Annotated in this window: 119 protein-coding genes, 2 tRNA genes, 1 pseudogene and 1 riboswitch (1 of these 123 running past the window's edge); of the genes and pseudogenes, 61 read left to right on the top strand and 61 right to left on the bottom strand. The window is 66.1% G+C overall.

The window, feature by feature from the left end:
- Nucleotides 1-6 precede the first annotated feature (6 nt).
- The 29 genes from DD559_RS17940 (at nt 7) to DD559_RS17810 (ending at nt 20,466) form a co-directional block, all read left to right on the top strand.
- Nucleotides 7-810: a GPO family capsid scaffolding protein gene (locus DD559_RS17940; protein ID WP_116470374.1), complete on the top strand. Its 804-nt coding sequence runs from the start codon at nt 7-9 to the stop codon at nt 808-810.
- A 45-nt stretch (nt 811-855) separates the two neighbouring features.
- The gene (locus DD559_RS17935; RefSeq protein WP_116470373.1) at nt 856-1,911 is read left to right on the top strand and encodes a phage major capsid protein, P2 family; all 1,056 of its coding nucleotides are present in this window, start codon (nt 856-858) and stop codon (nt 1,909-1,911) included.
- A 53-nt stretch (nt 1,912-1,964) separates the two neighbouring features.
- Entirely contained in the window at nt 1,965-2,834 is an 870-nt protein-coding gene (gene gpM, locus DD559_RS17930; protein WP_116470372.1) for a phage terminase small subunit, read from the top strand.
- A 120-nt stretch (nt 2,835-2,954) separates the two neighbouring features.
- Complete coding sequence (locus DD559_RS17925; RefSeq protein ID WP_165831143.1) at nt 2,955-3,428, top strand: head completion/stabilization protein; 474 nt, start codon at nt 2,955-2,957, stop codon at nt 3,426-3,428.
- Nucleotides 3,428-3,643: a tail protein X gene (locus DD559_RS17920; RefSeq protein WP_116470370.1), complete on the top strand. Its 216-nt coding sequence runs from the start codon at nt 3,428-3,430 to the stop codon at nt 3,641-3,643. Before DD559_RS17925 ends, DD559_RS17920 begins: the two co-directional genes overlap by 1 nt.
- Nucleotides 3,644-3,645: 2 nt before the next feature.
- Nucleotides 3,646-3,990, top strand: a complete 345-nt coding sequence (locus tag DD559_RS17915; RefSeq protein WP_116470369.1) for a hypothetical protein — start codon at nt 3,646-3,648, stop codon at nt 3,988-3,990.
- Nucleotides 3,987-4,469: a glycoside hydrolase family protein gene (locus DD559_RS17910; RefSeq protein WP_116470368.1), complete on the top strand. Its 483-nt coding sequence runs from the start codon at nt 3,987-3,989 to the stop codon at nt 4,467-4,469. Before DD559_RS17915 ends, DD559_RS17910 begins: the two co-directional genes overlap by 4 nt.
- Entirely contained in the window at nt 4,466-4,984 is a 519-nt protein-coding gene (locus DD559_RS17905; protein WP_116470367.1) for a hypothetical protein, read from the top strand. The genes DD559_RS17910 and DD559_RS17905 overlap by 4 nt, the downstream gene beginning before the upstream one ends.
- A complete protein-coding gene (locus tag DD559_RS17900) occupies nt 4,917-5,225 on the top strand; it encodes a hypothetical protein (RefSeq protein WP_133243857.1) in 309 nt (102 codons plus the stop codon). Before DD559_RS17905 ends, DD559_RS17900 begins: the two co-directional genes overlap by 68 nt.
- Complete coding sequence (locus DD559_RS17895; RefSeq protein WP_116470365.1) at nt 5,222-5,500, top strand: spike base protein, RCAP_Rcc01079 family; 279 nt, start codon at nt 5,222-5,224, stop codon at nt 5,498-5,500. Before DD559_RS17900 ends, DD559_RS17895 begins: the two co-directional genes overlap by 4 nt.
- Nucleotides 5,497-5,634, top strand: a complete 138-nt coding sequence (locus tag DD559_RS19915) for a hypothetical protein (protein WP_165831142.1) — start codon at nt 5,497-5,499, stop codon at nt 5,632-5,634. The genes DD559_RS17895 and DD559_RS19915 overlap by 4 nt, the downstream gene beginning before the upstream one ends.
- Nucleotides 5,635-5,637: 3 nt before the next feature.
- Nucleotides 5,638-6,837, top strand: coding sequence for a hypothetical protein (locus tag DD559_RS20320; protein ID WP_116470364.1), 1,200 nt, complete (start codon nt 5,638-5,640; stop codon nt 6,835-6,837).
- Between the two features lie 11 nt (nt 6,838-6,848).
- On the top strand, nt 6,849-7,010 hold the full coding sequence (locus DD559_RS19910; RefSeq protein WP_165831141.1) for a hypothetical protein: 162 nt from the start codon (nt 6,849-6,851) through the stop codon (nt 7,008-7,010).
- Entirely contained in the window at nt 6,997-7,491 is a 495-nt protein-coding gene (locus DD559_RS17885; RefSeq protein WP_116470363.1) for a phage tail protein, read from the top strand. Before DD559_RS19910 ends, DD559_RS17885 begins: the two co-directional genes overlap by 14 nt.
- Nucleotides 7,488-8,159 carry a phage virion morphogenesis protein gene (locus tag DD559_RS17880; protein WP_116470362.1) on the top strand — a complete coding sequence of 224 codons (672 nt, stop codon included), beginning with the start codon at nt 7,488-7,490 and terminating at the stop codon, nt 8,157-8,159. Before DD559_RS17885 ends, DD559_RS17880 begins: the two co-directional genes overlap by 4 nt.
- Nucleotides 8,146-8,967 carry a hypothetical protein gene (locus tag DD559_RS19675; RefSeq protein WP_133243856.1) on the top strand — a complete coding sequence of 274 codons (822 nt, stop codon included), beginning with the start codon at nt 8,146-8,148 and terminating at the stop codon, nt 8,965-8,967. The genes DD559_RS17880 and DD559_RS19675 overlap by 14 nt, the downstream gene beginning before the upstream one ends.
- Before the next feature lie 99 nt (nt 8,968-9,066).
- Nucleotides 9,067-9,969 carry a baseplate assembly protein gene (locus tag DD559_RS17875; protein WP_116471015.1) on the top strand — a complete coding sequence of 301 codons (903 nt, stop codon included), beginning with the start codon at nt 9,067-9,069 and terminating at the stop codon, nt 9,967-9,969.
- Entirely contained in the window at nt 9,966-10,508 is a 543-nt protein-coding gene (locus DD559_RS17870) for a phage tail protein I (protein ID WP_116470361.1), read from the top strand. Before DD559_RS17875 ends, DD559_RS17870 begins: the two co-directional genes overlap by 4 nt.
- Before the next feature lie 12 nt (nt 10,509-10,520).
- Complete coding sequence (locus tag DD559_RS17865) at nt 10,521-12,935, top strand: hypothetical protein (protein WP_116470360.1); 2,415 nt, start codon at nt 10,521-10,523, stop codon at nt 12,933-12,935.
- 34 nt (nt 12,936-12,969) lie between these two features.
- Nucleotides 12,970-13,203: a hypothetical protein gene (locus DD559_RS17860; protein WP_116470359.1), complete on the top strand. Its 234-nt coding sequence runs from the start codon at nt 12,970-12,972 to the stop codon at nt 13,201-13,203.
- A 76-nt stretch (nt 13,204-13,279) separates the two neighbouring features.
- Nucleotides 13,280-13,831 carry a phage baseplate assembly protein V gene (locus tag DD559_RS17855; protein ID WP_240610326.1) on the top strand — a complete coding sequence of 184 codons (552 nt, stop codon included), beginning with the start codon at nt 13,280-13,282 and terminating at the stop codon, nt 13,829-13,831.
- Nucleotides 13,828-14,199 carry a GPW/gp25 family protein gene (locus tag DD559_RS17850; RefSeq protein ID WP_116470358.1) on the top strand — a complete coding sequence of 124 codons (372 nt, stop codon included), beginning with the start codon at nt 13,828-13,830 and terminating at the stop codon, nt 14,197-14,199. Before DD559_RS17855 ends, DD559_RS17850 begins: the two co-directional genes overlap by 4 nt.
- A gap of 11 nt (nt 14,200-14,210) precedes the next feature.
- Entirely contained in the window at nt 14,211-15,377 is a 1,167-nt protein-coding gene (locus tag DD559_RS17845) for a phage tail sheath subtilisin-like domain-containing protein (protein ID WP_116470357.1), read from the top strand.
- A 38-nt stretch (nt 15,378-15,415) separates the two neighbouring features.
- Nucleotides 15,416-15,922 (top strand): phage major tail tube protein, encoded by a 507-nt coding sequence (locus DD559_RS17840; protein WP_116470356.1) that lies wholly within the window; start codon nt 15,416-15,418, stop codon nt 15,920-15,922.
- 42 nt (nt 15,923-15,964) lie between these two features.
- Complete coding sequence (locus DD559_RS17835) at nt 15,965-16,273, top strand: phage tail assembly protein (protein WP_116470355.1); 309 nt, start codon at nt 15,965-15,967, stop codon at nt 16,271-16,273.
- Nucleotides 16,274-16,281: 8 nt separating this feature from the next.
- A complete protein-coding gene (locus tag DD559_RS17830) occupies nt 16,282-16,410 on the top strand; it encodes a GpE family phage tail protein (protein WP_116470354.1) in 129 nt (42 codons plus the stop codon).
- Nucleotides 16,411-16,412: 2 nt separating this feature from the next.
- Nucleotides 16,413-19,055, top strand: coding sequence for a phage tail tape measure protein (locus DD559_RS17825; protein ID WP_240610325.1), 2,643 nt, complete (start codon nt 16,413-16,415; stop codon nt 19,053-19,055).
- Nucleotides 19,052-19,441, top strand: a complete 390-nt coding sequence (locus tag DD559_RS17815; protein ID WP_116470353.1) for a phage tail protein — start codon at nt 19,052-19,054, stop codon at nt 19,439-19,441. The genes DD559_RS17825 and DD559_RS17815 overlap by 4 nt, the downstream gene beginning before the upstream one ends.
- A complete protein-coding gene (locus DD559_RS17810) occupies nt 19,438-20,466 on the top strand; it encodes a contractile injection system protein, VgrG/Pvc8 family (protein WP_116470352.1) in 1,029 nt (342 codons plus the stop codon). Before DD559_RS17815 ends, DD559_RS17810 begins: the two co-directional genes overlap by 4 nt.
- Here the strand turns inward: DD559_RS17810 and DD559_RS17805 are convergent.
- From DD559_RS17805 to DD559_RS20205, 6 genes and pseudogenes are all read right to left on the bottom strand, one after another.
- Entirely contained in the window at nt 20,463-20,981 is a 519-nt protein-coding gene (locus DD559_RS17805; RefSeq protein ID WP_116470351.1) for a helix-turn-helix domain-containing protein, read from the bottom strand. The two genes, DD559_RS17810 and DD559_RS17805, sit on opposite strands and share 4 nt — an antisense overlap.
- A gap of 18 nt (nt 20,982-20,999) precedes the next feature.
- A complete protein-coding gene (locus DD559_RS17800; protein ID WP_116470350.1) occupies nt 21,000-21,425 on the bottom strand; it encodes a hypothetical protein in 426 nt (141 codons plus the stop codon).
- A 53-nt stretch (nt 21,426-21,478) separates the two neighbouring features.
- Nucleotides 21,479-21,841: a hypothetical protein gene (locus DD559_RS17795; protein ID WP_116470349.1), complete on the bottom strand. Its 363-nt coding sequence runs from the start codon at nt 21,839-21,841 to the stop codon at nt 21,479-21,481.
- A gap of 66 nt (nt 21,842-21,907) precedes the next feature.
- Entirely contained in the window at nt 21,908-22,210 is a 303-nt protein-coding gene (locus tag DD559_RS20210) for a hypothetical protein (protein WP_240610324.1), read from the bottom strand.
- A gap of 18 nt (nt 22,211-22,228) precedes the next feature.
- Nucleotides 22,229-22,282, bottom strand: a pseudogene (locus DD559_RS20420) (hypothetical protein); the annotation flags it as partial.
- Nucleotides 22,272-22,769: a hypothetical protein gene (locus tag DD559_RS20205; RefSeq protein WP_240610323.1), complete on the bottom strand. Its 498-nt coding sequence runs from the start codon at nt 22,767-22,769 to the stop codon at nt 22,272-22,274. The pseudogene DD559_RS20420 and the gene DD559_RS20205, both read right to left, overlap by 11 nt.
- A 13-nt stretch (nt 22,770-22,782) precedes the next feature.
- Here DD559_RS20205 and DD559_RS17785 point away from each other — a divergent pair, with 13 nt between their 5' ends.
- The gene (locus DD559_RS17785; protein WP_133243855.1) at nt 22,783-23,268 is read left to right on the top strand and encodes a hypothetical protein; all 486 of its coding nucleotides are present in this window, start codon (nt 22,783-22,785) and stop codon (nt 23,266-23,268) included.
- Between the two features lie 210 nt (nt 23,269-23,478).
- Here DD559_RS17785 and DD559_RS17780 read toward each other — a convergent pair whose 3' ends face one another.
- Entirely contained in the window at nt 23,479-24,153 is a 675-nt protein-coding gene (locus DD559_RS17780) for a hypothetical protein (protein ID WP_116470346.1), read from the bottom strand.
- The gene (locus DD559_RS17775; RefSeq protein ID WP_116470345.1) at nt 24,104-25,027 is read right to left on the bottom strand and encodes a DNA-processing protein DprA; all 924 of its coding nucleotides are present in this window, start codon (nt 25,025-25,027) and stop codon (nt 24,104-24,106) included. Before DD559_RS17775 ends, DD559_RS17780 begins: the two co-directional genes overlap by 50 nt.
- Before the next feature lie 411 nt (nt 25,028-25,438).
- On the opposite strand from DD559_RS17775, the gene DD559_RS17770 reads away from it, so the two are divergent.
- A complete protein-coding gene (locus DD559_RS17770; protein WP_116470344.1) occupies nt 25,439-25,813 on the top strand; it encodes a thermonuclease family protein in 375 nt (124 codons plus the stop codon).
- Between the two features lie 334 nt (nt 25,814-26,147).
- On the opposite strand, the gene DD559_RS17765 is transcribed toward DD559_RS17770, so the two are convergent.
- Nucleotides 26,148-26,555 carry a helix-turn-helix domain-containing protein gene (locus DD559_RS17765; protein WP_116470343.1) on the bottom strand — a complete coding sequence of 136 codons (408 nt, stop codon included), beginning with the start codon at nt 26,553-26,555 and terminating at the stop codon, nt 26,148-26,150.
- Nucleotides 26,556-26,638: 83 nt separating this feature from the next.
- On the opposite strand from DD559_RS17765, the gene DD559_RS20490 reads away from it, so the two are divergent.
- The 8 genes from DD559_RS20490 (at nt 26,639) to DD559_RS17730 (ending at nt 29,234) form a co-directional block, all read left to right on the top strand.
- Nucleotides 26,639-27,034, top strand: a complete 396-nt coding sequence (locus DD559_RS20490) for a transcriptional regulator (protein WP_116470342.1) — start codon at nt 26,639-26,641, stop codon at nt 27,032-27,034.
- On the top strand, nt 27,031-27,522 hold the full coding sequence (locus DD559_RS17755) for a hypothetical protein (RefSeq protein ID WP_116470341.1): 492 nt from the start codon (nt 27,031-27,033) through the stop codon (nt 27,520-27,522). The genes DD559_RS20490 and DD559_RS17755 overlap by 4 nt, the downstream gene beginning before the upstream one ends.
- Nucleotides 27,519-27,815 (top strand): ogr/Delta-like zinc finger family protein, encoded by a 297-nt coding sequence (locus DD559_RS17750; protein WP_116470340.1) that lies wholly within the window; start codon nt 27,519-27,521, stop codon nt 27,813-27,815. The genes DD559_RS17755 and DD559_RS17750 overlap by 4 nt, the downstream gene beginning before the upstream one ends.
- Nucleotides 27,816-27,919: 104 nt before the next feature.
- Nucleotides 27,920-28,231: a helix-turn-helix domain-containing protein gene (locus DD559_RS17745; RefSeq protein WP_116470339.1), complete on the top strand. Its 312-nt coding sequence runs from the start codon at nt 27,920-27,922 to the stop codon at nt 28,229-28,231.
- Nucleotides 28,228-28,509 carry a hypothetical protein gene (locus DD559_RS17740; protein ID WP_116470338.1) on the top strand — a complete coding sequence of 94 codons (282 nt, stop codon included), beginning with the start codon at nt 28,228-28,230 and terminating at the stop codon, nt 28,507-28,509. The genes DD559_RS17745 and DD559_RS17740 overlap by 4 nt, the downstream gene beginning before the upstream one ends.
- Nucleotides 28,506-28,742 (top strand): DUF2312 domain-containing protein, encoded by a 237-nt coding sequence (locus tag DD559_RS17735; protein ID WP_116470337.1) that lies wholly within the window; start codon nt 28,506-28,508, stop codon nt 28,740-28,742. Before DD559_RS17740 ends, DD559_RS17735 begins: the two co-directional genes overlap by 4 nt.
- 2 nt (nt 28,743-28,744) lie before the next feature.
- On the top strand, nt 28,745-28,894 hold the full coding sequence (locus tag DD559_RS19905; RefSeq protein ID WP_165831139.1) for a hypothetical protein: 150 nt from the start codon (nt 28,745-28,747) through the stop codon (nt 28,892-28,894).
- Nucleotides 28,895-29,003: 109 nt separating this feature from the next.
- Nucleotides 29,004-29,234: a helix-turn-helix transcriptional regulator gene (locus DD559_RS17730; protein WP_165831138.1), complete on the top strand. Its 231-nt coding sequence runs from the start codon at nt 29,004-29,006 to the stop codon at nt 29,232-29,234.
- 887 nt (nt 29,235-30,121) lie between these two features.
- Here the strand turns inward: DD559_RS17730 and DD559_RS17720 are convergent.
- Together DD559_RS17720 and DD559_RS19900 are read right to left on the bottom strand one after the other, a co-directional pair.
- Nucleotides 30,122-34,261 carry a trifunctional serine/threonine-protein kinase/ATP-binding protein/sensor histidine kinase gene (locus DD559_RS17720; RefSeq protein ID WP_116470334.1) on the bottom strand — a complete coding sequence of 1,380 codons (4,140 nt, stop codon included), beginning with the start codon at nt 34,259-34,261 and terminating at the stop codon, nt 30,122-30,124.
- Between the two features lie 148 nt (nt 34,262-34,409).
- On the bottom strand, nt 34,410-34,550 hold the full coding sequence (locus DD559_RS19900; RefSeq protein ID WP_165831137.1) for a hypothetical protein: 141 nt from the start codon (nt 34,548-34,550) through the stop codon (nt 34,410-34,412).
- Between the two features lie 45 nt (nt 34,551-34,595).
- Here DD559_RS19900 and DD559_RS17710 point away from each other — a divergent pair, with 45 nt between their 5' ends.
- The 3 genes from DD559_RS17710 to DD559_RS17700 all read left to right on the top strand — a co-directional run bounded on the left by DD559_RS17710 (nt 34,596) and on the right by DD559_RS17700 (nt 36,844).
- Nucleotides 34,596-35,612, top strand: coding sequence for an adenosine deaminase (locus DD559_RS17710; protein WP_116470332.1), 1,017 nt, complete (start codon nt 34,596-34,598; stop codon nt 35,610-35,612).
- Nucleotides 35,612-36,127 carry a phosphoribosyltransferase gene (locus DD559_RS17705; RefSeq protein ID WP_116470331.1) on the top strand — a complete coding sequence of 172 codons (516 nt, stop codon included), beginning with the start codon at nt 35,612-35,614 and terminating at the stop codon, nt 36,125-36,127. Before DD559_RS17710 ends, DD559_RS17705 begins: the two co-directional genes overlap by 1 nt.
- Nucleotides 36,128-36,256: 129 nt before the next feature.
- The gene (locus tag DD559_RS17700) at nt 36,257-36,844 is read left to right on the top strand and encodes a CC0125/CC1285 family lipoprotein (protein ID WP_116470330.1); all 588 of its coding nucleotides are present in this window, start codon (nt 36,257-36,259) and stop codon (nt 36,842-36,844) included.
- Nucleotides 36,845-36,935: 91 nt separating this feature from the next.
- On the opposite strand, the gene secA is transcribed toward DD559_RS17700, so the two are convergent.
- The 3 genes from secA to DD559_RS17685 all read right to left on the bottom strand — a co-directional run bounded on the left by secA (nt 36,936) and on the right by DD559_RS17685 (nt 41,184).
- The gene (gene secA, locus DD559_RS17695) at nt 36,936-39,680 is read right to left on the bottom strand and encodes a preprotein translocase subunit SecA (RefSeq protein WP_116470329.1); all 2,745 of its coding nucleotides are present in this window, start codon (nt 39,678-39,680) and stop codon (nt 36,936-36,938) included.
- A gap of 125 nt (nt 39,681-39,805) precedes the next feature.
- The gene (locus DD559_RS17690; protein ID WP_116470328.1) at nt 39,806-40,066 is read right to left on the bottom strand and encodes a hypothetical protein; all 261 of its coding nucleotides are present in this window, start codon (nt 40,064-40,066) and stop codon (nt 39,806-39,808) included.
- A 473-nt stretch (nt 40,067-40,539) separates the two neighbouring features.
- Nucleotides 40,540-41,184 (bottom strand): energy transducer TonB, encoded by a 645-nt coding sequence (locus tag DD559_RS17685; RefSeq protein ID WP_240610322.1) that lies wholly within the window; start codon nt 41,182-41,184, stop codon nt 40,540-40,542.
- Nucleotides 41,185-41,241: 57 nt separating this feature from the next.
- Between DD559_RS17685 and argJ the strand changes: the two genes are divergently transcribed.
- Together argJ and DD559_RS17675 are read left to right on the top strand one after the other, a co-directional pair.
- On the top strand, nt 41,242-42,468 hold the full coding sequence (argJ, locus tag DD559_RS17680; RefSeq protein ID WP_116470326.1) for a bifunctional glutamate N-acetyltransferase/amino-acid acetyltransferase ArgJ: 1,227 nt from the start codon (nt 41,242-41,244) through the stop codon (nt 42,466-42,468).
- A 6-nt stretch (nt 42,469-42,474) separates the two neighbouring features.
- Nucleotides 42,475-43,269: an inositol monophosphatase family protein gene (locus tag DD559_RS17675; protein WP_116470325.1), complete on the top strand. Its 795-nt coding sequence runs from the start codon at nt 42,475-42,477 to the stop codon at nt 43,267-43,269.
- A gap of 52 nt (nt 43,270-43,321) precedes the next feature.
- On the opposite strand, the gene trxA is transcribed toward DD559_RS17675, so the two are convergent.
- The 9 genes from trxA to ahcY form a co-directional block, all read right to left on the bottom strand.
- Entirely contained in the window at nt 43,322-43,642 is a 321-nt protein-coding gene (trxA, locus tag DD559_RS17670) for a thioredoxin (protein WP_116470324.1), read from the bottom strand.
- 94 nt (nt 43,643-43,736) lie between these two features.
- A complete protein-coding gene (addA, locus tag DD559_RS17665) occupies nt 43,737-47,132 on the bottom strand; it encodes a double-strand break repair helicase AddA (RefSeq protein WP_116470323.1) in 3,396 nt (1,131 codons plus the stop codon).
- Between the two features lie 6 nt (nt 47,133-47,138).
- Complete coding sequence (addB, locus tag DD559_RS17660; RefSeq protein WP_116470322.1) at nt 47,139-50,078, bottom strand: double-strand break repair protein AddB; 2,940 nt, start codon at nt 50,076-50,078, stop codon at nt 47,139-47,141.
- 73 nt (nt 50,079-50,151) lie between these two features.
- Nucleotides 50,152-50,904, bottom strand: coding sequence for a nucleotidyltransferase family protein (locus tag DD559_RS17655; protein WP_116470321.1), 753 nt, complete (start codon nt 50,902-50,904; stop codon nt 50,152-50,154).
- Nucleotides 50,901-51,872, bottom strand: coding sequence for an aminoglycoside phosphotransferase family protein (locus DD559_RS17650; protein ID WP_206364586.1), 972 nt, complete (start codon nt 51,870-51,872; stop codon nt 50,901-50,903). The genes DD559_RS17655 and DD559_RS17650 overlap by 4 nt, the downstream gene beginning before the upstream one ends.
- Nucleotides 51,869-52,327 carry a tRNA (adenosine(37)-N6)-threonylcarbamoyltransferase complex ATPase subunit type 1 TsaE gene (gene tsaE, locus DD559_RS17645; protein ID WP_116470320.1) on the bottom strand — a complete coding sequence of 153 codons (459 nt, stop codon included), beginning with the start codon at nt 52,325-52,327 and terminating at the stop codon, nt 51,869-51,871. Before tsaE ends, DD559_RS17650 begins: the two co-directional genes overlap by 4 nt.
- On the bottom strand, nt 52,324-54,663 hold the full coding sequence (locus DD559_RS17640; protein ID WP_116471011.1) for a PAS domain-containing sensor histidine kinase: 2,340 nt from the start codon (nt 54,661-54,663) through the stop codon (nt 52,324-52,326). The genes tsaE and DD559_RS17640 overlap by 4 nt, the downstream gene beginning before the upstream one ends.
- A 111-nt stretch (nt 54,664-54,774) precedes the next feature.
- Complete coding sequence (locus DD559_RS17635; RefSeq protein WP_116470319.1) at nt 54,775-57,858, bottom strand: TonB-dependent receptor domain-containing protein; 3,084 nt, start codon at nt 57,856-57,858, stop codon at nt 54,775-54,777.
- Nucleotides 57,859-58,084: 226 nt separating this feature from the next.
- A complete protein-coding gene (gene ahcY / locus DD559_RS17630) occupies nt 58,085-59,503 on the bottom strand; it encodes an adenosylhomocysteinase (RefSeq protein ID WP_116470318.1) in 1,419 nt (472 codons plus the stop codon).
- 150 nt (nt 59,504-59,653) lie between these two features.
- On the opposite strand from ahcY, the gene DD559_RS17625 reads away from it, so the two are divergent.
- The gene (locus DD559_RS17625) at nt 59,654-60,226 is read left to right on the top strand and encodes a WG repeat-containing protein (RefSeq protein ID WP_116470317.1); all 573 of its coding nucleotides are present in this window, start codon (nt 59,654-59,656) and stop codon (nt 60,224-60,226) included.
- Nucleotides 60,227-60,241: 15 nt separating this feature from the next.
- On the opposite strand, the gene DD559_RS17620 is transcribed toward DD559_RS17625, so the two are convergent.
- The gene (locus DD559_RS17620) at nt 60,242-60,802 is read right to left on the bottom strand and encodes a YqgE/AlgH family protein (RefSeq protein WP_116470316.1); all 561 of its coding nucleotides are present in this window, start codon (nt 60,800-60,802) and stop codon (nt 60,242-60,244) included.
- A 116-nt stretch (nt 60,803-60,918) separates the two neighbouring features.
- Between DD559_RS17620 and DD559_RS17615 the strand changes: the two genes are divergently transcribed.
- Together DD559_RS17615 and DD559_RS17610 are read left to right on the top strand one after the other, a co-directional pair.
- Nucleotides 60,919-61,401, top strand: a complete 483-nt coding sequence (locus DD559_RS17615) for a peroxiredoxin (protein ID WP_116470315.1) — start codon at nt 60,919-60,921, stop codon at nt 61,399-61,401.
- 233 nt (nt 61,402-61,634) lie between these two features.
- A complete protein-coding gene (locus DD559_RS17610) occupies nt 61,635-63,071 on the top strand; it encodes an AMP nucleosidase (RefSeq protein ID WP_116470314.1) in 1,437 nt (478 codons plus the stop codon).
- Between the two features lie 42 nt (nt 63,072-63,113).
- Here the strand turns inward: DD559_RS17610 and DD559_RS17605 are convergent, their stop codons facing one another.
- The 6 genes from DD559_RS17605 to DD559_RS17580 all read right to left on the bottom strand — a co-directional run bounded on the left by DD559_RS17605 (nt 63,114) and on the right by DD559_RS17580 (nt 72,290).
- Nucleotides 63,114-63,860 carry an SIMPL domain-containing protein gene (locus DD559_RS17605; protein WP_116470313.1) on the bottom strand — a complete coding sequence of 249 codons (747 nt, stop codon included), beginning with the start codon at nt 63,858-63,860 and terminating at the stop codon, nt 63,114-63,116.
- Nucleotides 63,861-63,922: 62 nt separating this feature from the next.
- Nucleotides 63,923-65,749 (bottom strand): M2 family metallopeptidase, encoded by a 1,827-nt coding sequence (locus tag DD559_RS17600; RefSeq protein ID WP_116470312.1) that lies wholly within the window; start codon nt 65,747-65,749, stop codon nt 63,923-63,925.
- A 59-nt stretch (nt 65,750-65,808) separates the two neighbouring features.
- Entirely contained in the window at nt 65,809-66,570 is a 762-nt protein-coding gene (locus DD559_RS17595; RefSeq protein WP_116471010.1) for an alpha/beta fold hydrolase, read from the bottom strand.
- Between the two features lie 76 nt (nt 66,571-66,646).
- A complete protein-coding gene (locus DD559_RS17590; RefSeq protein WP_116470311.1) occupies nt 66,647-67,672 on the bottom strand; it encodes an aspartate-semialdehyde dehydrogenase in 1,026 nt (341 codons plus the stop codon).
- Between the two features lie 331 nt (nt 67,673-68,003).
- On the bottom strand, nt 68,004-69,866 hold the full coding sequence (locus tag DD559_RS17585; protein WP_116470310.1) for a methyl-accepting chemotaxis protein: 1,863 nt from the start codon (nt 69,864-69,866) through the stop codon (nt 68,004-68,006).
- Between the two features lie 192 nt (nt 69,867-70,058).
- Nucleotides 70,059-72,290, bottom strand: a complete 2,232-nt coding sequence (locus DD559_RS17580; protein ID WP_116470309.1) for a S9 family peptidase — start codon at nt 72,288-72,290, stop codon at nt 70,059-70,061.
- 397 nt (nt 72,291-72,687) lie between these two features.
- On the opposite strand from DD559_RS17580, the gene DD559_RS17575 reads away from it, so the two are divergent.
- Nucleotides 72,688-72,981, top strand: a complete 294-nt coding sequence (locus DD559_RS17575; protein ID WP_116470308.1) for a hypothetical protein — start codon at nt 72,688-72,690, stop codon at nt 72,979-72,981.
- A gap of 134 nt (nt 72,982-73,115) precedes the next feature.
- On the opposite strand, the gene DD559_RS17570 is transcribed toward DD559_RS17575, so the two are convergent.
- Nucleotides 73,116-73,493 (bottom strand): GAF domain-containing protein, encoded by a 378-nt coding sequence (locus DD559_RS17570; protein WP_240610321.1) that lies wholly within the window; start codon nt 73,491-73,493, stop codon nt 73,116-73,118.
- 466 nt (nt 73,494-73,959) lie between these two features.
- Here DD559_RS17570 and DD559_RS17565 point away from each other — a divergent pair, with 466 nt between their 5' ends.
- Nucleotides 73,960-74,265 (top strand): hypothetical protein, encoded by a 306-nt coding sequence (locus DD559_RS17565; RefSeq protein ID WP_116470306.1) that lies wholly within the window; start codon nt 73,960-73,962, stop codon nt 74,263-74,265.
- A 180-nt stretch (nt 74,266-74,445) separates the two neighbouring features.
- On the opposite strand, the gene rplS is transcribed toward DD559_RS17565, so the two are convergent.
- The 5 genes from rplS to DD559_RS17540 are packed head-to-tail and all read right to left on the bottom strand — an operon-like array spanning nt 74,446 to nt 76,635.
- Nucleotides 74,446-74,832 carry a 50S ribosomal protein L19 gene (rplS, locus tag DD559_RS17560; RefSeq protein ID WP_116470305.1) on the bottom strand — a complete coding sequence of 129 codons (387 nt, stop codon included), beginning with the start codon at nt 74,830-74,832 and terminating at the stop codon, nt 74,446-74,448.
- Between the two features lies 1 nt (nt 74,833).
- Nucleotides 74,834-75,568: a tRNA (guanosine(37)-N1)-methyltransferase TrmD gene (gene trmD, locus DD559_RS17555; RefSeq protein WP_116470304.1), complete on the bottom strand. Its 735-nt coding sequence runs from the start codon at nt 75,566-75,568 to the stop codon at nt 74,834-74,836.
- On the bottom strand, nt 75,565-75,948 hold the full coding sequence (locus tag DD559_RS17550; protein ID WP_116470303.1) for a type II toxin-antitoxin system VapC family toxin: 384 nt from the start codon (nt 75,946-75,948) through the stop codon (nt 75,565-75,567). Before DD559_RS17550 ends, trmD begins: the two co-directional genes overlap by 4 nt.
- A complete protein-coding gene (locus DD559_RS17545; protein WP_116470302.1) occupies nt 75,941-76,213 on the bottom strand; it encodes an AbrB/MazE/SpoVT family DNA-binding domain-containing protein in 273 nt (90 codons plus the stop codon). The genes DD559_RS17550 and DD559_RS17545 overlap by 8 nt, the downstream gene beginning before the upstream one ends.
- 56 nt (nt 76,214-76,269) lie before the next feature.
- Nucleotides 76,270-76,635, bottom strand: a complete 366-nt coding sequence (locus DD559_RS17540; RefSeq protein ID WP_116470301.1) for a PIN domain-containing protein — start codon at nt 76,633-76,635, stop codon at nt 76,270-76,272.
- 59 nt (nt 76,636-76,694) lie between these two features.
- Here DD559_RS17540 and DD559_RS17535 point away from each other — a divergent pair, with 59 nt between their 5' ends.
- Complete coding sequence (locus DD559_RS17535) at nt 76,695-77,597, top strand: NAD(P)/FAD-dependent oxidoreductase (protein WP_116470300.1); 903 nt, start codon at nt 76,695-76,697, stop codon at nt 77,595-77,597.
- A 70-nt stretch (nt 77,598-77,667) separates the two neighbouring features.
- A complete protein-coding gene (locus DD559_RS17530; RefSeq protein WP_133243854.1) occupies nt 77,668-78,267 on the top strand; it encodes a hypothetical protein in 600 nt (199 codons plus the stop codon).
- A 27-nt stretch (nt 78,268-78,294) separates the two neighbouring features.
- On the opposite strand, the gene rimM is transcribed toward DD559_RS17530, so the two are convergent.
- The 3 genes from rimM to ffh form a co-directional block, all read right to left on the bottom strand.
- Entirely contained in the window at nt 78,295-78,798 is a 504-nt protein-coding gene (rimM, locus tag DD559_RS17525; protein ID WP_116470298.1) for a ribosome maturation factor RimM, read from the bottom strand.
- Between the two features lie 61 nt (nt 78,799-78,859).
- Entirely contained in the window at nt 78,860-79,246 is a 387-nt protein-coding gene (gene rpsP / locus DD559_RS17520; RefSeq protein ID WP_026008873.1) for a 30S ribosomal protein S16, read from the bottom strand.
- Nucleotides 79,247-79,294: 48 nt separating this feature from the next.
- Nucleotides 79,295-80,776: a signal recognition particle protein gene (ffh, locus tag DD559_RS17515; protein ID WP_116470297.1), complete on the bottom strand. Its 1,482-nt coding sequence runs from the start codon at nt 80,774-80,776 to the stop codon at nt 79,295-79,297.
- Between the two features lie 268 nt (nt 80,777-81,044).
- Here ffh and DD559_RS17510 point away from each other — a divergent pair, with 268 nt between their 5' ends.
- Nucleotides 81,045-82,619, top strand: a complete 1,575-nt coding sequence (locus DD559_RS17510; RefSeq protein ID WP_116471009.1) for a putative bifunctional diguanylate cyclase/phosphodiesterase — start codon at nt 81,045-81,047, stop codon at nt 82,617-82,619.
- Here DD559_RS17510 and DD559_RS17505 read toward each other — a convergent pair.
- Nucleotides 82,594-83,172 (bottom strand): DUF924 family protein, encoded by a 579-nt coding sequence (locus DD559_RS17505; protein ID WP_116470296.1) that lies wholly within the window; start codon nt 83,170-83,172, stop codon nt 82,594-82,596. The genes DD559_RS17510 and DD559_RS17505 overlap by 26 nt on opposite strands.
- Between DD559_RS17505 and mtaB the strand changes: the two genes are divergently transcribed.
- Genes mtaB through DD559_RS17485 form a run of 4 tightly spaced genes read left to right on the top strand, consistent with a single transcriptional unit; the run spans nt 83,172 to nt 87,710 of the window.
- Nucleotides 83,172-84,398 (top strand): tRNA (N(6)-L-threonylcarbamoyladenosine(37)-C(2))-methylthiotransferase MtaB, encoded by a 1,227-nt coding sequence (gene mtaB / locus DD559_RS17500; RefSeq protein WP_116470295.1) that lies wholly within the window; start codon nt 83,172-83,174, stop codon nt 84,396-84,398. The two genes, DD559_RS17505 and mtaB, sit on opposite strands and share 1 nt — an antisense overlap.
- On the top strand, nt 84,395-85,330 hold the full coding sequence (gene ftsY, locus DD559_RS17495; protein WP_116470294.1) for a signal recognition particle-docking protein FtsY: 936 nt from the start codon (nt 84,395-84,397) through the stop codon (nt 85,328-85,330). The genes mtaB and ftsY overlap by 4 nt, the downstream gene beginning before the upstream one ends.
- Before the next feature lie 37 nt (nt 85,331-85,367).
- Nucleotides 85,368-85,946 carry an inner membrane-spanning protein YciB gene (locus DD559_RS17490; RefSeq protein WP_116470293.1) on the top strand — a complete coding sequence of 193 codons (579 nt, stop codon included), beginning with the start codon at nt 85,368-85,370 and terminating at the stop codon, nt 85,944-85,946.
- A 6-nt stretch (nt 85,947-85,952) separates the two neighbouring features.
- Entirely contained in the window at nt 85,953-87,710 is a 1,758-nt protein-coding gene (locus tag DD559_RS17485) for a chloride channel protein (RefSeq protein WP_116470292.1), read from the top strand.
- Between the two features lie 40 nt (nt 87,711-87,750).
- Here the strand turns inward: DD559_RS17485 and DD559_RS17480 are convergent, their stop codons facing one another.
- The 5 genes from DD559_RS17480 to DD559_RS17460 form a co-directional block, all read right to left on the bottom strand.
- A complete protein-coding gene (locus DD559_RS17480; RefSeq protein ID WP_116470291.1) occupies nt 87,751-88,374 on the bottom strand; it encodes a superoxide dismutase in 624 nt (207 codons plus the stop codon).
- A 121-nt stretch (nt 88,375-88,495) separates the two neighbouring features.
- A complete protein-coding gene (asnB, locus tag DD559_RS17475; protein ID WP_116470290.1) occupies nt 88,496-90,382 on the bottom strand; it encodes an asparagine synthase (glutamine-hydrolyzing) in 1,887 nt (628 codons plus the stop codon).
- Between the two features lie 173 nt (nt 90,383-90,555).
- Complete coding sequence (locus tag DD559_RS17470; RefSeq protein WP_116470289.1) at nt 90,556-91,461, bottom strand: ExeA family protein; 906 nt, start codon at nt 91,459-91,461, stop codon at nt 90,556-90,558.
- Between the two features lie 8 nt (nt 91,462-91,469).
- The gene (locus DD559_RS17465) at nt 91,470-92,690 is read right to left on the bottom strand and encodes a pyridoxal-dependent decarboxylase, exosortase A system-associated (protein ID WP_116470288.1); all 1,221 of its coding nucleotides are present in this window, start codon (nt 92,688-92,690) and stop codon (nt 91,470-91,472) included.
- Nucleotides 92,687-94,174, bottom strand: a complete 1,488-nt coding sequence (locus tag DD559_RS17460; protein WP_206364538.1) for an acyl-CoA ligase (AMP-forming), exosortase A system-associated — start codon at nt 94,172-94,174, stop codon at nt 92,687-92,689. Before DD559_RS17460 ends, DD559_RS17465 begins: the two co-directional genes overlap by 4 nt.
- Before the next feature lie 88 nt (nt 94,175-94,262).
- Here DD559_RS17460 and DD559_RS17455 point away from each other — a divergent pair, with 88 nt between their 5' ends.
- Genes DD559_RS17455 through DD559_RS17445 form a run of 3 tightly spaced genes read left to right on the top strand, consistent with a single transcriptional unit; the run spans nt 94,263 to nt 95,880 of the window.
- A complete protein-coding gene (locus DD559_RS17455; protein WP_165831136.1) occupies nt 94,263-94,520 on the top strand; it encodes an acyl carrier protein in 258 nt (85 codons plus the stop codon).
- Nucleotides 94,517-95,155, top strand: a complete 639-nt coding sequence (locus DD559_RS17450) for a hypothetical protein (RefSeq protein WP_116470286.1) — start codon at nt 94,517-94,519, stop codon at nt 95,153-95,155. The genes DD559_RS17455 and DD559_RS17450 overlap by 4 nt, the downstream gene beginning before the upstream one ends.
- On the top strand, nt 95,143-95,880 hold the full coding sequence (locus DD559_RS17445) for an alpha/beta fold hydrolase (RefSeq protein ID WP_116470285.1): 738 nt from the start codon (nt 95,143-95,145) through the stop codon (nt 95,878-95,880). The genes DD559_RS17450 and DD559_RS17445 overlap by 13 nt, the downstream gene beginning before the upstream one ends.
- Nucleotides 95,881-95,883: 3 nt before the next feature.
- Here DD559_RS17445 and trxB read toward each other — a convergent pair whose 3' ends face one another.
- The 6 genes from trxB to DD559_RS17420 form a co-directional block, all read right to left on the bottom strand.
- Complete coding sequence (gene trxB / locus DD559_RS17440) at nt 95,884-96,855, bottom strand: thioredoxin-disulfide reductase (RefSeq protein WP_116470284.1); 972 nt, start codon at nt 96,853-96,855, stop codon at nt 95,884-95,886.
- Nucleotides 96,856-96,991: 136 nt separating this feature from the next.
- The gene (locus DD559_RS19895; RefSeq protein ID WP_165831135.1) at nt 96,992-97,129 is read right to left on the bottom strand and encodes a hypothetical protein; all 138 of its coding nucleotides are present in this window, start codon (nt 97,127-97,129) and stop codon (nt 96,992-96,994) included.
- A gap of 146 nt (nt 97,130-97,275) precedes the next feature.
- Nucleotides 97,276-97,352, bottom strand: a tRNA-Met gene (locus DD559_RS17435).
- Nucleotides 97,353-97,409: 57 nt separating this feature from the next.
- Nucleotides 97,410-97,922 (bottom strand): 2'-5' RNA ligase family protein, encoded by a 513-nt coding sequence (locus DD559_RS17430; RefSeq protein ID WP_116470283.1) that lies wholly within the window; start codon nt 97,920-97,922, stop codon nt 97,410-97,412.
- On the bottom strand, nt 97,919-99,850 hold the full coding sequence (locus DD559_RS17425; protein ID WP_116470282.1) for a potassium transporter Kup: 1,932 nt from the start codon (nt 99,848-99,850) through the stop codon (nt 97,919-97,921). The genes DD559_RS17430 and DD559_RS17425 overlap by 4 nt, the downstream gene beginning before the upstream one ends.
- A gap of 168 nt (nt 99,851-100,018) precedes the next feature.
- Nucleotides 100,019-100,486: an Lrp/AsnC family transcriptional regulator gene (locus DD559_RS17420; RefSeq protein WP_116470281.1), complete on the bottom strand. Its 468-nt coding sequence runs from the start codon at nt 100,484-100,486 to the stop codon at nt 100,019-100,021.
- Between the two features lie 138 nt (nt 100,487-100,624).
- Between DD559_RS17420 and ald the strand changes: the two genes are divergently transcribed.
- Nucleotides 100,625-101,731 carry an alanine dehydrogenase gene (ald, locus tag DD559_RS17415; RefSeq protein WP_116470280.1) on the top strand — a complete coding sequence of 369 codons (1,107 nt, stop codon included), beginning with the start codon at nt 100,625-100,627 and terminating at the stop codon, nt 101,729-101,731.
- 5 nt (nt 101,732-101,736) lie between these two features.
- Here ald and DD559_RS17410 read toward each other — a convergent pair whose 3' ends face one another.
- The 7 genes from DD559_RS17410 to ccmC are packed head-to-tail and all read right to left on the bottom strand — an operon-like array spanning nt 101,737 to nt 106,512.
- A complete protein-coding gene (locus DD559_RS17410) occupies nt 101,737-102,387 on the bottom strand; it encodes a tetratricopeptide repeat protein (RefSeq protein ID WP_116470279.1) in 651 nt (216 codons plus the stop codon).
- Nucleotides 102,387-102,791: a cytochrome c-type biogenesis protein gene (locus tag DD559_RS17405; protein WP_116470278.1), complete on the bottom strand. Its 405-nt coding sequence runs from the start codon at nt 102,789-102,791 to the stop codon at nt 102,387-102,389. Before DD559_RS17405 ends, DD559_RS17410 begins: the two co-directional genes overlap by 1 nt.
- Nucleotides 102,788-103,315 (bottom strand): redoxin family protein, encoded by a 528-nt coding sequence (locus DD559_RS17400; protein ID WP_116471007.1) that lies wholly within the window; start codon nt 103,313-103,315, stop codon nt 102,788-102,790. Before DD559_RS17400 ends, DD559_RS17405 begins: the two co-directional genes overlap by 4 nt.
- On the bottom strand, nt 103,312-105,237 hold the full coding sequence (locus DD559_RS17395) for a heme lyase CcmF/NrfE family subunit (RefSeq protein ID WP_116470277.1): 1,926 nt from the start codon (nt 105,235-105,237) through the stop codon (nt 103,312-103,314). Before DD559_RS17395 ends, DD559_RS17400 begins: the two co-directional genes overlap by 4 nt.
- Nucleotides 105,234-105,668: a cytochrome c maturation protein CcmE gene (gene ccmE / locus DD559_RS17390; RefSeq protein WP_116470276.1), complete on the bottom strand. Its 435-nt coding sequence runs from the start codon at nt 105,666-105,668 to the stop codon at nt 105,234-105,236. The genes DD559_RS17395 and ccmE overlap by 4 nt, the downstream gene beginning before the upstream one ends.
- Entirely contained in the window at nt 105,665-105,796 is a 132-nt protein-coding gene (locus tag DD559_RS20315) for a hypothetical protein (RefSeq protein WP_276308191.1), read from the bottom strand. Before DD559_RS20315 ends, ccmE begins: the two co-directional genes overlap by 4 nt.
- Nucleotides 105,793-106,512 (bottom strand): heme ABC transporter permease CcmC, encoded by a 720-nt coding sequence (gene ccmC, locus DD559_RS17385; RefSeq protein WP_206364537.1) that lies wholly within the window; start codon nt 106,510-106,512, stop codon nt 105,793-105,795. Before ccmC ends, DD559_RS20315 begins: the two co-directional genes overlap by 4 nt.
- A gap of 107 nt (nt 106,513-106,619) precedes the next feature.
- Nucleotides 106,620-106,812, top strand: a riboswitch (yybP-ykoY riboswitch).
- Between ccmC and DD559_RS17380 the strand changes: the two genes are divergently transcribed.
- A complete protein-coding gene (locus DD559_RS17380; RefSeq protein ID WP_064311585.1) occupies nt 106,813-107,385 on the top strand; it encodes a TMEM165/GDT1 family protein in 573 nt (190 codons plus the stop codon).
- Nucleotides 107,386-107,424: 39 nt separating this feature from the next.
- Here the strand turns inward: DD559_RS17380 and DD559_RS17375 are convergent, their stop codons facing one another.
- The 3 genes from DD559_RS17375 to DD559_RS17365 all read right to left on the bottom strand — a co-directional run.
- Entirely contained in the window at nt 107,425-108,474 is a 1,050-nt protein-coding gene (locus DD559_RS17375) for a Glu/Leu/Phe/Val family dehydrogenase (RefSeq protein WP_116470274.1), read from the bottom strand.
- Between the two features lie 32 nt (nt 108,475-108,506).
- A tRNA-His gene (locus DD559_RS17370) sits at nt 108,507-108,583 on the bottom strand.
- 57 nt (nt 108,584-108,640) lie between these two features.
- On the bottom strand, nt 108,641-109,265 hold the 3' portion of the coding sequence (locus DD559_RS17365) for a GspE/PulE family protein (protein ID WP_240610320.1). It continues 566 nt past the right edge of the window; 625 of the gene's 1,191 nt are visible here — the last part of the coding sequence; the start codon falls outside the window, past its right edge; its stop codon occupies nt 108,641-108,643.

The raw sequence follows: 109,265 nt of genomic DNA, 5'->3' as shown, positions 1-109,265 counted from the left end.
ACCGCCATGGCCAAACTCTCCCGGTTCTTCCGCGCATTCGTCGCCGGTCAGACGATCAGCGACGGCCGAACGGTCACGCCCGAAATGATCGACGACGTCGTCGCCACCTTCAACCGCGAGACCTATTCGCCGCGGATCAACATCGAGCATATCGCCGGGTTCAGCCCCGAACCGCCGTTCAACGGCTATGGCGACGTGGTCGCCGTGAAGGCGCAGGACGACGAATTCAGCATCGCCGGCAAGTCGGAAACCCGCCGTGCGCTCTACGTGCAGGTCGAAGCCAATGAGCAGCTGGTCAAGCTATCGACCGAGGGCCAGAAGCCCTATCCGTCGGTGGAACTGACTCCGGACTATGCCGGCACCGGCAAGATCGGCCTGATCGGCCTGGCCTTCACCGACACCCCCGCAAGCATCGGCACCCAGAAACTGCAGTTCGCACGCACCGCGCCCGGCACGATGTTCACCGCGTCGAGCGAGCCGGTGACGATCGAATTCGATGCGGGCACCACCGGCATCGCCGACGCGATCGTCGCCGGCTTCGCCAAGGTCGCCGCGATGTTCAACCGCACAGGCGACGACGAGGAAAAGCCCAAGCCCCAGCCCAAGGCGGCGAACGACAATTTGGACTTTGGCGCCTTCACCCAGGCGATTAGCGATGCCGTCGCGGCGGCCGTCAAGCCTGCGCATGACGCCATCGCGGCGACGCAGGCCGAACTGGCGACGCTCAAAGGCCAGCTCGAAGCCACGCCCGCCGGCTTCAGCCGCCCGCCCGCCACCGGCGCCAGCGGCCAGCACCTCACCGATTGCTGATCCCCTCCCCGCCCGCGCCCCTTTCCCGCACCCCGGAGCATTTCCATGCAGAATTATACCCGCGAGCTGTTCAACGGCTATCTCGGCCAGATCGCGAAGCTGAACGGTCTCAGCGGCAGCTTCTTCGCCGCCGGCTCGGCCGAGATCAAGAAATTCGCCGTCGCGCCCGCCATCGAACAGAAGTTGCAGGCCAAGCTGCAGCTCAGCAGCGACTTCCTTTCGCGGATCAACGTCGTCCCGGTCATTTCCCAGATCGGCGATCGTGTTGGCGTGGGCGTCACCCGTTCGCTCGCCGGCCGTACCAACACTGCCGCCGGCCAGCGCCGCACGCCGACCAGCCCGTTCGGCAGCGAAGCGATCGACCAGTACATCGCGAAGCAGACCAACTACGACTATGCCTGGCCCTATGCCCTGCTCGATAGCTGGGCGCATCGTCCCGAATTCCAGCAGCTCTGCCGCGATGCGGTGATCGTCCAGAAGGCACAGGACATCATCACCATCGGCTTCAACGGCGTAAAGGCCGAAGTCCAGACGGACCGCGCCGCTTATCCGCTGCTTCAGGACGTCAATTACGGCTGGCTCTACAAGATGCGGACCTACGCGCCGGACCGCGTCATGTCCCATGGCGGCAAGGATCAGCTCAAGGTCTATGTGTCGGAAGCGGGCACCGCGGACTATGTGAACCTCGACGCGCTGGTCTTCGACGTCATCCACAATCTGCTGCACGAGCAGTTCCGGGGTGCCACCGATCTTGTGGTGATCGTCGGCAGCGATCTCGTCCACGAGAAATACTTCAAGATCGTGAACGAGGCCGGCAACACCGCCACCGAAATGGTCGCGCGCGATGTGCTGATGTCGAGCCGCCAGCTCGGCGGCAAGCCGACCATGCAGGTGCCGAACTTCCCGCCCGATGCCCTGATGGTCACCAGCCTCAAGAACCTGTCCTATTACTGGCAGGTTGGCTCGAACCGCCGGAACATCGTCGAGGAATCCGCCCTCGACCAGATCGCCAACTACGAGTCGGTGAACGACGCCTTCATGGTCGAGGAATACGGCAAGGCGGCGCTGGTCGAGAACATCCAGCTTGGCCCGAAGGTCTGAGGACCTGCGCCAAGTCCTGCCCGCCCTCCCCCTATCCAGCACCGGAACGCATCATGAGCCCAGCTCGCCAGCATCGTGAACGCTTCGCCAATGCGGCCAAGCCCGATCACGCCCACCCGATCGTTGCCGCGCCCCAGGGCGAGGGCGGGCAGGAACCCCTGCCCGTCACCGCGATCGTCGCAGCCAGCCCCGCGCGCCTGCACGCCCTGCGGCACGCGGCGCTTGCCGCGATCGAAGATCCCGCCGCCCTCGATCCCGGTGCTGGGGATGGCCCCGACGCCCAGATCATGCTGCGCCTGGTGCACGACATGCGCCGGCTGAAGGCGATCCAGTCGATCGAGAAGAAGATCGAGGCGAAGCGCGAAATGCTGCCCGCCTATCGCGATTGGGTGATGGCGCGCCTGCGCGTCTCGGCCGAGACCGGCAAGGCGGTGGCGGACGAAGTGATCCCCACCATCATGGTCTGGCTGATCGACGTGGGCGAATATCGCGGTGCGCTGGAGCTGGCCGAACATATGCTGCTCCACGATCTGCCCATGCCTGCCCGCTACCAGCGCACCACCGCTGCCCTGGTCGCCGAAGAGATCGCCACCGCTGCGATCAAAGCGCAGGCCGCCGGCCAGTGCTTCGACCTGGGCATTCTCTACGCCACCGAGAGCCTTACGGCGGACGCGGACATGCACGATCAGATCCGCGCCAAGCTCTACAAGGCGATCGGGCAGGAGACTGCGCTCGGTGCCGAGGCGCTGCTCTCGGCGGAAGACCAGCCGCGCGCCCTTGCCAAGGCGCTCGACGCGCTCCGCCGCGCCCATCAGCTCGACGACCGCGTCGGTGTGACGGGCCGCATTCGCAAGCTGGAGAAGCAGCTCGAAGCCGCCACGCCGCCGCCGCCCGCCGACCCCGCGTCCACCCAGGACGCCTGACCAGCTCGCCCCCCGGCGCTCGGGGGCGGATCGCGCGCGACGGGAGAGCCTTCCGGCTGAGGGCCGTCGCGGACCCGATCCCCACCCCCGTTTGCCGGGGGCGCCACCCGAGGAATGGATATGAGCGGGTTCGCCTGCACCCCCGAACTGAAGCCGCCGCCCGCCGCCGCTGGTGCTGCGCCGATCGTCAATGACGGCTGGTTTCCGGACATCGATCCCGCCGATCTGCGCAAGGCGCGCCGCATTCCCACGGACATGCCGGCGGAACGTCTGCGCGACGCGGTGCGCGAAGCGATCCTCTGGACGAACGACCAGCTCGAAAGCTGGCGCGCCGACCAGACCGCCGCCCGCTTCGCCGATGTGCCGTCTCCGCCGCTCGACGGTTCGACGCGCAACCTGGTGCTGTACCAGCTTGCCGTGGGTGCCTGGACGAAGGCCCTGCTCGTCGAACGGCAACGCGATGTCGACCTGACCGGCGCCGGCCAGCGCAAGGTGGACGAACTGGACGCCTCGATCGGCGAGCTGCGCCGCGACGCGCTCCATGCCGTGCGCCGCATCCTCGGCCAGCCCCGCACCAATGTGGAGCTGCTGTGATGGCCGACGTGCTGACCGCGCGCCAGGGCGACACGCTGGACGAGCTGTTGTGGCGCGAACGCGGGCTCGGCCCGGAAACCCTTGATGCCGTCCTCGCGGCCAATCCCGGCCTTGCCGATCGCGGCGCCACCCTTCCGATCGGCACGCCGGTCACCGTCCCCCCGATCGCCGCCCAAGCTCCGCCGGTGCGCGAGACGGTCCAGCTCTGGAGTTGACCATGGAACAGAAGATCGCGGCCCTGCTCGACGCGTGTTTCGCCATCCTGTCCGGCATCGCACCCGGCGCGATCGGCGCAGCGGTGGGGCTCGCCTGGCGCAAGGGCCTTACCTGGCGCGAACGCTTCGTGCAGCTTGCCGTGGGCATCGTCGTCTCGTGGTTCGCGGGCCGCGCGATCGGCGCGATCTGGTCGCTCGATCCTTTCGTGCTGCAGGGCATCGCCTTCACCATCGGCATGATCGCTTTCGAAGCCACGCCCCGGTTCATCGCGGCGGCGGCCGACGTCGCCGGCACCATCCCCGCCAGCTTGCGCGACCACTTCCTGGGCAAGGGAGGCGATCAGTGACTTATGATCGCGATGCGCTGGCCGCCGAGCTGATCCGCGACGAAGGCGAGCGGTTCAAGGTCTATCGCTGCCCCGCCGGCAAGCGCACGATCGGCATCGGGCGCAATCTGGACGATGTGAGGATATCGCCTGCCGAAACGGCCGCGCTCGGTATCACGCTGGCAAGCGTTCTCAAGAACGGCATCACCCGCGAACAGTCCCGCGCGCTGTTCGCGAACGATATCGCTGCCTGCGAACGCCAGCTCGACGCCAAGCTGCCTTGGTGGCGGGGCCTGAGCGACGTGCGCCAGCGTGCCCTGCTCAACATGTGCTTCAACCTCGGCATCGGACGCCTGCTCGGCTTCAAGAACACGCTCGCCAGGATGGAACGCGGCGATTTCGTAGGCGCCGCCGCCCGAATGCGCACGTCGCTCTGGGCGCGCCAGGTCGGCGCCCGTGCCGAACGCCTCGCCACGATGATGGAGAAGGGAACCGCATGATCCGGCTGATCATCGGCGCCACCAGGGCGCTGCACAAATGGGCGGGCAATAGCTGGCTGGTGCTGATTGCGCTCGGCATCGCCACCGCTGCCCTGTACGTCGACGCGCGTCGGGTCCGCGCCGACCGGGATGCCTGGGCAAGCTGGGCGCGCGAAACCTGCGCCCACGCCGGCACCGGCATCGAAGCCACGACGATCGAGCGCACCGACGCGGCCGGCAAGCGCCACAAGGTGGTGATGCCGCGCGGCGCGGTCTGCCGCGAAGCCGTGAAGGATCTGGCGACATTCCGCAGCGACACGCTCGCTGCCACCGCCCGCGTCCTCACCTCGGCCGCTGCCGAACGCGACACCAAGTCGACGCACGATCGCACCGCCGCCGCCACCGAGTCCGGAAACCGGGCCGCAGCTCTCAAGACCATGGAGAAAGCCGATGCGCAGATCCGCGCCGATGACCGCGTTGATGGCGATTGGTTCGCTGCTCTCAATCGCCTTGGCGGGATGCAGCCCGCGCCTTGAGCATCGGCCGGCGGAAATCGTGGCGGTGCCGGTGAAAGACACGCCACCTGCTAACCTGCTCGCCTGCCCGGAACCGCCCCCGGCCTTCCCCACCGATCAGGTGGCGATCCTGCCGGCGCCGCTGCGCACCGCCCTCAAAACCCTGGTGCTGCACGATCGCGATCAGCGTGTCCGCTTCCGCCGCCTGGTCGCGTGGATCGCTCCCGGCACCTGCCCCACCGAACCGGAGAACCATCCATGAGCAAAGTCGCCACCGCCGAACTGCAGTCCCAGCAGCTTGACGCCATCGCCGCCCAGGGCGCGGCGACCGACGTGATGGCCGCCGTCGCGGGAACGCCCCTGCCGCGCCCCTCGCGCGCGATCCGTTGCCTCGGCAACAGCGGCACGATCCGGATGGTAATGGCATCCGGCCAGACTCGCGACAGCCGTATCGAGGCGGGCCAGATCCTGCCCTGGTCGATCCTCAAGCTGGAAGTTTCGGGAACCACCGCAACCCAGATCGAGGCCTGGCTGTGAAGATCGGCCTCGGCCTGGGCGTCGCGCCGGTGCTGCTGGCGGTACGGACGCGCATCACCGCGCTGCTTTCTCGCACGGTCGACCGCACCACCAAAACCACCGATTCCACTCTCTACACCACCGACAGGAGCTGAGCGATGGCCCGACAGATCATCGGCGTTGGCCAGAGCCCCAACGACGGCAAGGGCGAACCGGATCGCGATGCCTGGATCAAGGCGAACAGCAATTTCGAGGAGCTGTACGCGCGGCGCCAGGAAATCGAGAACCGCGTCGCCAGCGGCGCAATCCCGGCGACCAGCGCGGGCAAAATGATCGTCGCCAATGCAAGCGCCGCGCCGCTGGTCCTAACGCTGCCTGGCACGGGCCTCACCCCCGGTGACGTGCTGGTGATCCGGAAGGACGATAGCTCGGCCAATCGAGTCACCATCCGCGCCACAAATTCCGATCTCGCCTGGCTCTCCTCCCCATCGGATTGGGTTCTGCTGCTCTGGGCGGGCACCGCCTGGGTTGTGCAGCGCTGGGGCCTCGCGCCCTTGCGGCTGATATATGCAAGCAGCGCCACGGGCGCCGCCGGCAGCGTAAAGCCGCCCCTGGCGACGGCGCTGGAGGTGATGGCGATCGGCGGCGGCGGCGGCGGCGGCTCGGGACGATCGGGGGGCAGCGCCACCACCCGCACCGGCGGCGGCGGCGGTGCGGGCGGGGCCGTACAGTATCTGCGTATGCCGGCGGCAGCGCATGGCGCGACCGAAAGCGTGACGATCGGTGCCGGTGGCAGCGGCGGGCCCGCGCGAACGGACAGCGGCGGCGTCACCGGCGGCAATGGCGGCACAACCTTGCTCGGCAGCATGGTCAGCGCTGCCGGCGGCAGCGGCGGCGTTGGCGGCTGGACCGCCAACGCGATCGGCGGCGCGAGCCCCGGCGGCGGCACCTTTGGATCCAGCGGCGCGGGCGGTTCCGGCACGTTCAGCGCCTCGGCTGGTGCCGGTGGTGCCGGTGCCACCGGCGGCGGCGGCGGTGGCGGTGGTATCGACGCCACCAATGTCGTCCGCGCGGCCGGCGCAGGTGGTGCCGGCTCCACCCATAGCCCGACAGCAGCCGCAGGTGGCAGCAACGCCGGCACTGCCGGCGGCAGCGTCAGCAACGATTTCATCCAGAGCGGCGGCGGCGGTGGTGGTGGCGGCCCCTCCGGCCAGACCACGGGCGCGGGCATCGCCGGTGGCGATGGCGGTTCGCCTGGCGGCGGCGGCGGCGGGGGCGGCGCCAGTGATAGTCCCAGCCTGTCTGGTGCCGGCGGCACCGGCGGGCGCGGCGAGCTGCGCATCACCTGGTATTTCTGAAGGAGGGCCGCATGGCAGCATATCTCGTCCTCAATGCCTCGGGCGAGGCGATCGATCGGATCGAATGGGATGGTGTGACGGACTATGATCCGGCGCTGGTATTCGGTGCCGGCACGCGCCTGATACCGATCCAGCCGGCGGATGACGGGGCCCAGATTGATGCAGAAGCCTGATGGCCTCCGCCGGGTACTGCTGGCCCATGTGCCGCAGCTGCGCGACGATCCCGCCAAGCTCAGCATGTTTGTCGATCGCGGGCGCGTCGCGGCCGGGCCGGGCACGCTCGCCTTCGAATATCGCTACACGCTCAATCTTGTCTTGCAGGAATATGCCGGCGCAATCGATGGCCTGATGGTGCCGATCCTGGCCTGGATCGCCGATGCCCAGCCCGATCTGCTGCAGGCGGGCCAGCAGGAACCGTTTCGCTTCGAATCGGAACTCCTGGCCAGCGACGCTGCCGACGTGTCGATCTGGATCGAGCTGACCGAGATTGTCACCGTCCAGCCCCAGGCGTCCGGCGGCTTCACCACCGCACACCCGGAAGCACCCCGGCTTACCGACGCGTTCGACGGCCTCTGTTGCGTTCCGCTCTGGCACCTGTTCCTGCGCGACGCACCGGCGGACGAAACCCGCCTGGTGGCGGAGCATGGCGAATGAACCGCGACCTCGCCGAGCTGGAGCGGATCGCGGGGGCACTTCTCCGCGCAACCGCGCCCCCCGAGCGCCGCCGGATGCTTCGCGCGATGGCGAAGGATCTGCAACGCGCGCAATCCGCCCGCATCGGCCGCCAGCAGAACCCGGACGGCAGCGCCTATGTGCCGCGCAAGACAAAGCCCGCGCCCCGCCCCGGCAACTACGCGGTGAAGTTCCTCTATCCCAAGGGCGCGGCCGAACCCCGGCTCGTGCTGATGAAGAGCTGGGCACACGAAGGGAAACTGCTCACCGGCTATGACGTCGAAGCCGGCGGCATCCGCAGCTTCTTCTGGGACAAGGTGGATCGCTGGCTGCCGCTCGAACCGGAAGAACAGAACAAGAGTGGCGGCAAATATCGCCGGCAGGGCGGCATCCGCCGCGCCGCGATGTTCCGCAAGCTGCGCAACGGCCGCAATCTACGGGCGGGCGCCAGCGACCGCGAGGCGTGGGTCGGTTTCGCCGGCCGCGTGTCCGAAATCGCCAGTGTCTCGCAGGAGGGGTTGATGGACCGGCCTTCCGCCAAGGCAAAGCCCGTGCGCTATCCGCGCCGCGAACTGCTCGGCCTCACGGATAGGGAGGCCGGCGCCATGCTCGATCTGCTGCTACGCCACATTGGTGGTGTCGCTTCGTGAAGAGTCGGTCACCAATCATAAGGAATTGATCGACAGAGAATTGGTGGTGCCCGCACGGGCAGCGAACCAACATCAAGGGACGATCATGCACGCCAGCTTCAGACTTCTTGGAACAATGGGCTTATTGCTCGCAACGCCGGGCATCGCACAGGTTCGGCCGGAAGTGATCGCAAGCGACGGCGATTCAAATCTGGCGCAAACCCCCTTCATCAAGGGACGCCCCTCCACATTCGACATCGGTGGGGTCAAACTCGGAATGACCCCGGCGGAAGTTCTCCGGGTCGCTTCGGCCAAGGGAATGCGCGTCAAATGGCACGCGACGGGCGCTCGATCTTTCGAGGAGGAAGTGTCTCTCCAAATGAGCCGTCTTCAGGGAAAGAGCTCGGACTTCAAACTCCCAGCACACACCAGCGGCATGGGTCTCTCGGACGACACAGGCAGCATTTGGGACATCGACTTTTACACTACGCCGACGGGCCAACGTGTATCGAAAATCCTATACACCAGTCCAATGTCCGGTCGGACGATCGAGGGAATTCGCGCAAATATCACACAAAAATATGGCTTGAGCACATTATCTTCAAGTGTAACTGCAGCCGATCACATCTCGCTTATATGGTGCGAATACAATAAGGGAGATCGCTGCAATAACTGGGGCAGCGAAACGACCCTTACAGCGTTCGCGACCAATCGCGAACTACGTCTCGATTTGGGGCTGGATTCACCGACCCGGAACGCCGCCGCGCAGCTTGTGAAATCCACAGCCAAGTCTCGCCTCGCAGCGGTTCCTACGCGCGACACCTTTTAGGAACTGCCTTCCCTTCGCCCCGCTGCGGTCCTTGTGAAACCAACATTTCACAAGGACCGCCGCTAGCCTGCACGCCCATGCCGCCGCGACATGGGCGGCATGGCCGACACCTCCGCCACCTTTACCGCCGTGGATCTCTCGCGCTTGCCGGCACCGACCGTAATCGAGCCGCTCAGCTTCGAAGATATCTATGCTGAAATGCTCTCCAGCCTGCAGGCGCTGGTTCCCGGATTCGACGCGACCGTCGAGTCCGACCCAGCGGTGATGCTGCTACAGGTCTGCGCCTATCGCGAGTTGATGCTGCGCGGGCGGGTGAACGATGCCGCGAAGGCGGTGATGCCGGCGTTCGCCACCGGCACCGATCTTGATCACCTCGCCGCGTTGATGTCGGTCGCCCGGCTCCAGCTCAGTCCCGGCGCCCCCGCCAACGACATCCCGCCCACCTATGAGGAAGATACCGCACTGCGCGCCCGCCTGGTGCTGGCGCCCGAAGGCTTCTCGGTCGCCGGGCCGGAGGGCGCCTATATCTTCCACGCCCGTTCCGCCGATGGCGATGTGCTGGATGCGAGCGCCACTAGCCCCGCACCCGGTAGGGTACTGGTGACGGTGCTGTCTCGGGCGGGCGATGGCACCGCCTCGCCCGCCTTGCTCGCCAAGGTTGCCGCCCATGTTTCGGACGAAACGGTTCGCCCGCTCACCGATGCGGTAACGGTGCAGTCCGCGACGATCGTACCTTATCAGATCGTCGCCACGCTCACGACCTTCAGCGGTCCGGATGATGGCATCGTGCTGGCCGAGGCACAGCGCCGCGTCGAGGCCTATCGTGATCGCCAGCACCGGCTTGGCATGGACATCACCCGCTCCGGCATCATCGCGGCACTTCATGCCGAAGGCGTCCAGAATGTCGCGCTGAGCTTCCCCGCAGCCGATATCGCCATCGATCGCACCCAGGCCGGCTGGTGCACTGGCATCACCATCACCTATGCGGGCACCGGCGAATGAGCGGCAGCCTGCTGCCGCCGAACGCCTCCGCGCTGGAACGCGCGCTGGAAGCGGCGACCGCCCGGCTAGGCGATCTGCCGGTGCCGCTCCGGTCACTGATCGATCCCGATCGCTGTCCGCTGCCGCTGCTTCCCTATCTTGCCTGGGCGGTATCGATCGATGCCTGGTCGAGCGACTGGCCTGAGCCGGTGAAGCGCGCCCGTGTTCGCCGCGCGATCGAGATCCAGCGCCGGAAGGGAACCGCCGCATCGGTGCGCGCCGTGGTGGAATCCTTCGGCGGTGCGGTGGCGTTGCGCGAATGGTGGCAGCTCTCGCCGCCCGGTCCACCGCACAGCTTCTCGCTGGCTGTCGAGCTGAGCGGCAATGACGGCGCCCCCGCCACCGCGGCGTTCGCAGAGGCTGTGATCAGCGAAGTGCGCCGAACCAAGCCGGTGCGCTCTTCCTTCACCTTCACCCAAGGGCTGCGCTTCACCGGCACCGCCGGCCTTATCGCGGTCGCCCGCCCCGTCCTCTTCACCCGTCTACAGCTCACCGCCTGATCGGAGCCCGCGATGCCGCTCACCCTCACTGTCACCAACGCCGGCCGCGCCGCGATCGTCAACGCTAGCCGCGACGGCACCAGCGCCGTCCGGATCGCTGCGATTGGCGTATCCGCCACCGCGATCACGGCCAGCGCCGCCACCACGACCCTGCCGGATGAAACCAAGCGGATCAGCACCATCGCCGGGGACGCTGTCGCCGCCGATACGATCCATGTCACCGTGCGAGATGAAAGCAGCAGCGTCTATTCCGTGCGCTCGATCGCGCTGTACCTGGCCGATGGCACCCTGTTCGCGGCGTATGGCCAGAGCAGCATCCTGGTCGAGAAATCGGCGCAGGCAATGCTCCTACTCGCGCTCGATATTCGCTTCACCGATATCGCGGCATCTGCCCTAACCTTCGGCGCCACCAACTTCCTAAATCCCGCAGCCACCACCGAAACAGCGGGCGTCGTCGAACTGGCGACAGATGCGGAAACCGCCACCGGCACCGAAGATCGCCGCGCCGTCACCCCAAAAGGCCTCAGCTTCAGCATCGCCGCCCGGCTGGCGAGCTGGGGCGCCGATATCTGGCGAGCGAGCAACGATGGCGCCGGCTCCGGCCTCGACGCCGATCTGCTCGATGGCCAGCAGGGCAGCTATTATGCGAACATCCCGGCACGCTTGGGCTACACGCCCGCCAACCGTGCCGGTGACAACTTCACCGGAGCGATCACCGTCACCACAGGGGGTGAGGCGGTCAATCGCATGATCGCCGGGGCCGGCAGCTACTATGGCGGTTTCAGCATTGAGCGGCCGAGCGGGCGCCGCTGGCTGTTCGGCATGTCCGGTGCCCAGGCAGAAAGCGGCGGCAACAGCGCCAGCGATTTCTTCATCAACCGCTACGCCGACGACGGTGCCTTTATCGACACGCCGTTCCAGATCACCCGCAACACCGGTGAGGTGCGGGCCCAGGCCAATCGCGTTTGGCACGCAGGCAATGACGGCGCCGGCTCCGGGCTCGACGCGGACCTCCTCGATGGTCGTGATAGCAGCTATTATGGCGACGTCGTCGGTCGCCTCGGCTACACCCCTGCCAATCGCACCGGCGAGGACTTCACTGGCCCCGTCGCGGCGGCAACCCCCAACACCGGCACTTCCGGCGGGTTTCGCCTCAAGGCCAACGCCACCAGCGGCTTCGCCTATTTTCAGGTAACGAACCCCGATGCGACCAGCGAATGGGGCAATCTCCAGTTCACTGCCGCCGGCCAGATGCGCTGGTCGGGATCGCTTCTGGTGGCGGGAAATGCCAGCCGTAACGGCGCACTGCTTTGGGATGCCGCCAATGACGGCGCCGGCTCAGGCCTCGATGCCGATCTGCTCGATGGCCAGCAGGGCAGCTATTACACGAACATCGCCGCGCGCCTGGGCTATACCCCCGCCAACCGCGCAGGCGACAGCTTCACGGGGTCGCTCATAGTCTCCACCGGCGGCGAAGCGGTCAATCGCATGATCGCCGGGGCCGGCAGCTATTATGGCGGTTTCAGCATTGAGCGGCCGAGCGGGCGCCGCTGGCTGCTCGGAATGTCCGGTGCCCAAGACGAAAGCGGCGGCAACAACGCCAGCGATTTCTTCATCAATCGCTATGCCGATGATGGCGCCTTTATCGACACACCGTTCCAGATCGCGCGCAATACGGGTGAGGCGCGGCTGCAGGGCGGACGCGCCTGGCACGCGGGCAATGATGGTGCCGGCTCCGGGCTCGACGCGGACCTCCTCGATGGCCGCGATAGCAGCTATTATGCCGACATTGTCGCCCGGCTCGGCTACACGCCCGCCAGGCGCACCGGCGAAGATTTTACCGGCCCGGTCACGGCGGCAACGCCCAATGCCGGCAGCTCCGGTGGGTTTCGGCTCAAGGGCAATGCCACCAGCGGCTTCGCCTATTTTCAGGTGACGAACCCCGATCTGTCCAACGAATGGGGTCATTTCCAGTTCAGCCCCGCCGGGCAGATGCGCTGGTCGGGATCGCTCCTGGTCGCGGGGGAGGCCAGTCGCAACGGCGCCCGGATATGGGATGCTGCCAATGACGGCGCCGGTTCCGGCCTCGATGCTGATCTGCTCGATGGCTATGACGGCGCGGCCTATGATCGCGTCGTCGATCAGAACCTCTCCGAAAATGGCGGGTGGCTGCTCTACGCGTCGGGCCGAAAGGAAACCTGGGGCTGGGTGCAGGTGCCGCAGGACAGCTTCGCCAGCTATCCCCTGCCCATCGCCCATAGCGAATGGGTGCACCCATCGCTGGGAGTCAGTGCGCTGAGCGGCAACCGTGACAATTATCAGAATACCGGCATCGCCGACATTATCGGCAGCCCGCCCACATCGATTCAGATCTGGAATGCGGACGATCGCACCGCGCGCGTCTGGGTACGCACCATCGGCAAATGAGCGTCCACCCCGCTCGCATCAGGAGGAAAAAGCGATGAAAACCACGATCAACAGCGTGAACGGCGGCACAGCATCGGTGACGTTCGAACATGCCGGTGTCACCCACACCCGCGACGTGAACATCTGCACCACCGCCAAGGGCAAATATGATACCGCCGCAACCGAGGCCCGCATCGCCGAAATCGCGCTTGGGGTGGAAGTGAAGATTGCAACCGGCGCGATCACCAACCCGCCGCCTGTCCCGGAACCCACACCCGCCGCCGAATAGCCCGCCCTTGTGAAACCGGGCTTTCACAAGCCCAACCCCGCGCGCGTTCGCGGTGCCGGGGGCAAAGTCCGGCACCGTGAGCGACCTCAACGATCCCCGCCGCCTGATCGGCAACCTGATGCGCCTGGGCACGATCGAACGCGTCGATCTTGCCCAGGGCACGGTTCGCGTGCGCGTCGGCGACCTCCTCACCGACGATCTGCCCTTCGCCGCCCCCCGCGCCGGTGCGCTGCGCATTTGGGCACCGCCCAGCGTCGGCGAACAGGTGGTGCTGTTCTGCCCGGAAGGTGACGTTGCCGCCGGTGTCATTCTCGGCGCACTGTTCAGCGACACGCATCCCGCCCCCGCTGGCAATGCCACGTGCCTGATCGATTTTCCCGACGGCACGCGGATCAGCTACGATCCACAGGGCCACAAGCTCAGCGTCGCAATCGGTGCCGGCGGCACGGCGGAGATATCTGCCCCCGGCGGCCTCACCCTCAACGCCGATGTCACCCTCAAAGGCAAGCTGGATGCCAGCGGCAAGATCACCAGCGCCGACGATGTCGTCGCCGCCGGCAAGAGCCTCACCGGCCACAGGCATCCGCAGGTGCAGCCCGGCAGCGGCATTTCGGGGACAGCCCAATGAAGGGCATGGACGCTGCCACCGGCAAACCGATCGAGGGAGAGGCGCATCTCGCCCAATCCGTGGCGTGCATCCTCACCACGCCGATCGGCACCCGTGTCGGCCGGCGCGAATTCGGTTCGCTGCTTCCCGATCTGGTGGATCAGCCGGCGAACCCGGCCAGCCGCATCCGGATCTTCGCGGCCACCGCGCTCGCGCTTCGCCGCTGGGAACCGCGGATCAAGGTCACCCGCGTCGGCCTGGAACAGCCCCGGCCCGGCGAGGGGATCATCCTCGTCGAAGGCACCCGCACCGACCGGCCCCGCGCCAACCTGCGCACCCGCATCACCGTGCCGCTCGCCTCGCGCAGCGGCCTCACCGTTTACGCATAGGAGCCCAGCCCATGGCCTTTCAGCACGGCATCACCATCAAGGAAGAAAGTAGCGGCCCGCGCAGCCTGATCAGCGCGGCAACGGCGGTGATCGGCATGGTCGTAACCGCGCCCGCCGCCCAGGCCGCCGCCTTCCCCCTCAACAAGGCGGTGCTGGTCACCGATCCGGATGCGGCGCTCGCCAATCTGGGCACCACGGGCACCGGCCCTGTCGCGGTGCGCGCTATCGCCGATCAGGTGCGCTGTCCGACGGTGATCGTGCGCGTCGCCGAAGGCGCCAACGCAGGCGAGCTGGCGGCCAATGTGATCGGCACCACCACCGCCCAGGGCATCAAGACCGGAATGCAGGCGCTGCTCGCTGCCGAAGCGCAGCTCGGCGTGAAGCCGCGTATCCTTGGCTGTCCCGGCCTCGATACCCAGGCGGTCACCACGGCGCTTATCGCGGTCGCGAAGAAGCTGCGGGCGATGGCCTATGCGGCGGCGACCGGCGGCGACACCAGCGCCGCCATCGCGTACCGCAAGAGCTTCTCCGCGCGCGAGCTGATGCTCGTCTATCCCGATTTCTATGCGGTCAATCCTGCGGGCGGCGATCCGGTGGTGAGCTACGGCGTCGCACGCGCGCTCGGCCTGCGCGCCCGCATCGACAAGGAACAGGGCTGGCACAAGACGATCAGCAACGTCCCGGTGGACGGCGTGATCGGCCTCACCAAGGATATCCAGTTCGATATTCAGGATTCCGGCTGCGAGGCCAATCTGCTCAACGCCGCCCAGGTCTCGGCGCTGGTGCGGGCGGGCGGCGGCTTCCGGATCTGGGGATCGCGCACCTGTTCGGAAGATTCGCTGTTCGCCTTCGAAAGCGCGACGCGCACCGCCCAGGTGATGCTCGATACCATCGGCAACGGCATGATGTGGGCGATCGACAAGCCGCTACGCCCCAGCCTGGCCAAGGACATTGTCGAGACGATCAACGGCGAACTGCGCGCGATGAAGCTGGCCGGCCAGATCCTCGGCGGCAAGGCCTGGTTCGATGCCGACCGTAACCCGATCGACCAGCTGAGCGCCGGCAAGCTGCAGATCGACTATGACTATACCCCGGTCCCGCCGCTCGAAAATCTCGGCCTCACCCAGCGCATCACCGACCGCTACTTCGCCGATTTCTCGGCCGCCGTCGCCGCCTGATCAAGGCCCTTCCCACACCAGAATTGAAAGGTTGAACCATGGCCATCCCCCGCAAGCTCAAGGACATGAACCTCTTCTCGGAAGGAAATACCTTCAAGGGTATTGCCACCAGCGTCACCTTGCCGAAGCTCACCCGCAAGCTGGAAGACTATCGTGGTGCCGGCATGGATCGCGCCGTCAAGCTCGACATGGGCGCCGAAGCCCTGGAAATGGAATTCACGCTCGGCGGCCCGGAACGCTCGATCCTGTTGCAGGAAGCCCTGCCAGGCCTGGCCGGTTCCTATCTGCGATTTTCCGGTGCCTGGCAGAATGAAGCGTCTGGGGACGTCGACGTTATCGAGGTGACGGTGCGCGGGCGTTACGAAGAGATGGATTTTGGCGAGGCCAAGATCGGTGACGGCGGCGAATTCAAATGCAAGTTCGCACCCGTCTACTACCGGCTCGACTGGAACAATCAGGAACTCATCGAGATCGACGTACTGAACGGCGTCCACCGGGTCGGCGGTGTCGACCGCCTCGCGGCGATCACCGCTGCCATTTCCTGATTGGCACCCCCGCACCAACACCTCTGATCGAAAGGCTTCCCCATGTCCGCTATCACCCGCACTTTCACCCTCGACGACCCGATCAAGATCGATGGCAAGGAGGTGATCGCCGCCGGCACCATCATCGCTGTCCGCAAGCCCGGTTCGGGCGAGATGCGCGGCCTGGCGCTCAACAGTCTGTTGCAGCTCGACGTTGCCTCCCTGGAGACGCTGGCGCCGCGCATCACCATGCCGATCCTTCACAAGCCGCTGGCCGCCGCGATGGCGCCCAACGACATGCTGCAGTTCGGCACCGAGGTTGTCGATTTTTTGCTGCCGAAGGCTGCGAAGCCGGCCTCCCCAACCACGTAGAAGACGTGATGGCGGATGTGGCGGCGGTCTTTCATTGGCCGCCGCCCGTCATGAGCGACATGGCGCTCCCTGAACTGATGGGCTGGCACGCCCGCGCGATCGACCGGCTAAAGGCCATGAACGGCGTCGAGGATTGAAGATGGAACGCAACCTCCGCATCCGCATGTTGCTGGAGGCAGGCGACAAGGTGTCGCGGCCCCTGCGTGATATCGCCAGCGGTTCGGGCCGCGCCGCCCGCGCGCTGCAGGATACCCGCGACCAGCTTGCGAAGCTCAACCGCGCCCAGGCCGACCTGGCAGCCTTCCGCACGCTGAAGGGCGATCTGCGCGGCACCGAGCATCAACTGGCCAGCACCCGTGCCCGCGTTGGCGAGCTGGCGCGCCAGATGCAGGCGGCGGACACGCCGACGCGCAAACTCGCGCGCGAGTTTGATGCCGCCAAGCGCTCGGCCGCCGAACTGAAAGCCCGCCACGAAAGCGAAAGTGCCGAACTGCAACGCCTGCGCACGCGGATGCAGGAAGCCGGCCTCAGTGCCGGTGGCCTGGTGCAGCACGAGCGCAATCTGCGCCAGGCCATCGCCCGCACCAACGGCGAACTGGAAGAACAGACCCGGCGGCTGCAACACGCCAGCGACCGCGCCCGCCGGCTTGGCGCCGCGCGGGAGCGCTTCGGCGCCATGCAGGGCACCGCTGCCGGCATGGCCGCCAGCGGCTTCTCGGCGATCGAGACCGGCCGCGCGATGGGCGCGCCGCTGCTCGGCGCGGTCGCGTCGGCACAGCAGTTCGAAGCGGGCATGACGGACATCGCCCAAAAGGCGGACCTGACCCGCGCCCAGGCCGCGAAGATGGGCGACGGCCTGCTGGTCGCGGCCCGTGCCGCCAACCAGTTGCCCGAAAGTCTGCAGCAGGGCGTCGACGTGCTGAGCGGCTTCGGCCTCGATCCCCGCAAGGCTACCCAGATGATCGCGCCGATCGGCCGCGCCGCCACCGCGTACAAGGCGGAGATCGCCGATCTCGCGGCGGCGAGCTTCGCCAATCTCGACAATCTCAAGGTGCCGATCGAGCAGACCGGCCGCGCGATCGACATTATGGCGCAGGCCGGCAAGGCCGGCGCCTTTGAAATGAAGGATATGGCCCAGTATTTCCCAGCCCTGAGCGCGGGCTATCAGGGGCTTGGCCAGCACGGCGTGGGCGCGGTGGCAGATCTGTCCGCCGCACTTCAGATCGCGCGGAAAGGAGCCGGCGATGCCGCCAGCGCCGCCACCAATGTGCAGAACGTGCTGCAGAAGATCAGCTCCCCCGCCACCGTTCGCGCCTTCGACAAGATGGGCGTCGATCTGCCCAAGGCGCTGAAGAAGCTCTACGCGGAAGGAAAAACCCCGCTGGAGGCGATTGCCGAGCTGACCAACAAAACGCTCAAGGGGGATATGTCGAAGCTGGGCAACCTGTTCGAGGATGCCCAGGTGCAGCAGGGCCTCCGCCCGCTGATCGCCAATATGAAGGAGTATCGCCGCATCCGCGCCGAAGCGCTGGCGGCGGGCGGCACCACCGATCGCGATTTCGTCGAGCGCATGAAGGACTCGGCCGAGCAGACCAAACGCCTTCAGGTCAACGCCAGCACGCTGGGCATCACGCTCGGCGCCAAGCTACTGCCCGCCGTCAACGCGGTGCTGGAACAGGCGAACGCCTTCACCGATCGCGTGGCAAAGTGGACCGCCGCCAATCCGGGTCTCACCAAGGGCTTGTTAATGGGCGCCGCGGCATTTGCGGCCCTGTTTCTGGTCCTGGGCGGCGGCGCCATCCTGATCGCCGGCCTGGTCGCGCCGTTTGCGGCCTTGGCCGCCGTCTCCACCGCCCTGGGGATCGGGGTGCTGCCGCTGATCGGCATCGTCGGTGGCGTGGTCCTTGGCGTCCTTGCCCTTGGCGCTGCCATCTACGCCATCTACGCAAATTGGGGAGCGATCGGCACCTGGTTCTCCGGCTTGGGGGAAAGCATCAAGTCCGCCATCGGGGCCGCGATCCAGTTCGTCGGCCGCATCCTCCTGAATTTCAGTCCGCTCGGCCTGTTCGTGCAGGGCTTCACGGCCCTGCTCGCCTGGTTGCGCGGGCCGCTCGGGCAACGCATGGTCGCGGCCGGCGGGGATATCGTGCGCGGCATCATTACCGGCATCACCGGAATGCTGGGGCAGCTCCGGGACACGATCGTCGGCGCCGCTTCCTCGGCCGCCAACTGGTTCAAAAGCAAGCTCGACATTAACTCCCCTTCCCGCCTGTTCGCGTCCTTTGGCGGGTTCATGATGCAGGGCCTCGATCAGGGCATCGCGCGCGATCAGGACCGTCCCGTCGAGCGGATCGACCATCTGGCGAACCGCCTCACTGCTGCCATGGCGGCTCAACCGCCAGGCTTGCCACCCGCGCCGTTGCTTCAATTGCCGGCGCGTCGGGAAACCGCCGATCATGCGGTGCCGATGGCGGCCTTGCAGGCGCTCCGCAGCGAGCAGGTGCGGCGCCTGCACGGGCTGGTCGCCACCATGGCGGCGGCCTTGGCCGCCGGTGCCGCCCCTGCCGCTGCTTCGGCCAAGCCCAGCGCTGCCGCCGCACCGCCGCCGCCGCCCGCGATCACCATCGCGGCGGGGGCGATCGTGATCCAGCAGCAGCCCGGCCAGTCCGATCGCGATCTCGCGCGCCTGATCCGCGCCGAGCTGGAACAGTTGCTCCGCAACAGTATCGGCACCGGCCGCCGCGGCTCCATGGCCGATCGGCCGGATGGAGATGACCTGTGAAGCTGTTGAGCCTCGGTATGTTCGTCTTCGCGATCGACACGCTTGCTTATGACGAACTGCAGCACAAGCACGCCTGGCGGTTCGCCAGCAATGGCCGCATCGGCGCCAAAGATGCGATCCAGTTCGTCGGCGCGGATCTGGAAACGATCAGCCTGTCCGGCAGCGCGCATGTCGAGCTGGCGGACGGCCGCGTCTCGCTCGACCAGCTGATCGAAATGGCGGCCGAGGGCGAGGATTGGCCGCTGGTCGACGCCCTGGGCAATGTGCTGGGCAATTTCGTGATCACCGCGATCGACGAGCGGCACCGCCATTTCCTGCCCAACGGACAACCGCGCCAGATCGACTTCGGCATCGACCTGCTGGAAGCGCCGGACGCCGCCGAATGACGGCCGTGGCCGATTTCCGCATCACGCTCGACGGCAAGGATCTTTCGCCGAAGATCCGGCCGCGCCTGATCAGCCTGCGTATCAGCGAAAAGCGCGGCGGCGATGCCGACCAGCTCGACCTGGTGCTGGATGACAGCGACGGCAAGCTCGCCCTGCCCCCAGGGGGTGCGGTGCTTACGGTCGAGATCGGTTGGAAGGCAGGCGCCGGGGTCACGACCGGGCTGGTCGACAAGGGCCGGTTCAAGGTGGACGAGGTGGAGCATTCCGGGCCGCCCGATACCGTGATCATCAGGGCCAGCGCCGCCGACTTTGCGAGCAGCCTCACCACCCGCCGCGAACAGAGCTGGCACGCGACGACGATCGGCGCCGTCGTCCAGACGGTTGCGGGCCGGAACAAGCTGAAGGCGCGATGCGCCCCCGCTTTGGCCTCGATCGCGGTCAAGGCGCTGTCGCAGGAGCGCGAGAGCGATATCGCCTTTTTGCGTCGGCTCGGCCGCGAGCATGACGCGGTGGCCACGATCAAGGCGGGTTGCCTGATCTTCGCGCCGATCGGCGCGGGCATCACCGCTACCGGCAAGCCGCTGCCCAGCATCACCATTCGCCGCCGCGACGGCGATCGGCACAGCTACCGCGTCGAAAAGCGCGAAGCCGCCGGCAAGGTGGTGGCGGAATGGCACGACCGCAAAGGCGCCCGGAAGCGGAAGGTGGAAGTGGGCAGCGGCGAAGGTGCCGAGCGGAAGCTCTCCCGCGTCTATGCCAGCGAAGCCGAGGCGCGCCGCGCCGCCACCGCCGAATCGAAGCGCGCGGGCCGCGCCCCGCGCAGCCTTGGCCTTACCCTGTCCCTCGGCCGCGCCGACGTGTCCCCCGAGCTGCCCGCCACGGCGGAAGGCTTCAAGGCGGAGATCGATGCCCAGCCCTGGCTGGTATCGGAGGTTGATCACCAGCTCGACAACCGAGGCGGGTTTACGACGGCGATCAAGTTGGAACTATCATCCAAAGGCAATGCCCCAAGCGGCGAGCGCTAGGCCTGTCGACGGCCAGATGGCGACTCGCCTTCGGAACCCCATTCCGCCACCATCAGCCCGAACCACGCGGCCATAGACTCTTCGGCAGGCCGCGTGAGTTGGACAAAGGATCGGCGCTTGTCCGATGCATCCCCTACCCGCTCCACCAGGCGCTCACGCTCCAGCAGGCTCAGCCAGCGCAAGGCCGTGGTAGATGGCACGGCGGAGGCCAAGCAGGCGCTCGTCACGGCCACCTTCCTGCCCTCGTGCTCGGATGCGAACAGGTCGATCAGAATATCCCACGCTGGGTCAGCGAACAAATCAGACGTGAACAGCGCCGCGCGCCTCTGCCGCAACCGAGCATAGCGGCGGGCCGCTTTCGCCAGACTCTCGATAGGTTGGACTGCCGGCGTATCGGGCAGCAGATCCTGTTCGATTTCGGCAGCGGACGTATCGCTGGCGAACAAGTCCTCCGCGCGATGAATTTCATCCGCCAGCATCCGCACGAGCGTGCTCATGCGACGCAGATCGCCCATGATGTTTCTCCGTTAAGATCAGGTGCGGCTATGGGCGGATCGGTGCGCGGCGTGATCCATCATCACGCCTGCAGCCATCACCAGCACCATCGGCACGCCCCAAAAGCTTTCCAGCACCCGATAGATCACCGGGGTATGCTCAGGGATCAGGATCGCCGAGAGGTGCGCAAGGACGCCATTTCCCTGCAGACCGACGATCCAGATCGGCCACCATCGCCGACTGACCAGCATGATCGCCACGAACGCCACCAGCAACGCGCCGTCCAGCCAAAGCTTGAACCAGGGCGAGGTCGCCAGTTCCAGATCGACGGAACCAACCACGCGTCCGGCCAGGATGACAGCCATGATCAGCGCGCCAGCCAGCCGCCCCTCCCATCCGCCGTGCACGGCAGCTGCGCCACAACAGATAAAGGCCAGCGAAATATAGAGGTACACGATCAGCATGGCCAGGCGCACTCCATCAACGGCACCGGACCACGCCAACTAGCACGTTCGGCTTATACGGCCACGGCCGTATTGGCCGCGTCCGCGCTGATGAAAAACTCACTCGCCTTCCTCGCGGGAAGCGGGTTGTCACAGCCCACGTCCACGGTTTCCAGATTGCTGCCGCGCTTCAGCACCGTCATCCGCTTCATGGCTTCCACCATGTCACCGCGCCCCTTCACCACGTTGCGCAGCCCGTCCGTAACATTGTCCAGCAATCGCTGGCGCTCCGTCGCAGTCAGGTTAGACGTCTGGGCGGTTTCCAGCATGGTACCTAACAGGCGCGCACCGCTCGCCAGAGCGCTGTCAACGGAGGCGAAGGTCGTGCGAAGATCGGCCGCGATCACCATGGCAGCACCGGTATTGAAATCGTGCATGGACAAAGCTCCCCTGATCGCACCGGCAGCGGCCGGCGCGTTTGTTCGCGTTGCAGTCGATAATCTTCAGAGGATGGCCAGAAGCCCCATGAACGTTGTCGCGATAGCAAGCAGTGTCGCCAGACCGGCAAGGGCAATCCTTGTCGAATATAGCAGCTTCTCCGACATGCTCAGGTTGTTGGCCGATCCTCCCATCGGGATCGGGAACAAGGCGTGATTCAGCCACGCCAGCCCCGTCCCACCCGCACCTTTCGTCGTTTCGGCAGGCGCCGCAACCGGCTCCGATTGCGATGGTAATTTTTGCGGTACCTTCTGGGAGAGGTATTTTCGCGCAGCGTCTCGGCGGTTTGGGGCGTCCAGCTTCTCCATCGCGGTCGTGACATATGCGTCCACCGATCGAGGCGAGATCCCAATCTGAAGCGCGATCTCCTTAGACGACATCCCCTGCGCGACCAGTTCCAGGCACGCCGCTTGCCGTTCTGATAGGCCCCGATTCGAAACCACATCCTCCCCCCAATGCTTGATAGGTCCACATTGGATCATTGCCATGAACAGGATCGGGTGGGGAGTCATGCGGAGGGATGCGATCTTTACCAATCGCAAAAAGAACAAGGTCCACGCCGTACTGGAGATGGCAGGCAGCCGCGCCGAGCCCGAGTGATTCGCACACTTCGATCGCATCGCGGATCGAAAGGACTGCGCCGATGGCCGCCTCTCTAGCTGAAATCCTTTGCTTCATTCCTTTGCAGAAGGCTCTTTCAGCCTGATATTCAATCATATTTATAACCATTTCGGTTGTTTCCACGCACATAGTCTCGTCTTGAAACAAGGGGTTATTGCTGCGGAGCCACCTTTTGCGCCCTAGAAACTTCAATCCCCTTGGCGAGAAAGCACATTGTTGCTTAAATGTGTCTGCGAATTTGCGCATAGGAGGGGCATTTATGTTGAAGTTAATGATTTGCGGCCTTTTGGCCGCAACTTCTGTCTCTGCGTCCGCACAAGATGCAGCGGCAGTGGCTCCGGCACAGGCCAGCCGCACCATGCCGGCGAACACGCTGCTTGTCGTGACCCCGGCAGAAGAGATCAGCTCGAAAAAGATCGACGTCGGCAGCAAGGTGAAGTTCGTCACCATCGGCGATATCACCGAACAGGGCGCCGTTGTTATCCCACGCGGATCGATGGTCAGCGGAGACATCACCTTCAAGACCGGCAAAGCCATCGGGGGCAAATCCGGCAAGTTCGAAGTGGCGTTTCGTACCGTGCAGGTGCGCGGCACCGAGTACGCGCTGACTGGCGTCCACCGCCAGGAGGGCAAGGGCAACACCGCAGCAGCGCTGCTGGGCTCGATCCTCGTGTCCGGCCGATCTGCCGTGATGAAGCCAGGCGACGAAGGACGCGCGTTCACCGCCGCTCCAATTCCGTACTGATCCACATACGCCGCCGGCCATCAGTTGGTCGGCGGTTCCGTCTCAGTAGGCGAAAGCCACTAATACCTTCGAGGGGAGGCTGGCCACGACCAGAATGTGACGTTCGTCGGCTGCGCCTCCAAAGGCAGCTTTTTCCAAAAGCCGACGTCTAGCGCTTCCCAACTGTTCATCGAAGTGCCCAAAAAATGGGCATGAGCCATCGCGATTGCCTCAGAGGTCGCCGAGGCTGCCGAACGCCTCGAAATCGGCCGAATGGTCGACGGCGCGGCGAGCGGCGAAGATTCCCCAGACCGGTACCCCCGGAAACCGGTCCTGCAGCAGCCGGCGGCATGCGACGAAGCTGCAGCCCGTCGTGATCACGTCGTCGATCAGGATGATGTTCTGCGGCGCGGGCGCGCACTGCGCTTCCACTATGGTCAGCGTCGCGCGCAGCTGGTCTGGATCGAGCCGCTGCTCGCTCTCGTGCTGCGGCTGCCGTGCGGCGATCGGTTCGATCAACTCGCGCACATTGGCGTTCGGTGACACCAGCCGCGCGATCTCCGCCATGCGTGGATCGTGCTCGGGATCGGTTCGCAACTTGGACGGGGGGATCGGCACCAGCGTCACGATCCCATAGGATTGCGGATTTATCGCGCCCCGGATCGCCGCCGCCACCCGCGACATGTCGCGCACCTTGTACTGCCACTGCTGCGTATGCCGCAGGCTCGGCTTCTTCTTGATGTTGGTGATGATCTGGTTGGTCGAGCTGTGACTGTACCCGCCGCGAGCGGTATACTCGCCGAAAAAGTAGCATTCATGTTCGGCCGTCAGGTACCAATGGTCCTGACGCTCGAGATCACCGATCTTCCGTATCTGCGGAGACCAGCTCGCGTCTAACGTCGGCATAGCTGTGGATCCTGATCGCTCCCTGTTCCTCGAAACGGGCCGGCCAGGTGAGATCCTTCCGTTCGAAGCAGCTGTTCATGATGAAGAGTTTACGGCCCTGGCGCAGCGCTTCGCGGGCCTGCACCAGTGTCCCCGACGTCTCGCCCGCCTCGACGATGATAGTCGCCTGGGTCAGTGCCGACATCAGTTTGTTGCGCTCGGGGAAGAAGAACCGGTTCGAGCGGAAATCCTGCGCGTCATAGCGCAGCACCGGGACCTGGCTGATCAGCAGATGGTCGCGGGCGATCTGCTCCTGCAGCGCCGCATTAGCCTTCGGATAGACCTTGCCGAGCGGCGTGCCGATCACTCCGATGGTGCGGCCGCCGGCCGCGATCGCCGAGCTGTGCGCGGCGGTGTCCACGCCTTCGGCCAGCCCCGAGACCACCGTGAAGCCGTCCCTGACCAGCCGATAGGCAAGCGTCTGGGTGCGCTCTATCCCGAGCGGCGACGGCTTGCGGGTGCCCACCACCGCCACCGCCGGCAGAGTCACCAGGTCCCAATCGCCCTGGATGTAGAGCAACTCCACCGGATCGGCGGCATCGCGGAGGCGCTCGGGATATTCCCATTCGCCGTGAATGCGGATGTCGAAACGCTGTCGAGTACGTTCGCGCAGCTTGGCGAGCACGCGGCTGCCGACTTCCCGAGCCTGGGTCTCCGGGACCAGATGCGAGGGGCGCGAGCCAGGCGAGCCGCGAAACCGCTCGGCGATGGATTTGAAACTGGCGTTATGCTCGCACCACAGCGCCTCATAGGCGCCGATCTCGAGCGCGGCGTCGATTGACCCCGAAATTAGGTTGCTGCGGTCGCCGACGCTCCACAGAGTCGATTGATGCATCCGCTTCTAACTCCCCGTCACACGATAAGACGCAAGCCAAGGCTGGACGCAACGGGAAAATCGCCTCAGCTCGGCGCCAGGATGTAGAACATTGAGCGAACAGATTCAAGCGGCGGCGCTCCGCCCGGGCCCATCATATGGATTCAAGCGGCGATTTCGGTTACCCCTGCCTCCGTCGTTCGGGCGCTGCCGTGTAGAACCTGGCCCATAGCTCCTCCCGCGCTTCATGCTGGTCCAGCGTACCACCTCACTGTGGGATCAAACACCTAGTGACAGAAGTCGCCTAGGGCTCAATCGATCTGCAACGGCGGCTTCGTCCCAGTCCCTTCCGAAGTTCGCACCGCTTTAAGAACGATTCGTAAATGAGATCTCCCGCTTGCGACGGGCCGAGGAACGGTGAAAGCGGGAGCGATGATGATCCTTGCCGCTGCCTGCGTTCTCATTGCTATCGATGGTGACACCCTCCGTTGCGGGCGAGAACGCATCCGCTTGGTAGGTATCGACGCACCGGAGCTGCCAGGCCATTGCCGGCGCGGCCGACGGTGCGTGTCGGGCGATCCATGGCAGGCGAAGACCGCCCTCACGCTGGCAATCCGGGGCCAGGCCGAAATCAGAAGGTTCGGATTCGATCGTTATGGCCGCACCTTGGCGAGCGTGCGCGTGAATGGTCGCGATCTAAGTTGCCATCAAATCACCACTGGCAACGCGTCCTATGTTGCCCGGTGGGATCCAGCGCACGTCATCTTCGCAACCTGCACCAAGTCGATCGGCCTTTCCCGCCCCTGAAGTAGCTGGCGGTGCTGATCGCCAAAGGCGAACCGCGCCGTATCTCACCGTCACACCCCGGGACATTTCGCATGAACGCGTCCCAATAACCCGATGAAATACCCGAAAAGTTTTCCCTTTCCTACACAGTCAGCCCCCCGATAATAGAACATACAAAGAACATTTCAGCCAAGGGGCGCGTTAATGTGTAAGGAAGTACGACGATTGACGCCGGGATGCGAACATGGGTGCGCGACGTGCGAAGTTTCGTGCGCCGTGTTCGCCGCATTGCGCGATGATCTATGGCGGGAATTGGAGCAGCTGCACCGGGATCGGGCGCTGCACCCTCACCGGGCTACGGCGCGAGATCTCGAAGCTGCGAAAGAGCTGCTGGCAAACGCCGAGCGAGAATTTGAGCGCGCTCGTCCTCTGTCGCGTTCTCCGGGAGGATGCGCAGCATGGCCCGGAACATCGCGGCAAGCGCGTCCTCACTAGGGAGCGCAACCTGCATAGTGACAAACTGGACCGGGCGTTCCGGTTCGATAATCGGGGCGTCCGGCGAAGGATCATCGGTTTCACCGAGAAGGAAGCTCGGAGACGTGCGCAGGGCACGCGCAATCAGATGGATGTGCTTGGTTCCATACGCGCCGCCGGTCGCCAGCTTGTTGACGGCTGTTTGCGAGATGCCCACGCGTCGCGCCAGTTCTGACTGGCTTATCCCGCGTTCAGCGAGAAGAGATCGGAACCTTTCGGCGGAGAACATGGTCTGACGCTACACCTTGGGTTGTAGAGCGGTACAAAACTTTACGGGTTGACCATCTACCACCTTAGTTTTAGACGGCGTTTATGGCTCGAACCGTCAATCCGCAAACCGCTCTGCGCCTCGCCACGGAAGTGGCAGGATCCCAATCCGCTATGGCGCGCATCTGCGCGGTATCGCAGGCGGCAGTTTGGAAGTGGCTCACCAAAGGCAAGCGCCTCCCAGCCGAACATGTTTTAAGTGTTGAACGCGCTACGGGCGTCTCTCGCTCGCTCCTCCGCCCAGACCTCTATCCCGACACTCTCCATTTAAGCCATGCACCGCGCGTGGTCGCGTGCGATACCCCGGTGTCATCGAACGCCTACAACTTTTCCGATAGCCCCGCGGGTCGCACTGCGGCGGAGGCTACGGCGGCTTTGGCCGACCGGAGCCCCATCCTTCCCCATGGACGGTCCCCGCTCGATCGGGGCCAACCCGCATGACGAAGGCGCGTGTTCCGGGCACCTGGTCCGCCGCCGTCACGCGGATCGCCGATCATCTGGGCATCGCCGCCGCCGCGCGTGCCGCAGGCGTGGGCGAACGTACCATCTACAAATGGTCCGATCCCGATATGGCGACCACGCCCACACTGGCCCAAGCTCTCGCGCTCGATCTCGCCTTTGCGGACGCGGGTGGCGATGGTCTGCCGCTGCTCGCGATCTACCTGGCTGCCACCGAAGGCCGCGCGATCGCCGTCGAGCCGTGTCGCGAGGCGCTAGTCGAAGAACTTGCCAAAGCTTCTAAGGAGTTTGGCGAGGCGGTGGAACATTCGCTGGTCGCCGCGCGGCCCGCGGCCACGCGCACCCATGTGCTGCGCGCAATGACGGAAACAGCCGAGCTGGAACAGGCCACCAAAACGATCGCGCGCCGGCTGCGCGCCATGATTCGCCGCGGCGCGGGGCCGCAGCAAATAGCGGGGGGCTCCCGATGACCGTCAAACGACGCCTTTCCTTCACATGCCCAGAGTGCGGATCAGCAGTCATCTGCCGCACCAGCGAACAGATCACGCCCACCATCCGTGAGGCGCGGCTGCTCTGCGAGAATGACGATTGCGGGTGCGCATTCGTCGCGCAGATCATCGCGGTGCGCTTCGTCGTGCGCGGCATGAAGCCCAACCCCGCATTGCACCTGCCGGTGGGCAAGTGGCGCGAACCGGCCAATGATGACGCGCCGCCGGAGCCTGCAAATGACGACAGAGTCGCCGCCGACCTCGTGACCGGCTGATCCCTGCCGGCACCGCGCCGGCCCGAACCACCACCACCCGCCCAGCCCGGAGCCCCCGATTCCGGGAAGGGATTTCTGCTGCCCAAGAAAGGAAAGGACGCCACATGGCCACTACTCCCGGCACCTATCTCCGCCATCGCCGCGAAGCAGCGGGGCTATCCGTTGATGACGTCGCCGGCAGGATCGGCACCACGCCGCCGGTCAGCCTTCTCATGCGGGCGGAATGGGTGCGCCTGGTCGAAGCGGATCAGGCGCCGATCGGCGGAGACGTGCTGCGTGCGCTACGCGCCGCCTTCCCGTTCAACCAGCGCACCCTTCTACGACTGGGCGAGGCCGCCAGCGCAGCGGCGGATCGGCGCAAGGGGCGGCTTAGGGCGGCGCGAACCAAAGCCAAAGTGAGGCCGCGCGCGGCATGATCCGGCGCATTCCCCTCCGCGATGGGTACCGCGCTGCCCCTCTGCGTGCGCAGCACCCCGGCCGCGCCACCCGCTCCCAGCGGCTCCATGCCTCGCACTGCATCTGCGGCGCGTGCAGCAATCCGGCGGAGGCCCGCCCCTCCCACCGTGCGGCCTCGATCAGCCTGATCTTCCTGATCGGCCTGGCCGCTTCAACCGGCCTTCTATTCCTCGCCGATGCGACCACCGATGGCCCCGGCCTGCAGGTGATGATCGGCCAACCCGGAAAGCACCCATGAGCGACAATGTTTCTGCCGAGCGGCTGCGGCTGCTTATCGAACGGATCGAACGCCTTGAGGAAGAGAAGAAGGGCATCAGCGGCGATATCCGCGATGTCTACGCAGAGGCGAAATCCACCGGCTTCGACGTGAAGACGATGCGCACCATCGTCCGCCTTCGAAAGCTGGAAACGCACCACCGCGAAGAGGCGGAAATGCTGCTGGAAACCTACAAGCAAGCGCTGGGGATCTGACGATGCGTTCCCCGAAGCTCATGGTGCCGCTCGTCGGACCGCGCCTCCGCACCCAAGTACGAACGGCTGGCTTGGGCGTTCTCACGATCGGCGTGATGCTCGCCCTGCTCATGATCGCGATCGGCAACATCGTGCGCGAACGCCGCCGATAGCGCGCGGAGTGGCCCAGCCTTTGGTGGGCGAGCAACCCACTCTCTTCCCAACATCAGCCTAATGCGCCGCTCGCCGGCCAAAACACTCGAAAGCAGATCGATGTCCGAAATGACCCCCATCATAGCACGCAACAGCCAGCCCCCCAGGAGCAAGGGCCGCTTCCTGCGGATGCGCGACTTGGTCGGCGAACTGAAGCTCAGCGAATCGACAATCAACCGTCTGCACCGCCGGGGCGAGTTCCCCGCCAAGGTCCAACTCAGCCCCAACTGCACCGGCTGGTGGGAGAGCGAAGTTGAGGCCTGGAAGGATGCCCGAACCCGCACCGCCAGTCATCACTGATCAAAGGCCGGGGGGCCCAAATGGGGGCTCCATTGGAATTCCCATCCCATCAATAAATGTATTATCAAGGGGTTACAAGGTGAAGACAGAATCCTACTCGGGGAGCCATCTGCTGTTGTCGGGGCCGGTTACGACCGGTCCTCACAGTTTAAAGCTCTCACATTCTGCCCCCCTGCGAGTATATGCTGCCGAAGGGGCGCGGCGCGGAAGGCAGGAAAGCCAGAGCTTCCCGCCGGCTGAAATCCCGCCACGATTAGCGGCAGCCGACGCTTCCAGCACCGATCATCGGTTGCGCGGTACCATCTTCAAAGCAAGCGACCGAGAAGCGAGGCGTAGCATGGCATCTCATGCCACGCCTCTTCGATATCATCCGCCCGACGAATAGCATCGCCCGGTACACGCTTCGTAGACTCGGTCAGCATCGGAGAGACAGGCCGTATACCTGTTCTGGTCCGCGAAGAAATTCATGCAGGATTGCCGGTTGCGGCTCCGGACCATCTCACAGGATCTGATGCAAGCGGAGATGTCCGCTGCCATAACGCCTGCAGTCGGCATAACCATCGCTACAAAAATGGTAGCAACCTTCTTCAGCATATCGCTCTCCATTCATCGCGTCGGAATTTATCCGACAAATATGAACGTGTCTCGATAATCGGCTTTTGTAAATGCGCTAACGGAGAAACTTGGGCATTTGGAAGAGGTGTCGAGCTTCAGCGACTTCGACTAGCCAAACGCGGCGGCACCCGAATCGTATCAACGTAGTTAGAGACCATTTGCGCATTTGGCGGCGGAGGGCTGCCGAGGGATTTTTCGTCGTTCGCGCGACCAATGCGATGGGTGGATGGCACCAAGGCCACCGTCATGCCGGGCAGCGCCCGGAAGTCCGATCACGGCGGCCCGGCTTGAAGCGAATGTACGGGAAGACTGAAGCGAAAGACCGTGCCACCGCCGTCGGCTGTGTCGACGGACAGGACGCCGCCGTGCACGTCGATGATCGAACGGCAAATGGCGAGGCCCATGCCCATCCCCTTTCCCTTGGTGGTGTAGAGCGGCATGAAAATCTGCTCCCGCACCGCCGCAGGAATGCCATGGCCGGAATCTGCGACCCGGACGTGCAGTGCATCGCCCGCCAGTTCGGTTTCGATCGCGATCCGCCGATCCGCTTCCCGCACATCCGACAGGGCATCGAGCGCATTGGTGATGAGGTTGAGCATCACCTGCTGCAGTTGCACGCGGTCTCCCAGCACCTGCGCTTCCGCCGCACGAAGCTGGCAGCGGAGCGCGACATGCAGGGCATCGACTTCGGCCTGCGTCATGCGGACGACGTCTTCGATCAGCGGATCGAGCGCGATCGGCGCAAGCGTCGCATTATCCCGCCGGGCGAGCGACCGCAGCGAAGCGATGATATCCGCCGCGCGCCGTGCGCCGGCGCGGATACCCTGCAACCCTGCCACCGCTTCCGGAATGTCCGGCACATCGCGGCCCAACCACCGCATACTGGCATCCGCGCTGGCGATGATCGTGGCCAGCGGCTGGTTGACTTCGTGCGCGATAGACGCAGCCAGCCCGCCCATCATCGCAAGCTGCGAGGTCCGCGCCAATTCGATCCGCGCCAGGCGCAGCGCCTCGCCGGACCGGGTCTGGCGTTCGGCTTCGGTGGAAAGCCAGGCGTTGCGCTGGGCCACGGCGATCCAGGCAGCGGCCTGATCGGCGAACCTGCCGATCAACCCCAGATCGATATCGCGCGGATCAATCGTTGCGCCGGCGAAGCGGAGATGGATGCTCCCAAGACTGCGGCCATCGACGATCAACGGGCATCCCAAGGCGGTGCCGGCGGTCGCAGTCCGGTCGCCCGGCCCCTCCAGAAGCGTCGGCGTTTCGAGGCGCAACAGGCGGAACAGCAAGGCCTCGGCCAGGAAATCCTCGGTCGCGATCGCATGCGCCCGTTCCACCACCAGCCCATCGTCGCGACGGACGCCGATTGCCTCCACAATCGGTTCGTTGTCATGGAGGAGCAGCAGAATGCCGCCCGACGCACCGGCATGGGTCATCAGGGAAGAGAGCACGAGGGGCAACAACCGTTCGATGGTTCCCGCCTTCGCGACGACGCCGATCGATGCCAGCACCTCTTCCGGCGATGGAAACATCGTTCGGGGAGTCGGCACTGCGGGGGAGTCCCGCCCATCGGTGGCGAGCATCCGGGCCTTTGCCTCCGCTCCCCAGGCGCGATAGTCGGCGGCGGCGGATCGGCGATGGCTTTCCGCCAGGCTCGGCAAGCGCTCGGCCAGGCAATGGCGGGCGGCGCGCTCCTGAATGAGCGCACGTTCGTGAACGAAGCGCCCCGCCGCCGCCGCTGCGCCGTGATACAGGCGCAGCGCCTGAAGCCCTTCCCCCCGAAGCCGCGCCATCTCGGCCTCAACCAATTGCAGCTTGTGCCCGAAGGTTTCCGGATTCAGCGCTGCCCAGCGCGCCAGCCGCGCGCGATCGGGTTCGATCAGTGCCAAGGCCTCAACCGCATGGGCAGTGTCCGCATGGGCGAGCGCCTTGAAGAGGGCCAGATAGGCCAGGTCGATATGCGCAGGAAGCGCCCAGGCCACGGTTTCCGCTTCCGTCAGCAGCGCGCGCGCCGAGGCAGAGTCTCCAAACAGATAGGCTTCGATCCCGCGGTAGAGTGCGATCCAGAACGAGGTCGATGCCGAGATCGCCTCATCGGCGGGAACCACGATATCCACCGCGGTACCGCACCGTAATGCCTCGATCAGTCGCAGTTGCGCGAGCAGCAGGATCTCGATGTCGCGAAACCCGAAGCGCCGGGTCAGGGCGATTCCCTGGCTGGCCTCTCCCTGCGCCTCGACGAGCGGCCGGCCCATCTGCAGCAGATCGGAAACCACATGGTTTCTCGCGTAGCACGACATGGCCGCATCCCCGGTGGCGCGGCCCGTACCGATGGCCTGCCGGGCATATTCCAGTGCCTGATCGAACGGGCGGACCCAGGGCGCCAATTGATCGAGCGCCAGAAGCGTGGCGGTACGCTGCTCCTCGAAGCCGTGTCTGTCGACGATTTCCAAGGCAGCCTGGGCGTAGGCGAGGCCATCTTCGTGGCGGCCATATCGGCTTGCGATCATCACGCCATACCACGCCAGGCCATAAGCGGAGTGCGGGGTGATCCCGGACGAGACCGTCAGTTCGACGATCTTTGCGACATGGGTGAACAGCAGATCGCTGCCCGAGAACGTCGCCACGATCAGCGCCGAGAGCAGCGACGTCGTCACCTTCAGGACCGGGTCCTTCGACAGCGGCAATGCGCGCAGCTGGTGTGCCGGGTCTTCCTGCACCAACGCCCGGACGGTTTCATAGGCGCGGCTGCAATCCGCTTCGGAGGGGCTGCGGACGAGCGGCTGGCGCAACAGCGCCACCCCTTCGAGCGCCGCATCGATCGCACCTTCATAATCGGATTGCATCGTCCGCAGCGTCGCGAGCAACCGATAGGCCTGCCCCAGTTGCAACGGCGAGAGATCCTGTGTGACCAGATCCGCGACCGTGGCCTCCGCCGCCTGCATCAGGCCTCGCGCCAGCAGGCTCTCCGCCCGCAGCAGTTCGATCGCCGCCGCAAGCTTGGGCCTGCGTTCGCGCCCGTGATCGCGCAGGAGCTGCGCCGCCCCCTCGATATGGGCGGCGCTTTCGTCCACGAGGCCGGTGCGCAGGCTCTCGCGGCCGGCATGGAGGAGCAGACGAGCAAAGCGCAGCTGGTCGCGCGGGCGCAACAGATGTGCGCCCTCACCGGCGATCGCGCCCAACGCCTGCGCCGCAACGGCAGCAAGCGTCTCCTCGCCCCGCTGGAAGCGGCGGAGCATCAGTCGCGCCAGGCGCGCATGTTGCTGCGGCCGCCGGCTCGACCGGTTGAGCAGCCGTGCCGCTTCCAGGACCTGATCGTGCGCGAAGGCGACGCCCTGGGCGGCCGGCTTCAGCAGGCCGAAGGACATGAGCGTCGTGGCGGTCTGCGTCACCGCTGCCGTCGGGCGTTGCAGCGCCGCCGACAGCAACGCCGTCGTGGCACTGCCCCCCAGCAGATCCAGGATGCGCAGCAGGCGCTTCTCCTCGGGACGAAGGCGCTTCAGGCGGTGACGCATGAAGGCGAGGACATCGCCCTCCAGCTTGGCGAGCCCATCATCCTCGCCGCCCTGCACGGGCCCGGCGCCGACATCCGCCGCGTCGCCCATCGAACGCAGCAGATGCTCGATATAAAGGGGATTGCCCTCCGATCGGATGTGCACCGCCGTCGCCAGCGCGGTCAGGTCCGCAGGCGCGATCGGCAGCGCCTCGTTCAGCAGTTCGGCGGTGGCCGCCGCGCTGATCGGCGCCAGTGCGATCCTGGTCACCGGCAGCACGTCCGCCCTTTGCGGGAGGGGCATGGCGGGCTGGTCCGCCATGTTCCGGAACGTCGCGACGATCAGGATATTGGCCGCGGGTACCGAGTACAAATGCGTCAGGACGCCCAGCGTCAGGGCGTCCGCCCATTGCAGGTCGTCGAGGAACAGCACGAGCGGGCGATCTCCGGCGGCGATCGCCCGGATCAACGCGGCCAGGCTTTGCTGGAGCTGTTCCTTCAGCGCCGCCGCCGGCAGTATCGCGGGGCCGCCGCGGGTGCCCAGGATCGCCTCCGCTTCGGGCATCAGGCCGGCAACCACCCCGCCCTGCCCGCCCAGCGCGTCACGGATGCGCTCGGCCACGCTGTTGAACGTCGGATGATCCGCGACGAGCAGTGCGTCCAGCACCGCGCGGACAGCCTGAACGATCGCGCTGGTGGTCGCAGCAGGCGCCAGCTCGCATTTGCCGGACGCGATGTGAAAGGCCGCCGCTCCCGGCAACGCCAGGGCGCGGCGCACCAGGGTAGACTTGCCGATGCCCGGCGCACCGGAAATCAGCACGAGTTCCGACTGTCGACTCTGCCGGACCCGCGTGATCGCGTCGGTGAGCAGGGCCGTTTCCTGCAATCTGCCATATAGGCGGCGGGTGAACTCAGACATTCTTCCGAAGACGTCCCTGCCGAACGGTTAGCGGACGCCCCCATCAGCAGCCGGGATGCCCGCGATGGCCCATTGTAAGCGCAACGGCCGCCTCCGGCTTGTGCGAAACTGCTGTGTTTTGAACGGAACCACAGTTCGGCGAAGCCAGTCACCGCGCCAGCCACCCGGCGCAGCCGCGCAGCGATCGGGCAAACACGGCATCGTCGCTGGCGCATTCGTCAAGACCGTACCGCGCCTCGCGATAATCGACCGGGCTCTCATCGAGATGCGCCCAATAGGGCGGGCCCATGGGCTTGCGCTTGCGACTCGTCGACGCGGCTGCGATGCTTCGGGGATGGACGATCTCGACGCTTTCATCGCCGGCCTGCCCAAGGCCGAACTCCATCTGCATATCGAAGGCAGCCTGGAACCGGAACAGATGTTCGAATTCGCCCGGCGCAACGGCGTGGCGATTCCGTTCGACACGGTGGAGGCGGTTCGGGCCGCCTATGCGTTTTCGAACCTGCAGGACTTTCTGGACATCTATTATGCGGGCGCGGCGGTGCTGCGCACGGAAGCGGATTTCCGCGATCTCGCCCTCGCCTATTTCGAACGCGCCGCCGCCGACGGCGTACGCCATGCCGAGATTTTCTTCGATCCCCAGACGCACACCCATCGCGGCATTGCGTTCGGCACCGTGGCCGAGGGCCTGCTGGCGGGCATGGCGGAGGCCGAGACGCGGCTGGGCGTCACCTCGCAGTTGATCCTCTGCTTCCTGCGCCACCTGGACGAAGCGGATGCCTTCAAGACGCTGGCCGAAGCCGAACCCTGGCTGGATCGGATCGCCGGCATCGGGCTCGATTCGTCCGAGCTGGGCCATCCGCCGTCGAAATTCGCCCGCGTCTTCTCGGCAGCGGTCGAAAAAGGCTTGAAGCGCGTCGCCCATGCCGGGGAGGAAGGCCCGGCGGCCTATGTCCACGAGGCGCTGGATCTGCTAGGCATCGACCGGCTGGACCATGGCAATCGCAGCCTCGACGATCCGGTGCTGGTAACCCGGCTGGCCCGCACGGGCATGACGCTGACGGTCTGCCCGCTCTCCAATGTGAAACTGTGCAACGTTCCCGCGATCGATGCCCATCCGATCGATCGGATGCTGGCGCTGGGCCTGCGCGCCACGGTGAATTCCGACGATCCCGCCTATTTCGGCGGCTATATCGGCGAAAACTACCGCGCGGTGGCCCGTGGCCGCGGGCTCGACAAGGGCCAGCTCGCCATGCTCGCCCGCAACAGTTTCCTGGGGTCGTTCCTGCCGGACGATGCCGTGGCCACGCATTGCGCGGCGATTGACGCCTGGTTGGCGGAGGCCGCGTGATGGGCGAGATCGTCTTCACCCGCTTCACCCACGACCAGCTTGTCGCCGGCGTCCACGCCATCGCCGACGCAGTTTCCGCATGGTCCCCCAGCCTGCTGGTCGGGGTCGGCCGCGGCGGGCTGACGCCGGCCGTGTATCTTTCCCACCGAATCGGCCTGCCCTTGGTCTCCGTCGATCATTCGACGCGAATCGCGCCCTTCGGCGAAGAACTGGTGGCGGTGCTGGCTCGGCGCACCCGCGACGGCGAACGCCTGTTGTTCGTCGAGGACATCAACGACAGCGGCAAGACGATCGGCGAGTTGCGGGCAGCACTGGCGGCGGAAGGCGCGCTGGCCGCGCATGTCCGTTTCGCCGTGCTGCTCGACAATATCCGCTCCTCGCAACGGGTGGACTATCATGCGCATGTGATCGACCGGGCGGTGCAGAAGGACTGGTTCGTGTTCCCCTGGGAAGCGATGGCATCGCCGGAGGCGCTCAACCGGGATGCCCGCGAAGTACCCGAAAGGCTGGATTGACAGGTGCCGTTCAGCAACGGTCAATCGTACCTGTGCCACGCCTCGTCGCGTCACGCGCGGGAGAGTTTCGCCGGCCCGCGCGTTCGAGGGGCTTAGGCGAGTGTTTCGCTTTCAAGTGTCGGAGGAACAATGCCATTTTCATCACATAAGGGCCGGCGGCTGGCAGCACTCGGCCTGATGGTCGCGGGCAGCCTCTCGCTCGCTTCCTGCATGACCGCCACGCCGTATCAGCCCGCCTCGGCGAGCGGGTCGATCCGCAACGGCTATTCGGACGAGCAGATCGAGGAGAATCGCTTCCGGGTGAGCTTCTCGGGTAACAGCCTGACCTCGCGCGAGACCGTCGAGCGCTATCTGCTCTACCGCGCCGCCGAGCTGACGCTGCAGAACGGCTTTGACTATTTCGTCCTCGCCGATCGCGACACCGAGAAGAAGACTCAGACCTATACCACGCCCGGCGGATTCGGGGGATGGGGCGGCGCCTGGGGCCCCTATTGGCGCTTCCACAATCCCGGTTGGGGCTGGCGCGGCTGGGATCCGTTCTGGGGCGATCCCTTCTTCGGCCCGGGCTTCGATATCCGCACCGTGGATCGCTATGAAGCCTTTGCCGATATCGTGATGGGCAAGGGCCCCAAGCCGATAGACAATATCCGTGCGTTCGACGCGCGCGCGGTGAAGGAACGGCTGGGGCCGAAGATCCAGATGCCGCAGACCCGCTGATCGCGGAAGCAGATACAAAAAAGGGCGGCACCGGAGACCCCGGCGCCGCCCTTTTCTTATCCCCTCCCGCACGCGGAAGGGGGAACAGGCGTTACGCCACCTGGCCGTGGCAGTGCTTGTACTTCAGCCCCGAACCGCACGGGCACGGCGCGTTGCGGCTGACCAGTCCGACCCACTGGGCCGGATCCGTGCCATAGTCATCGCCCGCAGGCTGCGGGATGCCGAGCTGCGGGATCCGCGTCGTCACCAGCCCGGCCGAGCCGGCATCCCAGTCGGCGGTATTGTCCTCGCCGGTCAGCGGATCGATGTGCGTCGTCAGGAAGGCGGGCAGCTCGGGCAGTTCCGGCGGCGGCGCCATGCGGAACTGGGCGAAGGCCATGGTGCGGGTCACGTCCTCGCGGATCGTGTCGAGCATCCGCTGGAACATCGAAAACGCCTCGTGCTTGTATTCGTTGATCGGCGTCTTCTGCGCATAGGCGCGCAGGTGGACGACCTGGCGCAGCGCGTCGAGCATCGCGAGATGCTCCTTCCAGTGGTGATCCAGGTTCTGGAGCAGGATCGACTTCTCGATCGAGGTCCAGGTCTCCGGTTCCAGATCGGCCGATTTCTCGGCGATCGCGGCGTCGGCGGCTTCGCGGATGCGCTCTTCCAGGATCTCCGGATCGATCGCCTCCTCATCCTTCACCCACTGATCGACCGGCAGGTCGAGGTTGAGCGTATCGGCGAGCCGCGTCTTCAGCCCTTCGATGTTCCACTGCTCGGGATAACTGTTCGGCGGGCAGGCCTCACCGACGATCGCGTTGACCGTCTCGTGGCGCATGTCCTCCACCACCTGGCCGACCGTGTCGGCATCCATGATGTCGGCGCGCTGCTCGTAGATCACCTTGCGCTGATCGTTCATCACGTCGTCGTATTCGACGACCTGCTTGCGAACGTCATAGTTGCGCGCCTCCACCTTCTTCTGCGCGGTCTCGATTGCCTTGCTCAGCCAGCGCGATGGCGGCATCGCCTCGCCATCCTCCAGGCTGGAGCGCATCATGCGGGAGAACAGCGTGTTCGATCCGAAGATGCGCAACAGGTCGTCGTCGAGGCTGAGGTAGAAGCGGCTGAGGCCCGGATCACCCTGGCGGCCCGAGCGACCGCGCAGCTGGTTGTCGATGCGGCGGCTTTCGTGGCGCTCGGTGCCGAGCACGAACAGGCCGCCGGCCGCCTTCACCTTTTCCTTCTCCTCGGCCACCTCTGCCTTGATCCGCGCGATCGCGGCATCGCGCTCCGGCCCCTCGGGCATGTCGCGCAGTTCGTCCGCCACGCGGAATTCCACGTTGCCGCCCAGCTGGATGTCCGTGCCGCGACCGGCCATGTTGGTCGACACGGTCACCATGCCCAGCCGGCCCGCCTGCGCGACGATATGCGCCTCGCTCTCGTGGAAGCGCGCGTTGAGCACCTCGTGCTTCACGCCTTCACGGTGGAGGAACTCGGACAGCAGTTCGGACTTCTCGATCGAGACGGTGCCGACCAGCACCGGCTGGCCGCGCTCGGCATGGGCCTTGATCGTCTTGGCGATGCCGGCGAACTTGTCCTCGGTCGACTTGTAGAACGTGTCTTCCTCGTCGATCCGCTGCACCGGCAGGTTGGTCGGGATGGTGACGACGTTCATCTTGTAGATGTCGTAGAACTCGGCCGCCTCGGTGGAGGCGGTGCCGGTCATGCCGCCCAGCTTGGGGTACATGCGGAAATAGTTCTGGAAGGTGATCGAGGCCAGCGTCTGGTTTTCGGGCTCGATGTTGACGCCTTCCTTGGCTTCCACCGCCTGGTGCAGGCCGTCCGACCAGCGGCGGCCGTCCATCATGCGGCCGGTGAACTCGTCGATGATGACGATCTTGCCGTCCTTGACGATATAGTCGGTGTCGCGCTTGAACATCACGTTGGCGCGGAGCGACTGGTTCAGGTGGTGGACCACCTGGGTGTTCTCGAAATCATAAAGGTTGGCACCGAACAGCAGCCCGGCATCCTCGAGCATCCGCTCGACCTTCTCGGTGCCTTCCTCGGTCAGGACGATCGTGCGCTGCTTCTCGTCCTTCTCGTAATCCTCGGGGCTGAGCTGCTTCACCACCGCATCGACGCCCATATAGAGTTCCGAACGATCGTCGGTCGGGCCGGAGATGATCAGCGGGGTACGCGCTTCGTCGATCAGGATCGAGTCGACCTCGTCGACGATCGCGAAATTGAATGGACGCTGCACCATGCTCGCGCGATCGTACTTCATGTTATCGCGCAGATAGTCGAAGCCGAACTCGTTGTTCGTGCCGTAGGTGATGTCCGAGCCATAGGCGTCGCGGCGCTGCTGGTCGGTCAGGTTCGGTACGATCACGCCGGTGGTGAGGCCGAGGAAGCCATAGACCTGCGCCATCCACTCGGCGTCACGGCGGGCGAGATAGTCGTTGACGGTGATGACGTGGACGCCATCCCCAGGCAGCGCGTTGAGATAGGTGGCGAGCGTCGCCACCAGGGTCTTGCCCTCGCCGGTGCGCATCTCGGCGATCTCGCCGCGGTGGAGCACGATGCCGCCGACCATCTGCACGTCATAATGGCGCTGGCCGATCACGCGGCGGGCGGCCTCGCGCACGGTGGCGAAGGCTTCGGGCAGCAGATCGTCGAGCTTGGCGCCGTTGGCGAGCTGTTCGCGGAACTTGATCGTCTGCGCCGCCAGCGTGGCATCGTCCATCGCCTGGAGCGTGGGCTCGAAGCTGGCGATCTTCTGGACGATGGGCTTGAGCGACTTGACATAGCGTTCGTTGGACGAACCGAAAAGCGACTTGGCAATACCGCCGAACATGCGAATTCCTGACCTGTTGGGATTGGGTACGCGACGGCAGCCGAAAGCGGCGGGGCCATCACGGGCGTGCCGCGCAAGGCGCGCGGCGACGGGAGGAAGGACGGCCCGGCACGCGGGCCGGAAAGCTATTCGCGCCGCTGCTCGAAGGCGAGGCGAAGCGGAGGCAGCGGGGCCGCCGCGCGGTGGAACACCGGGATTTCGGCGATTCGCGCAGGCGCCGGCAAGGCGGCCGCATTCGCGACGAACTGGCGCGACGGCGCCACCGCCGCCTGCGCCGCTTCCGCCACGCGCACCACCGCCACGCCCTGAATCGGGCGCAGCCCACGCTCGCCCGACACGCCGGTCAAGCTCGCGAAAAGCGCAGTGAGGAGCAGCAGCAGTTCCAAGCGAAACCCTGTGGTACACGGTGGTGATGTCGCAACCGATCGGCAGCAACGCACGACACATAGGGATCGACGCACGGTTCGTCTAATCAAAAGCTGCGCGCGTCGGTCCTTGTCCAGGGCAGCTCTTTCCACGAGGTTGCGACGACGACGCTCCCGGAAAGCGGCCATCCTTGCAATCGGTGCCAGATGTTCGCCCGCGAAAGACTGTGGAATGCCCGCACACATCTCCGCCGGTCGCGGTGCGCTCGACCCACGGGCGCTTACGCGAAGGCTCACAGTTAACGCGCTTGCCGTCCGCGTCTGCGGCCGCGAGGACCTTGCCGCCGATCGTGCAGCTGAGCAGAAGGTCCGCGGTCAAAAATTCATATTCCACCCAACTGGAAAAGGGATGGAACAATGCTTCGCTACGCTGGAGCTTCAGCCTGGCCCACGCCTATTAAAGAGGGCGGCAAATGCTTGTCGAACCAGCCCGATCAGGGCCGAGGGACCGGATCGGCGCGAAACGAGACGATATACTCCGCCGCCTCCGCCTTGCTGCCGGCGCTCGCGTCCTCAAGGCTGCGCAGTTGCGCGCATGCGACCTTGTCCACCGCAGCGCTGCCGCTCGACTCTTCGATCCGACACTCGATTACCCGACGGTCCGGTCCGAAGCGGATCTCTGCCTTCGCAGGCTGCTTGTAGGTGGCAGGCAATGCGGCCACTGCCAGTTCGAGCATGCCAGGCGGAGGCGGCGCTTTCGAGCCCGCCGTTCCATCGACGCCGGTCCGCGTCGGCTTGGCTTTCCCCAAGCGCCAAGTGAAGCGGCCGGGGTAATTCGATGCCACCGCCTTGCCGCTGGCATCCCGGGCCGGGTCGAAGCGGGCACGGCGCATGAGCAGGAAGCATGCGCCATTGTCGAGGCCGGGATAGCCACTGGAGGCGGTGACATCACACTTGGTCGCGTGCCCCGACGGGTCGATCTGAAGCGTGAACGCCACGGTGCCTTCATGATGCTGGCGCGCATCCGCAGCGGGATAATCGTCGTTTGTAATCCAGGGCGTTGTGGTCCTCGGCTTTGCCCGCGTCACCGGAAGCACATCCTGCGCTTGCGCCGCCAGCAGCGCCATCACCAAAAACATTGATCTTTCTCCCCCCATGCACGAAGCACGCGCCGCATTCTAATCCGAGGCTTGCCCATGTCCACCAGCACCTCCCCGCTAGCGCTGCCCTTCCCTTCCCTGCCCGCGATCCCCGGCGTCAGCCTCCGTGTCGCCCGTGCGCGATATAAGAACTGGGATCGCTGCGACCTCACCTTTGTCACGCTCGATGAAGGCACCAGCGTCGCAGGCGTGCTGACGACGAGCAAATGCCCGTCGCCCGAGGTGGAGTGGTGCCGCAAGGCGCTGCCGCTCGGCACGGCACGCGCGCTGGTGGTGAATGCGGGCAATTCCAATGCCTTCACCGGCAATCGCGGGCGCGCCGCGGTGGAAGCGATCGCTGCGCGCACCGCGCAGCATCTCGGGTGCGAACCCTCCGACATCTTCGTCGCCTCCACCGGGGTGATCGGCGTGCCGCTGCCGATCGACAAGGCCGAGGCCGGGCTCGACGCCGCCTACACGGCCGAGCCCTGTGCGTGGGAAGACGCCGCCGCGACGATCATGACCACCGACACCTTCGCCAAGGGTGCAATGACTACCGCAGTAGTCGATGGTCGGACGGTCACGCTGGCCGGCATCATCAAGGGATCGGGCATGATCGCGCCGGACATGGCGACGATGCTCGGCTTTATCTTCACCGATGCTGCGGTGGACGCGATGTTCCTCCAGCGCGTGCTCAGCGAGGCCAACGGCACCAGCTTCTCGTGCATCACGGTCGACGGCGACACCTCGACCAGCGATACCGTACTCGCCTTCGCCACCGGCAAGGCGGGCAACATGCCGCTCGCCAACGATGACGATGCCGGCGCCGACGCCTTCCGTGCCGCGCTCGCCGATCTCTGCCGTAAGCTGGCGCTGCTCGTGGTGCGCGACGGCGAAGGCGCGCAGAAGCTGATCGAAATCACCGTCGAGGGTGCGGAGAGCGACCGCAGCGCGCACCGCATCGCCATGTCGATCGCCAATTCGCCGCTCGTGAAGACCGCGATCGCCGGCGAGGACGCCAATTGGGGCCGCGTGGTGATGGCGGTCGGCAAGGCCGGCGAGCCCGCCGAGCGCGACAAGCTCGCCATTCGCTTCGGCGCGACCCAGGTGGCGCAGGGCGGCCTCGCGGTCGAAGGCTATGACGAAGCGCCCGTCGCGGCGCATCTCAAGGGCCAGGAAATCGAGATCGGCGTGAACCTTGGCCTGGGCGAGGGCCGGGCGACGGTTTGGACCTGCGACCTCACCCATGGCTATATCTCGATCAACGCCGATTATCGGAGCTGACCGGCGATGCACCGCCATCACGCCGCCGTTTCGGCGCTGATCCGTACCGTGGCCGAGACGGTGGTACTGCCCCGTTTCCGCAACCTCGCCGCGCATGAAGTGCTGGAGAAGACGCCCGGCGAGCTGGTGACGATCGCCGATCGTGAAGCGGAGGAGCGGCTGTCCGAAGGCCTGTCGGCGATCGATCCCGCGGCGGCGATCGTCGGCGAAGAGGCTTGCGCCGCCGATCCGGCGCTGATGGCGCAGGCCATGGCGGCGCGGGCGTGGATCATCGATCCGATCGACGGCACCGCCAATTTTGCGAGCGGGCAGGCGCCGTTCGGGATCATGATCGCGCTCCTCGAGGCCGGTGATATCCGGGCGAGCTGGGTCTATGATCCGGTTGCCGGGCGGATGTGCCACGCCGCGGCCGGTGGCGGCGCATTTATCAACGACGCTCCGGTCCGCGCGCGGCAGAGCGGCGGCGCGCGCGCGCGGGCGGCAATCTCGAAGGTCGGCCAGTCCGCGGAAGACCATGCCGCCCGCACCGCGCGGTTCGCGCAGGCCTTCGACCTCACCCCGCTGCCGCGATGCGCGGCGGAGAATTATCCCCGGCTGGTGCTGGGCCAGAACGACGTCGCCATCTTCCGCCGGACGCTGGTGTGGGATCACGCACCGGGCGTGCTGTTCCTCGCCGAGGCCGGCGGCTATGTCGCCCGCTGGGACGGCAGCCCCTATCGGATCGGCGATGACGGCGTTGGCATTGTCGCCGCATCCACCCCGGCGCTCGGCAAGCAGGCGACCGCCTTGCTTTTCGGCTGAAGACGCGAACCCCTCCCGCGTGCGGGAGGGGACGCCAGACGAAGCAACGCGATCAGATTTCGCGTTCGATCCAGGCCTTGATCGCGCTCTTGGGCATGGCGCCTACCTGGGTGGCGGCCTGCTGGCCGTTCTTGAACAGGATCATCGTCGGGATGCCCCGCACGCCATATTTGGTCGGCGCGTCGGGATTGTCGTCGATGTTGATCTTGATGATCTGCACCTGCTCCGCCAGCTCTTCGGAAAGCTCCTCCAGAGCCGGTGCGATCATGCGGCAGGGGCCGCACCACTCCGCCCAGAAATCGACGAGCACGGGCTTGTCGGCCTGCAGCACATCCGCTTCGAACTTGGCATCGGTGGTCGCCACAGTGGCCATTGCAATATCTCCTGAACGATCGTGTTGATCGGCTATCTATGTGCGCGGGTGCCCAGGCTCAAGCATCGGCACCCAAGCTTTGCTCCTACCCGGCCTAGCCCGGCTTGTGCTCGACGAGAAGAGCCTCGGGCAATGCGTACAGTACCGGCCCCGCCGCATAGAGCAGCGCCGCTTCCACGGTTCGCCCCGGAAAGATCACGCGCAGCGCAGCGACATAGGCCGCCATCTGGCGCAGATGATAGGGCGGGATTTCCGCCAGCGACGCCGGCGCGCGGCGGCCGGTCTTGAAATCGACCACCCGCACCCGATCCGGCCGCACCACCAGCCGATCGACCGTGCCGGAGACGACGATCCCATCCGCCACCACCGCCGCGATCGGCGCCTCGCCCAGCGCGTCCGGGCCGAACAGTTCGGCGAAGCGTGCGTCTTCCGTCACCGCCAGCGCCGCATCGATCAGCGCCGCGCGCGCATCTGCATCGGCGACGCCCCCGGCGCCCGCCAGCCATCGATCGGCGGCCGCGCGCCGCGACTGCCGTGGCACGCCTGGCAAGCGTTCGAACAGCGCGTGGAGCAGCCGTCCCCGCTCTGCCGCCGCCCGCATCCCGGGGCCGGGCGGCGGATCGGCCACCTGATCGTCGCCCAGCGAGGAAGGCGCCAGCGGACGCGGCGGACGCGATTCCTCAGGCGCGCGGACCTGCAGCCAGCCCGGCAGCGCGGGCACGGGCGTCGGCTCGCGCAGCGGCGGCGGCGGCACCGGCATGGCCGGTGCCTGCGGCCCGATCCCGCGAAACGCGCGCAGCCCGTCCGGGTCGGCCGCCACACCCAGCGAATCGAGGGCCGCGGCGCTGGCGGCATACCAGCTGGCCCTGGGCGGCACCCCCTTTGCCTGCGGACCCAGGGCACCGGCAATCACCAGCCGCTCCTCGGCCCGCGTCGCCGCCACGTAGAACAGCCGCCAATGTTCCTGCAGTTCGCGGGCATCGGCATCGGCCAGCGCCTCCGCCAGTGCGCCATCCCGCTCGGCGCTGCGGGGGCGGAAGATCGGGAACTTCTCGTCCAGCCCTTCCGGCGCCCATTTCAGGAAGCTGCGCGGGCTGCGCGTGGGATCCACGGTCGCATCCGCCAGGATCACCAGCGGCGCCTGCAACCCCTTCGATCCATGCGCCGTCATCACCCGAACGGCCGGCTGCGGCTGGGCAGCGTCGCGCACGATTTCCACGTCGCCGCGATCGAACCAATCGAGAAAGCGCTGGAGCGACGGGGTGGCGCGCGTCTCGAAGGTCAGCGCGGCATTCAGCAGTTCCTCGATCGGATCGCGCGCTTCCTCGCCCAGTCGCAACAGTAGCTTGCGCCGCCCCTGGATCGCGCCGGACAGGATCTCCTCCAGGAACCGATAGGGCGTCGCCACGTCCGCGCGGCGCAGCAGATCGTAGAGCGGCGCCAGCCTTTCGGTCGGCTGGGTCGCCCGCAAATGCCGCCACAATCCGCCGCGCGGGCGCACCGCCGCCGCCAGCAGATCCTCCTGGCTCCAGCCGATCAGCGGCGAAACGAGCAGCGCCGCCAGCGACAGGTCGTCTTCCGGCTGAAGCGCGAAGCGGATCGCCGCCAGCAGGTCCTGCACCGCCAGCGGCGCATTCAGCCGCAGTCGATCCACGCCGGCCACCGGCACGCCTTCCTTGTAGAGCCGGGCGACGATCAGCGAGGCAAGCTCGCCGCGCCGTTTCACCAGCACCATCACGTCGCCGGGGGCCAGCATCCGCCCCTTGCTCTCCAGCGGCAGCGTGCCGATCCAATCCTTGATCTGCCGGGCGATCCGTGCGGCGAGCGCGCGGGTGGCGTCGCCGATCCATTCCTCCTCGTCCGCCTCTCCCGCCCCTTCGATCACCGGCGGCCACAGCGTCACGCTGCCCGGCCCCGGCACTTCGCTGGCATGGGGTTCGACATCGCTCAGTTCTCCCATGCCCGGCGCGGGCAGCGCCGCGATCGCCGCATCGACGAATTCCAGGATCGGCCGCGTCGAACGGAAGCTGTGGGTGAGCGAAAGCGATTCCAGCGCGCGCGCCTCCACTTCATAATCGCTGTGGATCTGCGCCAGCCGCTTGAACCGCTCGAACGCGGCCTGGAAGAAAATCGGATCGGTGCCCTGGAAGCCGAAGATCGCCTGCTTGTAATCGCCGACGGTGAACAGCGTGCGGGTGAGATCGCCGCGCGCGCCCTCGCCCGCGAAGAATTCGTCGGCAATGGCCGATACGATCGCCCATTGCCGCGGATTGGTATCCTGGGCCTCGTCGATCAGGACATGCTCCGTCGTCTGGTCGAGCTTGTAACGAACCCATTCGCCCATGCCCGGCTGGCCCAGCAACGCGATGGTACGGCCGATCAGGTCATCGAAATCCACCGCGCCCAGCCGCCGCTTGGCCGCCGCATAGGCGCGGGCATATTCCCGCCCCGCGTCCAGCCCGCGCGCGAGCAGGTCGACATAGGCGGCGCGCACCGCCATCGCCAGCAGCGCGCCGCAGTGCCCATGGAGCCGCATCGCGCTTTCGGCATAATCCGGATCCTGCGGCGCCTGCCCCTTGACGAAGGAGCGCGGCTCCCCCTTGGCGGTCGCCCAGACGAGATGCAACTGGTCCAGCGTCGCCGCCCGCGCTGCCGGGTCCCGCGCCAGCCAGGCGGCGATAACATCCGCACGTTCCAACCCGCGCGCCGTGCCCCATTGCGCATTGGCAGCAGCGATATTGCGTAGCGTTCGCACATCGAATGCGCTGTCGGCGCAGCTGGTTGCGATCGCTTCTCGGATATCGCCATCCGGCAGGTCGAAGGCGCGGCGCAGCCAGGGGCCGATGCCGCCGGGCAGCGCCTCCAGCGCTTCGCCGGCCCGCGCGCACTCCTGCAGAAACCCTTCGGCACCGCCTTCGCCGAGCCGCAGGCTAAGCGCGCCGATCGCATCGATCACGCCCTCGCGCCCCTCGCGCCGCGCATCCACCAGCATCTCGGCCAGTGTCTCGCGAGCCAGCACCGCCTCCTCACGCGCCTCCAATGGGCGGAAGCCGGGCACCAGCCCGGCTTCGACCGGAAAGGCGGCCAGCAGCGACTGGCAGAAGCTGTGGATCGTCTGGATGCGAATGCCGCCGCCCGGTGCGTCAAGCACCTTGGCGAACAGGGTTCGGGCGCGGGCGCGCCCCTCGGGGCTGATGCTTTCCCCCAGCGCGTCGAGATCGGCGACGAGTTCGGCATCGCTCGCCCGCACCCAATGCGCCAGGCGGCCGGTGATTCGCTCCGACATCTCGGCCGCGCCGGCCTTGGTGAAGGTAAGGCACAGGATCGCCGACGGATCGGTACCAGCCAGCAGCAATCGCCACACGCGTGCCGCCAGCACCTGCGTCTTGCCCGTCCCGGCAGAGGCGGAAAGCCAGATATGGCGCCGAGGATCGCTGGCGCGCTTCTGGTTGCCTTTCAGCGGATGGAGCTTGGTGGGGCTGCGGCTCATGCTGGGCTATTCCCGCCCATACCATTCGTCCCGACGCATCAGCTGATCATATTCGGCATAGGGCGCATATTCCGGCACGAGCTTGGCAGTGAACGGCGCATCGCCGGTCAGCCATGCGGCGGCAGCCTCGCTGAACTCGCGCGCCGCGATGCTGACGAAATCCTCGACCGGGATCGGATCGCGCTTCTTGGGATCCACCGGCGAATCGACATAGCCGAAGCCGCCGGTGCGCGGATTGCGGGCCAGCGACCAATATTCGAAGCAGCGCGCCTCCCCGGCGATGCCCTGGAATCCGCCGCGCTCGGCGATCAGCCCCAGCAAGCCAAGCTGCAGGCTGAACCCGGCTTTCACCGCGCGCGTGCTCGGCGGCTGACCGGTCTTGTAATCGACAATGGCCAGGCTGCCATCGCCCAGACGATCGACGCGATCGAACTTGCCGCGCAGCGTCACCCCGGCGATCTCGATCTTGCCGTCCTGCTCCACCGCGAGCACGCGACGGTTCTTTGCGGCATTTTCCGTCAGCTGACCGGCGATCCAGTCGATCGCCTCGATCAACCGCGGCTGCCACAGCGCCCGGATCAGCGGATGGGTGCGCGTATCGGCCAGCATCGCCTCGGCGCGGGCGCGCAGCCGATCCGGGCGACAATCCTCTTCTTCGAACCATTTCTGCAGCACATCGTGCACGGCCGTGCCGCGCCACGCCGCACTCGGATCGGCATCCACCGGGTCCAGCGGCATCAGGCGCAACATCCGCCGGGCATAAAAGGCATAGGGGTCCGCCTTCAGCCGGTCGACCTCGGTGACGGAGATCGCCTTGGGTCGCGCCGATGCCGGCGGTGCCGGTTCCGGCCGGGCGGCGGGGCGATGTGCATCCGGCGCGTCGATCGCCGCCATCCAAGCCGCCAGATCGTCCGCCCGCTCCAGCCCACCCGACAGCGCTTCCAGCCGCAGCCAGAAGCGCGAGGCGATCGTCGGCGCGCTCGCATCGCGCCGGGCACGGGTGAGCAGCACGTGCCGCGCGCCCAGCCCGATCGCGAGATCGTGCGCCGAAACCCCGATCCGCCGCTCCAGCCCCGGCAGCCCCAGCTCGGCGCGAATGCGCGGCGCCAGCCACGGATCGGGCGCGGGCAGCCCCGGCCACACGCCTTCGTTCAGCCCGCCCAGGATCATCAGATCGGCGCTATGCAACCGTGCTTCGATCAGGCCCAGGATCGCCAGCCGCGGGTGCCCGCCCTGCGGCGGCCGCACCGCCACTTCGTCCATCAGCGTGCGGAGCAACGGCGCCAGGCTCTGCGGATCGGCGAGCGCGGGGCCGTGCGCGGCTTCCCGCTCCAGCTCGTCGAGCAAGCCAGCGGCGGCGCGGCCGTCCTCGCGACTCCACAGCATGTCACCACCCAGCGACTGAGCCGCTTCGCGCAGCATCGCCACCAACGCCGGTAAAGGCTGCGTCCCCCCCGCGAACACCGTTTCCAGCGGCGCCAGCAACGGCGAAGCCTCCGCCCACCAGGTTTCAGCCTCGCACCGGATCGGTCCATCGCGGCCGTCCTGCTCGGCCAGTTGCGCCGCGATCCCGGCCAGTCCCGGCGCAGGCCTGGGGCCCCGCAGCGCGAGATCGAGCGCACGGGCACCATCCAGCCAGGCCGCGCGATCATCGGGGCGCACCAGCGGATGCTTGAGCAGCGTCAGCAGCGGCATCGGCGCGAACGCCTGCGCCGCCGCATCGGCCAGCGCGAGCAGCAGGGTGCCCGGCGGCGTGAGCGACAGCGGCTGCCCGGCCGAGTCGTCCACGCGGATACCCCATCGCGCGCAATGCGCCGCCACCCGGCGCGCCAGCGCCCGATCCGGCGTTACCAGCGCAGCGGTGCGCGCCGGCGTCTCCAGCGCCTCGCGTAGCGCCAGGGCGATGGCCTGGGCTTCTTCCGCAGGAGTCGCCAGTTCGAGTGCGCGAACCCCCTCCAGCCGCCGCTCGCCGGCCGGCAGCGCGCTCCAATGATGTGTCAGCTCCGGCGGCTGCATGGCGGAGGCGATGGCCTTGCTGCGGGCCGGGGGCGCATCCAGATCGCTGGCGACGCGCCAGGGATCGAATTCGTCGCGATGCACGCCCATGCGATCGAGCAGCAGCTTCAGGTGGAACTGCGGATGCGTTTCCAGGCTGCGCCGCCGCCTGCCGGTCACCGGATCGGGCATGTGCGGACCCAGCGATTCCCACTCGGCATCGCCCATCCCCGTTGCCAGACCAGGCAGCACCACCATGCCGCCGGGCAGCCCGGCAACCACCCGCAGCAGCCGCGCGATGGCTGGCGCGCCGGTGGTGATGCCCGCGGCACAGACAAAGCCCGCCGGCGGTGCCGCCGTCCAGCGCCGCCCCACCCGATCGAGCAGCTGCCGCCGCCGCTCGGCCAGATCGACACGGCCCAGCCGCGCCAGCTCCGCCGGCCAGCACGACAAGACGATTTCAAACAGCGCGAGCGAGCGTTCCCAATGCACCGAAAGCTCGGGCCCGAGATCGAGTTCACGGAGCCGATGGGGCGCCACCTCCTCCACCAGCAACTGGTCCAGGGTCGTCGCCAGTTCCCCGGCCAGGCGCACCGCCTCGGCCGCGTCCAGCCGCGCATCCTGCCCCTGGATCAACCGGGCGAGGATCATCCGGCGCTGGAGCGGATCGACCGCGGGGGGCACCGGCTCGGCGTCCTCCACCCCTTCGAACACCGCCTCGTCCAGTTCGGGGTCGCCGATCGCCACCAGCCGGGGCAGCAGCAGCCCGCCGCCACTTTCGCGCACGAACGCATCCTGCATCGCCCGCTTGGCGCGATTGTTCGGCAGCAGGACCACGCCGCGGGCCAGCCGCAGCGGGTCCGCGCCGAAGCGGCGGATCAGCCCGATCGCCAGCGCATCGGCAAAGGCGCGATGCGGCGGAATGGTATACAGGTGGAGGGCGTGCGGCATCCGGCTCGGCGGCTAGGGAACGGAGCGCGAACCTTAGCGGCCAATCCCCGGTGGGTGCAAGCGATGCGCCGCCTCAAAGCTCCGCCAGCGCCACCTCGGTCTCGCGGATCGCGCGCGGCGAGCCGACGTCGAACCACAGCCCCTGGTGCACCGCGCCCCACAGTCGCCCGGCGTCCAGCGCGCGGTTCCAGAACAGGTTGGTGGAAAACGGCCCTTCCGGCCAATCGCGGATCACGCGCGGCGACAGGATCTGGATGCCGGTGAACACGAACGGCGCCAACCGGCCGGGCTTGCGGCGCTCGGTGATCCGCCCAAACGGGTCCAGGCGGAAATCGCCCTGCCCGCGATGGCAGGTCGCGCGTGCCAGCGGCACCAGCAGCAACAGCGCATCCATCTTCGCATCGTCCCACTGCGCCGCGAGCAGCCGGATCGCGTCGCTCGGCCCATCGACCCACAGATTGTCGCTGTTGACGCACAGGAAGGGATCGTCGCCCAGCATTTCGCGTGCCTGCACCAGGCCGCCGCCGGTTTCCATCAGCCGGGCGCGTTCGTCCGAAATCTGCAGGTCGATGCCCTTCACACGGGCACGAAGATGCGCCTCCAGCTGATCGGCCAGGTAATGGACGTTCACCACCGCGCGGCGGACGCCCGCCGCACTCAGCCGATCGAAGACGTGGTCGATCAGCGGCTTGCCGGCAACGTCGATCAGCGGCTTGGGCCGGGTCACCGTCAGCGGGCGCATCCGCTTGCCTAGGCCTGCCGCCATCACCATCGCGGTCTTCGGAACGGCGGCGTTCGGTTGCGGCCGCAGCGAATAGATCGTCATGCCGCGACCACCATCGGATCGCCGCGCTTCTCGGCAGGCACGTTCGCGGCGAACCAGTCTGCCACCGGTTTCAGCGCCGGATGCGCCAGATCGCGCTCCAGATAGGCCCAGACGCGCGGGCAAAGCACGGGGTAGCGCGGCTTGCCGTCCCGCTTCCACAGCCGCGTGAAGATGCCGATGATCTTCGCGTTCCGCTGCGCGCCCAGCACATGATAGGCCGTGTCGAAGTCGTCCTCGGCGCCGGTGATCCGACGGTAGCGATCGAGCATCGCGGCCTCCAGCGCCGGCGCCACGTCCCGTCGCGCGTCCTGCAGCAGCGACACCAGGTCATAGGCCGGATGGCCCGCAAGCGCATCCTGGAAATCGAGCAGTCCCAAGCCTTCGCCGCCTTCGATCAACATCAGGTTCTCGGCATGGTAATCGCGCAGGACCGTGACGGGGCGATGACCATCGAGCAACGGCGCCAGCGCCTGCTCCCAGGCCGCGCGATAGCCGGCGACGTCCACCGCAAGCCCGACCGCCGGGCAATACCATTCGACGAACAGGCCCGCCTCGCGCAGATACTCCGCACGGTCATAGGGACGGTCCACGCCCGCAGCTTCGCCGTGCAGTCGCACCAGCAGATCAACTGCGGCACCATAGAGGCGAAGTTCGCTCTCCGGGGCGGCATCCACGGTCTCGCGCAGCCGCGCATCGCCGAAGTCCTCCAACAGCACCAGGCCCTGCTCCAGATCCTCATGCAGGATCGCAGGCGCCGCGAAACCGTGGGTGCGCAACCAGCGAGCGACCGCGATAAACGGGCGCGGATCCTCGTGCGGCGGCGGCGCATCCATCAGGATCGCACTGCGATCATGGTCAATCACACGGAAATAGCGGCGGAACGAGGCGTCGCCGGCGAGCGGCAGGACCTCGGCGCCGTCCCAGCCGGCTGCGGTAAGGAACGCGGGCGCCGTGGTCGGCGGATTCATGTCAGGGGCCATCGGCCCTTCCATGCCGCCGGCACGCGCGCTGTCAAGGCGCGGACGCCGTCCGGCCCGACCGACAGGGTGAGCCACAGCGCATCCTGCCACGCCGCTGCCCCCAGCCGCTCGGGCCATTCGACAAGCAGCAGCGAATCGCTCCGGGCGTCATCGAGCCCCAGTTCCTCCGCCTCCTCCGGATCTTCGATGCGGTAGAGGTCGACATGCAGCACCGGCATCCGCACCTCGGGCGGATCATAGGGCTGGACGATCGCGAAGCTCGGGGACGGCGCCTCGCCCTCCAGTCCCAGCGCCGCGAGCAGGCCGCGCGCGATGCTGGTCTTGCCCGCTCCCAGGGGACCAGACAGGGCCACGACGTCGCCGGGCCCCACCACCGCAGCCAGCGCCACCCCCAACGCCAGTGCCTCGTCGAGCGAGGCCAGCAGGATCGGTGAATCGTTCATCCGCGCGGCAGCTCCACGGTGATCAAGGTGCCTTGGCCGGGCTCCGAGATCAGTTCGATCCGGCCGCCATGCGCCTCGACAAATTGTTTGGCCAGCGGCAGGCCCAGCCCCAGCGCGCGATCGTCCCCGCGCGCCGATCCAACCTGGGCAAAGCGATCAAAGGCCCGGGCCACCACTTCCGGCGCCATGCCGGGTCCGTCGTCGCTCACGATGATCCGGGCGACACGGTGATTGCCATCGAGGTGCAGCAGCACCCGGCCGCCTTCGCCCGCCCCCGCAAAGGCGTGACGCAGCAGATGCTCGACGGTCTGGCGGATGCGCCGCGCATCGCCATGCACGGTGCCGCACGTGCCGGCATCCTCCACCACCAGCGCGATCCCCTTCGCCTTGGCCAGCGCGGCGATGCTCTCGGCCGCGCTGCTCGCCGCCAGTTCGATATCCACGATCTCGCGTTCGATCGGCTGGCCTTCATTCTGGGTCAGGTCCAGCACGTCGTCGATCAATCCGCCCAGCCGATCGACCGACAGCAGGATCGCCTCCACATATTCCTGACCGCCGGCACTCAGCTTGCCCGCGAATCCGCCGTGCAGCATCTCGGCAAAACCCTTGATCGAGGTGAGCGGCGTCCGCAGCTCATAGCTCATATTTGCCACGAACGCGGTTCGCACCCGATCCGCCGCCTCCAGCGCCTCGTTGCGGTCGCGAAGCGCGCGCTCCACCCGCTGGCGATCGGTGGTGTCGAGCATCGTCACCATCGCGTTGCCGTCCGGCAGCGGAACCGCCGCGATATCGTAATGGCGGCCATTGGCGAAGGTGATGATCGAGCCGCGCTGCTGCCGGTCCTTCGCGGCCAGCCGGATCAGATCCCCCAGAATGTCGCCGCGCGCCGGATTGGACAGCTTGGCGCTGGCCACCTTCACCAGCGTCGCAATCTGGGGGTGCCCATCCAGGAACCCGTCTTCGAAATTCCAGATCTGGCGGAACTTGCGGTTCCACAGCTGCAACCGGCCCTTGCCGAACACCGCCACGGCCTCGGCCAGGCTGTCCAGGGTCGCCGCGCGTACCTGCTGCATCTCGCCATGTTCGCGCTGCAGTTCCAGTTGCTGGGTCTGGTCTTCGAACAGCAGCAGCAGCCCGCCTTCGGGCAGCGGCTGCGCCACCACGCGCAGATGGGTGGTGCCCACGCTCCAGCTTTCCTCCACCGCCTCCGGGGTGGTGAACCATTCGCGGCGTTCGTTCTTCCAGGCCGGGAAATCACGCACGTCGGGTAGCTTGCGGGCCTCACGCATCCGTTCCAGGACGCGATCGAATTCGGGCCGATCGGCCAGCCATTCGTTCTTCATCGCGAACATCCGGCGGAACGGCTGGTTGCAGAACACCAGCCCGCGGTCCGACCCGAACTGCGCGACCCCGGCGGACATCCGGTCCAGCATCGCCCGCTGCGCCTCGGCGAAGCGCTTCAGCCCGCCACGGGCGCGCTCCAGATCTTCGATGTCCACCGCGAAACCGGCGATGCCGCCCGTCGGCAACGGCACGTCGTGCAGCCGCAGCATCCGCCGAGCGCCGCCGATCGTAGCCGGCATCGCGGCCGTCTGCGGCTGCTGCGAATCGCGGGCGATGGCGGCATTGGCAAGCGGGCCGCCCAGCCCGGCACCATCGACCAGTTCCACGCTGCGCGAAACGACATCTTCGGCATCCTGCCCTTCCACGGCCTGCACATAGGCGGAATTGACCATCAGCAGCCGCAGATCGGGGCCGCGATACCACATCGGCATCGGCGCCGCCTCGATCAGCGCGGTCAGCGCGTCGAACGCCGCCCGCAACCGATCCGCCTCGCGTTCCAGCCGCGCGACCTCCGCTTGGCTGTCGGTGGCATCGACGAACCACAGCTGCACGCTGCCCGCAGGCTCCACTTCTTCCGAAGCCCGCTCGCCCAGCACCAGCAGCGTGCGTTCCGAACCGCGCACCGGCAGCCAGATGCGGAAGGGCTGGCCGGCACGCTGCGCCGCCTCGACATGGTCGGCCAGCGCCGCGGCATCCTCCGGCGCCAGGCCCGCTTCGCCCTGCGACAGGCCCGCCAGCGAGTCCGGCAGCGATTCCAGGCCGAGCCACCCGCTCAGGCGCGCGGAGAGATCGACCCGGCCATCGGCCCGAACCACCATCGGCGCGGCGGGCGAGGTGCGGGCGAACCGGAGCAGCCGGCGATTCTGGTCATATACCGCCCGCGCCGAAGCCTGCGCGGCAAGGCCGGCATAGAGCGCCCAGATCGCCCCGATCAGGACGAGCGCCAGCATCGCCCCGACGATCGTGGCGCTGTTTTGCGAAAGGACGATCACGTGCGGTCGCGAAGAATAGCCATCGGCCATTCTTTAGGCGAAACAAGGGGCGAACGAAAAGAGGCCCGGCAGCAATGCCGAGCCTCTTCGCGTCTTGCGTGGAGATCGAGTTTAGAACTTCACGGTCGCACCCAGGTACAGGAAGCGGCCGACATTGTCGTAGATCGCGCTGTTGCCCGCGCTCGTCCCGACACCCAGCAGACCGTAAGGCGGCCGCTTGTCGGTCAGGTTGTCGATGCCACCATACAGGGTGAACTGGCGGTTCACGTCCACCGATCCGCGGATCGCGTGATAGAATACGCGCGGATAATAGACGACATCCGCGTAGTTGGGATCGAGCGGCGGCACGCCGTTGGTGGTGTGCTGCGTCTCCCAATCGGTGATCGACTGCCGACCCACATAGCGCACCTGATAGCCGAGCGTGACCGGGCCATGGGTATAGTCGATCGAGGCGTTCGCTGCCCAGATCGGGTCGCCCAGTTCGCCCTTCACCCGATCCGGCCGGTCCGGCGTGTCCAGGTACGGATAGTCGGTCCGGTTGCGTACATACGTGGCCACGCCGCGCAGCACGATCTTATCGTTCGGGGTCAGGTTGTGCGAATAGGACAGATCGAAGTCGATGCCCTTCGCACGCAGCGCCGCGAAGTTTACGCTGCTCTGGAGCAACGCTGGCGTGGCGAAATAGCCATTTGCCTGGCGCGGATTGATCAACTTGCAGAACTGGTTGTTCAGATCCGGGGCATCATAGCAGGCATCGAGGATGGTCTGCGCATCGACCGAACTGATCACGTTGCTGATCTTGATGTCGTAATAGTCCGCGGTGAACGCCAGGCCCGGAAGGAAGCGCGGCTGCACGATCACGCCATAGGTCCAGCTGCGCGAGGTTTCCGCCGTCAGATTGGGGTTGCCGCCCGAGAGAATCTCGAGCGTGCCGGCGCGCGTACGATCGTTGATGAAATTCGCCGGAACGCCCGCCGCCGCGCAGTTCGCCGCACGCGTTGCACGGCCCTTGTTGATGAAGTTGGCGTCACAAGGATCGTCGACGCCGGCGAAGTTCTGCGACGGCGAGGAATACAGATCGCCCAGCGTCGGCGCACGGACGGACTTCGAATAGTTCACGCGGAACTTGATGTCGTTGATCGGTGCGTAGATGCCACCCGCGTTCCAGGCCCATACGGTGCCGGTCGCACCCTTGTAGTCGGCGACGCGGACGGCGCCGTTGACGGTCAATTCCTTTGCGAACGGCAGGTTGCGCAGCAACGGCAGCTCCAGTTCGCCATAGGCTTCCTTCACTTCGAACGAGGTCGGGTTGAAGTCCGGAATGGCATTGAGGAACGTCGCACCGCTCTTCACCAGATCGTCATACTTGTACGACGCGGTTTCCCGGCGATACTCGCCGCCGATCGCGAACCGAACCGGTCCACCGGGAAGTTCGAACCACTTCGCCGTGTCGCCGATCACGTTGGCATTGATGTCTAGTTCGGTCGCCTTGCCGGTGCGAAGCGACGTCGTGTTGATGTAATTGCGGGCCGCTTGGCTGACGGATCCGTCACCCAGCACATTGATCGGCACGCAGCGCGGATCGGTTACGCTCGTCTGGTTGATACGGCAGACGATATCGCCGGCGGCATTCCGAACCGCATCCACCGAATTGTAGAAGTTCTGCTCGATGCGATTGTTGTAGAAACGCGAGGTTGTGTGGAACTCGCCATAATTGACCGAAACGTCGTACTTCCAGGTGTCGTTGAAATCGCCTTCTACACCGGCGACGAAACGATAGGTGTCGCGACGATCGAACTCGTCGCGGGTACCCATGTCGTTATTGTTGCGATTGAGGCGGAAGAACTCGGCCCCGGCGGGCAGCAGCGAACGGATCGTGGCGGCCGCGGAAGGCTGCAGATACGGATTGTCCAAGCGGATCGGAATGCCGACGCTGGTGCCGTAGTTGACAAGGGCCGGACGGACGATCGGGTTACCGGCATCGTCGAAGTCGTTGATCAGTCCCTGTTCGCCGCCCTGGGCGAAGGTAGGCGTGCCCTGGCTGAAGCTCTCGACCCGGACGAACTTGGCTTCGAAGAACGGACGGAAGGCATCCGAAACGTCATAATGGCCCAGGATGTTGGCCACATAGCGATCCAGGCGCGGCACCAGCGTGCCGCGATCGTTCAGCGTCGCGCCATCGCCGCCCTGGTTGTTGCCCGAACCCGCCGGCCGGAAATCGGTGCCGTAGTTATATTCGTAGAGCGAGCCATCCGGGCGGAAGCCGAAGATGCGCGGGAAGCCATTGGGCACGCAGGCATTGGCCGTCTGGCACGAACGCAGGCTAGTGCCGTTATAGGCAACGAAGTTACCGCCATTGTCATAGCCGTAGCTGTGCACCCCGCTAAGAAACGTGCGATCGGGCCGGTTGTTGTCGAGTTGCGGATTTTCGACCAGCTGGAACTGGTTGCGGCCGGCAAAGGCGCCGGTGAGCGACGGGCGATCGGCGTAGGTAACCAGATTGGCGCGGTTATATTCGAGCGAAACCGCGATGTTGCCGCGCCCTTCCGAGAAGTTCTTCCCGAAGGTGCTCGACAAGCGATAGCTGCCGCGATCCCCCTTATCGCTGATACCGGCCTGCGCGTTCAGCCGAACGCCTTCGAAGTTCCGCTTCAGCACGAAGTTGACGACGCCGGCCATCGCGTCCGAACCATAGACGGCAGAGCTGCCGCCGGTGACGATGTCGACACGGTCGATCAGATCGGTAGGGATGGTGTTGACGTCAACCTGGAACTCACCCTCGGAGGCGGTGACATGGCGGCGGCCATTCACCAGTACCAGCGTACGGGCGGTGCCGAGACCGCGAAGATCGAGCAAGTTCAGGCCGGCCGTGCCGATGAACTGCGTCGAGCTCGCCTGGCTGAACGTCGACCGAAGCGACGGAAGGTCGTTGAGCGCATCGCCGACGACCACGCCGCCCGAGCGCGTCAGATCGTTCAGCGAAACCGACGTAACGGGAATCGGTGAGTCCAGCGTCGGCCGCGCAATGCGCGAACCGGTGACGACGATCTCGCTCGGCTCCGCCGGCGCCGCCGTCTGGGTATCGGTGGATGCAGCGGTCTGCGCGCCTGCGGGAAGCGCGATCTGCGCCGCGACAAGTGCTGCGAAAGACGCGGTCAGCTTCAGGCTGCCGCGACGCGGTTGCGAAAGACGCATGGAGAACCCCTTTTTATGTACGCCTTAATACGTGGGGTCGCGCTGGTCGGGGTGCGTGTCTCGCGTTTCTTTCAATATTACCAAAATGTGTCAGAGCGTTCGTTTCGCATTGCCGCGATAGGGATATCACAATGATTTAACACAATTTCGTCATTGTGTTGCCGATCAGCAACGGAAAAGGCCGCCCCGATCGGGACGGCCTTCTCGCAACCTCTGGTCTGCGCGATCAGTAGCGATAGTGATCCGGCTTGAACGGGCCAGCCACCGGCACGCCGATGTACGAAGCCTGCTTCTCGCTCAGCTTGGAAAGCTGCACGCCCAGCTTCTCCAGGTGCAGCGCCGCGACCTTCTCATCCAGGTGCTTCGGGAGCACATAGACTTCGTTCTTGTACTGGTCGCCGCGGGTCCACAGTTCGATCTGTGCCAGCGTCTGGTTGGTGAAGCTGGCCGACATCACGAAGCTGGGGTGGCCGGTGGCGCAGCCCAGGTTCACCAGGCGGCCCTTGGCGAGCACGATGATCTGCTTGCCGTCCGGGAATTCGACCAGGTCGGTGCCCGGCTTCACTTCGGTCCACTTGTAGTTCGACAGGGCCGAGATCTGGATCTCGCTGTCGAAATGGCCGATGTTGCACACGATCGACATCGGCTTCATCGCCTTCATGTGATCGGCGGTGATCACGTCGGCATTGCCGGTCGCGGTGACGAAGATGTCGGCGCGCTTCACCGCCTCTTCCATCGTCACGACTTCAAAGCCTTCCATCGCCGCCTGCAGCGCGCAGATCGGATCGATTTCGGTGACCATCACGCGCGCGCCGCCATTGCGGAGCGACTGGGCCGAACCCTTGCCCACGTCCCCGAAGCCGGCGACGCAAGCGACCTTGCCGGCGAGCATCACGTCGGTGGCGCGACGGATCGCGTCGACCAGCGATTCCTTGCAACCATACAGGTTGTCGAACTTCGACTTGGTGACGCTGTCGTTGACGTTGATCGCCGGGAACGGCAGCTCGCCCTTCTTGGCGATCTCGTACAGGCGGTGCACCCCGGTGGTGGTCTCTTCCGAGACGCCCTTCAGGTTCTGCACGGTCTTGGTGAGGTAGCCCGGATACTTGGCGACGAACGCCTTGAGCGCGCGCTGGAACTCGACTTCCTCGTCATTCTCCGGCTCGCCCAGCGTCGCGCCGGCTTCGAGCTTGGCACCCCAGAGCGCGAACATGGTGGCGTCGCCGCCGTCGTCTAGGATGATGTTGGCGGTGGTGCCGTCACCATCGGCGCCCCAGTTGAAGATGTCGCCGACATAGTCCCAATATTCGGCCAGGCTCTCGCCCTTCACCGCGAACACCGGCACGCCGGTGGCGGCGATCGCGGCGGCGGCATGGTCCTGCGTCGAGAAGATGTTGCAGGTTGCCCAACGGACCTGCGCGCCGAGCGCGGTCAGCGTTTCGATCAGCACCGCGGTCTGGATCGTCATGTGGAGCGAACCGGTGATGCGCGCGCCCTTCAGCGGCTGCGATGCACCGAATTCCTCACGAAGCGCCATCAGGCCGGGCATCTCAGTCTCGGCGATGTTGATTTCGGCGCGACCGAAATCGGCGAGGGCGATGTCCTTGATGACATAGTCGTTGGTAGCCACTGGCTGCTTCTCCACTTCAAGCAAAGTCTAGGCGCACCGGGAATCCATCCGGTCGCATGGGTGCGCCCTACTCGCTTCCCGATAGCCGCGCAATGTTAATATAAAGATATCTTTATATCTGAACGAAAGCCTTTCCTTCCTGCCAGGCTGCACCAAATAGGCGGCATGGCACTCGCCCCTGTCCTCGCCCTTGCCCTGGCGGCAAGCAGCGCGCCGCTTCCCGTGCAGGAACGGGCAACCGCAGATGCAGCGATCCCCTGCCAGTTCGTTTCTGCAGCCGGCGAGCTGGTGACGATCGCACGATGCGCGCGCACGGCGCATCCGACGCCGCAGATCGTGGAAGCCCAGCGGAAACGGCTGCACTTCGATCGCCACGGGCTCGCCGCGGTGGCGATCGGCGATCAATGGTTCTATTACGATCGCAAGGGGGCCGCTGCCCCGGTGATGGTGATGGATAACGGCGCCGAAGCGTTTGCGGATGGTCGGGCGCGATCGCGCGCCGATGGCAAGATCGGCTTCATCGATCGCTCCTTGCGCCTGGTGATCCCCCGCCGCTATGACGGCGCATTGCCCTTCGCAGACGGCCTCGCCGCCGTGTGCATCGGCTGCACGTTGCAGCGGGATGGGGAATATCACCATTTCGCCGGCGGGCGATGGCTGTGCGTCGATCGCACCGGCCGCGAAACGCCCGCGGCATCGGGCGAGACGGCCTGCGCGCGCGACTCCCGCCGCCGGTAATCCCGACGCGCCGGTTCAGGCGGTGCCGGAGCTTCCTGTCAGCAAGCGCGCATCGATGCCGGCGGCATTGAAACCCTCGGCCCAGCGCTCATACACATCGGTGTCGTAAAGGAGTGCGGTATTGGCCGGCGTGTTGAACCAACCGTGCCGGGTAAGCTCCGCCTCCAGTTGCCCCTCGCCCCAGCCGGCATAGCCGAGCGCGACGAGCCAGCGGCTGGGGCCCCGCCCTTCCGCGATCGCACGCAGCACGTCGATCGTGCCGGAAAGTTGCCAGCGGCCGGCCACATCGATCGTATCCTGCCCGCTCCAATCGGCCGAATGGAGCACGAAGCCGCGGCGCGGCTCCACCGGGCCGCCGAAATGCACGGGAGCATCCGGCACATCACCCGGATCGATATCGAACTGTTCCAGCAGATCGTGGAGGCGCAGCCCCTCGATCGTGGCACCGATGCCGATGCCCAGCGCCCCCTCCCCATCGTGCGCGCACATCGCGATCACGGCGCGTTCGAAGCGCGGATCGCCGATACCCGGCATGGCGAGCAGAAATTGGCCCGTAAGAGAAGGCGACGAATCCATAGGTCCCAACATAGTGTTCGCCGGTTCTACCGGCCAAGCTTGAAATTGTTTCGCACCATGCGAAGGAGGCTGCGGCCGCGCAAACGCATGGCCACAGGATTCGAAGGAGAGAGCATATGACGATCCAGACCGGCGACCACATCCCCGACGCCAAGCTCGTCAAGGTCACTGCTGAAGGACCGGACCAGGTCGACGCCCCCGCCTATTTCGCCGGCCGCAAGGTCGCGCTGTTCTCGGTACCAGGCGCTTTCACCCCTACCTGCTCGGCCAAGCACCTGCCGGGCTTCGTCGAACATGCCGATGCCATCAAAGCCAAGGGCGTGGACGAAATCGCCTGCACCGCGGTCAACGATTTCTTCGTAATGAAGGCCTGGGGCGAAGCGAACGGCGTTGCCGGCAAGGTAACGATGCTCGCGGACGGCAACGGCGCCTTTGCCGAAGCATTGGGCCTGACGCTCGACGGCTCGGCATTCGGCCTGGGAACGCGCGGCCAGCGCTTCGCGATGATCGTCAACGACGGCGTCGTCGAACAGCTGTTCGTCGAAGCCCCCGGCGCGTTCGAAGTCAGCTCGGCAGAATATGTGCTGAGCAAGCTCTGATCGCAGGCGGAGCACACTACCGCCTTACCTTAGTCGTCATTCCCGCGATGGCGGGAATCCATTTGCCAGGCCGTCTCGGCAACCGCCGTGACGGCACCATCAATGGATCCCCGCATTCGCGGGGATGACGCCGGGATGGATGGGGGTGCCGGGATGGCGAATAGCGCCGCTACCCCCCTGCCCTTTTCCGCCCCCGACTTGCCAGAGTCATCTTCCGCGCTTAGCGATGGAAGATGACTCAAGCCTCCGATATCGTCGCCGATCTGGATCGGCTCTATCGCGCCTCGGTCGAACGACTGCAGCAGGCGCTCAACCGCTACATCGCCGATGGCACCACGCCGGACCCGGAGACGCGGACCGATGGTTCCTTCGCCTATCCCGAACTGCGGATCACCTATCGCGGCGGGCTCAACCGGCCCACGCCGCGCCGCTCGTTCGGGCGGCTCGTCGAAGCGGGCGACTATCGCATCACCGTCACCCGCCCGGCGATGTTCTCCGACTATCTGACCGAGCAGCTGACCTTCCTGATCGAGGATTATGACGTCGAGGTGCACGCGGTCACCGGGCGGCAGGAAATCCCCTTCCCCTATGTGCTCGATCCCAACACGATCCTGAGCCTGGACGACGTTTCCGCCACCGAACTGGGCCGCCACTTCCCGGCGACCGAGCTGTCGCATATCGGCGACGAGATCGCCGACGGAATCTGGGTCAGCCAGGACGAGACGCGCCCGCTGGCGCTGTTCGATGCGCTGCGCACCGATTTCTCGCTGGCCCGGCTCAAACACTATACCGGCACCCCGGTAGAGCATTTCCAGCAATATATCCTGTTCACCAACTATCACCGCTATGTCGACGAGTTCGTCCGCTGGGCCTGTGCACAGCTCGGGCCGGACAGCCGCTTCACGGGCGTATCGGGCGCGGGCGGGATCGTGATCGAGGATGCGGCCGATGCCGACCGGCTGGTCAGCGACGGCGCATGGCGGCGGCACCAGATGCCCGCCTATCACCTGATGGCCGAGGGCCGCTCCGGCATCACGCTGGTGAATATCGGCGTCGGCCCGTCCAACGCCAAGACGATCACCGATCACCTGGCCGTGATCCGGCCCGAGGCATGGCTGATGATCGGCCATTGCGGCGGCCTGCGCCCCAGCCAACGGATCGGCGATTATGTGCTGGCGCACGCCTATCTGCGCGACGACCATATCATGGACGACGTGCTGCCGCCGGAGATCCCCATCCCGGCCATCGCCGAAGTCCAGCAGGCGCTGGCGCGGGCGGCCGAGACGGTCTCGGGCCAGTCCGGCGACGAGCTCAAGCAGCGGCTGCGCACCGGCACGATCGTCACCACCGACGATCGCAACTGGGAACTGCGCTATTCGCAGTCGGCGCTGCGCTTCTCGCTGAGCCGCGCGGTGGGCGTGGACATGGAATCGGCGACGCTGGCCGCCCAGGGCTATCGCTTCCGCGTGCCCTATGGCACCCTGCTCTGCGTGTCGGACAAGCCGCTGCACGGCGAACTCAAGCTGCCCGGCCAGGCCAACCGCTTCTACGAGCGCGCGATCGCCGAACATCTCAAGATCGGCATCGAAGCCTGCGAGGAACTCCGCCGCGAAGGCGCCAAGCTTCACAGCCGGAAATTGCGCGCGTTCAACGAACCGCCGTTCCGCTGATCCACGGGGTTCCCGGCGCCTGCGCGGCGCCGGGATACCACGTCATTTGGTGAGTTCGAATTCCACCACGATCGACGTTTCCACGGTCACCGAGCCGTCAGTGCGTTTGAACATCCGCGCGAAGGCCTGCGGGCCCTGGGTGATGACCTGCTGCAACTTGGTCTGGATGCCGGGCATCAGCGGCCCGCTGCCGCCTTCGCTGATCCGCACGACGCGGTTGATGCGCATCCCCATTTCCTTGGCATAAACCTCTGCATCGGTGCGTGCGGAGCGCAGCGCCAGGGCCTTCACTTCGCGCTGGGCCGTCAGGATACGCGCCTCGTCGGCATCGAATTTCGGCGATCCCACCGTCACATCAATGGCTTCCAGCTTGGCCTTGACGGCTTCCGCAACCGCAGCCGAGGTCACCGTCAGCTGCTTCACGTCCGGTACCGAGAATTTGGGCTTGCCCGATCCGGCGGCATCGCTCGCCATATCCGGGTCTTCACTTTCAGCGCTGTCGGTGGCGGCCTTGATGAACGCGTCGACGGAGGTTTCCCCCAAGGCCGATGCCGGGATATTCTCAGCCTTCAAGATTTCCTGCACCTTCGCCATCTTGGCGTCGACCGCACGCTCCGCCTCGGCCTGGGTGTCGCCTTCGCCCTTGAAGCTGATCACCATGCTGACCCGGCTCGGCTTGACGTCCAAGGCGCCGCTGGCGACGATCTCCAGCGACACGGGCCGGCTCTGCGCTGCCACCATCGTCGGCGTGAGCATCGCAGCAGCGGCAATCAACGTCATGATACGCATGTACTTCTCCTCCGTTTCGGCGGCGAACCTGCACGAAACGGAGGAGGATGTCGCGCAGAACCTTACCAGCCCTGCGGCTGCCCCTTATTCTGTTCGTCAAGCCACTTCTTGAGCGGCGCGAAATATTCCATCATCGCCTTGCCGGAGATTTCGCGGCTGCCGGTGAAGGTCTGGAGCGCATCCGGCCAGGGCTTGGAGGCGCCCATCTCCAGCATCTTGTTCAGCCGCGCGCCGACTTGCCGGTTGCCGTAGAAGCTGCAGCGATGCAGCGGGCCCTTCCAGCCCGACTGGTCGCACGCCGCCTTGTAGAACTGGAACTGCAGCAGCCGCGCGAGGAAGTAGCGCGTGTACGGCACGCTGCCGGCCACATGATACTTGGCGCCCGCATCGAACTTGGTCTCGTCGCGCGCCACCGGCGGCACGATGCCCTGGTACTGCAGGCGCAGCTTGTTCCAGCCCGCCTCATACTGGTTCGCGGGAATCGTGCCGTCGAAGATCTGCCAGCGATATTTGTCGACGAGCAGACCGAAGGGCAGGAACGCCACCTTGTCCATCGCCTGGCGGAGCAGCAGGCCGATATCCTTGTCGGCGCTCGGCACGCGCGCGGGATCGAGCAGGCCGATCTGCACCAGATATTGCGGCGTGATCGAAAGGGCCACGAAATCGCCGATCGCCTCGTGGAAGCCGTCATTGGCGCCGTTGCGATAGAGCGCCGGCTGCGCCTGATAGGCGCGCTGGTAGTAATTATGGCCGAGCTCGTGGTGGATCGTGACGAAATCGTCGGAATTCACCTTGATGCACATCTTGATGCGGACGTCGTCCTTCTCGTCGATGTCCCAGGCCGAGGCGTGGCACAGCACTTCGCGGTCGGCCGGCTTCACGAACAGCGAGCGCTCCCAGAAGGTGCCCGGCAGGGCTGCGAAGCCGAGCGAGGAGTAGAAGCCCTCGCCGGTCTGGACCATCTTCTTCCAGTCGTAGCCCTTGGCCTTGAGCAGGTCGCCCACGTCATAGCCGAGGTCGCCCGCCCCCTTGGGCGCGACCACGTCGTAGATGTTGCCCCATTCCTGCGCCCACATGTTGCCGAGCAGATCGGCGCGGATCGGGCCGGTCTTGGCCTGGACGGCATCGCCGTACTTCTCGTTGAGCTTGCGGCGGACATAGGTGTGGAGCGCGATGTAGAGCGGCTTCACTTCATTCCACAATTTGTCGGTCATCGCCGCGAATTCGGCGGGCGGCATGTCATAGCCCGAGCGCCACAGCGCGCCGGTGTCGGCGAAGCCCAGTTCCTTCGCGCCCTGGTTGGCGATGCCGACCAGCTTGGTATAATCGGGGCGCATCGGCGCGCCGACATTGTCGTGCCAGCTGACCCACATCTCCTTGAGTTCGTTGGGATCGCGGCTGTCGCCCATCGCGGCTTCGATGTCGCTGCCGTTGATCGGCTTGCCGCCGCGCGTACCCTTGCCCTTGGCATAGAAGGAGCCGAGCTTGGTAGAAATGTCGCTCAGCGCTTGCGCGGCGCCCGGGGTGGTCGGCGCAGCGAGCACCAGCGCGGCGCGCAGCATGGTCAGCTGGCGCTGCTGCTCGGTCGTCAGGCCCGGCGCCTTCTGCAGGCGCGCGGCGTCGAGCGCGAAGCGGACCGCCATCTCGGTGCCCTTGGCGCCGTAATCGGCGGCCAGCGCATCGGTATCGTCGGTTATATAGGTGGCGTTGACCCAGGCGACGCGCGACGAAGTCAGCGTGAACGCGGCCATCTCCTGCTGTGCGCGGTCGAGGAACGCGGCGGCTTCGGACGCGGTCGGCGCGGCGACGGGAGTCGTGCTGGTCTGCGACTGGGCGGGCGCGGCGAGCATCGCGGCGAGCGCCGCGAGCGAAAGGCCGGTACGGATCATGATGCTAAGTCCCCGGGAATCAAGAAAGGCGCGACCCTGCCGCGCCTTCCCCACCCGCGTCAACCGGCGAGAAACTCCACCAGCGCGTCGCCGAGCTCCGGCCGGGTGACCGCGCTCATGTGATTGCCCGGAATTTCGACGAACAGGCCGTACGGCAGCAGGTCCGCGACTTCCTTGGCCGAGCCATTGTCATAATCCTCGGCGCCCGAGATCACGGCGGTCGGCTGCGTGATCGCCGCGATATCCTCGCGCGGAGTATCGACGAACGTGTCGAGGATGCGGAGCAAGGCAACGGGATCGCCCTTGGTCGTCTTGAGGAACGCCTCGGTCAGCCACTCGGAACTGCCGCGCTGGAAGCTGCCGAGATTGGTGAGCACCCGATGGAAATAGGCGCCGCGGCCCTTGGTCGCGACCAGCCCGTCGAGCCCCATACCGGAGAGCACCACCTTATCCGGCGCGGCGCCGTTGGCGAGCATCCGCACCACCGTGCGCGCGCCCAGCGAATAGCCGCCCAGATCATAGTCGGTGAGCGCCAGATGCGCGATCAGCGCAAAGTTATCGCGCATCAGCACGTCGGGGGGATAGGCGGCGGGATCGTGCGGCTTGGCGCTGTGCCCATGCGCGCGCAGATCGGGCAGGATCACCCGCCGCCCACGCGCGACGAGCTTGGCCGCGTGGCCATATTTGATCCAGTTGACCTCGGCATTGGAGAAATAGCCGTGGATCAGCACCACCGGCCGCCCCTCTCCCATTTCGGTCCAGGCGATCTCCTGCCCGTCGAAGCTGGCAAAGCGGTGGGTTTCGGTCGGCAGGTCGGCCAAGGTCTTCATCCCGTGATTCAACGCGCCTGTAACGGCAAGGGGGCGGCGCGGCAAACCGCCCGCCCCCGGTACCGGATCAGGCCTTCTTCAGATGGCGACGGCCGAGCAGCTCGGCGATCTGCACCGCGTTGAGCGCCGCGCCCTTGCGCAGATTGTCGGAAACGCACCACAGCGAAAGGCCGCTGTCCACCGTCGGATCCTCGCGTACCCGGCTCACATAGGTGGCATATTCCCCCACGCACTCGATCGGGGTGACATAGCCGCCATTTTCCCGCTTATCGACCAGCATGATGCCCGGCGCCTCGCGCAGGATGTTCTGTGCTTCCTCGGCCGAGATCTCGTCCTCGAACTCCAGGTTGATCGCCTCCGAATGGCCGACGAACACCGGCACGCGCACGCAGGTGGCGGTCACCTTGATCTTCGGATCCAGGATCTTCTTGGTCTCGGCGACCATCTTCCACTCTTCCTTGGTCGAACCGTCGTCCAGGAAGCTGTCGATATGCGGGATCACGTTGAACGCGATCTGCTTGGTGAACTTCTTCGCGTCAACCTGGTCGCCCACGAAGATCGCACGGCTCTGTTCGAACAGTTCGTCCATGCCCGCCTTGCCCGCGCCGGAAACCGACTGGTAGGTGGCGACCACGACGCGCTTGATCTTGGCCTTGTCGTGCAGTGGCTTCAGCGCCACCACCATCTGCGCCGTCGAGCAGTTCGGATTGGCGATGATGTTGCGCGCCTTGTAGCCGTCGATCGCCTCCGGGTTCACTTCCGGCACGATCAGCGGCACGTCCGGGTCCATGCGGTAAAGCGACGCATTGTCGATCACCGTGCAGCCCGCAGCGGCGAACTTCGGCGCATAGATCGCGCTGCCTTCCGATCCGATGGCGAACAGCGCCATGTCCCAGCCGGTGGGATCGAAATGCTCGATATTCTGGACCTTATACTGTTTCCCGGTCTCGCCGAAATCGACCATGTCGCCGGTCGAGCGCGAGGACGCCAGTACGGCGAGCTCGTCGATCGGGAATTCCCGTTCGGCCAGGATGTTCAGCATTTCGCGACCGACATTGCCGGTGGCGCCTGCGACGACGACACGGTAGCCCATGAATGTACCTCTTTCCTCCGAACGCCGGCAGATGCGGCGTGGGTGCCCTTTAGTGTTAGAGAAAGGTGGAATGCACGCGCATTCCGCTGCTTCGCTGCACAATCGCAGCTATCGCGCCCGTCAGGGGCGCGGTGTAATTCGCGTAGAGAAGGCGCGTTTTCGAAGCATCAAGGGGCCGTTAGCAGAAACATTCCTGCCCGACGAGCCCCTTTCGCGAATTTTTCGTGCACGCCGCGTTGCCAGGCGGACGGCAACAAAAAAGCCTGCCCCGGCATGTACCGGGGCAGGCCTGTCGCATGGGGAGCGTGAGGGTTGCGCCCCCCACGCGGGATCAGAAGCTTGCCCACTCCTCCACATCGGCACTGACCTGACGAACGGTAGAGACGGTGGCCGAATGGGCCGGCGTCGAGCGCACCGGCAGGGCATGGACCCGCGACTTCACCGGCTTGCGCCCACCGCGGTCGCCGGTGTTGAAGCGCAGCGCCTGCTCGCTGAGCGCGGCCACTTCGCTGCTAAGGTTGCGGGCCGCAGCGGAGGTCTGTTCCACCATCGCGGCATTTTGCTGCGTGGTCTGATCGATGCTGTTCACCGCGGTCGCGACCTGGGTAACCGCCGACGCCTGTACCTGGTTGTCGGTCGCCATGGTTTCCAGCAGCGAATGGACTTCATTGACGTCACCAACGATCGCGCCCAGCGCGCTGTCCACCCGGCGCACCATGTCCACGGCAGCGTTGATGTCGGTCTGCGTCGCCGTCAGCTGGTCGCGGGCGCGGCCCGCTTCTTCCTCGGCGCGCATCGCCAGCGCGGAAACGAGATCGGCGACCACCGCGAAGCCGCGGCCCGCTTCCCCCGCCCGCCCCGCTTCGACGGCGGCGTTCATCGCCAGGACGCGGGTCTGGAAGGCGATCTTGTCCAGGCCCTCGATGACATTGTCGATGCCCTTGGCGCTCTCCGAAACACGGGTCATCGCCTGCATCGCCTCGTCGGCGACACTGCGGCCGGAATCGACCACGCCCATGGCGCCGGTGGCACGTTCCACGGTCTTCGACGATGCGGCGGCGGTCGCCTTGATCCGCTGATCCATCTCGCTGACCGCCGCAGAGGTTTCCTCAAGGCTCGCCGCGGCGCCCTCGGTGCGACGGGCGAGATCTTCGCTGGCCTGGGCGATTTCCGCCGACCCGGTGGAGATCGTCTCGGCGCTGTCCATTACCGCAGCGATCAGGTCGCGCAGGCCGTTGATCGCGGCGTTGAAGTTCAGCTTCAGCCCTTCATATTCGGCAGCGAAGCGTGCATCGATCGTGGCCGTCAGATCGCCATCGGCCAACTTGGCGAGATGGTTTTCCAACGTCTCGACAACAAGCTTCTGAGCGGCTTCGCTTGCCCGCTTGGCTTCCGCGGCTGCCGCCTGGGCAACGGCCGCATCCTTGAACACCAGCACAGACTTGGCCATCGCGCCCACTTCGTCGCCGCGATCGGTCCCCTCCACTTCTACGCCATGGTTGCCCGCCGCAAGCGTGCGCATAGCGCCCTGCAATCGCTCCAACGGCCCGGAAATCTGAGTCCAGGAGAGAAAGACGGCAAAGCCAAGGCTCACGCCAACCGCCACCAGCGCGACGATGATCTGCATCCAGCCCGCGGTTGCCGCAACCTCGCTCAAGGTCGCGGAAAGCTTGTCGGCGCCAGCGATCCGGCGATCATTGTACAGGCGAAGCTTCTTCGTGAAATCGACGCTCATGCCATCGGCAGCGCCCAGCAAGGCTTTCGCCTGATCGTCCTGATCCTGGATGGCCAGCGCGATCGCCGGTTCGACCTTTTGCTGTATGGCTTCCACCATCGCCTTGATCGGCGTCAGATCGGCCACGCTATCCTTCTCGCGTGTCATGACCTCGTCGAGAAAGCCGATAGCCTGCTTATAGGCATCGGCCTCTTCTTCGACCGCCTGCTTCGCCTGCACCGACTGGCCATCATAGACCATCGTACGATATGCCGCATACATCATCGTATTGACGAGGCGATTGACGCGCACCAGCTTCGCCGTATCCGGCATGGTTACGCCGACCAGCTCGGAATATTGCGCGTCGATCGCGCTGGATGTCCGCGCGCCATACCAGCCGACGCCGAGCGTCGCGATGCCAAGTACACCCAGCATCAGCATGATCTTGATCTGAATTTTGAGGTTCGCGAAGATCTGCATGTAGCAGCCACTCCCGAAATGATGCCGGCGTGCCGGAGCACGGATTCGCTAGCATTATAGGAATGGAGTAGAGTTGCCGTCGGCAGGCAAACCTCTGCAATAGTACGTAACACTCGGGCAACGATGTATTGAACTGCCCGGCGGCGGGCCGGATTGCGCACAGCATCCGGCCCGACTTTGCGTTGAAGCCCCCTATTCTGCCTTCAGATTCCGGTCCAGGAAGCCAAGGATCGTGTGCCACAGATGCTCGCTGATGCCGGGCCCGCCCACCCGGTGCGTCTGGCCCGGATAGAGCATCATTTCGAACGGCACATCCTTCGCCTGCAACGCCGCATACATGGCGGTTCCGTTTTCCAGCACGACATTATCATCCGACATCCCGTGGATCATCAGCAGCGGATCGTTGATCTTCGCGGCATCGGCGATCACGCCGGAAGCGGCATATGCCTCTGGAACGGTGCGCGGATCGCCCATGTAACGCTCGGTATAATGGGTGTCGTACAGTTCCCATTTCGTCACCGGCGCACCCGAAATGCCCGCCGCGAACGTGCCCGGGGCTGCCTGCAGCATCTTCAGCGTCATGTACCCGCCATAGGACCAGCCATAGGTGGCAATCCGCTTCGGATCGACGAAAGGCAGCGTCCGGAGATACGCCGCGCCTGCCAGTTGGTCCTGCACTTCCACGCTGCCCATCGCATGCCAGATCGCGCTTTCGAACGCGACGCCGCGATTGGCCGATCCGCGATTGTCGATCTGGAACCAGATATAGCCATGCTGCACCAGATATTGCTGAAGCGCGCCGCCCCAGGCGCGGCTCACGGTCTGCGAATGCGGGCCACCATAATGCTGGAAGAACACCGGGTAGCGCTTGCCCGGCTCCAGCTTCGGGGTGATCATCTCCCAGTGGAGCTCGGTGCCGTCCGGCCCCTTGATCGTGCCGAAGGTCCGCGTGCGATGCGCCGCGAGATAGGCATGATAGGGATGCTTGGGATCGTCGACGGCATTCTCCTGCACCCAGGCGATCCGCTTGCCGTCCGCATCGGCCAGATACACTTGGCGCGGCTGATTCGGGTTCGACCGGCCGACGATCGCGCGGGTGCCGCTCGCGTCCATGCTGGCGGTGTTCCACCACCCCCGCTCCGTCAGCCGCGTGATGGCGCCGGGCTTGCGATAGTCCACCCAATAAAGGTGTCGTTCCAGGGGATCGTCCTTGTTGCCCTGGAAATAGACGCGGCCCCGCTTCTGATCGACGCTGATGCCGTCGGGCGCCACTTCCCACGCCCCCTCCGTCAGTTGCGTGAAGGCGCCAGCTTGCCAGCGATACAGATGGCCATGGCCGTCCCGCTCGGACCACCAGATCAGGCTGCCATCGGCCAAGGGCTTCAGCCCATAGGAGAGATTGACCCAGCTCTTCGGGGCTGCCTTTTCGCTGAACAGCACCCGCGCCGCGCCGGTCTTGGGATCGACGGCAAGCAGATCAAGCTGCGTCTGGGCGCGGTTCTGGCGCTGGACGTACAGCGTCTTGCCATCGGGCGCCCAATCGACGCGGGCAAGATAAATGTCCGGATCGCTTCCCAGATCAACCTTTACGCGCTTCTGCCCGGCGGGATCGAGCACGTAGAGTTCTACCAGCGCGTTCGGCGTGCCGGCCTTGGGATAGCGTTGCTGGACGATGCTGGTGCCTTCCGCCCCGATCGCCGCGCGGGTGACGATGCCGACAGGCGCTTCGTCGAACCGTTCCACGGCCAGATAGGCGTCGTCGGGGGACCACCAATAGCCCTGGTCACGCGCCATTTCTTCCTGCGCGACGAACTCGGCTTCGCCCCAATGCACCGTCCCGGCCCCGTCCGGCGTGATGCGGGCCGCCTTGCCGGTCGCCAGTTCCATTACGACCAGGTTCTGGTCCTGAAGGTAGCTGGCGAACTTGCCGGCCGGGCTCAGCGCGGCATTCAGCTTCGGCCCTGCGGCGGCGGGCAGCTTCTCCACCTCCCCCGTCAGCCGCGCGCGGAACAGGTCGCCGTCGAGCGGAACCAGGATGGTCCGCCCATCCGGCGCCCAGTCATAGCTCACGATGCCCTTGGTGCCGCCAATTCTGGCGCGTTCCCGCTGCATCTTCTCGGCTTCGGAGAGCGCCGCGCCGGAACCGAGCTTCTGCGAATCTACCAGCATCCGCCACACGCCGGTCGCGGTGTCCATCATCCACAGGTCGAACCGTTCGCGATCGGTGTCGCGATTGCGCAGCATCGTCAGGAACTTGCCGTCGGGCGACAATTGCACCGCCCGCGGTGCGGGGCCATCGATCGCCGGGCTCGCGAAAACCCGCTCGAGCGGGATCGAAGACGCCTGTGTCTGCGCCTGCGCTTCCCGCATATTAACCCCGATCACGATCGCCGCCATGGTCAGCCCGGTCACCCATTTGCGCATCCAACACTCCGTTGCCCGGCCCTCATGCCGACGCGCCCGGTTTATCGTGCGACCGCGCCGGGTAAAGAGGGCGAAGCACTGCCAGCGCGCCGAAAGCGTACGTGCTTCCGCTCAGAAACGCTTGTTTGTACAGCAATTTCGTATCCAGCGTCGGTTACAGGCGCACTGGGGCAACCATACCCAACAATAGATGATGCGAATGTTTCGCCATACATAAATTTCAGACACATGGTTACACGCTTGTAAACCCTTGAACTTGTCAGAAGCCTAATATCTTTACGGCATAGACAGAGAATATCAGGCGTGTTAACCATTCCTTAATGAAGCTTATTTAGATTTAAGCGAAAGCCTGATCGGCAAAGCGGGGCGCACCTGGTCGATAAGGAGTTCTGGCCGCATGTCTTCGGACGGCCTGTTAGGTATGCGCAGAGAGGCGCCAGTCGAGTCCGCGACTCGACTGTTACAAGACAAGTGGCCGTCGCTCGTGATGCTGACGCCAGAAAGTATAGGGCTGCCGGATGATACCGGCGCCAGCCTTGAATTTCTGGCGATCGTGCAATCACTTAGCGACGCAGGCTTCTTGTCGTACGAAGCGCTGGTGATCAATCCGGAAGGGCCGGTCGTGATCGACGCCGCCTTGACTGCCCGCGGCCGAGCGGCGCTCGCCTTACGGGAGAGCGCGACCCATTAGGGCATTTCCAAAGGGAGCGTTTGCGGTCGCCAGAAGGCGGATTGGCGCCGGGCACGCAACTGGGGACACAAGGGGGCGGATCAGCGCTCGAAATCTGCGGGAGGCGCGCCGTCACCAAAGGATGGTGCATGCCTTCAATGGACGAGAATGCCCTTCCGCTCGCCCGACAAGTCGATGAGATCGGCAAGTTCTCGCAGCAACTCGATCTCCGTGTCCTCGAACGCGCGGGGCTGCTTGCTGAGAACCGCGAGCGTCCCGACGCGCCTGCCGTTCCGCCACAGCGGCACCGACACCTGCCCGCGATAGCCATGCTCCAGCGCGACGATCGGATTGGCGAGCTGAAGCGCCGTCGCCGTGACTTCGATCGCATCGGCGGCGGCCAACGCCGCGGTTGCGCCATATTGCAGGATACCAACATCGGCCCGCAGCAAGGCTGCCGCCGTCTTGGCGATATGCCCGACGGACGCACCCCAAGGCTCTCGACGATCGCCGGTCCGATGCTGTGTTGACATATAGTTGGCGAACGGACCTGACATCACGACTTCCCCGCAAGCAATATGGTGCTTCTGGCGAAAGGCGGGCCGCATCGCGAGTAAGGATTTGTACCCATCGGAGGATTCCGATGTGCCATCCAGATCGGATATAGGGCCGGGTTCTGATGGACCGTCCAGCTTTAGCGGTTTACATATGTTTCATTGCGAGACGCGGGTTTAAAGTTATCAACCGCTAAGTTCATTACGGACATGAACCGGACTAGGCAGAATTTTCCTAGTCCTGTACGTAGGACTCCTTCGCGGCTGAAAAGAGTCGGCTTTGCCACCTCGTACAGCCTCGAACGCAGGAGCATTGCGAGATCCGGCACGTTTTCGACGCGCGGCTCCGCCCCCTGCAGCAATGGCAACCATCCGATCGGTCCAGCGTACTGGGCTGGCGGGGGTGTCGTTGTATTTTGGTGCGAATGGGGCGGGAGAGGACGGCATGGCGAAGATCCGGGACGGAATCGATACATTGAAACCGATCGATTCAGGCTGTCTCGCCGCCATTGGCCGGACCTTGCTCGGCGTCTGGCCGGGCAGCACGACGCTTCACCCCGACGACCTGGGGCTGGATGATTCGCTGGACCAGCAGCACCTCTTCATCGACGCGGTGCAAACGCTCTGCGATCGCGGCCTGCTGGCTTATGAGGCGCTGGTGATCGGCATTCGCGGCCCCGAACTGCGCGATGCGGCCCTCACCGCGCGCGGCCGTGCCTTGCTCCAGACCTCGGAACGCCTCGCAGCCTGAAAAGCCGAGCCCGGCGCCGCCCAACTTCCATCGATGCGCCGGTGGCGGCAGTCGTTGCAGCCGCCATCCGTACGGCGTGCGCGACCGCACCATGACCAGCGCCTGCACCGTCTCGCCCCCATACGAAAAGGGCGCGCGGATCGCTCCGCACGCCCCATCGATCGGTGGTGAAACCGGCTGTTATTCGGCAGCCTGCGCACCGGCGCGCGGATCGCGGCGCTCGGCGATACGCGCCGACTTACCGGTACGACCACGCAGATAGTAGAGCTTCGCACGACGCACGACACCGCGACGCACGACCTCGATCGAATCGATGTTCGGCGAATAGAGCGGGAACACGCGCTCCACGCCTTCACCGAACGAGATCTTGCGGACGGTGAAGTTCGAACCCATGCCCTTGTTGGAGCGCGCGATGCACACGCCTTCGAAGTTCTGCACGCGGGTACGATCGCCTTCGACGACCTTCACACCGATGCGGACGGTGTCGCCCGGGCGGAATTCCGGAATCTTCTTGGCTTCGTTGAACTTGGCAATCTGCTCGGCTTCGAGCGTCTGGATGAGGTTCATCTCAGTCAGTCCCATGTTTGCGCCGCGCGCCAGAGGGAGACTGGACCCGAGCGCCCTCGTGGCGCTCCCACAGATCCGGCCTCCTTAGCCGTGTATCGGTCTCCGCCATGGCTCTGCGCCAGGCTTCGATCCTCGCATGATCCCCCGATCGCAGCACTTCGGGGATCGTGCGCCCTTCCCATTCGACAGGTCGGGTATATTGCGGATATTCGAGCAGCCCCGTTTCGAAGCTCTCGTCCATGCCGCTGGAAGCCGCGCCCATTACGCCGGGAACGAGCCGAATGCAAGCATCCAGCATCGTCAGCGCCGCCATTTCGCCACCGGAGAGGATATAGTCGCCGATCGAGACTTGCTCGATGCCCCGCGCGTCGAAAATGCGTTCGTCGAAACCCTCGAAGCGGCCGCACAGCACGATCGCGCCCGGCCCTGCGGCAAGGTCGCGCACCCGATCCTGGGTCAGCGGTCGCCCACGCGGCGTCATCGCCAGCAGCGGCCTGTCTGCGCGCGCAACGCTGTCGATCGCCGAGGCGAGCACGTCGGCACGCAGCACCATCCCTGCCCCGCCGCCGGCCGGCGTATCGTCGACCGAGCGATGCTTGTCGGTGGCGAAGTCGCGGATCTGCACGGTCTCCAGCGTCCACAATCCCTCGCGCAGGCCCCGCCCGGCAAGCGAAATGCCGAGCGGCCCGGGGAACATCTCGGGGTACAGCGTCAGAATGGTGGCAGCAAAGGTCACAGCGTCCAGTTCTCGAGTCTGAGGTCCGGGATGTCGGCGAAATCCCGTTCGTTGTTGGTGATCAGCGTCAGCCCCGCCGCGAGCGCCTGCGCCGCGATCAACCGGTCCAGCCGGGCCCGGCGGGACGGCAGTCGGGCATAGACCTCCGCAGCGGCGGCGTCGAATGGCAAGGCTTGCACGAGCCGAAAGAAGCGATCGACGATCAACCGCCCGGCAATGTCGTTTTCAGGCACGCCCCGCAACACTTCCGCCATCACGATGGTAGAACTGACGACGCAGCCCCTTGCCTGCGCCTCTACCGCCCGAGCAGCCCGCCCCTGCGCGTCGTTGAGAATGTAGATGCAGATGTTCGTGTCGAGCAGGAAGCGGGGTTCAGCCATCGCGCCGCAGCTTTCGGCCTTCCCAATCGAGTTCTCGCTCCTCAAGTTCGCGATCCTCCGGCGGTACCGGCTTCAGCCAGGGTAGCGCGCCAGCAATCCCGGTCAGATCAATCTTCTCTTCGCTATCCACCGGCTCCACCGAGAAGCCGCGGCGTTCCTCGCGCAGCACCACTTCGGCGCCTTCCTTCAGGCCCAGCGCCTTGGGCAGGCGCAGTGCCAGCGAATTGCCCGACTTGAAGATCCTGGCGCGATATTCCTCGCCCATGCGTCGCCTCCGTATATACATCCTGTATATACAATCACCGCGGAAGCGCAACGCGGTCAGAACCAGTCCTCGATCCGCAGCCCCGGCACGGCGCGGAAATCGCGCGCGTTATGCGTGACGAGCGTCGTCCCGAGCGCCAGCGCGTGGGCGGCGATCAGGCGATCATGCCGGCCCCGCGCGGCCCGGGCAGCCGGAAAGGCACGCGCCGCCGCCGCATCGAACGCCAGAACGGGCAACCGGGCCAGCAACGCATCGAGCGACGCGCCCTCCCCTGCTCCGTCCGCCAGTTCGGCAAGGCTGATCGCGGAGATCGCCATCGTACCGGGCGCCGCCACGGCGATCCGCCGCGTGACCGGCGCGCCGCCCCCGCGAAGGATGCGGATGCAGACACAGGTATCGAGCAGATAGTCGGGCGCGGCCATAGCGCCGCCGCTAGCACTGATCCACGGAACCTGTCGCGCACCCCAAGCGCTGGCGCGCGATGGACGATTGCATCATCATCGGCGGCGGCCCGGCGGGGCTCACCGCCGCCATCTATCTCAGCCGCTATCATCTGAAGATCCGCCTGTTCGACTGCGGCTCGAGCCGCGCCGCGCTGATCCCCTGCACACACAACCATGCCGGCTATCCGGACGGCATCTCCGGCCTCGACCTGCTCGCCGCGATGCGCGCCCAGGCGGAGCAATACGGCACGGTGCGCGAGGCGGCAAAAGTCACGAGCCTGCGTCCAATCGAGGGCGGGTTCGCGGCCCGGATCGGCGACCGTGAGGTCCGCGCGCGATCGGTCCTGCTGGCGACCGGCGTGATCAACCACCGCCCGCCGATGCCCGACGACGTTCACGACGCAGCGCTGGCGAACGGGCAGATCCGCTATTGCCCCGTGTGCGACGGCTATGAGGTGACCGACAAGCGCGTCGCCGTGTACGGCACCGGCGAACACGGCGCCCGCGAGGCGCTGTTCGTCCGCAGCTTCACCCGGGACGTGACGCTGATCGCCCCCGATCGCCACGACCTGCCACCGGAGCAGATCGACCAGTTGGAGGCGGCAGGCGTGGTGCGCGTCGAGGGCCCGGCGACCGACTGGAGGCTCGAGCAGGACCATATCCTTCTTGCGACGCCTAAAGGCCCGCTGAAATTCGACAGCCTTTATCCCGCGCTCGGCTCGCACAGCCGCTCCGAGCTGGCCGTCGAGGCCGGCGCCCGCGCCGACCCTAGCGGCTGCCTGGAAGTGGATGATCACCAGCGCACCTCGCTCCCCGGCCTGTTCGCCGCCGGCGACGTCGCCAAGGGGCTCGACCAGATCAGCCATGCGATGGGCGAAGCCGGGGTCGCCGCAACGACGATCCGGAATATGCTGAACGCCGAGCGGCCGCTATGGCGCTGATCGACAGCGGGCAGCGGCTGGTCGCGTTATGCTCGCCGAACTGCTCTTCGTGCGATAGCGCCGGATGCCGATGAAGCTGCCCTGCCTCGCCTTGCCGCTGCTCCTGCTGGGAGGATGCAACGCGCGCGCGCCCGATCCCAGCCACGAGCAGATCCACGGTTCGGCCGCGGAATGGCGCGGCTATGCGATGGAGGGCATCGCCCCGCGCATGCCCGAGGCGGATGTCGACGCGGCGCTGGTGCGGCGTGGGTACCAACGGACGACATGCACCACGGCAAGCGATGCCGAAGATACCCGAAGCGAAGACCCTTCTGCCCTCCTCTGCTATCTACGGCACGATCGCTGGATGGTGATGCTCCAGTTCGACGGCAGGCAGCCGCACCGGACCTTGGGCTGGATGGCATTGAACGACCGACCATCCGCCCTCGCCGATCGCGAGCGCAACCTGGCGCAAGGACGGCGCTTCGCGGCCGCGATGGCGCAGCGGTTCGGCCCGCCGGACGAGACAGCACATGGGGCGGTCACCACCCACTATTGGTATGTGCCGCGCGGCGTGGAACAGCGTGCGCCGGGCCGGCTGCACGACATGATTTCGGTGACGATTTCACCGGTTCAGGGAGTGAATGCGACGCTCAACGGATCGCTGGGGCAGATGCGCGACCCACAATAGCCACGCATATCGCCGGCATCAGCCCGGTCAGACTTCCAGAAAGGTGCTTGCGACGACGAGCTTCTCGTCATCCCAGGCAGGCACCGCCTCGGGGCGCATCGGCACCATGAAGCGCTTGCCGTCGGGGCGCTCGATCTCGATCACGTCGCCCGCGCCGTAATCGTCGATCGCGACGACACGGCCGATAGGTGCCCCGTCCTCGTCCACCACCGGCAGGTCGAGCAGGTCGATATGGTAATATTCGCCCTCACCCAGCGGCGGGAGGGCGGCACGCGGCACCGTCAGTTCGGTGCCGCGCAGCGCCTCGGCGGCATTGCGGTCGGCCACTTCGGCGAAGCGGGCGATCACGCCATTGGATCCCCCGCGCACCGACTTGAGCGTCAGCGTGCCGCCGTTGAAGCTCTTGTGCGCCGCCAGATCCTCGGCAAACACCTTCAGCCGCACCTCGCCGGCGATGCCGTGCGCACCGATCACGGCGGCAAGCGTCACCGGACGATCGCCGCGGTTCGAGGACGAAGAGGGTTTGGACATGACGCGATCGAGCGACGCACGAAGCGCCTCCCCCGCCCAAGGACGGGAGAGGCGTTCAGCCTCAGGCCTCGGCAGCCTCTTCGGCCGGGGCGGCAGCGGCTTCGGCGGCTGCCTTGGCCTTCTCCGCACGCTCCTCGGCGCGCTCCTTGGCCTTCTCGCCCGGCTCGGCCTTTTTCGGGTTGTTGCGGGCCGGACGCTCCTTGATGCCGGCGACATCGAGGAAGCGGAGCACGCGATCGGTCGGCTGCGCGCCAACGCCCAGCCAGTACTTGGCGCGATCGCCGTCCAGCTTCACGCGCTCGGGCGAATCCTTGGCGAGCAGCGGGTTGTAGGTGCCGATCTTCTCGATGAACTTGCCGTCGCGGGGCGCACGGGCGTCAGCAACGACGATCCGATAGTACGGGCGCTTCTTGGAGCCGCCGCGCGACAGACGCATGGAGAGAGCCATTCTACTTCACTTCCTTCTAAAGATACGATTGAAACAGGTTGAACTAAATTACTTCTTCTTCAGCAAATTCTCGAAGCCCGGCGGCAGCTTGGCACCGCCCGGCAGACCCGGCAGACCGGCGCCCACCTTGTCCATCATCTCGCCCATCTCGGCGCCGCCCAGCGCATTGCCGATGCCGCCCATGCCGCCGCCCGGGCCGCCCTTGGCGAGCATCCCCAGCATGCCCTTCAGGCCGCCCATCTTCTTCAGGCGCTTCATCGCGGTCTGCATCTCCTGATGCATCTTGATGAGCTTGTTGACGTCCTGCACGGTCAGGCCGCTGCCCTTGGCGATGCGGATCTTGCGCTTGGCGTTGAGCAGTTCGGGCTTGGCGCGTTCCTTCGGCGTCATCGAGCTGATGATCGCGTCCATGCGCAGCAGCACCTTGTCGCCGCCGACCTGGTCGACCGCGGCCTGCGCCTTCTTCATGCCGGGGATCATCCCCGCCAGCGCGCCGATGCCGCCCATCTTGCGCATCTGCGCCAGCTGCGCGCGCAGATCGTTCATGTCGAACTGGCCCTTGGCGAGCCGGTTCGCCATGCGCTCGGCATCTTCCTGGTCGATCGCGGCCGCAGCCTTTTCGACGAGGCTGACGACGTCGCCCATGCCCAGGATGCGGCCGGCCACCCGCTTCGGGTGGAACGGCTCGATCTGGTCGAGCTTCTCGCCCATGCCCGCGAACTTGATCGGCTGGCCGGTGACTGCGCGCATCGACAGCGCCGCACCACCGCGGGCATCGCCGTCCATCCGCGTCAGGATCACGCCGGTCAGCGGCACCTGCGCCGAGAAGTTGCTGGCGACGTTCACCGCGTCCTGGCCGGTGAGCGAGTCGACGACGAGCAGGATTTCCTGGGGGCGCGAGATGTCGGCCACCGCCTTCATCTCGTCCATCAGCGCCTGGTCGACATGGAGACGACCGGCGGTGTCGAGCATCACCACGTCGAAGCCCTGGAGCTTCGCCGACTGGAGCGCGCGCCTTGCGATCTCGACCGGCTGCTGGCCCGCCACGATCGGCAGCGTCGCCACCTCGGTCTGGGTGCCGAGAACTGCCAGCTGTTCCTGCGCGGCCGGACGATTGACGTCCAGCGACGCCATCATCACCTTCTTGCCCTGCTTCTTCAGCAGCTTGGCAAGCTTGGCGGTGGTGGTGGTCTTGCCCGAGCCCTGCAGGCCGACGAGCATGATCACCGCCGGCGGGGTAACGTCGATATGCAGTTCGGCCGTATCGGCGCCGAGCATGTCGACCAGCGCGTCATGGACGATCTTGACGACCTGCTGGCCCGGCGTGACCGAGCGCAGCACCTGCTGGCCAACGGCCTCTTCGGTTACCTTGTCGACGAACTCGCGGGCGACGGGCAGCGCAACGTCCGCTTCCAGTAGCGCCACGCGCACTTCGCGCATCGCGGTCCGGACATCGGCCTCGCTGAGCGCGCCACGTCCGCGCAGGCGTTCGAAGACGCCGCCCAGCCGATCGCTCAAACTCTCGAACATGATGCCCAGGTCACTCCAAATTCAGCCTCTGTCCCGCCAAACGCAAAACACGCCGGCGGACGAAACCTCGTCGGCCGGCGTCACCCCTCGGGGTGGCAAATGTCATGCGTTCACGGAGGAACGTTGGTCGCCCTTAGCGGTGATCCGGGCGAAACGCAACCGCTACGGGTTTAACCCGATCTATACGTTCCGCATGGCAGGCTACGGGATCGGCCGGGGTGGGATTTGCAAGATGGGGCGCGGGGAGGAACAGGTCCGGCAGAAGCCAATGCGCGGCAACCGCCTTGCCTTCACGCTCCTGGGCGTCGTTTCCACGCTGCTGGTCCTGGTGCTGGTCGGCCAGATCACGACTCGACTGTTGCAGTATCTTGCCGATGAAGCCGCACCGCCGGAACCGGGACTGATCGTCGCCTTGCTGTTGAACCTGGCGCTGCTGCTGATCGGCTGGAGCCGGCACCGGGAGGCGTCGCTCGCCATCGAGCCGCGAACGGCGGACGTGCTGGTGCAGAGCGGCCCGGCCTTAGACATCCTCGATCGCCAGCGCTTTATCGATCAGGGCACGGCAATGCTGCTGCGGGCGCAGCGGCTCGAAAAATCGATGGTCGTGCTGGTACTCGATATCGACGTTCCGGCGTCCGCCGGCGAGCGGCAGGGGCGGCGACCGGGCGACGCATTGCTGCGCGCGGTCGCTGGAGAAGTCGCGGCCACCATGCCGCCGCTCGCGCTCGCCGCCCAGATCGCGAGCCACCGCTTTGCCTGCGGCTTCCTGTTCGATCCGGATGCGCGCGCCGCCGTCGATCGCATCGCCGACCGGCTGATCCTCAGCCTCGCCAAGCCCTTCGACATCGATGGCCAGTTCGTGCAGTTGCACTGCGCGGCGGGCGGTGCGCGCTCCGATCGCGACGGCACGACGATGGCGGCGCTGCTGCAATCGGCGGAAGCGGCCCTTGCAACGGCGGGAACGCGGATGAAGGGCAGCCGCTTCGCCTGGTCCGATCGGGCAACGCAGGATGCGATGCAGCTGCGCCAGCAGCTCGAACACGCCTTGCCGCTTGCGATCGCGGGCGAGGAGATCGTTCCCTATTTCGAACAGCAGGTCGATCTCGCCAGCGGGCGGCTCGAAGGTTTTGAGGTCCTCGCGCGCTGGGAACACCCTGTGCAGGGCATGATCGGCCCAGACGGGTTCATCGCGATCGCCGAGGAAACGGGCCTGATCGCCGATCTGTCGCTGTCGATCATGGCGCAGGCATTCCAGGCGGCACGCGATTGGGATCCGACCCTGTCGCTGTCGGTCAACATCTCCCCGGTGCAGCTGCGCGACGCCTGGCTGGCGCAGAAGATCATCAAGGTGCTCACCGAAACGGGCTTCCCGGCCAGCCGGCTGGAGGTGGAGATCACCGAACGCGCGCTGTTCGACAATCTGCCGCTTACCCAATCGATCCTCGGCAGCCTGAAGAACCAGGGAATCCGCATCGCGCTCGACGATTTCGGCACCGGCTATTCGTCCCTCGCCCATCTGCGCGCGCTGCCGTTCGATCGCATCAAGATCGATCGCAGCTTTGTGCAATTGGTCAATCGCGATGCCGATTCGGCGACGATCGTCGATACCATCGTGCGAATGGGCGAAAGCCTGAACCTGCCGATCACGGCCGAGGGGGTGGAGGATGCAACGATTGCAGCACGCCTGCTCGCGCTCGGATGCGCCAAGGCGCAAGGGTGGCATTTCGGCCGCCCGCTTCCCATTGCCGGCGCGCGCAGAATGCTTGCCGAACGCCGGCTGCTCCAGCAGCCCGGCACGCGCTTGCCCGGCGGACCGACTACCAGCCGGCGCCAGGCTGGCTGAGATAATCGATTTCCTCGGGGGTCGATATCCGTCCCAACGCCGCATTGCGGGTCGGGAAGCGCCCGAACCGTTGGATCACGTCGGCATGATCGCGGGCATAGGCGAGTTGCACCTCCATGCCGAGCGCCTCGAAGCAGCGCAGGCTCAGCGCCTGGAATTCGGCATCTTCGGCATGTTCGAACGGCAGATAGAGGAACTGGCGCTGCTCGTCGGTCATCGTCTTGTCCCATCCCCGTTCGAGCGCATGGCAGGCAAGCTGCCGGGCAAGCGGATCGCCGGCGAAAGCCTCTGCCGTGCCGCGGTGGATGTTCCGCGAAAACTGGTCGAGCAGCAGGATGGCCGCCAGCAGCGTCTCCGGCGTGTCGCTCCACCCCGCCGCACCGGAGGCGAGCACGGCATCGCGATCCGCACCGAACAGGTCGGCAATTTCCTGATCCACGCTCGCCGAGGGGGAAAACCATTGTTCGGGCATCAGCGCATCGAACCAGAAGGCCAGTACCTCGCGGGCCTTCTCGTGGACTTCTCGGGTCGGCGCTCCTAGATCGCTGTCCAATGTCCCTCTCCTCGCCTCTTATCCTTAACATGGGTTGCCGGCTGAACCTAGCCGAAGGCGAGTCGATCCGCGCTTTGCTGACGGGCCGTGACGCGATCGTGGTGAACAGCTGCGCGGTCACCAACGAAGCGGTGAAACAGACCCGCCAGGCGATCCGCCGCGCACGGCGCGAACGGCCGGACGCCGAACTGGTCGTCACCGGCTGCGCGGCGCAGATCGATCCGCAGGCCTTCGCCGCAATGCCGGAGGTCGACCGGGTGATCGGCAATGCCGAGAAGCTGCTTCCGCAAGCCTGGGCGTCCGACGCGAAGGTGCAGGTGCAGGACATCCTCGCCGTGCGCGAGACGGCACCCCACCTCGCCGCCAGCTTCTCCACCCATGCCCGCGCCTTCGTGGAGGTGCAGAATGGCTGCGACCATCGCTGCACCTTCTGCGCCATTCCCTTCGGGCGCGGCAACAGTCGCTCGGTGCCCGCCGGCGCGGTGATCGACAGGATCACGATGCTGGCCGAGGCGCATGGTGAAGTGGTGCTGACTGGCGTCGACCTCACCAGCTACGGCCATGATCTGCCCGGCAGCCCGACGCTGGGTTCGCTGGTCGAGCGCATCCTCCGCCACGTGCCGACGCTCCAGCGGCTGCGGCTTTCGTCGCTCGACGGGATCGAAGTCGACGATCGGCTGTTCGCGCTGCTCAGCCAGGAGCCGCGCGTGATGCCGCATGTCCATCTGTCGCTCCAGGCCGGCGACGACCTGATCCTCAAGCGGATGAAGCGCCGCCACAGCCGTGCGCAATCGGTGGCGCTCGCCGAGCGCCTTCGCACCGCGCGGCCGGAAATCGCGATCGGCGCGGACCTGATCGCGGGCTTTCCGACCGAAGACGATCGCATGTTCGAGAACACGCGGGCACTGATCGCCGATTGCGGCGTGGTGCATGCGCACATCTTCCCCTATAGCCCGCGCGCCGGCACGCCCGCCGCGCGCATGCCGCAGGTGGCGCCTGCCACGATCCGCGACCGCGCCGCCCGGCTGCGCGCGGCGGCGGCGGCGCAGCGGGCGACCTGGCTCGAAACCCTGGTCGGCAGCCGCCAGCAGGTGCTGGTCGAGCGACCGGGGGACCGCGGCCATGCAGGAAATTTCGCCGAGGTGCGGCTCACCGCGCCCCGGAAGACTGGAGAAACGGTGAACGTGACGATTGCACGCGTCGAAGACGGAACGCTGGTTGCATGAGCGGACCCAGCTGGCATGAAAAGCTGCTCGGCGGCTTTCGCAAGACGTCGGATCGGCTGCTCGGCAACCTCGCCGGCCTGTCGCTCGCCCGGCTGGACGAGGCGACGCTGGACGAGATCGAGGAGGCGCTGATCGCCTCGGACCTCGGCCCCGCCACCGCCGCCAAGGTGCGCGCGCGGCTCGCCGAGGGGCAGTTCGAGCGGAACATGGAAGAACTCGGCATCCGCGTGATCGTCGCCGAGGAAGTCGCCAAGGTGCTGGAGCCGGTCGCCAGGCCGCTCGAGATCGAGGCCTTCCCGCGCCCGCAGGTGATCCTCGTCATCGGCGTCAACGGATCGGGCAAGACGACGACGATCGCCAAGCTCGCCAAGCAGCTGGTCGATCAGGATTACAGCGTGATGGTCGCCGCGGGCGATACCTTCCGGGCCGCCGCCATCGGCCAGCTGCGCACCTGGGCCGAGCGGATCGGCGTGCCGATCGTGTCGGGCGCCGAGGGCGGCGACGCCGCCGGCATCGTGTTCGAAGCGGTCAAGCGCGCGACCGAGATCGGCACCGACGTGCTGATCGTCGACACCGCCGGCCGCCTGCAGAACAAGCGCGAGCTGATGGACGAGTTGGCCAAGGTCCGCCGCGTGCTCGGCCGGCTCAATCCGGCGGCGCCGCACGACGTGGTGCTGGTGCTCGATGCGACCACCGGCCAGAACGCGCTCAACCAGATCGAGGTGTTCAAGGAAGTCGCGGGCGTGACCGGCCTGGTCATGACCAAGCTCGACGGCACCGCGCGCGGCGGCGTGCTGGTTGCGGCGGCGGAGAAATACGGCCTGCCCATCCATGCGATCGGCGTGGGCGAGAAGGTGGACGATCTGCGCGGGTTCGACGCGCAGGAAGTCGCCCGCATCATCGCCGGGGTGGAGGAACTGGCCCGTGGCTGATCCAACCGCCCGCCCCCAGACTTCGGCCGGTCTGCGCATGGCACTCGATTACGGGCCGCTGATCGTGTTCTTCCTGGTCAACAGCCTTGCGCCGGGAATGCAGATCGAACGTATCTTGACCGCGACGATGGCCTTCATGGTCGCAATGGCCGTGGCGATCGCCGTGTCGTGGCTGAAGACCCGTCATGTCTCCCCGATGCTATGGGTCACCGGCGTGCTGGTGCTCGTGTTCGGCGGGCTCACCCTCTATTATCACGACAAGACCTTCATCCAGGTGAAGCCGACGATCGTCTACGTGATGTTCGCGGTGATCCTCGGCTATGGCCTCGTCACCAACAAGCCGCTGCTCGAGACGATGCTGGGATCCGCCTATCCGGGGCTCAGCGCCAAGGGCTGGCGGCTGTTGACGATCAACTGGTCGTTGTTCTTCGTCGTGATGGCCGGGGCCAACGAAGTCGCGCGGCATATGCTGACCTGGGATCGCTGGGTGTTCTTCAAGACCTGGATCGTCATCCCGGTCACGCTAGTCTTCGCGATCGCCAACATCCCGATGCTGTTGCGCCACGGGCTCCAGCTCGAAAAGCCGGAAAACGCCCCCCTGCCGCCGGAAGGTTAAACCGGGATGGGTCTGCCGCGCCATCCCGCAGCCCTGCACGCGGTGCGCGCGGCGAATGGACTGCGGCGGCAGATCCGGTCGAACTCGCTGCTGTTCCTGCTGCTTGCGATCGGCGTCGGTGCGGCAGCAAGCCTGGCTGCTATTGCGATCGGGCAGTCGGCACGCGGGCTGCAGCGGCTGTTGTTCGGCCTTTCGGCCGGGGAACATTTGAGTGCAGCAAGCTACCTGGCACCCCTGCGACTGCTGGCCCTGCCCGTCGGCGGCGCGCTGCTCGGGCTCACCTTATGGCTGCTCCACCGCCGCAAGACGATCGACGTGGTCGAAGCCAATGCCCTCCATGGCGGCCGCATCCCCGCGCGCGACACCGCGACGGTGGTCGGCCAAACGCTGATTTCCAACGGCTTCGGCGCCTCGGTGGGACTGGAGGCGGCCTATGCCCAAGCGGGCGGCGGCCTCGCCTCGCTGCTAGGCCAGCGGCTCAATCTGCGCCGCGCCGACCTCCGCACGTTGATGGCGGCGGGCGCCGGTGCGGGCCTGGGCGCGGCGTTCGGCGCCCCCCTAACCGGCGCCTTCTATGCCTTTGAAATCGTGTTGGGTGCCTACACCCCCGCGATCGTTGCACCCGTGCTGCTGGCTTCGCTCACCGCAGCGCTGATCGCCCGCACGCTCGGCATCCATCCCTATGTGATCGGCGCCGGCACCGTGCATCCGATCGGGACCGCGGACTATCTCCTCTATGCCCTGCTCGGCATACTCTGCGCCGGCTTCGGCATCGCGCTGATGCGGCTGGTGTCGCTTGTCGAAGCCGGCGTACGCCGAAGCCCGATCCGCCCTGTCTGGGCACCGCTGGCTGGGGGCACGCTGATGATCCCGCTCGCACTGCTCTCGCCCCAAGTGCTGTCGAGCGGACACGGCGCGCTCGACATCAATCTGGCCGCGCAGGCGACGATGGCATCGCTGGGGCTGGTGATCCTGCTCAAGCTGCTCGGCTCGGCCGTCTCGCTCGGCTTCGGCTTTCGCGGCGGCCTGTTCTTCGCCTCGCTGTTTCTCGGCGCACTGATCGGCCGCTTCTACCAGCTGGTACTCGCCGAGATCCCCGGCCTCCATCATCTCGCGCCCGACGACGCGGCGGTGGTCGGCATGGCGGCATTGGCGGTGGCGGTGGTCGGCGGACCGATGACCATGTCGCTACTGGTGCTGGAGGTAACCCATGATTTCAGCATCACCGGCGTCACCATCGCGGCGACGCTGATCGCCAGCACGATCGTGCGCGAGGTGTTCGGCTACAGCTTCTCCACCTGGCGGCTGCACCTTCGCGGCGAGACGCTGCGCAGCGGGCGTGACGTGGGCTGGATGCGAAACCTTACCGCTGCACGGATGATGCGCCGTGACGTGCCAACCATCGCGGCGGACAGCGACGTGGCGACCTTCCGTGCCCGCTTTCCGCTCGGTTCGACCAAGCGGGTGGTGCTGGTCAACGTCGCCGATCACTATGCCGGAATCGCCGAAACCGCGGCGGTATGGAGCCCTTCGATCGATCCGGCGGATCGGCTGTCCGGGGTTGCGAAGTTCGCGGATACCGCGCTGTCGCCGGACATGACGATCGCGGAAGTGCTGCAAGCCTTCGACGCGAGCGTGGCGGACGATCTGGCGGTCTTGACGAGCGATGGCAAGGTGTTGGGACTCGTCACCGAGAACCATGCGCGGCGGCGCTATGCCGAAGAGCTGGAGAAGGCCCAGCGCGACCTCTACGGGGAAAACTGATCCCTCCGCCCGGCAGTCCGGGCGGAGGGACCGAAGGGGCTCAGCCCTGCTGGTCGGCGCGGCTCGCGCCTTCGCCGTCGAGGTTCTGGGCGACGAACTCCCAGTTCGCCAGCTTGGTCAGGATGGTGTCGACGAACGACGGACGCGCGTTGCGATAGTCGATGTAATAGGCGTGTTCCCACACGTCGATCGTGAACAGCGGCTTCACACCGTGCGCGACCGGCGAATCGCCGTCATGGAACGAGGTGACCTTCAGCGTGTCACCGTCGAGCACCAGCCAGCCCCAGCCGCTGGCGAAGTGGCCGACCGATTCCGCCTTCAGCTTCTCGATCAGGGCGTCGTGGCTGCCGAAATCGCGGGTGATCATCTCGGCCAGCTTGCCGGTCGGCGCCGCATAGTTCGGCGTCAGGCACTGCCAGAAGAAGCTGTGGTTCCAGATCTGCGAGCTGTTGTTGAACAGGCCCTTGTTGCCCTTGTCCTTGGCGTAGGCGATCACGTCGGTGAGCTTCGCGCCGGCCAGTTCGGGGATGTCGGCAACCAGCTTGTTGCAGTTGTCGACATACGCCTTGTGGTGCTTGCCGTGGTGGAAATCGAAGGTCTCCGCCGACATGTGCGGCGCGAGGGCATCCTTGGCATAGGGAAGTTCGGGGAGTTCGAAGGCCATGTCTTCCTCCTGTTCGGGGTTGGGAAGGGATTGTCGTGCGCTCGCCTAACGCATGGGAGAGGCCAGCGCCGCAACATTTTTTGTTTCGCCCCTGATCGATTGAGCCGATTTGTCCGGCATATCAGCCGAACAGCCGTGTCATGGCGCGATCCAGCACCAGCAATTGCCAAAGCAAGGCGCCATGATCCGCACGGCCGGAGCGATGATCCTCGGCAAGCCGGACGAAGGCACGCCGTTCGAACCAGCCTGTCTGCTGCAGGACCGGTGAGCGCGGCAATGCCGCCGCCGCATCCGCAAGGGTTGTGCGAAACCAGTCGGCGAGCGGCAGCGCGACAGCACCCGCGGTGCCCTGCGGCAAGGTGCGCGGCAGCCAAGGGGCCCATGCTTTGCGCATCAGCCACCTGCCCTGCCCGCGCAATCGAAGCGATTCCGGCAGGCTGGCGACGAATTCGACAAGTTGGTGATCCAGCCACGGCACGCGCACCTCCAGCCCCACCATCATGCCCGATCGATCCAGCATCGCCAGTTGGCTGCCGGGCAGCCGATGCCGGATATCGACATATTGCGCCCGATCGAGGCTGCTGCGTGCCGGTGCCGCGCGCATCACCGCGATGGTACGAGTCTCGGCACGGTGCCCCGCCAGGGCCCGGCGCGCCGCATCGGTGAACAGGCCGGCGCGCATCCCCGGATCGGTCGCCGCCAGCCGCTGCGCATAGGCCGAGGCACCATCCCCGGCCAAGGCGTGCAGCAACGGCCGGACGCGCAGCGGCTGCGGCACCCATTGCGCCTCGGGATAGACGGCCGCAAGACCGCCGAGCACCCGCGCTCGCAGCCCTATCGGCATCAGCGCACGGACCCGCTCCTCGGCGACAAAGGCCCGCGAGCGAGGATGGACAGGCCACACCGCGTCCAAGCCTTCGGCCGACAGCGCCACCGCCATGGTCGCGCGGGCGAACGCCGACCATGTGTACGCCCTTGCCGCGGCCCCGTCGGCGATCGGCTCGTCAAAAGCCTGCGTCAGCGTATCGAGTACGGCCCCTGGCTCGAGAACGGCAAGACCGTCGCGATGCCGGGTAGCAAAGCGCCGGGCGACCGTTCCCGCGAACGATTCGCCCCCGCCGTGCGGAGCATCGCCGAGCGTGCAGGTCTGCACCGCGGTTTTGCTATTCGCCGCCATCAGCGCGACCATCGCCGCGCCTTCGACGCTGTCGGGCAACAGCGCGCCGAGCGTAACGTCCGCCACCATGTGCCGCCGCACCGCCACGCGCATCCGTTCCAGCAATTCGACCTTCAGGTCGCGGGTCCGCCCCGGCGCGCGGCGCGAAAAATCGACATCCCACCACCGCACCGCCCGCCCGCGCGACCGCCCCCGCTGCACCAGCAGGAAATGTCCCGCAGCCAGCTTCTCCACGCCCGCGACCAGACAGGCATCATCCGGCACATACCCCAGGCCGAGATAATCCTCGACCGCCCGGATATCGGCGGCGCGACGAAACATCGGGTGGGCGAGCAATCCCTTGAGTTCGGAAGAAAACGCGATCGCCCCGTCCGTCAGTTCGGCGATGTGGAGCGGCTTCGCCCCCAACCGGTCCCGCGCCAGGAACAGGCTTTGTCGGTCCGCGTCGTACAGCGCAAAGGCGAACACACCGTCCAGCCGCGGCAACAGATCAGGCCCCCAGGCGCGCCATCCGTGCAGCAGCACCTCGGTGTCACTCTCCGTCGTGAAGCACGCCCCCTGCTCTTCCAGTTCGGCCCGCACCGCCCGGAAATTGTAGATCGCGCCATCCAACACCACCGCCAGCCGTTGATCGGGCAAGGCCATGGGCTGCACCCCACCCGCCACGTCGATCGTCGCGAGCCGGCGATGGCCGAGGCCCAGGCCCGCGACGCACCACACCCCCGATCCGTCGCGCCCGCGATGCGCAACAGCATCGCTCATCGCGACGATCCGCGCCGGATCGATCGGCTTCGCCATGCCGGGATAGAATATGCCGACGATCCCGGACATCAGCGGCGCGCATCCCTCACCTGGTAACGACCATGCGCATCGCGCAGCAGACCCTGGTACTTCCCCGTCGACATCGCGACGGCCGCTACCAAGCAAGCCTGCGCTGCGCCACCCCGCACGGCCCGCCCTGCGCCCCAGCGGCGTCGGCGCGCGGTAGAAGACCCGGAATTAGCTCAGAGCAGCGTGTCGCGCAGCGCTTGCAGCCCGATCGTGCGACGTTCCTCATCCTGCTCCAGCCAGTCGACCAGCACCTGCATCACCTGCCGAAGCTTTTGCTGCTGTGTGCACAACTGGTCCTCCAGCTCGGCCACCCTTTCGGAAAGCGCGCGCAGTTCCCCGGCGTCGGCCGGGGCAGCCGACGCGCCGGAGGCGATGTCGGCCGCCATCTCCTCGATCGCCGCCGCCACGTCCGGCGCGCCGAACATGTCGATCTGTGCGGCGGCGCCGTGCCGCAGCAATCGCGCCACGATCTGGTTCAGCCCCCGCGGGACGCCCCCGGCAAGCCGGTGCAGCGCCCGACACGCCTCGTCGGTGAAGCCGGGCCGGCCCTGCCCGCCAGCGCGGTAGAGGCGGTGGCGGAGATAGGGTTCGACTTCCTCCTCCGCCAGCGCGGAAAGCTGCACGGTGGCGGGCCGGCGGACGCTACCGCCGGGCTGTTCCCGCGCGCCGAACAGGAACAGCTGAACCGGCGAACGATCCGGCTGGGCCGAAACCTGCGACAGTATCTCCCGGCAATCGGGGGACAATGCGTCCGCATCGTCGATCAGCAGGAGCGTGCGCCCGCCTTGCCGGCCCGAAGGCGGCGCCGCCAGGCGGAGCAGCCCTTCCACCTGCAGCGCCCCGCCAGCGATCTGGTGCACGCGGTGCCGTCCAACATCGATCTCGCCGGCCAGACGCCGCATCAAGATCGTCTTGCCCATACCGACATCGCCGGTAACGACGACCACGCCTTTCCCTTGTTCCACCGCCTGGCGTAACCGCGTGATCGCCCGGCCATGGGCCGCCGTCTCGAACCAGAAGCGGGGATCCGGCGCGTGCTGGAACGCCGGCTCGCGCAGTCCGTAATAGTCGTCGTGCATGGCGCCCTTCAGACCGGCGCCTGCGCGGCGAGCGTTTCGCAGACGGGAGGATGGCCCAGAAATGCCTGCGGGCTCGCGGTCGCGCCATAGGCCCCGGATGCGAAGATCGCGATCAGATCGCCCACCTCCGCTCGCGGCAAGGCAACGCGATCCGCCAGCCGATCCAGCGGCGTGCAGAGCGGCCCGACAATGTTCACAATCTCTTCCGGCGCGTCCTGCATCCGGTGTGCCACGGCGACCGGGTAGTTGCGCCGCACCACCGTTCCGAAGTTGCCCGTGGCGGCCAGATGATGGTTCAGTCCTCCATCGACAATGAGGAACGTCTCCCCCTGGCTTTCCTTGCGATCGATCACGCGCGCCAGGTAGATGCCGGCCTCTCCCACCAGCCAGCGGCCGAGTTCGATCGCGTAGTGCGTCTCCAAGCCGCGCAGCGCCGACGCCAGCGCCGCGCCCACCGCCGCGATGTCGAGCGGGATATCGCCGGGAAAGTAGGGAATGCCGAACCCGCCGCCCAGGTTGACGAGCGGCGGACATGCGCCGATCTCGTCCGCCAGCCGGGCGGCGAGCGCGACCGTCGCTCCCTGCATCTCGATCACAGCCTCCGCGGACAGCGCCTGCGACCCGGTGTAGATATGAAAGCCCCGCCAATCGGCGCCCGCGGCAAGGATATGTCGCACCAGCGCCGGCACGCGTACCGCATCCACCCCGAACGGCGATGCACGCCCGCCCATCTTCATCCCCGATCCACGAAGTTCGAAATCGGGGTTCACGCGCACTGCCAACCGGGGGACGATTCCCAGCCGCGCGCCGGTCGCCAGCGCGCGCGCACACTCGCCTTCCGATTCGAGATTGAGCGTCACCCCAGCGGAAATCGCCGCCGCCAGCTCTGCGTCGCGCTTGCCGGGGCCGGCAAAGCTGATCGCGTCCGGCGGCACCGCCGCCAGCGCGCGCGCCATTTCCCCGGCCGAGGCCACGTCGATGCCGTCGACCAGCGGCGCGATCGCCGCGATCAGCGGGGGAAAGGGATTGGCCTTGATCGCATAATGCAGCACCACCTGCGACGGGAAGGCCGCGCGGAACCGTGCGATCCGTGCCGCGATCGCCGGCCCGTCATAGAGGTAGAGCGGCGTCCCCGCCGCTGCCCAGTCCGCCGCGCTACGGCCGCCAACGATCAGTTGCGGCCCGCCGGCATAGTCGGCCGGTATCGGGCCGATCGGTTTCGCGTTCATAGCAGTTCCGCCTTCAACGCCGCGCGGTCCAACTTGCCGTTGGCGTTGCGCGGCAAGCTCTCCCGCCAAAGATATCGGGCCGGTTGCTGGAAGATCGGCAATTCTCGGCGTAGCCGCTCGCGCAGCGCCGCTTCGCCGCTCCCATCGCCCCGCGCCACCACCAGGATCGCGTGGCCCAAGCGGGCATCGGGGATGCCGAAGGCTGCCGCTTCGCTCGTTTCGCCTCCCGCCAATACCGCTTCCTCGATCTCGGTGGGGCTGATCCGGTTGCCGGAGGATTTTATCATCTCATCCTCTCGTCCCACGAATCGCAGCAGGCCGTCCGCATCCTCCGTCACCCTATCCCCCGACCAGACCGCGATACCGCCATAGGCCGACGATTCGGGCGCCGGCCGAAACCGCAACGCCGTTCGTTCGGGATCTCGCCAATAACCCTGCGCGACCAACGGCCCGGCATGGACGAGTTCGCCCTGCGAAGCCCGTCGCCCGGCCGCATCCACCACCAGAATTTCGGCGAAAGGGATCGCCCGTCCGATCGAATCCGGATGCGCATCGATCAGGGCAGGATCGAGATAGGTCGATCGAAACGCTTCGGTGAGGCCATACATCGCGAACAGTTCGGCAGCGGGAAACTGCTGCCGCAACGCCCGCACCATCGCGGGGGTGAGCGCACCGCCGGAATTGGTCAACCGGCGCAACCGCGCCGCCGTTTCGGCCGGCCATGCCGTTTCGAGCAACTGGACCCAAAGCGGCGGTACACCGGCCAAGGTCGTAATGTCGAACCGCTCAACTGCCTTCACCACGTCGCGCGCCGTCAGATAATCGAGCGGCACGATCGACGCCCCCGCCACCCAGCTCGAAAACAGCTGATTCTGGCCGTAATCGAAGCTGAGCGGCAAGACGCCCAGCACCCGATCCTGCGGGGCGATTTTCAGATAATGGGCGACGCTTACCGCGCCAAGCCAGAGATTGGCGTGAGAGAGCATCACCCCCTTGGGGCGCCCGGTCGAGCCCGATGTATAAAGGATCGCCGCCAGCGCCGCAGGATCGCCGCTGGCCGGGGGCATCGCGTCGCTGCCTGCCAGTTCCTCCTCGATAACGACAGTGCAGCCGGCTGGTACATCGCCGGGTTCGAGCGCCGCAAGCCGCGAAGCCTGCGTGACGAGCATCCGGGCGCCGCTGTCTTGCAGGATATGCGCCACCTGCGCGCGTTTCAGTACCGGATTGATCGGCACATGCACCATGCCCGCGCGTGGCGCGGCGAGCGGCAAAAGGCAGGCAGCGCGCGTCTTCGGCAGCCAACTGGCCACGCGCTCGCCCGGCGCCCAGCCCCGCGCCGCGATCCCATATGCGATACTTCCAACCGCCGCCTCCAGCTCGGCGAAGCGCATCATGCCGACCTTATCTGCCAGAGCGATGGCATCCGGCGCGCCGCGAAGCGGCAGCGCGTCTATAAGATGGGGTGCAGGGTCCAGTGCGATCATGTCGTCACCCATAGTCTTGGCAGCGCCGCCGCCAAGCCTTACGGAAGCGCAAAAATCTTGCAGGGGATCCCCATTGCGGCCTGAAGGCATGTCCGAAGTCGAAAACACCGTTCGCGATGTGCTGCGCGACGTGCTGGGATTGAGCGAAGATCGCGTCGCCACGTTCGACGCGGAAACGCCGCTGTTCGGTGCCCTGCCGGAGCTCGATTCGCTCGCCGTGGCCGGCGTGCTCACGGAAATGGAGGATCGCCTGGGCATCCTGATCGAGGATGACGAGGTGGATGGCGAGATGCTGGAAAGCTTCGGCGCGCTCACCCGCTTCGCGACGCAGAAGGCCTTGGGGTGATCGAACCCTATGACTGGGCTGGCGGCCGCGAAGCGATGCTGCGCTTCGGGCCAGGCAGCGGCCCGGTCGTCGTAGCGGCATTGCCGCTGTTCGAGGAGGCGAACCGCACCCGCGCGTTCGTCGTCTCCATCCTCCGTGCGCTGGCGGAACAGGGCATTGCCGGCGTGCTACCCGAACTGCCAGGGACCGGCGACAGTCTGGTTCCCACCGATCGGATCGCGATTTCCGATCTGCGCGCCGCGTTCGCCGCGGCGGCGCGGACCGCGGGAAAGCGCGCCTATTCGCTCGCGCTTCGCAGCGGCGCCCTGCTCGACGGCACGGTGGTGATCCGTCGACGCTGGCACTTCGCGCCACAGACGGGCGCGGAACTGTTCCGCGCGCTCCAGCGCCTGCATCGGGCAGACGACATGCCGGGCTATGGCGGCCATCGCCTGCCGGACGCGTTTCTGGAAGAGTTACCGGAATGCCATATCGAAGCGGCACGTACCGTGCGGCTGGATACCGATCTTCGGCCTTGCGACCACGCCGTGCCCGGCACCGCATTATGGCGGCAGCCCGAACCGGAGAATGACCTGGTTCTCGCAGCGTTGCTAGCGGACGATATCGCTGCCTGGGTGCGAGCGTGCGAAGCCTGATCGCCTTCCCCTGCCTCGGTGACATGCTGGTGGGTGCGCTGGATGGGGCGGCCGGCCAGACGGGGCTGCTCATCGTATCCGGCGGCAATCAGGTCCGCGCGGGGCCGCATCGCAGCATGTCGCTTCTGGCCCATCGTATCGCGGCGGCGGGATTCCCGGTCTTTCGCTTCGATCGCCGCGGCGTCGGCGATTCGAGCGGGGTCAACATGGGCTTCGAAGGCAGCGCCGACGATATCGCTGCCGCCGCCAGGACCTTTCGGCGCGAGGCATCGCTGCGCCGCGTGGTCGCGTTCGGCAATGGCGATGGTGCGACGGCGCTGGCACTCTTCCACGCCGAGGCCCGGATCGATGCCCTGGTGCTGGCGAATCCGTTGATCAAGCCAGCCGCGAAAACCGCAAGGGCAGACGCCGTCGATCCCGGCGATTCGCGGGGCTGGATGCGCCAGATGATCGGAAGGATTGGCGGGCGGCGCGAGGATGCAGAACCCGGCCTGCTGGCTCGGGTCGCCGAAGCGCTGGCCGCTGCCGAAATGCCGATCACGGTGCTGCTGGCGACGCGCGACCCCGTTGGTTCCGCCTTTGCCGATGTGCTGCATCGCCCGGCCTTCGCCGCGCTCGGCGCCCGCATCCGGCGCAAGCAGTTCAACACGGCCAGCCACAGCTTTGCCGGCACGAGCGACAAAGCCTGGCTCTACGAACGGATCCTGGAAACGCTCGCCGAATAGCCGCTATTCGGCGGCCTGGGCGACCGTCTCGAAATCGGCCTCGGCAAGGAAGCGCTCCGCATCGAGCGCCGCCATGCAACCGGTGCCGGCCGCCGTGATCGCCTGGCGATACTGCTTGTCCATCACGTCGCCGCAAGCGAACACGCCGGGCACGCTGGTGCGCGTGGTGCCCTTCTCCACTTCGATATAGCCATCGCTGTCGAGCGCGATATGTCCGCGGAACAGCTCGGTCGCCGGATGATGCCCGATCGCGACGAACCCGCCATCGACCTCCAGCGTCGAAAGCTCGCCCGTCACCGTGTCCTTCAGTTCGATCGCGACAAGCCCCTCGGGCTGCCCCCCGCCGATGAAGCGCTCGACCTGCTTGTTCCACAGCACGTTGATCCGCTCATTGGCGAGAAGCCGCTGCTGCAGGATCTTTTCGGCGCGCAGGGTGTCGCGGCGGTGGATCAGCGTCACGTCATGGCTGTGGTTGGTCAGGTACAACGCTTCCTCGACGGCGGTATTGCCGCCGCCGATCACCGCCACCTTCTTGCCGCGGAAGAAAAAGCCGTCGCAGGTCGCGCAGGCACTCACGCCCTTGCCCTTCAACAGCTCTTCCGAATCGAGGCCCAGCCAGCGGGCCTGCGCGCCGGTGGCGATCACCAGCACGTCGCCCAGATAGACAGTGCCGCTATCGCCCACCATGCGGAACGGGCGCTGGCTTACATCGACCTCGACGATCGTGTCCCACATCATCTGCGCACCGACATGTTCCGCCTGCGCCTGCATCTCCTGCATCAGCCAAGGCCCCTGGATCACTTCGCGGAAGCCGGGATAGTTCTCCACATCGGTCGTGGTCATCAGCTGGCCGCCGGGCTGGATGCCCTGCACGACGATGGGCGCGAGCCCGGCGCGCGCGCCATAAATGGCGGCCGAAAGGCCGGCTGGGCCAGAGCCCAGGATCAACATGCGGGTGGAGTGGGTTGCAGTCATGGGTGCTTTCCGTCGAATCTTTCGGTGCCGCTTCTAGGGACAGGGCACCACGAGAAGCAACATGGCGTGGCCCGATTGTCGTGCAACGCCGTGCGGGAACAGGAAAGCTACCAGGGCCCCAAGGGAAATTCGCGACTCAGCGCAGAACAAGCAGCACGACACCCGCCCAGAAAACCACCGTGCCAACCGCCATGATCAACAGGCTACCCGAAGCCGCCGGATCGACCCCACGCCCTTCAACCTGCTCAGGCGGCAATTCATACAATGCACGCATCTACGGCGCTCCGTTTCAGACGACCTCTCTCCGGTTCTTCTTATAACGTGTTCGGAACCGGTGACTCTTCCGGGAATATGCTTAACGATGCCATGCGCGGCTGCAAGCCGTATTGCAGCCGGATCGTCAGGTTTTCGGAAGTGAAGTGGTAGCGGAGGAGGGACTTGAACCCCCGACCCCAGGATTATGATTCCCGTGCTCTAACCAACTGAGCTACTCCGCCCTACCAAGGCGACCCGTTCGGGCGAGGCAGGCCACATAGAGTCCACTTTTCGAGCGGTCAAGCGTACATATGCCGCGAATGCAATTCCCAGGGGCCACCGCGATACCACCAACTCGCCAGACCGGTGATTTCGACGCGCCGCGGCTGGAAATCGCGTTCCAGTGCGGCCAGGAGCGCCTTCGCAAGCGCCGGCGTCACCTTGTTCTGGATGGTCACATGCGGGCGCCAGCGCCCGGCGTCCTGCGGCGTCAGCAGGCCGGCAAACGCGTCCACCAGCCGGGCGCGAATCGCCACCAGCTCGGGCGAATCGATTCGATAGGCCACGCCCCTGCCGAGCGACATCAGGCCCCCCACCCTGGCCTGCAGCGCGCGGATGCCGCACGTTTCCTGCGCCAGCCGGTGCTTCACCTCCTCCGCCACCGAAGGCGGCAGGTGATGAAACAGCGTCAGGTGCGCATCCAGCTGGTTCCGCTCGGGCGGGAAATGGGCACGGCGCAGCGAATCGAACCAGGCCTGGTCCGCCTTGCCGAACAATGCGGTCACGATCAGCGGGGCCGGCGGCCCGCTCAAATCTCGACCTGACTGCCCAGTTCGACCACGCGATTGGTGGGCAGGCGGAAGAACTCCATCGCGCTTTCTGCGTTGCGCAGCATCCAGGCGAACAGTTTCTCGCGCCAGATCATCATGCCCGGACGGGAGGAGGGCAGCAGCGTCTGGCGCGCGAGGAAGAAGCTGGTCTCCATCATCTTGAACTCGGCCCCGCACGCATCGACGGATTTCAGCGCCGCCGGCACGTCTGCCTCCTGCATGAAACCATAATAGAGGATCATGCGGTGGAAGCCCTTGCCCAGATCCTCCACGATCATGCGCTTTTCCTCAGGCACATAGGGCACGTCGCTGATCTTCACCGTCAGCAGGATCACGCGATCGTGCAGCACCTTGTTATGCTTCAGATTATGAAGCAGCGCGTGCGGTACGCCATCGGGGGTCGACGTCATGAACACCGCCGTACCCCGCACGCGGGTGGCGGCATTGGCGGCCGATTCGATGAAGATCTGCACCGGCATCGCGCTTTCGCGCAGCCGGGCGATCATCAGCTTGCGCCCCTTCGCCCATGTCGTGAGCAGGGTGAAGACGAGGAAGCCCACCATCAGCGGGAACCAGCCGCCATCGGGCACCTTGGTCAGGTTGGCCGCGAAATAGGCAAGGTCGACAGCGAAGAAAATGGTCAGCAGCGGGATGGCGTAGCGCTTCTTCCAGTGCCACAGGTTGAACAACACGACCGCGAGCAGGCAATTGTCGATCAGCATCGCGCCGGTGACGGCGATGCCATAGGCCGCCGTCAGGTTGGACGAGGTCTGGAAGGTCAGCACCAGCAGGATCACCATGATCATCAGCGCCCAGTTGATGATCGGGATGTAGATCTGCCCGGCGGTGGCGGCGCTGGTATGATCGATCCGCAGGCGCGGCACGAAGCCAAGCTGAATCGCCTGCTGGGTGACCGAGAAGGCCCCGGAGATCACCGCCTGGCTGGCGATGATCGCGGCGGCGGTGGCGATGCCCACCAGCGGCAGCCGCAGCGCCTCCGGAGCGAGCAGGTAGAAGGGGCTGCGCAGCGCCTCCGCATCGCGGATCAGCAGCGCGCCCTGCCCCATATAGTTCATCATCAGCGCCGGCAGCACGAACCACAGCCACGAAATCCGAATCGGCTTCCGGCCGAAATGGCCCATATCGGCGTACAGCGCCTCCGCACCGGTCACGGCCAGCACGATCGATCCCAGCGCCAGGAAGCCGCGCAGCGGATCGAGCGTGAAGAAATGTACCGCATGGTGCGGTGAGAATGCCTGGAGGATGTACGGCGTCTGCACCACGCTGATCACGCCCAGCGTGGAGATGACCAGGAAATACAGCATCATCACCGGGCCGAAGAACGTGCCCACGCGCGCGGTGCCGGTTCGCTGGATCGAGAACAGCAACACCAGGATCACGACCGCGATCGGCACCACGAGCCGGTGGAAGCCGGGCGCAGCCACCGCCAGGCCCTCCACCGCCGACAGCACCGACACGGCCGGCGTGATCATCGAATCGCCATAGAACAATGCGGTGGCGAACACGCCCAGCAATACGATCCCCTGGGTCCAGCGGCGCTGGCCGCCACGACCGGAAATCAGCGCCAGAAGCGCCAAGCTGCCGCCTTCGCCCTTATTGTCCGCCCGCATGATGATGGTCACGTATTTCAGCGTCACCACCACCATCATCGACCAGAACATCAGGCTGATCGCGCCCAGCACATGCGGCGTGTCGAGCGGCAGTTCGTGATGCTCGTTCGCGAAGGTCTCACGAAACGCATAGAGCGGGCTGGTGCCGATGTCGCCGAACACGATGCCGATGGCACCGAGCGCGAGTTTCCACGTCGCGTCATGGCCGTGGCCATGATCGCCCAATGGTTCCGAATCGGAGGGGAGCGCGGCAGCGTCTCCGGTCACAACGGTGGTCACCGTTGCGACTGACGCTGAAGGGAGCGAACCGACCTGGCCATAGAGACCTGTGTTCTCATCATCATCAGGATGCGGGCCGTTAGCATGTGCAACATGCCCTATCAACATCACTGTCAGGGGGTAGGAGACGCATCAGCGCACGGTACGTTCCAAAACGGGCATTATTCGCTATGGGCTGGCAAATAATGCGTCGGCTTCCCCCCGCGTCGGCACCTCGCGCAAGACGAAGCTGCTGTTGATCGTCACGACTCCGGGCAACCGGCCCAGTTGTTCGCGATGCAATCGCTCATAATCGTCGAGATCGCGGCAGAGAATCTTGAGCCGGTAATCCTGCCCGCCCGAAACCAGCGCACATTCCACCACGCCATCGATTCGCCCCACCGCCGCTTCGAACTGGGCAAGGTCCTCCTCGACCTGGGTCCCCAGGGTGATGTCCACCAGTGCGGTTACCCGAAAGCCCAGGCGCCGATGCCCCAGCCGGGCGCCATAGCCACGGATGAGACCATTGGCCTCCAGCGCCTGGATCCTGCGCGTACAGGCCGATTGGGAAAGGCCCACGGTCGCCGCCACCTGACTTACGGAGGCGCGCGCATCGGCGGCGAGCGATTTCAGAATTTCTGTGTCGATTCGATCCATCGCGCATGATCTTTGCGTAATCTGTTTGAATCCGCAATATTCATGCGAAAACGCGGATATCGCAAGACGATCTTTGCAGGGATTTGCGCCCCGCCTTCGCGCTATGTTCCCGCCCACCTGAACTTAGGAGAGTTTCCCATGCGCATCGGCGTTCCCAAGGAAATCAAGAACCACGAATATCGCGTCGGCCTCACGCCCGCCTCGGTGGCGGAACTGGTCCATGCCGGCCATCAGGTGCTGGTTGAAACCAAGGCCGGCATGGGCATCGACTTCGACGATGCCGCCTATACCGCCGTCGGCGCGCAGATCGCGCCGGATGCCAAGACCGTCTTCGCCAATTCGGACATGATCGTGAAGGTGAAGGAGCCGCAGCAGCAGGAAATCGCCCTGCTCGAGCCGCGCCACCTGCTCTTCACCTATCTCCACCTCGCCGCCGACAAGCCGCAGGCCGAAGGCCTTATCCAGTCGGGCGCCACCTGCATCGCCTATGAGACGGTGACGTCGAACTCGGGCGCCCTCCCCCTGCTCAAGCCGATGAGCGAAGTCGCCGGTCGCATGTCGGTCCAGGTCGCCTCGCACTATCTCGAGAAGGAACAGGGCGGCCGCGGCGAGCTGCTTGGCGGCGTTCCCGGCGTGGCGCCGTGCAAGGTCGCGATCCTCGGCGGCGGCGTATCGGGCATCAACGCTGCGCAGATGGCGACCGGCCAGCGCGCCGACGTGACGATCTACGACATCAACAACGAGCGCCTGGCCGAGCTCGACATGCATTTCGGCAGCCAGATCAAGACCGCCTATGCCAGCAAGGCCGCGATCGCCGAGGCGGTGCGCACTTCGCAGGTGGTGATCGGCGCGGTGCTGGTGCCGGGTGCCGCGGCGCCGAAGCTCGTCACCCGCGACATGCTCAAGACGATGATGCGCGGTTCGGTGCTGGTCGACATCGCGATCGACCAGGGCGGCTGCTTCGAGACCAGCCGCGCGACCACCCATGACGATCCCGTGTTCGAGATCGATGGCGTGATCCACTATTGCGTGGCGAACATGCCCGGCGCGGTCGCGCGTACCTCCGCCTTCGCGCTCAACAACGCGACGCTGCCGTTCGTGCTGAAGCTTGCCAACCACGGCGCGGAAGCGGCGATGCAGGCGGATCGTCACCTCGCCAACGGCCTCAACGTCTCTGGCGGCAAGATCCGTCACCAGGCGGTGGCCGAAGCGCTCGACCTGCCGTTCGAAGCCTGGGCCGGCTGACCCGATCAGTTGGCCGGAGCGGACGGCGCCAGCCGCGCCGCTTCGGCCAACGCCGGATCAAGCGTCAGCATCACATTCACCATGTCGTCGCGGTAGCTTGCATCCTTCGGAACGCGTTTCAACGCGGCGCCCCATGCCAGGCGCGCCGCCGCCACATCCCCCGATCGCGCCAGCGCGACCCCCAGGAAGAAGGGCGGCCCCGGATGGCTCGGCCCCAATTCTGCGGCCTTGTCGAAGGCGTAGCGCGCGGCAGGCGAAAGCTGCTCGCCGTCATGCTCGGCGAGCGCGAGGCCAAGGCCGCACCAGAGCCCGACATCGCCTGGCGCCTTGCGTACCCCACCCAGCATCACCGTCGCCGCAAGCCGCAGGGCACCGGCCCGCGTCATCGCGTCGGCGGCCATGAAATAGCTATAATCGAAATTGAAGCGCCCGAACATCGCCTCGCGCACCGCGATCAGGTCGGGATCGAGCGGGCGGACGCTCTCCGTCCCCTCTGCCGGCTTCCCCGCCAGGCTGGGATACCCCTGCCAGGCGTAGCCGGCGGCGGCCAGCATCACCGCCATCGCCGGCAGGGTCCAGAACCGCCAGGGGAAGCGAGCGCCCAGCAATAACGCGATTCCGGCCAGCGCCATGCCGGCAAAGACCAGCCAGCCCATCACGCCTGCCTCCGCCGGAACAGGCGTCGCGCGATCAGCACGCCGATGCCGAGCAGCGCGAGGGGCGCGATCCAAAGCGGCGCCGTGACCCAGCTGAAGGGGGGATCATAGGTAACATAGTCGCCATAGCGCTCGATCAGCCACTGGCGGACCCGCGCGGGCCGCTCGCCTGCCGCGATGCGCTGGCGAACGAGCGCGCGCATCTCGCCGGCCATATCGGCATCGCTATCGGCGATCGACTGGCCTTGGCAGACCAGGCAACGCAGCGTCTCCATCAACGCCTTGGCTTCGGCTTCCTGCGCGGGGTCGGCAAGCTGGGTATAGGCCAGCGGCGACGGCGGCAGGCTGGAATCGGCATGTGCTGCCCCCGCGATGAGGAGCAGGCAGAACAGCCCCCGCCTCATTTGGCCTTCTCCAGCGCCGCGAGCAGCTTCGGCACGTCCTCCGCGCGGATATCGCCGATATGCTGGTCGACGATCACCCCGCGCGAATCGATCACGAAGGTTTCCGGTACGCCCGAGGAGCCGAGCGACAGTTGCGCCCGCATCGCCCGATCGTCGCCGATCCGGGTATAAGGATCGCCGTTCCGTGCCAGGAACGCCTGCACATCGCCAGTGGTGTCGCGAACGGCGATGGCGTCGATCTCAGCCCCGGCCTGTTTCAGCTTCATCAGCTGCGGCGCTTCGGCCACGCACGGGATGCACCAACTGGCGAACACGTTGAGCATGCGCGGCTTGCCGCTGCGGGTGGCGCTGGTATCGATGCCGTCCTTGTCGGGGAGCAACGGCGGCAGGCGCAGCGCCGGCAACGGCTTGCCGACCATCGCCGATCGCACCAGCCGGTCACTCGGCTCGATCAGCCCGTTCACGACCAGCGCGAACACGATCACGAACAACCCCAGCGGCAGCCAGATCAGCAGCTTCTTCATGCCCATGCTTCCTCGCGCGCTGCACGCCAGCCGCTGCGAAGCCGCCCCGCCAGCGCGATCAGGCCACCCAGCGCGACCAGGCCGCCGCCGGCCCAGATCAACGTCACGAACGGCTTCCACCACAGCCGCAGCTGCCAGCGCCCCGCCCCATCCGGCGCCCCCAGCACCGTATAGACCTGCCCATCCCACAGCGTGACGATCGCCGCCTCGCTCGTGTTGGTCGGCGGGCTGGAGAAGAAGCGCTGCTGCGGCGTGAGTTCGAATGGCGCGGATGTACCGCGCTGTACCCGCAACCGCGCCTCCATCGCGGACCAGTTCGGCCCCACTGTCGGGCGCACGTCCGCCAGCAGAACCTTGAAGGGGCCGACGTGCAGGGCATCGCCAACCGCCACCGCCGCCAGACGTTCCTGCTTGAACAGCGTATCGGCCGCCATGCCGGCAAGGCTCACCGCGATGCCGAGATGCGCCACCACCATTCCCCAGATCGGCAGCGGCGTGCGGCGCAGCTTGCGTTTCCACAGCGGCGCGACACTGGCAGCGGCAAGCCCGAAGGCGAGGGCAAGGACGACCACGGCGATCGGCGAATCGCCGCCGGAAAGCGCGAAGAACAACGCGAAGGAGACGCCGGTGATCGCGACCGGAATGGTCAGGCGCGAAAGCAGCGCCTGCGCCGAATCCTTGCGCCAGCGCAGCAGCGGCCCCGCCGCCGTTCCCGCGACCAAGGCGAGCGCGATCGGCACTGCGGTCTTCTCGAAGAACGGCGCGCCGATCGAAAGCTGCACGCCCATCGCCTGCGCCACCAGCGGATAGAGCGTGCCGATCAGCACCACGCCAAGGATCACGCTGAGCAGCAGGTTGTTGAGCACCAGCGCCGCCTCGCGGCTGATCAGCTGGAAGGTCGCGCCCTGGGTCACCGTGCCCACCCGCGCCCCGAACAGCGCCAGCGCCCCGCCGATATAGAGGCCGAGCAGCGCGAGCAGGAAACTGCCGCGCGTCGGATCCACCGCAAAGGCGTGGACGCTCACCAAAATGCCCGAGCGGACCAGGAAGGTGCCGACCATCGACATGGAAAAGGCCACCACGGCCAGCATCAGCGTCCAGGCACGCAGGCCATCGCGCGTGGCCAGCACGTTCACCGAGTGGAGCAGCGCGGTCGCCGCGAGCCAGGGCATCAGCGAGGCATTCTCCACCGGATCCCAGAACCACCAGCCGCCCCAGCCGAGCTCGTAATAGGCCCAGTAGCTGCCGGCGGTGATGCCGATGGTGAGGAAGATCCACGCCCCCAGCACCCAGGGCCGCATCGCCTTGGCGAAGGCGGGGCCGACATCGCGCATCAACAGCGCGGCGACCGCGAAACTGAACGCCACCGAAAGGCCGACATAGCCGAGATACAGCGTCGGCGGATGGAAGGCGAGGCCGGGATCCTGCAGCAGCGGGTTGAGCCCCTGCCCGTCCGCCGGCGCCGGATTCAGCCGTGCGAAGGGGTTCGAAGCGAAGGCGAGGAACGCGTAGAAGCCGATCGCGATCGCGGCCTGCGCGGCCAGGGTCGCCGCCAGCGTCCCCGCGGCGAGCCGTCGCTCGAACAGCGAAACCCCGGCCCCTGCGACCGCCAGCACGGTTACCCAGAGGAGCATCGAGCCTTCATGGTTCCCCCAGGCGCCGGCGATCTTGTAGAGCATCGGCTTCAGCGAATGGCTGTTCTGCGCCACCAGCAGCACGGACATGTCCGACGTGGCGAACAGACGGATCAGGATCAGGAACGCCCCCAGCGCAAACACCGCCTGCAGCAGCGCGATCCTGCGTACCCCGGCAAGCATCATCGCCGCATCGCCCGCGCGCGCGGCGGCGGCGCCCAGCATCAGCTGGGCGATGGCGAAGGCGGTGGCAAGCCACAGCGCCGCAAGCCCGGCTTCGGCGATCATGGCTCCAGAGACTCGCTCTTGTGCATCTTCCCCGCCATCTGCGGCGGCATGTAACGCTCGTCATGCTTGGCGAGCAGATTATCGGCGGCGAAGCTGCCGTCGGGCTGGAACTGGCCTTCGGCAACAACGCCCGATCCCTCGCGGAACAGGTCCGGCGTCACGCCGCGGAAGCGCACCGGCACCACCGCCTTGCCATCGGTCACCTTGAAGCCGATCGACACGCCATCCTTTGCGCGGATCAACGAGCCCTTCTCGACCATGCCGCCCAGCCGCACTGCCTTGCCGAGCGGCAAGGGCTTTCCGGCAACGTCACCCGGCGCGTAGAAAAACGCCGCCTGGTCCTTGAGCGCGGACAGCGCCAGCAACGCCGCGCCGAGGATCGCCACCACCGCCAATATTCCAAGCGTGAGCCGTTGGTGCTTGGCCTTCACCGGCGGCGCCCCAGCGCGTCGGCGGCCGCTTCGGCGCGGCGCATTGCCCACCAGCTCGCCGCGGCAATGCCGCCCGTGCCGATCGCCGCGACGACATAGGCCGCGGTGACGAACCACCAATGGTTCATTGCGCGGCCCTCCGCCGCAATCGTGCCTCGACCTTCTGCTGCGCAAGCAGGGCGCGCATCCGCATCAGCACGATCCCGCAGAACAAAAGGCTGAAGCCGGAAAGTGTGAACCACAGCGGCCAGAGCATCGACCCATCGATGCTGCTGCGGGTGATCCCGATGCTCTCCCCCTGGTGCAGCGTGTTCCACCACACCACCGAATAGCGAATGATAGGCAATAGCACCGTTCCCGCGACCCCGAAGAGTGCCGGAATGCGCCCGTCGCCACCCCGTTCGGCATCGGCGCGCGCGAGCGCGATCCAGGCGATATAGACGAAGAACAACAGCAACATGCTGGTCAACCGCCCGTCCCATTCCCACCAGGTGCCCCAGGTAGGTCGACCCCAGATCGATCCGGTAATCAGGCACAAGGCGGCGAACACCGCCCCGACCGGCGCCGTCGCACGCGCGGCAACGATCGCCAGCGGATGCCGCCAGATCAGATAGCTGAGGCAAGCCACGGCCAGCCCACTCCATCCGCCCATGCCAAGCCAGGCGGTCGGCACATGGATGTAGAGGATGCGCACGCTGTCCTTCTGCAGATAGTCGGCGGGCGTCTGCGTGAGGCCAGCCCAGGCGCCGAACAAGGTCAGCGCGAGGCCGCCCCAGAACAGAGCAGGCGTCAGCGGCCGGGCGATCTTGAGGAAGCGCGCCGGATTGGCGAGGGCATGAAGCATCGGCACAGCGAAGGATTAGCCCGCTTCGGCATCGGATTCCAAGCGGCGATTGCTTCTTCCTCCGCCACCACTCGTCTGTTGCAAACTTGCGCAGCAATCGCTAGGCAATGCCAGTCATCTGGGGAGTAGCCACCGGCGCATCGCGCCGCGCGCCCGCGTCAACATACTTGGCCGAGAGGCCATGGCGCAGGCGGAACCGGTCACGGTTCAGGCGAGACCAATGGCGTCGCATCTCCGCTCATGCCGGGCGGGGAGGTGCGATGTCGTTGGAATCGCGTTCCGCCCGGCCCGGAGTTTTCCTTGGAAGCCCTGCTCACCTCCACCGCGGTAGTCGCGCTCGCCGAAATCGGCGACAAGACCCAGCTGCTTGCCATCCTGCTCGCCACCCGCTTCAAGAAGCCGGTGCCGATCATCTGCGGCATCTTTGCCGCCACCATCGCCAACCACTTCCTCGCCGCGCTGGTCGGCGCGGAAGTCGCCGGGCTGCTCGACAGCATCTGGTTCCGCTATGCGATCGCCGCCTCGTTCGTAGCCATGGGCCTGTGGACGCTGATCCCGGACAAGCTCGACGAAGACGAAGCGCCCAAGCCCGCGCGGTTCGGCGCGTTCCTGACGACCGCGATCGCCTTCTTCCTCGTCGAGATGGGGGACAAGACCCAGGTCGCGACCGTCGCGCTGGGCGCGCGTTTCCATGCCGTGCTCCCCGTCACGGCGGGCACGACGCTGGGGATGATGCTGGCCAATGTGCCGGCGGTGTTCCTCGGCAAGGCGGTGATCGACCGGGTGCCGCTGACCACGGTGCACCGCATCGCGGCGCTGCTGTTCATTGCGATCGGGCTGTGGCTCGCGGCGCAGACGGCGGGCTGGTTGTAATGGCAAAAGACCCTCCCCGGCCTGGGGAGGGTCTTTGGATCAGCGGCCGATCAGGCGCTGGGCGATTCGGTCGGCGACGTCGCTCGACGGGTCGCCGGTCGCGGCGCTTTCGTCCCATACCTGGTTGAGGCGCAGCGGGATCTTCTCGACCCGCGCATCGACCTCGAAGCGGTCGCCCTGCCCCAGATATTCCAGCGCGACGTTGATGATGCCGCCGGCATTGATCACATAATCCGGCGCATAGACGATGCCGCGCGTATGCAGGCGGTGGCCGTCTTCGCGCGTGGCGAGCTGGTTGTTGGCGCCACCGGCGACGACGCGCACCTTGAGCGCCGCGATCGACTGTTCGGTGAGGATCGCGCCCAGCGCGCAGGGGCTCAGGATATCGGCCTCGTGCGTCAGGATCGCATCGGCGTCGATCGCCTCGGCGCCCAGCTCGGCGGCCAGCGCCTTGGCGCGGTCGCCATGGACATCGGCCAGGGTCAGCTTGGCGCCATCCGCCGCCAGCAGCCGGGCAAGCCCGCCGCCGACCGACCCGACGCCCTGGATCGCGACCCGCACGCCCGCCATCGAATCGACGCCCAGGCCTCGCTTTGCCGCCGCCTTGACGCCGAGATAGACGCCCCGCGCGGTGACCGGACCCGGATCGCCGCCCGCGCTGCCCGCCGATACCGGCAGGCCGGAGACATGCTTGGTCTGGGTCGCGACGACCTTCATCCGCGCTTCGGACATGCCGACGTCCTCGGCGGTCACATAGCGGCCATGGAGCGATTCGACCGCGCGGCCGAACGCCTCGAGCTGCGCCTGGGTCACTTCGGCACCCGGCTTGTCCGCAAGGATCACGCCCTTGCCGCCGCCCATCGGCAGATCGGCCATCGCGTTCTTGTAGCTCATGCCCCGCGAGAGGCGCAGCGCATCGGTGATCGCGGCGCGATGATCGGCATAGTGCCAGAAGCGCACGCCGCCCGCTGCCGCACCCAGCGCGGTGGAATGGACCGCGATGATCGCGCTAAGGCCCGAAGCCCGATCCGAGAAGAGGTGAACGCCCTCATGGTCGTCGAAATCGGGAAAACCCCAGTCGGTGATCATGGATGGATCCGCGCTGTGATGAAGGGGGAAAGTGGGGCGACCAACGGGGATCGAACCCGCAACCTCTGGTACCACAAACCAGCGCTCTAACCGATTGAGCTATGGTCGCCGTGAAGGAGTGCGCGCTTAGCGGGCTCCGAAGCGGAGCGCAAGAACCTTGCGTGCCTTATCCGCGGGAAATTCTAACAGCCTCCTCCGGTGTCGTCACCCCAGTTCTCGCCAGCGCGCGCGCCGCCGATCCCAGATTGGGCGTCGTCACGAAGGCGTGGCGAGCGAGAATGGCGGCATCGCCGCCATCGTTGATGAGCCGACGAATCGCCGCATCGCCCCTAACCCACTCGAAAACAGCCGTTCTTCCCGAATACCCGGTTTCCGAGCAGGCACCGCAGCCCGCGGGAGCATAGACGATCGTGCCAGGATCGAAGCCAAGCAGGGCGGATACCGATCCGCTCGCCTGCACCGGTTCGCGGCAAGCGCCGCACAGCCGCCGCACCAGGCGCTGCGCGATGGCCAGGCTCATCGTCGAAGCGAGTTGAAACGCCTCGATTCGCCAACTCCGTAATTGCTGAATGGCGGCGACGGCGCTCGCAGCTTCGATTCCGGCGATCACGAGTCGCCCCGCCTGCGCCGCCGCCAGCGCCGCAGCGGCGACGGCCCGATCGCCGATCGAGTCGATCATCAGCACATCGATATCCTGGTCGATCGCCGCCTGAATCGATTCGGCAACCGCGGCGTCGCGGGAAGCGATCATTGCCATCCCTGGGCAGGCAGGCAGCGCCTCCGGGGCGATG

The sequence above is a fragment of the Sphingomonas pokkalii genome (assembly GCF_003096275.1).
Classification (GTDB): Bacteria; Pseudomonadota; Alphaproteobacteria; order Sphingomonadales; family Sphingomonadaceae; genus Sphingomonas; species Sphingomonas pokkalii.
This window is presented reverse-complemented; position numbering and strand designations above follow the sequence as displayed.

Excerpts from the sequence above, each read along its gene's own strand:
- DD559_RS17705 (WP_116470331.1), top strand. The coding sequence starts at position 35,612 with ATGGGCGAGATCGTCTTCACCCGCTTCACCCACGACCAGCTTGTCGCC.
- trxA (WP_116470324.1), bottom strand. The coding sequence starts at position 43,642 with ATGGCCACTGTGGCGACCACCGATGCCAAGTTCGAAGCGGATGTGCTG.
- DD559_RS17605 (WP_116470313.1), bottom strand. The coding sequence starts at position 63,860 with ATGCGTATCATGACGTTGATTGCCGCTGCTGCGATGCTCACGCCGACG.
- DD559_RS17775 (WP_116470345.1), bottom strand. The coding sequence starts at position 25,027 with ATGCATCAATCGACTCTGTGGAGCGTCGGCGACCGCAGCAACCTAATT.
- DD559_RS17460 (WP_206364538.1), bottom strand. The coding sequence starts at position 94,174 with ATGATCGCACTGGACCCTGCACCCCATCTTATAGACGCGCTGCCGCTT.
- DD559_RS17875 (WP_116471015.1), top strand. The coding sequence starts at position 9,067 with ATGGCCGACACCTCCGCCACCTTTACCGCCGTGGATCTCTCGCGCTTG.
- DD559_RS17600 (WP_116470312.1), bottom strand. The coding sequence starts at position 65,749 with ATGATCCGTACCGGCCTTTCGCTCGCGGCGCTCGCCGCGATGCTCGCC.
- DD559_RS17675 (WP_116470325.1), top strand. The coding sequence starts at position 42,475 with ATGCACCGCCATCACGCCGCCGTTTCGGCGCTGATCCGTACCGTGGCC.
- ccmC (WP_206364537.1), bottom strand. The coding sequence starts at position 106,512 with ATGCTTCATGCCCTCGCCAATCCGGCGCGCTTCCTCAAGATCGCCCGG.
- DD559_RS17865 (WP_116470360.1), top strand. The coding sequence starts at position 10,521 with ATGCCGCTCACCCTCACTGTCACCAACGCCGGCCGCGCCGCGATCGTC.
- DD559_RS17830 (WP_116470354.1), top strand. The coding sequence starts at position 16,282 with ATGGCGGATGTGGCGGCGGTCTTTCATTGGCCGCCGCCCGTCATGAGC.
- DD559_RS17635 (WP_116470319.1), bottom strand. The coding sequence starts at position 57,858 with ATGCGTCTTTCGCAACCGCGTCGCGGCAGCCTGAAGCTGACCGCGTCT.
- DD559_RS19905 (WP_165831139.1), top strand. The coding sequence starts at position 28,745 with ATGCGTTCCCCGAAGCTCATGGTGCCGCTCGTCGGACCGCGCCTCCGC.
- DD559_RS17850 (WP_116470358.1), top strand. The coding sequence starts at position 13,828 with ATGAAGGGCATGGACGCTGCCACCGGCAAACCGATCGAGGGAGAGGCG.
- DD559_RS17590 (WP_116470311.1), bottom strand. The coding sequence starts at position 67,672 with ATGGGCTACCGTGTCGTCGTCGCAGGCGCCACCGGCAATGTCGGTCGC.
- gpM (WP_116470372.1), top strand. The coding sequence starts at position 1,965 with ATGAGCCCAGCTCGCCAGCATCGTGAACGCTTCGCCAATGCGGCCAAG.
- DD559_RS17770 (WP_116470344.1), top strand. The coding sequence starts at position 25,439 with ATGATGATCCTTGCCGCTGCCTGCGTTCTCATTGCTATCGATGGTGAC.
- addB (WP_116470322.1), bottom strand. The coding sequence starts at position 50,078 with ATGCCGCACGCCCTCCACCTGTATACCATTCCGCCGCATCGCGCCTTT.
- DD559_RS17570 (WP_240610321.1), bottom strand. The coding sequence starts at position 73,493 with ATGTCAACACAGCATCGGACCGGCGATCGTCGAGAGCCTTGGGGTGCG.
- tsaE (WP_116470320.1), bottom strand. The coding sequence starts at position 52,327 with ATGAACGATTCACCGATCCTGCTGGCCTCGCTCGACGAGGCACTGGCG.
- DD559_RS17860 (WP_116470359.1), top strand. The coding sequence starts at position 12,970 with ATGAAAACCACGATCAACAGCGTGAACGGCGGCACAGCATCGGTGACG.
- DD559_RS20210 (WP_240610324.1), bottom strand. The coding sequence starts at position 22,210 with ATGGAGAAGCTGGACGCCCCAAACCGCCGAGACGCTGCGCGAAAATAC.
- DD559_RS17755 (WP_116470341.1), top strand. The coding sequence starts at position 27,031 with ATGACGAAGGCGCGTGTTCCGGGCACCTGGTCCGCCGCCGTCACGCGG.
- DD559_RS17845 (WP_116470357.1), top strand. The coding sequence starts at position 14,211 with ATGGCCTTTCAGCACGGCATCACCATCAAGGAAGAAAGTAGCGGCCCG.
- DD559_RS17535 (WP_116470300.1), top strand. The coding sequence starts at position 76,695 with ATGGACGATTGCATCATCATCGGCGGCGGCCCGGCGGGGCTCACCGCC.
- DD559_RS17625 (WP_116470317.1), top strand. The coding sequence starts at position 59,654 with ATGGCACTCGCCCCTGTCCTCGCCCTTGCCCTGGCGGCAAGCAGCGCG.
- DD559_RS17510 (WP_116471009.1), top strand. The coding sequence starts at position 81,045 with ATGCGCGGCAACCGCCTTGCCTTCACGCTCCTGGGCGTCGTTTCCACG.
- DD559_RS17405 (WP_116470278.1), bottom strand. The coding sequence starts at position 102,791 with ATGAGGCGGGGGCTGTTCTGCCTGCTCCTCATCGCGGGGGCAGCACAT.
- DD559_RS17805 (WP_116470351.1), bottom strand. The coding sequence starts at position 20,981 with ATGGGCGATCTGCGTCGCATGAGCACGCTCGTGCGGATGCTGGCGGAT.
- rpsP (WP_026008873.1), bottom strand. The coding sequence starts at position 79,246 with ATGGCTCTCTCCATGCGTCTGTCGCGCGGCGGCTCCAAGAAGCGCCCG.
- rplS (WP_116470305.1), bottom strand. The coding sequence starts at position 74,832 with ATGAACCTCATCCAGACGCTCGAAGCCGAGCAGATTGCCAAGTTCAAC.
- DD559_RS17905 (WP_116470367.1), top strand. The coding sequence starts at position 4,466 with ATGATCCGGCTGATCATCGGCGCCACCAGGGCGCTGCACAAATGGGCG.
- DD559_RS17615 (WP_116470315.1), top strand. The coding sequence starts at position 60,919 with ATGACGATCCAGACCGGCGACCACATCCCCGACGCCAAGCTCGTCAAG.
- DD559_RS17540 (WP_116470301.1), bottom strand. The coding sequence starts at position 76,635 with ATGGCCGCGCCCGACTATCTGCTCGATACCTGTGTCTGCATCCGCATC.
- DD559_RS17375 (WP_116470274.1), bottom strand. The coding sequence starts at position 108,474 with ATGATCACCGACTGGGGTTTTCCCGATTTCGACGACCATGAGGGCGTT.
- DD559_RS20490 (WP_116470342.1), top strand. The coding sequence starts at position 26,639 with ATGGCTCGAACCGTCAATCCGCAAACCGCTCTGCGCCTCGCCACGGAA.
- DD559_RS17410 (WP_116470279.1), bottom strand. The coding sequence starts at position 102,387 with ATGGGCTGGCTGGTCTTTGCCGGCATGGCGCTGGCCGGAATCGCGTTA.
- DD559_RS19900 (WP_165831137.1), bottom strand. The coding sequence starts at position 34,550 with ATGGGCCCGCCCTATTGGGCGCATCTCGATGAGAGCCCGGTCGATTAT.
- DD559_RS17835 (WP_116470355.1), top strand. The coding sequence starts at position 15,965 with ATGTCCGCTATCACCCGCACTTTCACCCTCGACGACCCGATCAAGATC.
- DD559_RS17585 (WP_116470310.1), bottom strand. The coding sequence starts at position 69,866 with ATGCAGATCTTCGCGAACCTCAAAATTCAGATCAAGATCATGCTGATG.
- DD559_RS19895 (WP_165831135.1), bottom strand. The coding sequence starts at position 97,129 with ATGCGTGCATTGTATGAATTGCCGCCTGAGCAGGTTGAAGGGCGTGGG.
- DD559_RS17750 (WP_116470340.1), top strand. The coding sequence starts at position 27,519 with ATGACCGTCAAACGACGCCTTTCCTTCACATGCCCAGAGTGCGGATCA.
- DD559_RS17825 (WP_240610325.1), top strand. The coding sequence starts at position 16,413 with ATGGAACGCAACCTCCGCATCCGCATGTTGCTGGAGGCAGGCGACAAG.
- DD559_RS17810 (WP_116470352.1), top strand. The coding sequence starts at position 19,438 with ATGACGGCCGTGGCCGATTTCCGCATCACGCTCGACGGCAAGGATCTT.
- argJ (WP_116470326.1), top strand. The coding sequence starts at position 41,242 with ATGTCCACCAGCACCTCCCCGCTAGCGCTGCCCTTCCCTTCCCTGCCC.
- DD559_RS17785 (WP_133243855.1), top strand. The coding sequence starts at position 22,783 with ATGTTGAAGTTAATGATTTGCGGCCTTTTGGCCGCAACTTCTGTCTCT.
- addA (WP_116470323.1), bottom strand. The coding sequence starts at position 47,132 with ATGAGCCGCAGCCCCACCAAGCTCCATCCGCTGAAAGGCAACCAGAAG.
- DD559_RS17870 (WP_116470361.1), top strand. The coding sequence starts at position 9,966 with ATGAGCGGCAGCCTGCTGCCGCCGAACGCCTCCGCGCTGGAACGCGCG.
- DD559_RS17420 (WP_116470281.1), bottom strand. The coding sequence starts at position 100,486 with ATGGATCGAATCGACACAGAAATTCTGAAATCGCTCGCCGCCGATGCG.
- rimM (WP_116470298.1), bottom strand. The coding sequence starts at position 78,798 with ATGTCCAAACCCTCTTCGTCCTCGAACCGCGGCGATCGTCCGGTGACG.
- DD559_RS17940 (WP_116470374.1), top strand. The coding sequence starts at position 7 with ATGGCCAAACTCTCCCGGTTCTTCCGCGCATTCGTCGCCGGTCAGACG.
- DD559_RS17565 (WP_116470306.1), top strand. The coding sequence starts at position 73,960 with ATGGCGAAGATCCGGGACGGAATCGATACATTGAAACCGATCGATTCA.
- DD559_RS17395 (WP_116470277.1), bottom strand. The coding sequence starts at position 105,237 with ATGATCGCCGAAGCCGGGCTTGCGGCGCTGTGGCTTGCCACCGCCTTC.
- DD559_RS17935 (WP_116470373.1), top strand. The coding sequence starts at position 856 with ATGCAGAATTATACCCGCGAGCTGTTCAACGGCTATCTCGGCCAGATC.
- DD559_RS17710 (WP_116470332.1), top strand. The coding sequence starts at position 34,596 with ATGGACGATCTCGACGCTTTCATCGCCGGCCTGCCCAAGGCCGAACTC.
- DD559_RS17735 (WP_116470337.1), top strand. The coding sequence starts at position 28,506 with ATGAGCGACAATGTTTCTGCCGAGCGGCTGCGGCTGCTTATCGAACGG.
- ftsY (WP_116470294.1), top strand. The coding sequence starts at position 84,395 with ATGAGCGGACCCAGCTGGCATGAAAAGCTGCTCGGCGGCTTTCGCAAG.
- DD559_RS17885 (WP_116470363.1), top strand. The coding sequence starts at position 6,997 with ATGCAGAAGCCTGATGGCCTCCGCCGGGTACTGCTGGCCCATGTGCCG.
- secA (WP_116470329.1), bottom strand. The coding sequence starts at position 39,680 with ATGTTCGGCGGTATTGCCAAGTCGCTTTTCGGTTCGTCCAACGAACGC.
- DD559_RS17795 (WP_116470349.1), bottom strand. The coding sequence starts at position 21,841 with ATGCACGATTTCAATACCGGTGCTGCCATGGTGATCGCGGCCGATCTT.
- DD559_RS17400 (WP_116471007.1), bottom strand. The coding sequence starts at position 103,315 with ATGAAGAAGCTGCTGATCTGGCTGCCGCTGGGGTTGTTCGTGATCGTG.
- DD559_RS17920 (WP_116470370.1), top strand. The coding sequence starts at position 3,428 with ATGGCCGACGTGCTGACCGCGCGCCAGGGCGACACGCTGGACGAGCTG.
- DD559_RS17545 (WP_116470302.1), bottom strand. The coding sequence starts at position 76,213 with ATGGGCGAGGAATATCGCGCCAGGATCTTCAAGTCGGGCAATTCGCTG.
- DD559_RS17480 (WP_116470291.1), bottom strand. The coding sequence starts at position 88,374 with ATGGCCTTCGAACTCCCCGAACTTCCCTATGCCAAGGATGCCCTCGCG.
- DD559_RS17880 (WP_116470362.1), top strand. The coding sequence starts at position 7,488 with ATGAACCGCGACCTCGCCGAGCTGGAGCGGATCGCGGGGGCACTTCTC.
- DD559_RS17485 (WP_116470292.1), top strand. The coding sequence starts at position 85,953 with ATGGGTCTGCCGCGCCATCCCGCAGCCCTGCACGCGGTGCGCGCGGCG.
- DD559_RS17800 (WP_116470350.1), bottom strand. The coding sequence starts at position 21,425 with ATGCTGATCGTGTACCTCTATATTTCGCTGGCCTTTATCTGTTGTGGC.
- DD559_RS20205 (WP_240610323.1), bottom strand. The coding sequence starts at position 22,769 with ATGCGCAAATTCGCAGACACATTTAAGCAACAATGTGCTTTCTCGCCA.
- DD559_RS17620 (WP_116470316.1), bottom strand. The coding sequence starts at position 60,802 with ATGGATTCGTCGCCTTCTCTTACGGGCCAATTTCTGCTCGCCATGCCG.
- DD559_RS17700 (WP_116470330.1), top strand. The coding sequence starts at position 36,257 with ATGCCATTTTCATCACATAAGGGCCGGCGGCTGGCAGCACTCGGCCTG.
- asnB (WP_116470290.1), bottom strand. The coding sequence starts at position 90,382 with ATGTCCGGGATCGTCGGCATATTCTATCCCGGCATGGCGAAGCCGATC.
- DD559_RS17655 (WP_116470321.1), bottom strand. The coding sequence starts at position 50,904 with ATGACGATCTATTCGCTGCGGCCGCAACCGAACGCCGCCGTTCCGAAG.
- DD559_RS17745 (WP_116470339.1), top strand. The coding sequence starts at position 27,920 with ATGGCCACTACTCCCGGCACCTATCTCCGCCATCGCCGCGAAGCAGCG.
- ffh (WP_116470297.1), bottom strand. The coding sequence starts at position 80,776 with ATGTTCGAGAGTTTGAGCGATCGGCTGGGCGGCGTCTTCGAACGCCTG.
- DD559_RS17465 (WP_116470288.1), bottom strand. The coding sequence starts at position 92,690 with ATGAACGCGAAACCGATCGGCCCGATACCGGCCGACTATGCCGGCGGG.
- DD559_RS17575 (WP_116470308.1), top strand. The coding sequence starts at position 72,688 with ATGTCTTCGGACGGCCTGTTAGGTATGCGCAGAGAGGCGCCAGTCGAG.
- DD559_RS17730 (WP_165831138.1), top strand. The coding sequence starts at position 29,004 with ATGACCCCCATCATAGCACGCAACAGCCAGCCCCCCAGGAGCAAGGGC.
- DD559_RS17650 (WP_206364586.1), bottom strand. The coding sequence starts at position 51,872 with ATGAATCCGCCGACCACGGCGCCCGCGTTCCTTACCGCAGCCGGCTGG.
- DD559_RS17915 (WP_116470369.1), top strand. The coding sequence starts at position 3,646 with ATGGAACAGAAGATCGCGGCCCTGCTCGACGCGTGTTTCGCCATCCTG.
- DD559_RS17740 (WP_116470338.1), top strand. The coding sequence starts at position 28,228 with ATGATCCGGCGCATTCCCCTCCGCGATGGGTACCGCGCTGCCCCTCTG.
- DD559_RS17780 (WP_116470346.1), bottom strand. The coding sequence starts at position 24,153 with ATGCCGACGTTAGACGCGAGCTGGTCTCCGCAGATACGGAAGATCGGT.
- DD559_RS17840 (WP_116470356.1), top strand. The coding sequence starts at position 15,416 with ATGGCCATCCCCCGCAAGCTCAAGGACATGAACCTCTTCTCGGAAGGA.
- DD559_RS17580 (WP_116470309.1), bottom strand. The coding sequence starts at position 72,290 with ATGCGCAAATGGGTGACCGGGCTGACCATGGCGGCGATCGTGATCGGG.
- DD559_RS17925 (WP_165831143.1), top strand. The coding sequence starts at position 2,955 with ATGAGCGGGTTCGCCTGCACCCCCGAACTGAAGCCGCCGCCCGCCGCC.
- DD559_RS17490 (WP_116470293.1), top strand. The coding sequence starts at position 85,368 with ATGGCACTCGATTACGGGCCGCTGATCGTGTTCTTCCTGGTCAACAGC.
- DD559_RS17530 (WP_133243854.1), top strand. The coding sequence starts at position 77,668 with ATGAAGCTGCCCTGCCTCGCCTTGCCGCTGCTCCTGCTGGGAGGATGC.
- ald (WP_116470280.1), top strand. The coding sequence starts at position 100,625 with ATGCGCATCGGCGTTCCCAAGGAAATCAAGAACCACGAATATCGCGTC.
- DD559_RS17610 (WP_116470314.1), top strand. The coding sequence starts at position 61,635 with ATGACTCAAGCCTCCGATATCGTCGCCGATCTGGATCGGCTCTATCGC.
- DD559_RS17550 (WP_116470303.1), bottom strand. The coding sequence starts at position 75,948 with ATGGCTGAACCCCGCTTCCTGCTCGACACGAACATCTGCATCTACATT.
- DD559_RS17470 (WP_116470289.1), bottom strand. The coding sequence starts at position 91,461 with ATGCACGACGACTATTACGGACTGCGCGAGCCGGCGTTCCAGCACGCG.
- DD559_RS17765 (WP_116470343.1), bottom strand. The coding sequence starts at position 26,555 with ATGTTCTCCGCCGAAAGGTTCCGATCTCTTCTCGCTGAACGCGGGATA.
- DD559_RS17720 (WP_116470334.1), bottom strand. The coding sequence starts at position 34,261 with ATGTCTGAGTTCACCCGCCGCCTATATGGCAGATTGCAGGAAACGGCC.
- DD559_RS20320 (WP_116470364.1), top strand. The coding sequence starts at position 5,638 with ATGGCCCGACAGATCATCGGCGTTGGCCAGAGCCCCAACGACGGCAAG.
- DD559_RS17685 (WP_240610322.1), bottom strand. The coding sequence starts at position 41,184 with ATGTTTTTGGTGATGGCGCTGCTGGCGGCGCAAGCGCAGGATGTGCTT.
- DD559_RS17900 (WP_133243857.1), top strand. The coding sequence starts at position 4,917 with ATGACCGCGTTGATGGCGATTGGTTCGCTGCTCTCAATCGCCTTGGCG.
- DD559_RS17455 (WP_165831136.1), top strand. The coding sequence starts at position 94,263 with ATGTCCGAAGTCGAAAACACCGTTCGCGATGTGCTGCGCGACGTGCTG.
- DD559_RS19910 (WP_165831141.1), top strand. The coding sequence starts at position 6,849 with ATGGCAGCATATCTCGTCCTCAATGCCTCGGGCGAGGCGATCGATCGG.
- DD559_RS17895 (WP_116470365.1), top strand. The coding sequence starts at position 5,222 with ATGAGCAAAGTCGCCACCGCCGAACTGCAGTCCCAGCAGCTTGACGCC.
- trxB (WP_116470284.1), bottom strand. The coding sequence starts at position 96,855 with ATGACTGCAACCCACTCCACCCGCATGTTGATCCTGGGCTCTGGCCCA.
- mtaB (WP_116470295.1), top strand. The coding sequence starts at position 83,172 with ATGTCCCTCTCCTCGCCTCTTATCCTTAACATGGGTTGCCGGCTGAAC.
- DD559_RS20315 (WP_276308191.1), bottom strand. The coding sequence starts at position 105,796 with ATGAACCATTGGTGGTTCGTCACCGCGGCCTATGTCGTCGCGGCGATC.